The following is a 112,809-nucleotide window of genomic DNA, read 5'->3' as shown; positions in this document are numbered from 1 at the left end:
CATGCCGCTGCGGCTGCCCGGCGCGGGCTTCGAACAGGTGCTTACGGATTCTGTGCAGCGGCTCTGGCGCTTCCCATTTCGCCTGAGTCCTGGCGTGCAGGAAATGCTGGATCGACTAATCTTCCGTCATCATCGGCGTGAGGTTGCCAGATTGCGCGAAAGCATGATGGATCACAAAACGAGAAAGGAATGATGGAAAGCCTTGTCGAAACCACTGCGCCGCAGAACCCCGCCGATCGCCGTGCCTTGTCGCGAGAAAGCTGTGGACTGGTTGGGCGTAGCGAGGTCTTGCGCAATGTGACCCGGCTCTTGGGGAAGGTCGCCGCGACGGACAGCACGGTGTTGATCCTGGGAGAGTCCGGGACGGGCAAGGAGGTGATTGCCCAATGCTTGCACCGGCACTCGACCCGCGCCGCTGGCCCCTTTGTGGCAATCAATTGCGGTGCGATTCCCGCCGAGTTGATGGAAAGTGAGCTCTTTGGACATGAAAAAGGGGCGTTTACCGGCGCCCTGTTGACGCGTAAGGGGCGTTTTGAGCTGGCGGAGGGCGGCACGCTCTTTCTCGATGAAGTAGCGGAAATGACTCCGTCAATGCAGGTGAAATTGCTGCGCGTTCTGCAAGAGCACCAATACGAGCGGGTAGGTGGCAGCAAGCCGCGGGATGCCGATGTGCGCATCATCGCTGCGACGCACCGCGACCTGGAGGCGCGCATTCGCGACGGCTTGTTTCGCGAGGATCTCTATTACCGTCTGAATATCTTTCCCGTAGAATTGCCACCTCTGCGTCAGCGTGGCGACGATCTTTTTTTGCTGCTGGAGCATTTTTTGATGCAGCGGCAGGAAGATGGTTTTGCGCCTTTTCGCCTGTCTGCCGAAGTGAAGCAGGTCCTACTCGAGCATTGTTGGCCAGGGAATGTGCGGGAGCTACGGAATCTGGTGGAACGACTGAGCATTCTCCGCGCTGGGGAGGAGGTGCGGCTGTCCGATTTGCCGCAACACATTTGGCAGAGCGCAAAGAACGCCAAATCGGAAAGCGACGCTTTGCGGACGATTTGGGCGATGGAGCCGGATGCAGCGTTGCCGGTCGCGGAGCTTGGCGAGCTTGGACATCGTTTGCCCGACGGCCCTTTTGATCTCAAGAATTATCTGGAGGAGATCGAACGGAACCTGATCTTGCAGGCCCTGGATCTCTGTGACCAAGTGGTGGCGCGTGCCGCCGAACGACTGGGGCTGCGGCGCACGACTTTGGTGGAGAAGCTGCGCAAATATGCCATACAGCCCGGCAGGGAGTAACGCCTCGGTGCCTGGCCATCCGGATCCCCAAGACGCCGCTCGCCTGCTCGAGGCCTTTGAACTCTTCAACAACGCCTCGCGCGAGTTGAGCGATGCGTATGGCACCTTGCAGGCCGAGGTGCATCGGCTCAACGGGGAGTTGGCCGCCGCCAATCAGCGTCTGCGCGAAGAGCTGCAGGCAAAGGAGACCTTGGGCCAGCGCCTGGCAATGCTGCTGGAGATGTTGCCGGGCGCGGTATTGCTGCTTGATCCCCGCGGGCGGATTTTGCAGATGAACCCCGCCGCGGAGCGACTGCTGGAGACTCGGGAGCTCGGCTGGATCTGGCCGGAATTGCCCGGATTAGCGATTCAGGAGGGGGGCGCGGAATGTTTGCTATCGGCCGGGGGCGCGCGCCGACGTCTGGCCATCGCCGTAACCCCGCTGGCCGGGGAGGGGGGGAAGATTCTGCTCTTGCAGGATGTCACCGCGGCACGTGCGCGCGAAGCCGCCAGTCAGCGACGCGAGCGTCTGGCAGCCTTGGGGGAGACGATGGCGGGCCTTGCGCACCAACTGCGTACGCCGCTAGCGACGGCACTGCTCGCGGTCGGCCAGTTGCGGCCGGAGCGAGATGCCGAACATTTTGCGCGCCAGCAGCAACGAGCATTGGATCGATTGCGACATTTGCAGGGGGTCATCGACGCCATGCTGCAGTTTTTGCGCGGCAGCATGCCCGCCGAGGACAGCACTGCGCGCCTGGAGGAGATTGACGCAGGATTGGTGCGGGTATTCGCGCCCTTGTTTCGTCAAAAAAGTGTCAATCTCGATCTCCAGCTGGGAGAGAATGACTGGATTTTGACGGGCAGCGCGGATGTATGGGTCAGCGTCATCGGCAATCTCCTGCAGAATGCCCTGCACTTTGCTCCCGTCTCGAGCACGGTGTATGCCCTCGGCGCGCGCAGCGGCAATTCCTGGATTCTGCGAGTGATGGATTCCGGGCCCGGGGTACCCGAGGCCGAACGCGAGCGGATTTTCCAACCCTTTGTCAGTGGCCGTCGGGAGGGAACCGGGCTGGGTCTGAGTATTGCGCGCAATTTCGTCACAGGTCTGGGGGGGGATCTCCATGTTGAGGACAATCGACCCGGTGCCTGCTTTGTACTGCGCGTGCCTTTCGCAGCGCTCCCCGATCCGTTGGCTAGTCGGTCGAAGTCCTGATGAACGACAAGCGCATGGCATTCCGCATTCTGTTGGTCGAGGATGACCCGGATTTCGCCGAGGTATTACAGGAGGCTCTGAGCGATCTCGGGTATCGCATTCGTCACGCCAGCGATGGCGAGGCGGCCCTGGCGCAGTTGGTAAATTTCCCCGCCGATCTCATCCTCAGTGACGTGCAGATGCCGCGGCTGGATGGCTATGCTCTCCTGGCGGCCCTGCGTGAGCGTCGCCAGGCCCCGCCCGTGCTGATGATGACCGCCTGGGGAACGATCGAAGAGGCGGTGCGCGCTTTGCAGGGCGGGGCGGTGGACTATCTGGTAAAGCCTTTTGAAATCGAGAGCTTGGAGGCAAAGCTAGAAAAGCATCTGCTGCCCCGCGCCGGTGCCGATGACCATTTGATTGCCGAGGCACCCAGTATGCGGCGCTGCCTGGAGCGTGCAGCAAAAGTCGCGCAGAGTGACGCCACTGTGTTACTCAGTGGTGAGAGCGGTGTGGGGAAAGAGGTTTTGGCGCGCTATCTTCATCAGCACAGTGCCCGTGCCAAAGGCCCCTTCGTTGCTGTGAATTGTGCTGCCATCCCCGAAACCCTGTTGGAGGCGACACTCTTTGGCCACGAGAAAGGTGCCTTCACCGGCGCCACGCAGGCGAGTGCGGGAAAATTCGAGCAGGCCCAGAACGGCACTCTGTTGCTCGACGAGGTGACGGAAATGCCCCTCGTCCTGCAGGCCAAGCTGCTGCGAGTCTTGCAGGAGCGGGAGCTGGAACGGGTCGGCGGGCAGCGCACGATCTCCCTGGATATCCGGGTGCTTGCCACCAGCAATCGCGATCTCGGGGAGGCAGTCAAAAGCGGCGGGTTCCGTGCCGATCTCTATTACCGGTTGCAGGTGGTTCCGCTGCAGATTCCCCCTTTGCGCGAGCGGCGCGAGGATATCCTCCCGCTCGCTCGGTATCTCCTGGGGCAAGCGGCAGTGACCCTCGGTCTACGCGCGCGGACGCTGTCGCCGGCAGCAGAACAGGCGCTGCTCGCGCATGACTGGCCGGGCAACGTGCGCGAGCTACAAAATGCCCTGCACCGCGCCCTGATTCTGGCGGACGGTGACGAAATACAGACGCGGGACCTGGATCTGCCGGGCGAGATGGCAGAAAACGGGGTGGCGATGGAGGAGCCGTTGTCTGTTGCAGAATTGGCATTGGGGGAGCAAAAGGGGCACTATGAGCGGGAGTTGATTGCCGATGCTCTGGCAAAAACCGGAGGATCGCGTGGCGAAGCGGCGCGTTTGTTGGGAATCAGTGCGCGTACCCTGCGCCACAAATTGCAGCGCTTGCGGGAGGCTGGTTTCGACCTTGGATAGTTTGGCCTGGATATTGCTTCATTTTGGGAAAGCATTCCCAGGAAGGATATGGTCATGAGCAGTGTAGATTCGCTGGATGGTTTGCTGAGCCAGCTGCGTGCCCTGAGCGAGCAGGCGCAGGGTCTGAAAAACAACACTCCGAACAGCGGTGGAGTAGGAGAATTTGCCAACACGCTCAAACAGATGGTGGATGGCGTAAATGCCCAACAGGAATCCGCCAACCAGCTGCAAAACCAGTTTGCCACTGGCGATCCGCAGGTAAGCCTGAGTCAGGTGATGGTTGCCTCCCAGAAGGCCGATCTTTCTTTTCAGACCATGCTCCAGGTACGCAACAAGCTCGTTTCTGCCTACCAGGACATCATGAATATTTCCGCCTGAGCGCGCAGGGTTGATGCCCCATGGCCGAAGAAGCCCTGAATCCGTCTGCCGCACGTTTGGATCTGCGCCAGTGGCAACAACGCTGGCAGGAGATGCCAGCCAATCGCCGGTTCGCCTTCCTGGTGGTGCTTGCCGCTGTCGTTGCCGTGCTCCTCGTCGTGGCGCTGTGGCATGGCTCTGGCAACTATCAGGTCCTCTATGCCGGGCTTTCCGATCGCGACGGTGGTCAGGTCATCGCGCAATTGCAGAAATTGAATGTTCCCTTTCGCATTACCGATGGGGGTACGGTCATTACCGTCCCCAGTGATGTGGTGTACAGCACGCGGATGAAGCTGGCGGCAGAGGGCTTGCCGCACGGCGATGCGGTAGGTTTTGAACTGCTCGATCATGAACCCATGGGTACCAGTGATTTTGTCGAGCATGTCAATTATCAGCGTGCCCTGGAGGGTTCGCTGGAGCGAACCATCTCCTCGCTCGGAGAAGTCGAGCACGCGCGTGTGCAACTGGCAATTCCCAAACCGTCGGTCTTTCTGGATCAGGAGCAGAAGCCGACCGCATCGGTCATGCTCACGATGTACCCCGGACGGCAACTTTCTGCCGGTCAGGTGGCGGGGATCGTCCACCTGGTTGCGGCCAGCGTGCCGGGTCTCGAGGACAAAAATGTCACAGTAGTCGATCAACACGGCAACCTGTTGAGTAGCAACGCCAACCAGTCCCTGGGTCTGCAACCGGCACAGTTTGCCTACCAGCAGGCAGTCGACGCGCAATATCAAAAGCGCATCGAGGCGATCATTTCCCCAATTGTCGGGAGTAGCGGAGTGCATGTTGCGGTATCGGCAGCCATCGACTTTGCCAAAAGCGAGAGCAGCTCGGTCACCTATGGTAAGAATCAGGTACTCAGCCAGCAGACGCACAGCAGTAGCAGTAACGGTGGTGAAGGGCCATACGGTGTGCCGGGCGCGCTCTCCAATCAACCACCGGGAGTGGCCATTGCGCCCCTCACCGCGCCGGTGGTTTCTACGCTCTCCCCGGCGGGACTGATCGCGCTGGCTCCCACGCTGAAGAGCTTGGCGCCCACCCAGAGCAGCAACGACACGACGACCAATTACGATGTCGATAAAACCATCGTCCATACCGTCAGCCCGGTCGGCAGCGTCAAGCGGGTTTCCGTCGCGGTATTGATCGATGAAAAGCCACTGCCGGGCGGTGATGGAAAGCAGTTTTCTGCCCTCGCGCCAGCGCAGATCCAACAGATTCAGCAATTGGTGGAGGAAGCCATCGGCTATGATGCCAAGCGTGGTGACTCCGTGAAAGTCGTGCAGATGCCTTTTGCCGGCAGTCAGATGAACGCCGCTCTGCCGTGGTGGCAGCAGTCCTGGTTCCTCAGCCTGGCCCACGGTGCCTTGCGCTATCTGGCCATCCTTCTGCTAGCCTTCCTGCTGTTCCTGGGGCTCATCAAGCCGGTCTTGCGGATGCTGCGTGACCGACAGGAACGAGCGCAGAGTGCGGCGCTGGCAGCGGCGCGGGGAGAGCAGGAACGGCAAGACCAGCAGCGCGCAACGGCAGGGGCCCAAGGGGGACGTGTCTGGGCTGGGGAAGAGGGAGAAGTCGAGCTTCCGGCGGATCCGCTCAAGGCAGATCTGTACGTGGCAAGGCAACTGGTGATGCAGGATCCGGCCCGGGCTGCCCAGGTCGTCAAGGAATGGTTGAACGGTGAGCAGCGAAGCTGATCTGAATGGCATCGAACGCAGCGCCATTCTTCTGCTCAGTCTGGGCGAGGATGAAGCTGCCGAAGTGATGCGGCACCTCGGCCCGCGCGAGGTACAGAAGCTTGGTGCGATGATGGCAAAAATGGCGCAGGTGAGCACCGATCAGGCACGCACGGTACTCTCGGATTTTCGCGCCCGCCTCGAACATCAGACATCCTTGGGGATCGGCAGCGATCAATACATTCGTGGCATGCTCACCAAGGCCCTGGGTGACAAGGCGGGATCACTCATCGACCGCATCCTGCATGGTGGCGAGGCCAATGGTCTGGAAAACCTGAAATGGATGGACGCCCGTTCCGTGGCCGATCTGATCAAACTGGAACATCCCCAGGTACTCGCCATGATCCTCGCCTATATGGAGCCCGAGCAGGCGAGTGAGGTGATTCACTTCTTGCCGGAGCGCACGGTTGGCGAGGCGATGATGCGTCTTGCCAGCCTGGAAACCGTGCAGCCCGGAGCGATCCGGGAGCTCAACGAGATCCTGGAGGAGCAGATTTCCGGCGATTCCCAATCTCTGCAAGTCGCGACCTTGGGTGGACCCAAGGCAGCGGCGGAGATTCTCAACCGGCTGGAAACCAGTCGCTCCGGCAGCATTCTCGATCAGATTCGTGAATCCGAGCCCGAACTGGCGGAAAAGGTACAGGAAAAGATGTTTGTCTTTGACGACCTCGCCAAGCTCGATGACCGCAGCCTACAGACCCTGCTGCGCGAGGTGCCATCCGATGGCCTCGTCGTTGCCCTGAAGGGGGCTCCGGGTCCGCTACGCGAGAGCTTTTTCGCCAACATGTCCAAGCGTGCCGCGGAAATGTTGCGGGACGACCTGGAAGCCAAGGGGCCAGTGCGCCTGAGCGAGGTGGAGGCCGCGCAAAAGGCCATCCTGCAAGTGGCCCAGCGTCTCGATGCTGCCGGCCAGATCAACCTGAGTGGCGGTGGTGAGGAGATGCTGTAAATGGCTGCCTCCGACACCGACGTCATCCAGCGTGAGAACATAGCGAATTTGCGTGCCTGGCGTATGCCGCAAATGCCGGGTATCGCCACGGCGACGAGGGCACCGGAGGTAGAAGAAAACCCTCCGGCAGAGGAGGCGGGCGAGGAAGTCGAGCTGCAAGACTTGCGGCCGCCGACGGCAGAAGCCCTGCAACAGTTGGTTGCGCAGGCGGAAGAGGAGGGGCGGCAGCGCGGGCGGAAAGAGGGCTACGCCGCTGGCCGCGACGAGGGTCTGCAGGCGGCCAGAAAGGATATCGAAACCTTTCGGCGGCTTGTAGAGCAATTGGCCGCGCCGGTTGCGCAGCTCAACGACCGCGTGGAACAGGCCCTCCTCGCCCTGGCTTTGGAACTGGCAAGGCAGGTGATCCGCCAGGAGCTGCAGACGCATCCGGAGCAAATTCTGCCATTGCTGCGGGAGGCGCTGGCCACGGTGCCAATCGCCAGCGGAGCAACGGTCGTCCGCTTGCATCCACAGGATTGTGCGCTGGTTGAAGAGCGGTTGCCTGAGCTGCTCGATGCGGGAGTTACTCCGGTGCCAGACGAGGCACTGGAATCTGGTTCGCTGGTCGTGCAGGTGGGCCTGGACACGGATTCCCTGCGTCCCGATCGTCGCTGGCGGGAGCGTTCCGAAACGCCTGCCACGGAGCTCGACCTGCGCCTGGCGACGCGTTGGCGTCAAGTATTGGACACGCTGTTTGCCGGGACCGAGGCCTGAGGATGGAAGCACTGAGTCAGGCGCGCTGGGAGTCCCAACTTCTGCAATTGCGCAAACGCCTGCCCGAGACTTTGCCACCCCTGTTGCCCGGTGGTCGCTTGCTACGGATCGTCGGGCTGGTCCTGGAGGCTGAGGGGCTGAGCGCTGGCATTGGCACCCGCTGTCAGGTGCGGGCAGCCAATGGCCGCGCGGTGGACGCAGAGGTGGTAGGCTTTCAGGATGGACGTTTGCAGCTGATGGCCGCCGGTGATCTGCATGGCGTTGCTCCTGGCGCGCGCGTCCAGCCCCTGGCGGGGGAGGCGCAAGGGGTTGCCAGTCCGGCCATGCTTGGGCGGGTCGTCGATGGCCAGGGATTGCCGCTCGACGGCAAGGGACCGCTAGCCGATGCGGAGCCGGTATCCCTCACCGGAAAAGCTATCAATCCGTTGAATCGGGCGCCGATCCGACAGCCCCTGGACGTGGGTGTGCGTGCGATCAATGCCCTTTTCACCGTCGGTCGTGGCGCGCGCATGGGGCTGTTCGCCGGGAGCGGGGTAGGCAAGAGTGTGCTGCTCGGAATGATGGCACGCAACACCGATGCCGATGTGATCGTCGTCGGGTTGATTGGCGAGCGTGGTCGCGAGGTGAAGGAATTCATCGATGAGATCCTTGGAGAAGAAGGCCGGCGACGCGCCGTAGTCGTTGCCGCCCCGGCAGACGCGCCTGCCTTGACGCGTATCCGTGGTGCGCATCTCAGCACCGCGATCGCCGAGTATTATCGCGAGCGTGGGCAGCAGGTGTTGCTGCTGATGGACTCGCTGACGCGCTATGCCATGGCCCAGCGCGAAATTGCGCTGGCGGTTGGTGAGCCGCCGGCGGTGCGCGGTTATCCGCCTTCCGTATTCGCTCGCTTGCCTGCCCTGGTAGAGCGGGCAGGAAACGGCGATGTCGGGGGAGGGAGCATCACCGCCTTCTATACGGTGCTGATGGAGGGTGATGACCAGCAAGACCCCATCGCCGACAATGCCCGTGCAGTGCTTGATGGGCATATCGTGTTGTCGCGCGCCTTGGCGGAACAGGGACACTATCCCGCGATCGATCTGGAGGCATCCATCAGCCGCGTCATGCCCAACATCAGCCCGCCGCATCAGGTACAAGCGATGCAACGCTTGAAACGTTTGTATGGCCGCTATCGCGAGCAGCGTGATCTCATTGCCGTCGGCGCTTATGCCCCGGGGATGGACCCGGTGCTGGATCAAGCCGTGCACTTGTATCCGCAAATCGAAAAATTTCTCTGTCAGAATCAGTTCGAGTCAGTCTCTTTGGCGCAAGCGCAGCAGGAACTGACGTCGCTCCTTCACGCAGGTCCGCTGGCTTCGGCGCTGGGACCTGAGGCATGAGCCGCGAGCAAACCATCCGCTACCTGCAGGACATGGCCGGTATGCGTGAACAGGACCTGCGCCGTTCCCTGCTCGCGCAACGACAGATACTCGACCAGTTGCGGGAAAAGTGTGCCTTGCTGCAGGGGTATCTGGATCAGTACCGGCAAGAGTGTGCCGCACAGGAAAGCGAGGGGATTGCCGGAGGCGACATTCTCCGTTGGCGCGGCTTTCTGCAGCAACTGACGACCGTGCTGCAGCAGCAGGGGCAATTGATTCGGGAGCAGGAGCAGCGTCTGCAGCACTTGCAAGAGCAATGGCAGGAGGCCAAGGTCAAGGAACGGGGTTTTTCGCACTTGCTGCAACGTCTGGACCGCGACCGGCAATTGGCAGAATTGAAAAGGGCGCAGAAGGAGATGGATGACTGGGCATTGCGCGTGGTGCAGATGCGTATGGGGGTTTGATTGGCTCGATTTTTGCTTTGTAGCGGGCATTGACAGCGGAGATTGGCGTATGAGTATGCTTCCTGTAGCTGGTCTGGCAGCCCCCGAGCAGACCGTGGCGGTCAGTGCCAAGGCGGAGACGAACCCGGGAGGTACCGCCTCTGGCTTTGCCCAGGTCTTGTCACAGCAGTCCGCGAAAGGTGCAGTTGCAGGTCAGGGTGCAGGCAATGCGCAGGGCACGCCCGTGGCCAGCTGCAGCGACGCCGCAAGGCAGTTGCCTGGGGCAGAGAACGCTGGAGCGGCACAGCAACCAGGTTCTTCCGCGCCGGCCGCAGCTGCCAAGCAGAAGACCAGGGATGAACTGTACGCTAAGGATCGCCGTGCGCTTGCCGGGTCGATGCGTGAGCCGGTCGACGGGCAGGTTGTGGACGGTCTGCCAGCAAAGCCGTCCGGGTCGCAGGTTGCGGGTCGTAGCGCAGGAGCATCTTCCGCGACGAAGGCCTCGGCAGTGAAAGCGTCGCCGGCGGACCCCGCGTTGCTGTTGTCGGATGCCGCAGCAAAAAAGGACGTAAAGGATGGTAAGGATTCCCGGAACACGGCCAACGGCGGCACGCCTCTGCCGGTTTTGCTGGCACCGGCAAATCCCTCGATGCTGACCCCACAGACCGGAAAGGCCAACGCCGAGATCAAGACGGCGCAGAGCAGTCGCTTGCCGCAGGACCTGCAAAGCAACGGCACCCGTGGCTCTGAGCAGGCCTCCTCGGAATCGACGCTGACCGGTAGTTCCACTGCAAGCGAGCTGTTTCGTCCGGTGTTGACGACAGCACTGGCGGCGGATTCCCTGACCGGTACTGCGACGGGTACCGCAGAAGTGGCAAAGTCGAAAGCAGAGCTGCAAAGCAGTCCCCTGCCTGGCAGTAACTCTCTTTTTGGCATCCTGCAGATGCCCCTGGCCGCGGGAAATGCCGTGAGTCCGGCGCAGGTGCAGCTTTCGCCGTCACTGCAGGAGCAGCCTGCCTGGGGGCAAGCGCTTGCCCAGGGGGTGCAATGGATGGCCCAGGGCGGGGTGCAGCAGGCCGTCATTCATCTTCATCCAGAGCATCTTGGCCCCCTGGTGGTACAGTTGGAACTGGGGCAGAACGGGCAGGCTGCTGCCGTATTTCTGTCGGCCCACGCGGACGTTCGCGCAGCGATCTCGGCAGCGGTGCCGCAACTGCAGCAAAATTTTGCCGCCATGGGCCTGAATCTCGGTCAGGCAAGTGTGGGTTCCGGGTGGTCGGGGACGGCGGGAGAGCAGCGCAACGGCCAAGGACCTCATGATGGCGAGGAAGGATTAGCGGATGTCGTGGCACCTGCGCTTTCCGCAGCGCGGACGCAGATGACGCATCAGGGCCTGTTGAGTACTTTCGTGTAGGCGCGCACGTATGAGTCAGCAAATCTTGAGTCAGGACGAGGTAGACGCGCTCTTTCAAGGTATGAATGAGGGCGAGGTCGACCTGTCCCCGGGAGATGTGCCAGAGGAAAACGGCATACGTCCCTACGATCTGGCCAATCAAGATCGTATCGTGCGGGGACGCATGCCTACCCTGGAGGTGATGAACGAGCGCTTTGCCCGCTTGTGGAGGGTCAGTTTATTCAATTTCTTACGTCGCAGCGCAGAAATCTCCATCGGTACGGTGAAGCTGGTAAAATACAGCGAGTTTATTCGCAGTCTGGTGGTGCCCAGCAACATCAATATCGTCTCATTGAAGCCCTTGCGTGGTAGCTGTCTCTTCGTTTTTGATCCACGCCTGATCTTTTCTGTCATCGACAACTATTTTGGTGGGGACGGACGTTTTCACGCGCGTATCGAAGGTAGAGATTTTACCCCCCTGGAATCAAGAATCATCAATAAGTTATTGGGAATGGCCTTACAGGACTTCAAAACCGCATGGAAACCGGTCATTGATTTGGCGCCGGAGCTGCAGCGTGCCGAAGTGAATCCGCAGTTTGTCAATATTGCTACGCCGACGGAGGTGGTGATTACCACAGAATTCCATGTGGAGCTCGAATCCGGCTCCGGATCTCTGCAGGTATGTCTGCCTTACGGTATGGTGGAACCGGTGCGTGATCAGCTTACCGCAGGTACCATGGCGGATCGCTCGGAAGTCGATAAACGCTGGATTCAATCCCTTAACAGCGAATTGCAGGAAGCCGAGCTGCTGCTGCAGGTTGAATTCGTCCGTAAAAAATTGAGTCTGGGACAGATTCTGCAATTGCGCGACGGTGACGTGATTCCGATCGAGATGCCCGAGCAACTCGTGGCACGGGTGGATGGCATTCCGGTGTTTTCTGGTCGTTATGGTATACATGGCGAAAATTATGCAATTCAGTTCGACCATGGCCTCGCACCGGAAACGGAAGAAGGCTTGAACGCCATGGCGGCGTGGGAGAAATGAAAATGGCCGAAAACGACAAGGATATCGCGGGCCAGAGTGCCGCTGATGACATCATGGCAGATTGGTCGGCAGCCCTGGCTGAGCAGGAGGCGGCAGCGCCCACGCCGGCTGAGCCGGCGGCGGCCCAGGCGGCAGATACTGCCAAAAGGACCGCCACAGACCCTGCCGCCGCAACACCGGTATCCATGCCTTCTCTGCAGGATGCAGGTAATGCGGAAAAGGTCGCCAATCTCGACATGATTCTCGACATCCCAGTCACGCTTTCCGTCGAACTCGGGCACACCAAGATTCAGATCCGCAACCTCCTGCAATTGGCGCAGGGATCGGTAGTGGAACTCGAGCGTCTGGCGGGTGAGCCGATGGATGTTCTGGTGAACGGCTATCTGATTGCCCAAGGCGAGGTGGTTCTGGTGAATGATAAATTCGGCATCCGCTTGACCGATATCATCAGCCCCGCCGAGCGCGCGAAGAAGCTCCGTTGAAGCCGCCGCGCCCTGTCAAGGATTCGTCGTTGCAGCTGTCAAGACTTCGTCATCTGCTTCTTCTGCCGCTGCTTACCCCGCTCCCAGCGTTTGCTGCGCAGACGAGTCCGGCAGTCTTTTCCCCTTGGGCAATCGTGCGCCTGATTGCCGCCCTGATCCTCGTATTACTGGTATTTTTCGCTTTGATCTGGCTCTTTCGTCGTCTGCAACCTGGGTCTGCAGGTGTCTCCGGTAGCCCCATGCGGGTCTTGGCGTCGCTTCCCCTCGGCACGCGGGAACGCCTCTTGCTAGTGGAGGTCGGCAAGCAGCAGTTACTGCTGGGAGCGACGCCGGCCGGTATCACCCTCCTGCATACGCTCCCAGAGCCGCTGCCCGTGGATTCCGGCAGTCTGGCCTTTTCCGGCTGGCTGCGGCAAGCAATGGAGAGGCGTAAGCAAGAGCAATGGCAAAATCAGCAAGCAAGATCCGCAGGGGAAAAGCCGTCCTCCTCAGCAGCGGGCTCCTCCTCGGAGGGCTCCTCCTAGCCAGCCCGAGCTTCGCGGCCGGAATGCCGGGGGTGACGGCAACGCCCACCGCGGGGGGGGGAACCGACTACAGCCTCAGCATACAGACTCTGCTCTTCATGTCGGTGCTGGTGTTTCTGCCCGCCATGCTGCTCATGATGACGGCCTTCACCCGCATTATCATCGTGCTTTCCCTGCTCAAACAGGCCCTGGGCTCCACCCAGATGCCACCTTCCCAGGTGATGGTGGGGCTGGCGCTGTTTCTTACCTTTTTTGTGATGGCGCCGGTGTTTCAAAAGCTGAATACCGAGGCCTTGCAGCCACTGGCCAACAACCAAATCAGTTTGACGCAAGCGATGGACCGTTCCGAAGGTCCGCTGCGTACCTTCATGCTGGCCCAAACGCGGCCGGATGACCTGGCATTGTTTGTCAAACTGTCCGGTCATAAGCAATTGCGTGCGCCCGATGATACGCCCATGGATCTGCTGATTCCAGCATTTATTACCTCGGAACTCAAAACGGGATTTCAGATCGGATTTTTGATTTTCATTCCTTTCGTCATCATTGATCTGGTGGTGGCAGCGGTGCTGATGTCGCTGGGAATGATGATGTTATCGCCGGTGACCGTCTCTTTTCCCTTCAAACTGATGCTATTTGTTTTGGTCAATGGCTGGGATCTGGTCATTGGTTCTTTGGTGCAAAGTTTCGTGCACTAGGAGGACGAGAAAAATGAGTCCGGGCAGTGTCATCACCGTCGCCGAGCATGCAATTTGGACAGCACTCTGGCTGTCTCTTCCTCTTCTTGGCGTGGCCCTGGTAGTCGGGGTCTTGGTAAGCATCTTTCAAGCAGCGACGCAGATCAATGAAATGACCCTGAGCTTCGTGCCCAAGGTCCTCGTGCTGGCCCTGGTGGGGGTAATCGCGGGGCCGTGGATGCTGCAACTGATGATAAGCTACACCACCCATCTGTTTCAGCAGATTCCGCAATTGATCAGCCAATGATCAGCATCAGCAGCCTGCAGATAGAGCACTGGATAGGCGCCTTTTTCTGGCCCTTCGTGCGGATTCTGGCCTTTCTCAGCACCGCGCCGGTATTCAGTGCCACGCAAATCCCGGTGCAGGTACGGGTCGGTCTAGCGGTGCTGCTCAGTGTGGCGCTGGCGCCGGCACTGCCAGCCATGCCGCCAGTGGATTTTTTGACCGGCGGGGGGTTGCTGCTGGTGCTGGAGCAGATCCTGATCGGCGTCAGTATCGGTTTTGCGGTGACCTTGATTTTCAGTGCGGTGCAGTTTGCCGGCTCGGTCATCAGTTTGCAGATGGGGCTCGGCTTCAGCACTTTTTTTGATCCGCAGACAGGGGTGGAGATCCCCACTCTCTCCAATTTTTTGAACCTGGTGGTTTTACTCCTTTTTATGGCACTGAACGGGCAATTGCTGACCTTGGTGGTGCTCGATCGCAGTTTTACGATTTTTCCGGTAAGTGATCAGATCGTTCTCCATGCGGATGCCTGGCACAGCTTGGCGGCAGCGGGCGCTATGGTCTTCTCCCTGGGACTGGCGATTGCGGCTCCGGTGCTGGGGGCGCTGTTGTTGATCAACATCGCTCTCGGGGTGTTGAGCAAGCTGGCGCCGCAGCTCAATCTCTTCGTCATCGGTTTTCCGTTATTGATCGTTGTGGGATTCATCGCCCTGGCTTTGTTGATGCCAGCCATGCAGATGCTGGTGCGGCAACTGCTGCAGATCTCCCTGCAACTCAGCGGCCAGGTATTGCTGCAGGCGGCGAGGGGCTGAACGATGGCCGAAGATAGCGGGCAGGAGCGCAACCAACAACCAACCGGAAAACGCATCGAGGAGGCACGGCGGAAAGGGCAGGTGCCGCGCTCCCGAGAGCTCTCCACCAGCGCGGTTTTGCTGGCGGCGGCAGCACTGTTTTACTTTTTTGGCGCTCGTCTGTCCTCTACCAGCTTGGGCTTTCTGCAGGCCGGACTGCATTTGTCGCCTGCGGTGATGCTGAACGAACAGGACATGCTGCGACATCTGGTGCAGATGACCGCCTACGCCCTGGAATGGCTGCTGCCATTTTTGCTGATTCTGGTGCTGGTCGTGCTCTTTTCCGGGATGGCCCTGGGGGGCTGGAACTTCAGCGCCAAGGCCCTGGTACCCGATTTTTCCCATCTCAATCCGCTGAGCGGCCTGCAACGCATGGTTTCCCGTCATGCATTGCTGGAACTCGTCAAGGCGTTGCTCAAGGCTCTGGTGATTGGTGGCATTGGTGTGACTCTGGTCTATGCGCAACGTCGCGCCCTACTCGGGTTGATCAACGAGAGCCCGCAGATCGCTATTCATCATCTCTTTGCCATGCTTGGCCTGCTCTTCGTCTTCATGGCCGGCAGTACCCTGCTCATTGTTGCCTTTGACGTGCCCTTTCAGCTTTGGTCCTACAACGAAAAACTCAAAATGACCGAACAGGAAGTCAAGGACGAGATGAAGGAGCAGGAAGGCAATCCCGAGGTCAAGCGCAGAATCCGCAGCCTGCAGCGCGAGATGGCGCGGCGCCGCATGATGGCGGCAGTGCCCAAAGCCAGTGTGGTCGTCACCAACCCCACCCACTTTGCAGTGGCTCTCCGCTACGAGGAGGGCAAGGACATTGCGCCGGTCCTGCTCGCCAAGGGTGCCGATGTCGTGGCGGCAAAAATCCGGGAAATTGCCTGCGAGCATGGGATTCCCTTGGTCGAGGCACCACCGTTGGCGCGTGCCTTGTATCACCATGTCGAGCTGGAACAGCAGATTCCGGCCACCCTCTACCGAGCAGTCGCGGAACTGTTGGCCTATCTCTATCAGCTACGCATCGCCCGCCCGGGGAAGATGCCGGAATTACCCCGGCAATGGTCGGTCCCGGCCGAACTCGATCAGGGAGGAAAATAAGTGATGGATGGGGTTTTGCGCTTACTGCGCCGGATCAACTGGCACACGCTGGCGGCGCCGATCCTGGTGATCATGATCCTGGCGATGCTGATCATCCCCTTGCCGACCTTTCTGCTGGATATCTTTTTCACCTTCAACATCAGCCTGGGCCTGATCATCCTGCTGGTCAGTCTCTACATGACCAGGCCCCTGGAATTCTCTGCCTTTCCCACGGCATTGTTGCTGACCACCCTGCTGCGCCTGTCCCTGAATGTTGCCGCTGCCCGGATCATCCTGCTGCACGGGCAGAATGGTACGGGCGCCGCCGGTGTGGTCATCGAATCGTTTGGCGAATTTGTCGTCGGGGGCGATTACGCCGTTGGTATCATCGTCTTCGCCATCCTGGTCATCATCAATTTCGTGGTGATTACCAAGGGCGCCGGGCGGATCGCGGAAGTGAGCGCCCGCTTTACCCTGGACGCCATGCCCGGCAAGCAGATGGCCATCGATGCCGACCTCAACGCCGGTCTGATCGATCAGCAGGAGGCACAACGGCGCCGCCAGGAGATCGCCCAGGAGGCAGACTTCTTTGGCGCCATGGATGGTGCCAGCAAATTCGTGCGTGGTGACGCCATCGCCGCCATCCTCATTTTGTTCATCAACCTCATCGGGGGCCTGACTATTGGCGTCTGGCAACATGGACTGTCGCTGAGTACCGCCGCGCACGATTATACCCTGCTCAGTATCGGCGATGCCCTCGTCGCGCAGATTCCCGCACTGGTCATTTCGATTGCTGCCGGCATCGTCGTCAGTACCGTCAATACCGGCACTGACCTGGGCAGGCAGTTGATGGGTGAACTGTTGCGTAATGATGAGGCGTTGATCGTCGTGGCCATCATCTTTGCCCTGCTCGGACTCATTCCCGGTATGCCGCATATTCCCTTCCTCGGTGCTGCATTGGTCCTCGGCGGCTACGCCTGGTGGCGGCGGCGCCAACGCCCCAAGGAAGTGGAGAGCCCGCCGCCGTTGGCGAGTGAGCCAGAGGAAGTCAATTGGGATAGCGTCGAGCCAGTCGACCCCCTTGGCTTGGAGTTGGGCTACCGCCTGATTCCCTTGGTCGACAAGGGAAGTGGTGGCGAATTATTGGCGCGCATTCGCGGGGTGCGCAAAAAGTATGCGCAGGACTTTGGTTTTCTGGTGCCGGCAGTGCACGTGCGCGATAACCTCGAACTGCGCCCGACCTTGTACCGTATCACCATCCGCGGAGTGGAGGTGGCCAGCGGTGAGGTCTTGCCGGACCTGCTTCTGGCCATCGACCCAGGCAATGTGCTCGGCACTCTGGAGGGCACCCCCACCCGTGACCCGAGTTTTGGCTTGCCTGCCGTGTGGATTGACGCCCGCAGCCGCGACAAGGCGGTAGCCCTGGGCTACACCGTCGTTGATCCAGCCACCGTGATCGCCACCCATCTGCATCAGGTGCTGCAGCAGCGAGCGGCCGAGCTCTTGGGGCGTGAAGAGGTCGAGGGGCTGCTTTCCCACCTGGCCGTTCGTTCCCCCAAGCTGGTCGAAGATGTCATCCCCAAGCTCCTCTCGGTCGACAGGTTCAAGAAGATCCTCCAGAACCTGCTACGCGAATCGGTGCCGATCCGTGATTTGCGCACGATCGTCGAAACCTTGGCGGAACATGCCGCCGAGAGTCAGGATATCGACGCCTTGACCGCCGCCGTTCGTCAGGCCCTTGGTCCCTATATTGTCCAGAATCTGTTTGCGGGGCAGAACGAGCTGCCGGTAGCGGTGCTCGACGCAACGCTGGAACAGTTGTTGCAAGATAGCCTCCGCAATAGTAGCGATCATGGCCAAGGCGATCAGATCGAACCGGGGCTGGCCCAGAAGGTTTTGGAAAAGGCGGGAGTTTTGATGCAGCAGATGGAGGCAAATGGTATGCAGCCGGTGCTTTTGGCCATGGGGCCCTTGCGCGGTTTTCTGGCCCGCTTTCTGGCCCGTTCCGCGCCACGGCTGCGGGTGCTTTCTTATGGCGAGATCCCCGATAACAAGCGCATTCGAGTGATCGGTACCCTAGGCGCTTGAAGGTTCTGAAAGGATGAACGGACGATGAAGATGCGCAGATTCCAAGGTGGCACGACGCGAGAAGTCCTGGCGCAGATACGGCAGGCCTTGGGGCCGGATGCCGTCATTCTCTCCAATCGCAATCTCGCCGACGGGGTGGAGATTGTCGCCGCCATTGATTTTGATGAAGCCGAGTTGATGGCCGCCACGTCTGCCAGGCAACAGCAGCCGGAAAGCGAGGTGACCTTGACAGAAGCGAAAGCAGAACCGATTCGGCAAGAACTGCAAGCATTGCGTGCCCTCGTCGAGAAGCGCTGGGGTCGCCAGCCCGTTGCCAGCAGCGAAGCGCCTCCCGTTCTCGATCGCGCGCGCTTGCAGGGTCTTGGTTTTCACGCGGCGCTGTTGTCGCAGCTGGAACGCGCAACGGCAGAATTGGGGGCGCGCGAAGGCATGATTCGCGTGTTGACAGAGCAGATTGGAGCGTTGGCCGATCCTTTGGGCGATGCCGGAATCATCGCTGTGCTTGGCCCCACCGGAGCGGGCAAGACGACCAGTGTTGCCAAACTCGCTGCGCAGCAGGTCTTGCGCTATGGCCCGGAGACGGTCGCCCTATTCACCAGTGATACCTATCGAATTGCTGGGGTGGAGCAGCTCAACATCTACGCGAAGATCCTCGGGGTGCCGGTGGAAGTGTTGCGTGGCCCGCAGGATCTGTTGTCCGCTCTGCAAAAGCATCAGGGCAGGCGCTGGATCTTCATCGATACCATGGGCCTCAGCCCGCGTGATGAACGTCTCAACGAGCAACTGCAGTGGCTCGATGCGCTGGGCGACAATCTGCGACGTTTCCTGTTGCTGCCCGCAAGTCTCGCCCAGCAGAGCCTCGATCAGGTACTGCAGCCCTACGCCAAGCTCTCTCTCACGGCGGCGATACTGAGCAAGCTCGACGAAGCACCCGCCTGTGGCGCGGTGCTGGAGTGGCTGGCGGCAAGAAAGCTGCCTCTCGCCTATCTCAGTGATGGGCAAAAGGTTCCCGAGGATATTCAGCCGGTTGACTGGAATTTTCTGGCGGATGCCATGGGGCTGGGTACTCCCGCCCTCGCCGCCGATGGCCACAGTCGGTATCATGAAGCGTGAAATGATGGAGCCACCAATGGCGATGCAAGACTACGGAGATCAGGCGGACGGATTGCGGCGGATGCAGGGCGGGGCAGCCAGGGTTCTGGCGATTGCCAGTGGCAAGGGTGGAGTTGGCAAGAGTAACCTCGCTGTCAATCTGGCGCTGGCGTTTGCCGCGCGCAGAAAACACACGATCCTCTTCGACGCGGATCTCGGGCTGGGTAATGTGGATGTCCTCCTGGGGTTGAGTCCGCGTTATCACCTTGCCCATGTTCTGGCTGGAGAAAAGACCTTGGCAGAGATCATCCTTTCGGGTCCTGAAGGGATCGAAGTGCTGCCTGCTGCCAGTGGTATTGCCGACATGGCCAATCTGGACGTCCGGCAGCAGTCTGGCCTGCTCGACGCGCTTGCCGCCCTGGAGCGAAGCTACGATTACCTGATCCTGGATCTTGCCGCGGGGATCGGGCAAGACGTCTTGCGTTTTTCCCGGGCTGCTGACCATGTGCTCGTCGTTGTCACCAACGAGCCAGCCTCCATCACCGATGCCTACGCCTTCATGAAGGTCTTGCGTCGAGACTACGGCTTGCGGGATTTTTCGGTGGTTACCAATATGGTCCGCGACGCTTCCGAGGGCGAAAAGCTGTTCTCGCGTCTTGCCGCAGTTGCACGGCAGTACCTGGAAATCCATTTGCAGCACGCCGGAACGATCCCGATGGACCAGTACCTGCGCAGCGCAGTGCGCACCCAGCAGCCGCTTCTGCTGCGCTTTCCCGACAGTGCCGCGGCAAAGGCCTTTCGTGCCCTTGCCGATGCCATTCTTGCCTGGCCCAGTCCCACGCAGGTCGCTGGGGCGTCAGCAAATCTGTTTTCCTCCCGCCTTTTGCTCGAGGAAGGCCCCGCCGGACATCCGTAAATGGTAGAGCGCATCGTCGACAGTGCAACGCGTAGCGCGCAGGTGGCGGAGTTCTTGCCCCTGGTACAGCGAATTGCGCAACGGCTGTTGGCGCGACTGCCTCCTAGCGTGGATCTCGGAGATCTGGTGCAGGCCGGCCTGATGGGCTTGTTGGACGCCCTGGAGCAGAAAGAGGGCAGCGCCAATGAGTTGGCATTTCAGAGCTATGCCGCGATTCGTATTCGCGGGGCGATGCTGGATGAATTGCGCGAGCAGGACTGGCTGCCCCGGCGGGCGCGTCAGCGGGAGCAAAAGATCGCCAAAGGGATGGCACGCCTGGAGCAGCGGCTCGGACGCGCGGCGAGCGAGGAGGAAGTGGCAGAAGATCTGGGTTGGACCTTGCAAGAGTATCAGGAAGCCCTGCGCGATGGCGGCGGGCAACTGTTGTATCTGGAGGATTTGTCCAGCGACAACGAGAGCTTCGTGGCGCAACATTTGCGCGATGACGGCGATGATCTTCCCGAGATTCTGAGCGCCCAGCATTTTCAGCGCGATCTGGTGCAAGCCATCGTCCGGCTGCCGGAGCGCGAGCGATTGGTGATGGCGTTGTACTACCAGGAAGATCTGACCTTGCGGGAGGTCGGCAAGGTCCTCGACCTCACCGAGTCGCGCGTGTCCCAAATCCTCCGTCAGGCCGTTTTGCGCCTGCGCTCGTCGCTCTTCGACTGGCGAGAAGAAGCGTAATGGACATCCTCACCATCATCGGTCTGCTGGTTGCCCTCGGCGGCATTCTGCTGGGGCAGTTCCTTGACGGCGGGAATCTTGCCTCCATCATCCAGCTCACGGCCTTCTGTATCGTCATTGGTGGGACGACCGGTGCCGTGATGATCCAGTATAAGCTTCCGATTTTCCTGCGCTCGCTCAAGATGTTACCGTGGGTACTGAAGGCGCCGTCCATTGATCCACAGCCCTTGATCGAGCAGTTGGTCGAGTGGAGTCACACGGCACGAAAAAATGGTCTGCTGGCCTTGGAGGGGAGCCTCGACGGCGTGGTTGATCCCTTTCTGCGCAAAGGCTTGCAGATGCTCGTCGATGGTACTGAGCCGCAGAAAATTCGCGACACCTTGCTGGTCGAGCTCGAGGCACGGGAAGCCATCGAACGGCAGGCGGCCAAGGTCTTTGAATCTGCCGGGGGCTACTCGCCGACCATTGGCATTCTGGGCGCTGTCCTCGGACTCATTCATGTCATGGAAAATCTGGCGGACCCAGCCAAGCTCGGCGCCGGTATTGCCACCGCTTTTGTCGCCACTATCTACGGCGTGGGCGCAGCCAATATCTTCTTTTTGCCGGTATCCAACAAAATCAAAGGGATCGTCCATGAACGGAGTTATTTACGAGAAATGACGATCGAAGGATTGGTGGCGGTGGCGGAAGGCGAAAACCCGAAGATCATCGAGGCCCGGCTGCAGAGTTTTTATGTGCACTAGGAGCGCGGCGCAACGACGGGCCTAGAGGATGTGCCCTTTCGCCCGCCTGCGACTCAGACTAAGCTGGAAGCTTGCAATAGAGCGAGAGCGAGATGGAAAAACGGCAACTGGCACTGGAAAGCCTGTTTCCCCCGCAAGGCGATCAGCCCAAGGCCATTGAAGGTTTGGTACGGGGGCTGCAGGCCGGGGAGTTTTTCCAGACCCTGCTTGGGGTGACGGGCTCTGGGAAGACCTTCACCATGGCCAACGTGATCGCGCAGACGCAGCGGCCCGCCATCGTCATGGCCCCGAACAAGACCCTGGCGGCGCAGCTCTACGCCGAACTACGCGCCTTCTTTCCCCACAACGCGGTCGAGTATTTCGTCAGCTATTACGATTACTACCAGCCCGAGGCCTATGTGCCGTCCTCCGATACCTTCATCGAGAAGGATGCCTCCATCAACGACCACATCGAACAGATGCGCCTGTCGGCGACCAAGGCCTTGCTCGAACGACCGGATGTGATCATCGTTGCCACCGTGTCTGCGATTTATGGTTTGGGCGATCCGGCGGCCTATCACCGCATGATCCTGCATCTGCGGGAAGGCGACCAGATGGAGCAGCGCGCCATCCTGCGGCGTCTTGCCGATATGCAATACAGTCGTGATCCTCTCGAGCTCAAGCGCAGTACTTTTCGTGTGCATGGCGATGTCATCGATATCTGGCCGGCAGAAAGCGAGGATGAGGCAGTGCGGGTCGAGCTCTTTGGCGACGAAATCGAGCGGGTTTCCCTCTTCGATCCTCTAACCGGCAAGACCATCACCCGCCTGGCGCGCTACACCGTCTATCCGAAGAGTCATTACGTGACCCCCCGCGAGACCATCCTCGCTGCCCTCGAACAGATCAAGGACGAGTTACGCGAGCGCCTGAAAACCCTGCGCGCAGCCAACAAGCTGGTGGAGGCGCAGCGTCTGGAACAGCGCACCCGTTTCGATTTGGAAATGATGGCGGAACTGGGTTACTGCTCCGGCATCGAAAATTACTCCCGCTACCTCTCTGGGCGGGCGCCGGGGCAGCCTCCGCCAACCCTGATGGATTACCTGCCGGCCAACGCCTTGTTGTTCATCGACGAGTCCCACGTGACCGTACCGCAGTTTGGTGGCATGTATCGCGGCGACCGTTCGCGCAAGGAAACTCTGGTGGAGTACGGTTTTCGTCTGCCTTCGGCCCTCGACAATCGGCCACTGATGTTCGAAGAGTTCGAGCGTCTCATGCCGCAGACCATCTTCATCTCCGCCACGCCCGGCCCCTACGAGCTGGAACACTCCAGCGCCGTCGTCGAGCAACTGGTACGCCCCACGGGGCTGGTCGATCCCGAGGTGGAAGTGCGCCCGGCGCAAGGGCAGGTAGACGATCTGGTGACGGAGATCCATCGGGTGATCGCCAGTGGCTGGCGCATTCTCGTCACTACCCTCACCAAACGCATGGCCGAGGACCTCACCGACTATCTGCACGAACTCGGCATCCAATGTCGTTATCTGCATTCCGACATCGAGACGGTGGAACGGGTGGAGATCATCCGCGATCTGCGCGCCGGGGTCTTTGATGTATTGATTGGCATCAACCTGTTGCGGGAGGGGCTCGACATGCCCGAGGTGGCCCTCGTGGCCATCCTCGACGCCGACAAGGAAGGTTTCCTGCGTTCCGAACGTTCTTTGGTGCAGACCATCGGTCGGGCCGCACGCAACTTGCACGGGCGTGCCATCCTCTATGCCGATGTGGTGACGGGATCGATGGAGCGCGCCATGCGCGAGACGGAACGTCGCCGCGAGAAGCAGCTCGCCTTCAATGCGGAACATGGCATCATTCCCAAGGGCATCCACAAGCCCGTGGCCGACATCATCGAGGGGGTCTATCACCGCGGTGGCAAGGGCCGCGCCAAGGCTGCCGAGCCGGTGGCTACCTACGCGTCCGATGATCCGCAAAAATTGGCGAAGCAGATCAAAAGCCTGGAAGAGCAGATGTACCGGCACGCGCGTAACCTCGAATTTGAGGAGGCAGCGCGTCTGCGCGATCAGATTCACCAGTTGCAGGCCCGCCTCTTCGGGCCGGAGGCGACAGTGGCCAGCTGATGAATTTTGCGAGGGGCTTGCCCTTGACCTATAATCTACCGACTGGTTGGTATTTATAAGGAGATGCTCATGAGTTCTGTGAAAGCCTATGCCGCGCAGGCCGCTGATACACCGTTGGCTCCCTTCGTCATCGATCGCCGCGAGCCTGCCCCGGATGACGTACAGATCGACATCCTGTACTGCGGGGTTTGTCATTCGGATCTGCATACCGCGCGCAACGAGTGGCATAACACCCTCTATCCCTCGGTGCCGGGGCACGAAATCGTTGGTCGGGTAACGGCAGTCGGTAGCGCCGTCAGCAAGTTCAAGGTTGGCGAGCTGGCGGGGGTGGGCTGTATGGTCGATAGCTGTGGCCATTGCAGTTCTTGTCACGAGGGCGACGAACAGTATTGCGAGAACGGTTTTACCGGCACCTACAATGGCCCCGTTTTTGGGGGAGAGAACACCTATGGCGGCTACTCGCAACGTATCGTCGTCAAGGAGTCCTTCGTCCTCAAAATTGCCCATGACGAAAAGGATCTGGCGCGCGTCGCTCCCCTGCTCTGTGCCGGAATCACCACCTACTCGCCACTGCGACATTGGAAGGTTGGGCCGGGCATGACGGTTGGTATCGTCGGCCTCGGCGGATTGGGTCACATGGGAGTAAAGTTGGCCCATGCCATGGGAGCTCATGTAGTGCTCTTTACCACTTCGCCGGGTAAGGCCGAGGATGCCAAGCGTCTCGGTGCCGATGAAGTCTGCATATCCAAAGATGCCGAGCAGATGGCCAAGCAGGCAAACCGCTTCGATTTCATTCTCAATACCGTGGCAGCGCCGCATGATATCAATGGCTTTTTGCAGCTCCTGAAGCGCGACGGCACCATGACCTTGGTCGGTGTTCCGGAGCATCCGCATCCCTCACCCGAGGTGGCAAGTCTGATCTTCAAGCGTCGCAGTCTTGCCGGCTCCCTCATCGGCGGCATCGCGGAAACCCAGGAAATGCTCGATTTCTGCGCCCAGCATGGGATTGGTTCCGATGTCGAAGTCATTCCCATGGACTATATCAACACCGCCTACGAGCGCATGCTGAAAAGCGATGTGAAATATCGTTTCGTCATCGATATGGCCAGCCTGAAATAGACTGAGCCTGATGGAGTCCAGATGTCGGCCTCGACATTGTTTGTCTGGCCGGATTTGGCTACCATGCAGGCGTTTTTGCAAAGCGACTGAGGAGCACGATGACCAAGTATATTTTTGTCACCGGCGGGGTCGTCTCCTCTCTCGGTAAAGGTGCAGCGGGTGCGGCCCTGGGGGCGTTACTGGAAGCGCGCGGCCTGCGGGTGACCATGCTCAAGCTCGACCCGTACATCAACGTCGATCCGGGGACCATGAGCCCCTTCCAGCATGGCGAAGTCTTTGTCACTGCGGATGGCGCCGAGACCGACCTCGACCTCGGGCATTACGAGCGTTTCCTTTCCACGCGCATGAGCAAGCGCAACAACTTCACTACTGGCCTCGTCTACCAGACGGTCATCGAGAAAGAGCGCCGCGGCGACTACCTTGGGCGCACGGTGCAGGTTATTCCCCACATCACGGACGAAATCAAGCGCCGCGTTCGCCTCGGTGCAGAGGGAGCGGACGTTGCCGTGGTCGAGATTGGCGGCACCGTGGGCGACATCGAGTCCCAGCCCTTCCTCGAAGCCATTCGCCAGATGGCGGTGGAGGAGGGGCGAGGGAACAGTCTCTTCTTGCATCTCACCCTGGTGCCCTACCTGCCCTCGGCGGGGGAAATGAAGACCAAGCCGACCCAACATTCCGTGCGCGAGCTGCGTGCCATTGGCATCCAGCCTGACGTCCTGCTTTGCCGCGCCGACCGTCCCATCCCGGAAGATCATCGCGCCAAGATTGCGCTCTTTTCCAACCTGCCGGATCGCGCGGTGATCTCCGCTATCGACACCGACAGCATTTATCGTATTCCCTTGCTCTTCCATGCCCAGGGCCTCGATGACCTGGTGGTAGAGAACCTGCAGCTATCGGCCGGGCAGCCCAATCTCTCCGTCTGGCGGGGGATCATCGATGCCCTCGAGCATCCCGAGGGTGAGCTGTGTATTGCCCTGGTGGGCAAGTATGTGGGCCTCACGGAATCCTATAAATCCCTCTCTGAGGCGCTGCTCCACGCCGGCCTGCGGGCGCGACGCAAGATCCGTTTTTTGTATGTGGATGCGGAAGAAATCGAAGAAAAGGGGCCGGAGTGTCTGGCGGATGCCGACGCCATTCTGGTGCCAGGTGGTTTTGGCGGACGTGGTACGGAGGGAAAAATCCGTGCCATCCGCCATGCGCGCGAACAGCGTATCCCTTATCTCGGAATCTGTCTGGGCATGCAGTTGGCCGTCGTCGAGTTCGCCCGCCACTGTGCAGGATTGTCCAATGCCAACAGTACCGAACTCGATCCCAACACCCCGGCGCCAGTGATCACCTTGATGCAGCGCTGGACCGATCCCAATGGCCAGGTGGCTTACCGGGAAGAGGGCGGGAATTTGGGCGGTACCATGCGCCTTGGCGCACAAACCTGCATTCTCGAGGCCGGAAGTCTGGCCGAACGTGCCTACGGGCGGCGGGAAATCGAAGAGCGTCATCGCCATCGTTTTGAATTCAACAATCGCTATCTGCAGCCTCTGGCCGCAGCGGGGCTGCGCTTCTCGGGTCGCTCCGTCGACGGGGCACTGGTGGAGGTGGTTGAGCTACCGGATCATCCCTGGTTTCTGGGCTGTCAGTTCCATCCAGAGTTCACCAGCAATCCGCGTGAGGGTCATCCGCTCTTCGATGCCTTTGTCAGTGCCGCCCAGAGCTACCGGGCCCAGGAGGGCCGCCAATGAAATTACTGGGATTTCCCGTTGGATTGCACCAGCCGTTTTTTTTGATTGCCGGGCCCTGCGCCATCGAGAGCGAGGATCTGGCACTGCGCAGCGCGCAGACTCTGCGCGAAATTTGCGAGCGCCTCGGCATCCATCTCATCTACAAGAGTTCTTATGACAAGGCCAATCGCTCCTCCGGGGAAAGTTTTCGCGGGCCGGGGATGGAGGAAGGCCTGCGGATCCTGCAGAAGGTGCGTAGCGAGATCGCTGTGCCCGTGCTCACCGACGTGCACGAAAAGGAAGACGTAGTGGCGGTGGCCCAGGCGGTAGATGTGTTGCAGACCCCCGCTTTTCTCTGCCGTCAGACCGACTTCATTCAGGCGGTCGCGGCGACAGGCAAGCCCGTCAACATCAAGAAGGGTCAGTTTCTCGCTCCCTGGGACATGGTCAATGTGGTCGCCAAGGCCAAGGCGACGGGCAACGAAGACATCCTCGTCTGTGAGCGTGGGGTCAGTTTTGGGTATAACAATCTGGTTTCGGATATGCGCTCCTTGGCCGTGATGCGCAAAACCGGCTGCCCGGTAGTCTTTGATGCGACCCACTCGGTGCAGCTACCAGGGGGACAGGGCGATCGTTCCGGTGGACAGCGCGAGTTTGTCCCCGTGCTCGCCCGGGCAGCAGTAGCCGCCGGGGTGGCCGGCTTGTTCATGGAAACCCATCCCGATCCTCGCTGCGCCCTCTCCGATGGCCCGAATGCTTGGCCTTTGGGGCAGATGGAGTCCCTGCTGCGGGTGCTACAGCGCATTGACGTTGCCGTCAAGGCGCAAGATTTCCCTGAAGACCATCCTGAGGAGTTACTACCATGACCGCCATCGTCCAGATCCATGCCCGAGAAGTGCTCGATTCCCGCGGCAATCCCACTGTCGAAGCCGAAGTAACCCTCGAAAATGGCGCCATGGGTCGGGCCATCGTGCCCAGTGGCGCCTCCACTGGTGAGCGTGAGGCCGTCGAACTGCGTGACGGTGGCGAGCGTTTTGGCGGCAAGGGGGTGCGCAAGGCGGTCGAAAACGTGAACGGCGAAATCCAGGATCTTCTTCTCGGCATGGAGGTGGAGAATCAGGCGGAACTCGATGCCGAGCTCTGCGCCCTGGACGGTACGGGCAACAAGTCGCGCCTGGGCGCCAATGCGATCCTCAGTGTCTCCCTCGCCTGCGCCCATGCGGCAGCACGCTCTCTGGGACTGCCCTTTTATCGCTATATAGGCGGACTGGGGCCGATCCAGTTGCCGGTACCGATGATGAACGTCATCAATGGCGGTGCTCATGCCGATAATGCCATCGATATGCAGGAGTTCATGCTCATTCCCGCTGGCGCGGAGTCCTTTTCTGAGTCCTTGCAGATGGGAGTCGAGGTCTTCCATCGACTGAAGGCGGTGTTGCATGGTCGAGGCTTGGCCACGACCGTGGGCGATGAGGGCGGCTTTGCCCCCAATCTGCCGTCCAACGAGGCGGCTCTGGAGTTGCTCGTCGAAGCCATCAGCCAGGCCGGCTATACCCCAGGCGAGGATATCTGGCTGGGCATGGACGCAGCATCCAGCGAATTTTTCCGCGACGGGCACTATCATCTGAGCAGTGAAGGCCGCTCGCTGGACAGCGGACAATTTGTCGATTACCTCAATGATTTGGTCGACCGTTATCCCATCCTCAGCATCGAAGATGGCATGGATCAGAACGATTGGGAAGGCTGGGTGCAGCTCACCGATCGTCTAGGCGATCGTCTGCAACTCGTTGGCGATGATATCTTCGTCACCAATACGAGTATTCTGCGGGAGGGCATCGATCGCGGAGTGGGTAACAGTATTCTGATCAAACTCAATCAAATCGGCACCCTGACCGAGACCCTGGCGGCCATCGAAATGGCCAAGACGCATTGTTATACCGCCATCGTGTCGCATCGTTCTGGTGAAACCGAAGATACCACCTTGGCGGATCTGGCGGTGGCTACGGGGTGTGGGCAGATCAAGACCGGCTCCCTGTCGCGCACCGATCGGGTGGCCAAATATAACCGCCTGCTGCGTATTGAAGAGGAACTTGCCGATGCTGCGCGCTTCCCGGGACTTGCAGCTTTTTACAATCTGGACTAATACTGTAGCCGACCAGCTACTGTTTCATAGCAAAGGATGTCATGGCCGTCGTTTGGGATGCTTCTTTGGATTCGGCTCGCGCTGCGGTTTCCCGCATCGGCGGGCTGGGTCGCGTCGATTGGCTCCTTATTGCGGTCCTGGTGGGTCTGCAGTACTTCCTATGGTTCGGGGTGGGTAGCTGGTGGACTGTAGCGAAGCTGCATTCCCAGGTGGGACAGCGCCAGAGCGATGTACAGAGACTGGAAAAACGGAACGACAAGCTCGCCGCTGAGGTCCTCAGTCTGCAAAATGATTCTGCTGCGGTCGCCGGCCTGGCACGGCGAAACCTCGGCTTGGTCGGCAAGAACGAAGTCTTTGTCTGGGTGATCCCTTCTGCCAGGTCTGACTGAGCCTGCGAGCCAGCTCTGGCGGAGTCGTAGAAACAGAAAGCCCGCCATCGGCGGGCTTTCTGCTGGCGGAGCCTTAGCCGTTCAAGCGCGGTCGATATAGCTTCCGTCGACGGTGTTGACGCGGATCTTTTCGCCATTGTTGACAAACTGCGGTACCTGCACGGTGATACCGGTCTCCATTCGCGCTGGCTTGTAGGAGCCAGTGGCCGTCTGCCCCTTGATGGCGGGTTCGGCTTCGACCACTTCCAAAATGACGACGGGAGGCAGTTCGACGCCAATCGGGCGCTCATTGTGCAGGTTGACCTGAATCTCGGTATTGGGCAAAAGATAACCGGTCTGGCCCTCGAGAAGGTCCTCGTTCAAAGTCATCTGTTCGAAGCTTTCGTTATCCATGAAGACATAGCCAGTACCGTCATTGTAGAGGTACTGCATCTTGCGCGGCTCGACCACCGCCTTCTCCATCTTTTCTTCCGAGCGGAAGCGCTGGTTGGTCTTGGTACCAGTTTCAATATTTTTCATCTCCGCCTGCACAAAGGCTCCACCCTTGCCGGGCTTGACGAAATCGGTCTTGAGTACGCGCCACAGGCCCTTTTCGTATTCGAGGATGTTGCCGGGGCGGATATCGAAAGCGGAGATTTTCATGTGCAGTCCTGTGAGGCATTCCCTTTACTGGGCGCGGATTGTACCCTAGAGCCATTATTCTGACCAGCGAGGCCCTCATGTCAGCGCGTACCCAGCCCGTGGAAATTCGTCCCCTCATGCTCAGCAAGGTGATGGAGATTGACTGGGGCGATGGTCACACGAGTCGTCTGACCTTTGAACGCCTACGCGTCGAGTGCCCCTGTGCCGAGTGTAAGGGTCATACCCCGGATCAGGCACAGGTCATTACCGGGAAAGAGGAGATCCAACTCGTGGATATCCAGCCTGTCGGTAATTATGCCGTGCAGCTACACTTCAGTGATGGACATGGAACCGGTATCTACACTTGGGACTACTTGCGTCGCCTCGATGCAACCCAGTCCGACTGAGTCGAGGGAGGCCACGCTGCTGCGGGAGGCGGAGCAGCCCTTCGTCCTGGCGGATTTTCTGCGGCAGCTGAGTGCCGGTCCAGGCATTTATCAAATGTTTTCCGGCGCAGGCCAGATCCTCTATGTGGGTAAGGCGCGTAACCTGAAGCGCCGCGTCAGCTCCTATTTCCATAAGAATCGCCACAGTCCCAAGACCCATGCCATGCTGCAGCAGGTGGAGCGGGTAGAGGTGATTCATACCCACACCGAAACCGAGGCCCTGGTTCTCGAGGCGCAGCTCATCAAGCGCCACCATCCGCCCTACAACATCTTGCTTCGCGATGATAAGAGTTATCCCTACCTGCTGATCGAGACGAGTAGTGCGTTTCCGCGCATGGGGTTTCATCGCGGTGCACAGCGGGCCAAGGGGCAGTATTTTGGCCCCTATCCGGCGGTCAGCTCCTTACGCGAAAGTATGGTCCTGCTGCAAAAGGCATTCCGCCTGCGCACCTGCGAAGACAGCGTGTTCAGCAATCGCAGCCGGGCCTGTCTGCACTTTCAGATCCGCCGTTGCAGTGGTCCTTGTGTTGGGCACATCAGTCAGACTGACTATGCTGCGGATGTCAGGGCCGCGCTGCAGTTTCTGCAGGGGCGCAGCGACGAAGTGTTGCAGGGACTGCAACAGCGTATGCAGTCCGCTGCGGAAAATCTTGCCTTCGAGGAGGCAGCACGCCTGCGGGATCAGGTAGCCGCCCTGTCCAAGATTCAGGAACGGCAGTACGTCGCCCAGTCCGGCGGTGGCGATTTCGATGTGCTTGCCGCCGTCGAAGAAAATGGCCAGTGGTGTATCTATCTCAGCTTCTTGCGGCATGGTAGACAGCTGGGTGGGCGCTCGATCTTTCCCAGGCATGCCGAAGGCGTGCGTGGGCCGGAAATGATGGCGGCCTTTCTCGGACAGTACTACGCCGATCGGGAAATTCCGGGCAATCTGCTGCTCAATCTGTTGCCGCGGGGTGCTGCGGCGCTACAGACGGCGCTGAGCGAGTTGGCCGGGCGCAAGGTGCTGCTCGACCAACCGCAGCGCGGCCCGCGCAAGCGCTGGATGCTGATGGCTGAAACCAACGCGCGCCTTGCGCTGCGCGCACGGGCGCAGCATGTTGGCCAGGGGCGACGGCGTATGCAGCTTCTGCAGGAGCTCTTCGCCCTGGAGGAAACCCCACAGCGCCTGGAGTGTTTCGATATCAGCCACACCCGTGGGGAGGCGGCAACCGCCTCCTGCGTGGTCTTCGATGCCGACGGCGCCCGCAAGGATGCCTATCGCCGTTTCAACATCAAAGGGATCACCCCGGGAGATGATTACGCCGCCATGGAGCAGGCAGTGCTGCGTCGCTATGTGCGATTGCAGGACGAAGGCCAGAGTCTTCCGGACATTGTCTTCATCGATGGCGGACCAGCACAATTGGCGCGCGCTGCGGCTGCGCTCGCTGAGCTGGGGATCGACAGTATCCAACTCTGCGGCGTGTCCAAGGGCAGTAGTCGGCGCCCCGGTCTGGAATGCTTGCATGCACCGCAGTGGCCGCTACCTCGGCAACTCGCCGCCGATGATCCCGCTCTGCTGGTCATTCAGGAGATTCGTGATGAGGCGCACCGCTTTGCCATCACTGGCCATCGGGCGCGGCGCGCGAAAGCACGACAGGAGTCGGAGCTCGATGCCATTGGTGGTATTGGTCCCAAACGACGTGGCGCCTTGTTGCGCAGTTTTGGGGGTCTGCGCGGCATCCGCGATGCGGGGATTGACGATCTGCAGCGGGTAGAAGGGATTCGCCGCGAACTCGCCGAACGAATCTATGACCATTTCCATCCGGGGGCCCGGCCATGATGGCGCGTTTGCCCAATTTTTTGACCATGTTGCGGGTTCTGCTCATCCCGGTCTTCGTCCTGCTGTTTTTTCTGGGTGGTGCGGAGCGCAGCTACGGGGCGACCGCCATCTTCGCTTTTGCCGCTCTCACCGACTGGGCGGATGGCTACCTCGCGCGTCGCTATAACGGCGTTTCACCCTTTGGCACCTTCCTCGATCCGGTGGCCGACAAACTCATGGTCGCCACCGCCCTGGTCCTGATTTGTGCCAGCGGCGAAATGCCGGCGGTCCTTGCGGGTATCCTCACCAGCATCATTGTCGGCCGGGAGATCACCATCTCGGCGCTGCGCGAGTGGATGGCTGAGCTGGGTGAGCGCAAGAAGGTTTCCGTGTCCTGGCTGGGGAAGATCAAGGCCACCCTGCAAATGCTTGCCATCGTTTTCCTGTTGTATGCCGGGCCGGTGGCTTGGGGAATGGCCGCGCGTGACATTGGCATTGCCCTGCTTCTGGTTGCGGCGGCGATGACCCTGTGGAGCATGATCGAGTATCTACGTGCCGCCTGGCCGAGCCTGATGGGCAGACGGGTCGCTGACTAGCAGCATGGCAGGGTCCCAGCTCACCCTTGTCCATAGCCAGCGCGCCGAAGATCTGCGTGACCTGCTGGTGCAATGGTGTAGCCGGCATCCGCTGCCGCCGCTTCGTCGTGAAACGATCCTGGTGCAAAGCAATGGGGTGGCGGAGTGGCTGAAACTGGGCTTTGCCGCCGAGGGGATTGCCGCAGGTCTGGATTTCCTCCTGCCTGCGCAGTTTCTTTGGCGCGCCTATCGCGCCGTGTTGGGGCGTGAGGCGATTCCTGATACCTCGCCGTTCGACAAGGAGCAATTGCGTTGGCGACTTTTTCGCCTGCTGGAAGATCTGCCTGACCCGGTCTATGCGCCGTTACGTCGCTATTTGCAGAGGGATCCTGGGGGGCGAAGGCGGTTTCATCTGGCCGAACGGGTGGCAGATCTGTACGATCAGTATCAGGTGTATCGCGCCGACTGGCTGGCGGCCTGGGAGGAGGGCCGCGACAGTTTGCCCGCTCTCGACGGTGCGCAGCGCCCACTTCCTGCCCAGCAACGCTGGCAAGCCCATCTCTGGCGTGCTCTGCTCGCCGATCTGCAGACGAGCGCGACCGCCGGGGAATCGCGCGGCAAAATTCATCAACGATTCGTGCGTCGCTTGGCGGGACCAGGACCATGGCCGGAGCTGCCGCAGCGTCTCGTCGTCTTTGGCATCTCCTCCTTGCCGCAGCAAACCCTCTTTGCCCTGGCGGCGCTGGCAGAGCATCTGCCGGTACTGATCCTGGTGCTCGATCCGTGCGCCTATTATTGGGGCGATATCGTCACCGGGCACGATCTGCTGCGCCGGGAGGCGCGCGGCCGCAAGCGGTCGCGCCCAGGAGACGACTCCGGCGCGGTGATCGAACATGGGCATCCGCTGTTGGCTGCCTGGGGCAAGACGGGCAGAGACTATCTCGCCGCCCTCGAAGCGACCGCCAGCGCGCTGCGCTTGCAAGTGACGGACGAACGTATCGAACTGTTCCGGTCTGGCGAGACGCGCACCCTGCTGCAGCAATTGCAGGATGACATTCTTTTCCTGCGCCCGGCATCCGAAAGCCGCAGCCTGTGGCCGCCTATCGATCTCGCTTGCGACGATTCCCTGCGTTTTCATGTGGCGCATGGTCCCTTGCGGGAACTCGAGGTCCTGCAGGATCAGATTCTCGAATCGCTGCGCCTGGACGCCAGCCTGCGCCCACGTGACATCCTGGTGATGCTGCCAGCACTGGATGGCTATGCGGCGCGCATCGACGCAGTCTTTGGCCGCTATTCTGGGTCGGACCCGCGGCATTTGCCCTATCGTATCGTCGATGCGCCAGTCGTACGGCAAAACTCGCTTCTCCACGCCTTGGACCTGCTGCTCGGGTTGCCGCAGTCGCGATTGCCGGCCAGCATGCTTTGGGATCTGCTTGAGGTTTCCGCCTTGCGGCGGCGCTTTGGCATGGACGCCGAGGATGTTCTTCTGCTGCGCTCCTGGTTGCAGAGGGCGGGTGCTCGCTGGGGCTTGGATGATAACCAGCGGCAAAATCTGGGTCTGGGTGGCAAAGGACAGGTAGCACACACCTGGTTTTTTGCGCTGCAACGTCTCTTGCTCGGTTATGCCGTCGGTCATGGCGAGGCCTGCGGCGATTGGGAACCCAGCTATCTGCCGGTGGATTCAGCAGCGCGGCTGGCTCCTTTCATCGAGTTGTTGGCACGCATTTCTTATTGGCAGACCCGCTTGCAGACGCCGGCCACTCCAGAAGAATGGCAGGGCAAACTGGAGGAACTACTGGCCGATTTTTTCCTGGCGCAAGGCGAGGAAGAGCAAGAATTGTTGCTGGCGCAAGGTGCCCTGCAGGCATGGGTCGAAGAATGCGCGGCAGCGGGTCTGGCTGTGCCGCTCTCCCTCGAAATCCTCGGTGAGGCCTGGCGTGCTGCCATCGATGTCAAGGCAACGCGGGCTTCAGCATTCTTTTCCGGGGGTCTCACCTTTGCCACCCTGATGCCCATGCGCGCCATCCCTTTCCGACGGATCTATCTGCTGGGCATGAACGAGAAGGATTACCCGCGGCGGCAAATACCGTCGGAATTTGATCTGTTGCGCAGTGACTATCGCCCGGGCGACCGTTCGCGGCGGGAGGATGATCGCTATCTCTTTCTCGAAGCCCTGCTGTCCGCGCGCGACGCGCTGCAGATCTTCTGGTCTGGGCGCAGCCCGCGCGACGACAGCGAGGAGCCGCCTTCCGTTCTGGTGGCACAATTGCGTGACCATCTGGCGCGAATCTGGTCTGCCCGCCAGGGAAGCGAGGAGCTGCGCGGTGGTGGCTTGCTGGCCGCACTGACGACCAGTTATCCCCTGCAGGCTTTCAGTCAGCAATATCTCGGCGAAAATGCCTCGCACTTCACCTTTGCGCGGGAATGGTGGGAGCAAGACTCCGTGCCGGCGTCGGAAAAGCTTCTGCCGCTTGTGGAGCCGCGATCTCTGACCCTGCGCGACCTGCAGGAACTGGGAAAAAGGCCAGCGCGTTATTTCTTGCAGCAGGGGCTGGGCGTCCGCCTGCGCGAAAGCGATGCAGAAATCGCCGAAGACTCTGAACCCTTCGCCCTGGATACCCTGCAGCAATGGCAAATCCGCAGGGAGTTCATTCAGGCGCTGCAGCAGGAGACAGTAGACGCCGCTGGCGCTGCGGCGGTCCTGCGGCGCGAGTCGGCGCGCCAGTGGCGGCGTGGCGACCTGCCTCCCGGGGCGGTTGGCCGCTTGCTCGGCGAAGAACTGGCATGCGCCCTGGAACGGCCGCTGCAGCGCTATCTCGCCCTTGCCGAACGCTATGCTGAAGAGCTGCCACTGCAGGGCCTGTCTCTGCAGTACGCCGATACGGAGCTGGTGGGAGAGATCGATGGTCTGCGCCGCAGTGCCGATGGTGACCATGCCCTGCTCCGCTGGTCTGCCAGCAAGCTGGGTAGTGGCAAAAACATCGAATGGGCGAAGATCTGGCCATACTGGATCGAACATCTCGCATTGCATGCTGCAGACCGGATCGTCAGCACCCATCTCCTGGGCATGGATGCTGGCGATTTCCTTCTCGCGCCCGTGGACCCCGCCTGGGCACGCGCTCATCTCGCAGAGCTTGCCGAGCTCGCGTTGGAGGCGCGGCGGCGGCCGGTGCCCATGCTACTGCCGCTGCTGACTGCAGGTGATAAGGACGATGCCACGGGGCAGATCGATCTCCGCTCCGTCCGCAGGCTACACGCTGATCTCGTGCAACAGGACGAAGAGTTGCGACGGGTCTGGCCGCAAGTGCAGATGCTGCTGACCGACGACGCCGAGGAGCTGACAGACCTGCGCCGGCGTTTTCTTCGCCCTTTGCAGGACGCTGCGGAGAATGGCGTTCGGCTGCGCAAACAGGGGGACGGCAAGGCGTGACTGACAGCGATCTTCTCGACCCTCTGCGCTTTCCTCTGCGCGCTGGACGACGCCTGATCGAGGCCAGTGCCGGAACCGGCAAGACCTACACCATTGCCGCCCTCTACCTGCGCCTGGTGCTTGGGCATGATTGTGCGCGACCCTTCCTGCCGGAAGAGATTCTGGTGATGACCTTCACCAACGCCGCCACCCTCGAATTACGCGCTCGTATTCGCCGCCGCCTGCACGAGGCGGCAGGATTCTTTGCCGGCCAGAACGATAACGACGATGAATTCCTGCGGCAGTTGCGCAATGGCTATCCGCCAGAAGCCTGGCCAAGACTGGCCCGTCTTCTCGATGGTGCGGCGGAAGGGATGGACCAGGCCGCCATTTTTACCATCCATGCCTGGGCCCAACGGGTCCTGCAAGAGTATGCCTTTGCCAGCGGCAACGATTTTGCCTTGCAGGTGCTGACTGACGAACGGACGAGAGCGGTGGACTTGCTGCAGGATTATCTGCGTCTTTTCCTGCATCCTCTGCCATACCCAGAGATGAAGGAGTTGCGGCGTTGGGGGAAGGACCTTCTCGATCCCGAAGCGTTCCTGGGCGTGTTGCGCGAGTATCTCGACAGGAGCGAAGGTTTTTCCCTCGGGGAGGCACCCGCAGTCCTGCTGCACCGCTTGTGGGCAAGCGCCACGACCGAATTGGCCCGTCTGCGCATGGGTTTGGCGGAGCAGCTGGATTCTCTCGAGCATTGGCTGGACGAGTTGTGCAGCACCAAGCAGGTTGATGGAAGGAAGCTGAATGCCGGGCATTTTCGCAAATGGATGGCCGGTCTGCGGGCGTGGACGGCACAGCAGGATCTCGACGAACCCTCGCTGACGGATTCGGCTTGGCATCGCCTGAGTCTGGCGGGGATGCAGGAAGCCCAGCGTGGCGGCGGGCAGCTTACCCATCCAGCGCTGTTGCTGATCGAGGAGCTGCACACCTATCTCCATACGTTGCAAGAGCAGCGCGAAGAAGCCCGGGCGGCGCTTCTCACCCACGCCTTGGCGTGGATCGATGAGCGGAAACAGCAATTACGCGAAGAGCGCGGCGAAATCGACTTTCAGGGGATTCTGCGGCAGTTACGCAATGCCTTGCAGGGGGATGCTGGCAGAGTTCTGGCTACCCGCCTGGCTGAGCAATATCCCTGGGCCCTGGTGGACGAGTTTCAGGATACCGATCCCTACCAGTATGCCATTCTGGATACCATTTACCGGAGCGGGCAGGCAGAAGGCGGGCTGTTGCTCATTGGCGATCCCAAACAGTCCATCTACCGCTTTCGCGGTGGAGATCTGCACACCTATCTGCGCGCCCAGCGGGACTGCGGCACGGAAATCTATCGACTCGGCCGTAATTATCGCTCCAGCGAGCAGCTGGTGGCGGCCTTGAACGCCTTTTTCGTTACCCTGGAAGCGCGGTGCCCGCAAGGCGTCTTTGGCCTGCGGCAGGGAGAGGAGAATCCTGTCCCCTACCTGCCCGTAGACGCAGCGGGGCTGCAGGAAGAGTTTTTTCTCGCGGGAGAAGAGCTTCCCGCTCTGCAATTTGCTGTTCTAGCGGAGGATGTGGCAGGGAACAAGGGCGAATACACCGACTGCATGGCCGCTGCCTGTGCCGAGCGGATTGTCGCCCTGCTCTTGGCCGCCCGCAGCGGTCGGGCGGGGTTTCGTTCAGCTTCGGGCCAACGGACGCTGCAGCCCGCCGATCTTGCCGTGCTCGTCAATGAGCGCGCGGAGGCGGACAAGCTGCGCGCAGCTTTGCGTCACCGTGGGATAGCCAGTGTCTACCTCTCGGAGCAGCAATCGGTCTACGACAGCCCGGAAGCCGCGGATCTCGAACGCTTGCTCACGGCTTGCCTGGCTTACGACGATGAGCAGGCGGTGGGGACCGCCCTGGCTACCTCGCTACTCGGTCTCGCTTGGTCGGAGCTTGCCGCCTTGCGCCACGATGATCGGCTGCGCGAGGAGCGCCTGCTGCAATTTCGGCGCTACGCCGAGATCTGGCGGGAGCGCGGTGTGCTCCCCATGCTGCTGCGGCTTTCCCAGGACTTTTCCTTGCCCGCGCGGCTGTTGCATGGCGGGGTGCCGGGAGGGGAGCGGCGCTTGACCAATTTCCTGCACCTTGCCGAGCTCTTGCAGCATGCCGCGCAAGAATTGCAGGGCGAACACGCCGTGCTTCGTTTTTTGGCGGAGCAGCGGCAGAGCTCGGCAGGCCGCGATGAAGAGACCCTGCTGCGGCTGGAAAGCGATGCCGCTCTGGTGCGGGTGATCACCATCCATAAGTCCAAGGGGCTGCAATATCCCGTCGTGTTTTTACCATTCATGCTGAACGCCCGGACCGATTCCGGCAAACGCTTGCAGATCACCGAAGAGCGGGGGAAGCGGGCATTGCGGCCAGCCGATGCTGCAGAGCAGGAACGTGCCGAGCGGGAACGCCTGCAGGAGGATATTCGCAAACTCTATGTGGCCCTGACGCGTGCCCAATTTGCCGTCTGGGTGGGGGTTGGCAGTTGCGCGGATGCACAACAATCGGCCCTGGCGCAACTACTTCTGGCAGCAGCCGAAGAGGGGAAGGGCTCTGCGGAACTGGTGCAGGATCTCTTCGCCCACGTTCCGCAGATCGGCACGACCCCGATCGCTCTGCCGGATCCCCCCAGCATCCTGCCGCCGCAGATCGCGCCGGCGCCCGAATGGCGCCCGCGCATTGCCAGAGTGCAGGAAAACGACTGGTGGATTGCCAGCTATTCGGCCTTACAGCGTGGCCATCATCATCCCGTGGAACGGTTTGCCGAGTTATGGGAAGAGGAGCAGACGGATGGATCGGTAGAGCCGGCTACGCACCTGCTGTTCCCGCCTGGAGCGGCGACGGGCATTCTCCTGCATGATCTCCTGCGCTGGATGGCGGAGCAGGGCTTTGCCGCCATTTCCCGAAATCCGCACATTCTGCGGGAGGAGATCCTGCGTCGTAGCCACGGTCAATCTTGGGCACAGCATGCGTCCGCGCTACAGGACTGGCTGTTGCGAATCCTCGCCCTGCCGCTCACCCTGGCAGAAGGGGAAACGGTCCGTTTGCAGGATCTGCAGGAGTATCAGGCGGAGATGGAGTTCTGGCTGCCAGTGCAGAACATCGATAGCGGCCAGATCGATCGCATCGTCAACGCCTTCCTCCTTCCCGACCTGCCGCGTCCCGCTCTGGATCCCCGTCGGCTCGGGGGAATGTTCAAGGGCTTCATCGATCTCGTGTTTTTCTGGAAGGATCGATTTTACCTTATTGATTACAAATCCAATGTGCTGGGTCTGGGGCCTGCCGCCTATACTCCGCTGGCGCTGAGCGATGCCCTGCTCGCGCAACGTTACGATCTGCAGCTGGGACTCTATCTGGTCGCCTTGCAGCGTCTGCTGCGCAGCCGGGGATGGGGGGGGAACCGGCGGGGGCCTTGGCATTGTTTCTGCGCGGTGTGGCAGAGGGGGGAGTGCCAGTATCTTGCTGCGGCCGGAGGCAGAATTTTATCCTGCTTTTGCGCCGCTTTTCGCGGCGCCCGAGGTCAGAACATGAAAATCCCAGCGCTGGACTGCCGGAGTGGTGGGCAAGATGCGCTCCGCCGCTTGCTTTGCGAAGCCGTCGAGCAGGCATGCCTGCGCCCGTGGGATGCGCAATTCGCCCTATTCCTGCGTAGCCTGGAGCCTGCGGCGCCGAGTGAGGTGCTGCTCGCCGCCGCGCTGTGCAGTAAGGAAGCCGCGCAGGGACAGGTATATCTGGATCTGCTGGCCGAAGCCATCCCAGAAAATCCTTTTTCTCAGCTGTGGTGGCCGCGCTTTGCCGAGTGGAAGGCTTGGCTGCACCAATGGCCGTCCTTGTTGGCAGCAGGGGAGGGGACGACGCCTCTGGTCCTGAGCGAGGGAAGACTTTATTTGCGACGCTTCTGGCAGGATGAACAGCGAATCGTCGAAGGAGTGCGCGCCCGGCTCGTGCCCCTGCCACTGCCAGCAGCGGATTTGGTTGCCGCCCAGCTTGACCGATTGTTCGCCGCGCCTTCGCTGCGGCCGGACTGGCAGCGCATTGCCTGTACCCTGATGTTGCGGCATCGGCTGGGGGTCATCAGTGGTGGCCCGGGAACCGGCAAGACCACCACGGTGTTGCGCCTTTTGCTTCTGCTGCAGGGGCTCGCCCTGCAGGGCGCCCTGCCGCAAGCACAGGGACCGTTGCGTATCCGTCTGGCAGCGCCGACCGGCAAGGCCGCTGCGCGCCTCAGTCAAAGCCTGGCCGAATCCTTAGACAGCCAAGCGCAGGATTTGGCGCGGCCGGAAGTCATCGCCCAGATCCCGCGGACGGTGGAAACCGTGCATCGTCTCCTAGGTCTACGCGCCGATGGTCGAGCTCGCCATCATCGCGGGCAAATGCTCGCTGCTGATCTACTGGTCATCGATGAAGCGTCCATGCTCAGCCAGGAGCTGATGGCCCGGATTCTCGACGCCCTAACGCCATCCTCCCGTCTGATCCTGCTCGGTGACAAGGATCAGCTCGCTTCGGTGGAAGCTGGGGCAGTCCTCGCAGAGCTCTGTGCCGATGCGGAATTGGCGCGCTATGACGAGGACACACGACGCTGGATTGCCGCCACCGCTGCCCATGTCATGCCCGCTCCCGAGACGGTGGGTAGCGCCCGCGAGCAATCCGTAGCCCTGCTGCGCCACAGCTATCGCTTCTCGGCGAGCAGTGGCATTGGCCGGCTCGCCGAACAGATCCGCCGTGGGCAGGACACGCGGATCGCCGCTTTGCTGGACGAGCCAGAATCTGATCTTCGCTGCTTCGTTCCCGCGAACCCGCAGGAACTCGATGCACTTCTATTGCATGGTTGGGGCGAAGACCAGACGGACGCGCCTGGTTACCTGCATTTTTTTCGCCAGATGCAGGCTGGCCTGCGCCGGCATTTGCCGCCCGAAGAACTCGCGCGGCAATGCCTGCAGGCATTTTCCGAGTTTCAGGTGCTCTGTGCGCGGCGCGATGGCCCCTGGGGGGTAGACGCAATGAATCGGCAAGTTACACGGCTCCTGCAGCGCCAGGGTGTTGTGCCACCCAACACCGAGTGGTTCGCCGGTCGGCCAGTGATCGTCACCCGCAATCTGTATGCTTTACAATTGATGAATGGCGAGGTTGGCATCACCTTGCCGCTCAGGTTGGCGGATGGTCGAACGGAGATGCGCGTCGCTTTTGCGGGTGCAAGCGGGGAGATCCGCTGGTTTTCGCCCTTGCGTCTGCGCGACGTGGAAACGGTTTTTGCCCTGACGGTACACAAATCCCAGGGTTCCGAATATCGCCATTGCGCTTTCCTGGCGGCAATGGAAGAACGGGATTTTCTCCATCGGGAATTGTTATACACCGCCGTCACGCGGGCGCGTTCGCGCTTGAGCCTTGCCATGGTTGGCGGTCAGGAACTTTTGCACGAGATGGTCGCTCATCCCCTGCGTCGCAGGCAACGGATGTTTAGTGGAGAACGGTATGAATGAGCAAAAAAGCAGTATGCGCTTGGCCCAGATCCTTGGTGGAACGGGGTTGATCCCCCTCATTGTCGCTGATATTGCTGCGGTGCGCGGTTATGGCCTCATTGCCGTAAGCCTGGGAAACATTTACGCCGCCATCATCCTCAGTTTTCTGGGTGCCATCCATTGGGGCCTTGCCCTGGATCGAACGCAGCGCGCCGATGAAGCTGGACCTTTACTGCTGTGGAGCGTCATCCCTGCGCTTTGGGGTTTTTTCGCCTTGTGGTGGTCGCCGCTGTTGGCAACGCTATTGCTCATGTTGGGATTCATTGCCCAATGGTTGGCCGATTATCGCTTGCAACGTCGCGGGATCTCCTGGCCGGGCTGGTTCTTTCCTCTGCGGAGCGCCCTGACCCTGGGGATCCTGATCCTGCTGGGGATTCTGGCGGCAGAGATCTACTCTTTTGCTGGATAAGGATTGACTCTGTAGCACGGTACAGGGGGTATTCTATCCTAACCAAGTTTCATTGCATGGAGGTGAGTGGTGGCGGAAATCCAGCTGAAGATTACCGGAATGACCTGTGAACATTGCGTGCGCGCGGCGACCCAGGCACTACGGTCGGTGCCTGGCGTGCAACAGGTGGAAGTCAGACTTCCCGATTCCGCGACCGTAGTCGGAGAGGTGGCGCTTGCGGACCTCCAGGCTGCTTTGGCAGAGGAAGGCTATCAGGCAACTGTACGGTAGGGATTGCGGTGGCCTGTCGCCAAAAGGCGACAGATTTTTCGCCGCAAGGAAGCCTTAACCCATTGATTTATAGTCTTAGAATTCTATTTTTCGCTCATATTCTGAAATTCCTCGCTGATCTGTACAAAAATTTACGGTTTTTGATGATACTGAGCGAGTTTTGTCGGGATACGGCGACGCTTCTCTCGGTGAAATTCGCAAAATAACAATAAAAACAGAACGATATATTCTGGCATGTCCTTTGCTTCTGTGCTGCCATGAATAATTTTCCCTGTTCTGTCGTTTCGCGCCGGATGCTTTTGGGTCTGGCGCTCTTCGTCTCTGGCGCCGCGCTTGCGCAGGCCAACGACTTCGGTTTTGCCCAAGTCGAAGCGCGGGCGCGCAGTCTCGCGCACGAAACCTATGACGCGACGCCGCCGAAATTGCCGGCATTCCTCAAAGGTCTCGACCCCGCGCAGTATGCGCAAATTCAGGACATCAATCCCTATTGGTCGGATAGCGATAGTCCGTTTCAGGTGCAGTTCTATCTGCCTGGGTCCTATTTTCCGCGTCCGGAAAGGATCTCGGTGGTAGCTGATGGCAGCGTGCGTCCCATTCCGTTCCGGATCCAGGATTTCACCTTCGGCGACCTGCATCCGCAAGACCTGCCCAGTGATCTGGGCTACGCCGGATTCCGTCTGCTCTATCCGCTGAATACTCCGCCCAATTACAATGAATTCATCTCTTTTCTCGGCGCCACCTATTTTCGGGCGGTCGGAAAAAATGCAATTTACGGCACCTCGGCGCGGGGAATCGGCATCGACACCGCGCAGCCCTCGGGAGAAATCTTTCCCTATTTCCGCCATATCTGGCTGGTGAAGCCCGCGCCCGGGGCGACGGAGATGACGGTTTACGCACTCATGGACAGTTCTGTAGTCACCGGTGCGTATCGTTTTGTGATCCACCCCGGAACCGACTGCGTCGTGGACGTCGAGGCGACGATTTATTTGCGCAAGCCAGTGCAGGTCCTGGAACTGGCACCCCTCACCAGCATGTTTTGGCATGGCCACGGACGTGGAGTACGAGCTGGAGACTGGCACCCGGCCCAACATGACTCTAGTGAGTTGGTTCTGGCCAACGGCAATGGCGAATGGATCAGCCGTCCCTTGGATAATCCTTTGCAAATCCAGACTACCAGCTACGAAATGCAGCAACCCCAGGGCTTTGGTCTGATTCAGCAACCACGGGATTTTGCCGCGTACCAGGGCATCGAGACCCAGTATCAGCGTCGTCCGAGTGTCTGGGTGAGCCCAGTGGGTGACTGGGGCAAAGGGCAGGTGCGCCTGGTCGAGTTGCCCACCAATAATCCGGACATGGACAACATCGATGTCTTCTGGGTGCCGGCAACGCCGCCACAGCCCGGTGCTGCCTACCATTATGCCTATCAGTTGCGTTTTTTTAATAATCAGCATGGTCTGATTCCATTGGCACACCCCACGGCGACCTATCTTGGGCATGACGTGAAAGAGCCGGCCTGGCAGCATGTCGTCATCGATTTTTCCGGTGGCGCGCTCACCCGCCTTCCAGGAAGCATGCCGGTGCAGGCACATTTCAGCGCTGCTGACGGTGCGCAGGTCCGCGATCAGCGGCTTGAATATTCCGCCAATGGTCACTTCTGGCGCCTGCTGGCCGATGTCAAGGTGGCGGGCCAGACGCCAAGCAATTTACGCGCGTATTTAACCCTCGACGGTCAGGTGATGACCAACACCTGGACCTTTCTCTTGCAACCCGCCCAAGGAGGTCGCTGACATGTACGTTGATCACTGGCAATCAGGTTCCGCGGTGGATCTTCCTTTGCCTCAGGCAACAGATCCCGTGACCGCCGAAGACACCGTTCTCTTGTCACGCATGGAGGCCTACTTGTCGCGCTTGCCTTTCGACGATGCGCAACGCTTGTGGCTACAAGCTGAACTCGCCCTGCAGTTGCGTCAGTTACCCATGGACGATCCGACGGTGCGCAGTGCGCGTATCTTTGCCACTTTGCAGAATCGTATCGCCACCCTGCATCGCGGTGATGAGTGGGAAGCGCGACTAGCACTCACCTTGCGTCCGGTGTTGCCTGCGGAAATCGAGCAGCCGAGCCGTTGGTTGCGTGGGCACCAGTTGCAAGCACAACGCAGCAAAATGGCTTCCGTACCGATGCAGCGCTCGGTCTCTGCGTTTCTGCAGCGTCGGATGCAGTCTCTACGCGACGTCTGGAATCGCAGCCGGCGTTTGGTGCCTTTCTTCGGGAATGTGCGATGAACCGCCGTCCGACGCGTGCCTGGGAGGCCTTGAGTCAGGGCAGAAGACGCTGGTTGACGGCGCTGATTGCGTTTCCGGCGGCGGCGCTGGGAGTGCTGTTGGAACATGCGCTCTCACTCTCGCAACCGCTGTGGCTGGAGGTGTTGACTCTCAGCGTCTTCGTCTTGCTCTTCGCATGGATCTCCGCGGGTTTTTGGACTGCCCTGGTGGGCTTTTTCGTTCTGCTGCAGGGTCGTGCTCGCCGCATCGCCCACGACCCCGAGGAGCTGCGTCGTTCCCCGCGGGCAGATGCTCGGGTGGCCGTCATCATGCCCATTTACAATGAGGAAGTTGCACGCACCATAGCGGGATTACAGGCCTGCTATCGCTCTGTGCAGCGAACCGGCAAGCTCGACCATTTTTCCTTTTTCCTGCTCAGCGATAGTCGCGATCCGCAGTCTTGGGTCAGCGAGGAGTTGGCGTGGGCGAGTCTTTGTGAAGAGCTCAACGCCTTTGGTCGTATCCATTATCGCCGCCGGCCAGTCAACAACCACGCCAAAAGTGGCAATGTCGCCGATTTTTGCCGGCGCTGGGGTAAGCACTACGAGTACATGGTCGTGCTTGACGCCGACAGCGTGATGACTGGCGATACGCTGTATCGGATGCTAGAGATCATGGAGGGAAACCCACAGGTGGGCATCCTGCAGACCCAGCCCGTCTCCGTCAACCGGTCGACTCTCTATGCCCGCATCCAGCAATTTTCCCAACGGCTCTATGGCCCACTATTCAGTGCTGGCCTGCGTTTCTGGCAGCTCGGCGATGGTCACTTCATTGGTCATAACGCCATGATTCGGGTGGCGCCGTTTACCCAACATTGCGCCTTGCCGATTCTTCCGGGTCGCGCGCCTCTCGGTGGCCAGTTGCTCAGCCACGATTTTGTCGAGGCGGCCCTGATGGCGCGCGCGGGATGGGAAGTCTGGTTTCTTCCGGAGCTGGGCGGCAGCTGGGAGGAGTCGCCTCCCACGCTGATCGACGACCTGAAGCGTGACCGCCGCTGGGCGCAGGGAAACATGCAGCATCTTCGCCTGCTGGCCGCAGATCGCCTGCGCTCGGCACATCGCTTCCTCTTCATCAACGGCGCCATGTCCTTTCTGGCAGCACCATTGTGGGGTATTTTTCTCATACTGGGAGCGATTTCCGGTCTGATTTATTGGGCCCACGGGGGCTCCAGTAGCTCCATGAGCCTGTTTCACTACGGTATGGATAATCCTCTGCCAGTCTGGCTTTTTGCCATCACCCTGACTTTTCTGCTGGGTCCCAAGCTGCTCGCGGTGCTTTGGGTGCATTGGTCACGCCAGGCAAAGTATTTCGGTGGAACCGGCGCCATGCTGGTGGGGGTGATCCTCGAGAGTACCTTTGCCATCGCTCTGGCTCCGGTGCGCATGGTTTACCACAGCATCTTCGTGGTACAGACCCTGACCGGACGGGGAGTGAAGTGGGGCGCGCAGGTGCGTGGCGACCAGGAAACTCCCTGGCGGGTCGCCGTGCGTCAGTTCGGCGTACTTAGTTTGATTGGCATCTCTTTTCTGTTTGCTGCCCAGCCGTTCTTGGGATTCTGGCACTTTGCCTGGCTTTTGCCGATTTTTCTGGGGCTGGCCCTGTCGGTACCGCTGGCGGTGTTCACCAGCCGTAGCTCTTGGGGCTTGTGGGCCCGGCGTCGCCGCTTGTTCCTGATTCCCGAGGAGATCCAGGTGCCCCGGGAACTGCGTGAACTCGGACCGGAGTATGTGGATTTCTTGCCGCAGGTGGCGGGTGATGCCTTCATTGCCACGGTCGTGGATCCGCGTTTCAACGCTGTCCATGCGGCCTTGCAGCGAGATCGTACGGGACTTTGGGGAACCACCGCTGCATTGTGCAACAAGGCCCTTACCCTGGGCCCCGCAGAGCTGAGTCGGCGCGAACGAAATATCCTGCTCAGCGATCGACAGGCGATGTTGACCTTGCACCGCGCCGTCTGGTCGCAGCACGAGCCGGAAAAGCTGGCGGCCTGGGGGTTGTCCTAGTATCTTTAGGCCATGGCGGACGATCATGTCGATTTGATGGCGATGGCGGGTCTGCGCGACGAGCTCGAGGCGTTGCGCAAAATGGCTCAGGAGGGTGACCCCGTCGCCCAATTCAACATGGGCGTGCGCTTCGCCAATGGGCAGGGGGTGGCCCAGAATTTCGTCGAGGCGGCACGTTGGTACAGTGCCGCCGCCGATCAGGGAGACGCTCCGGCACAGTTCAACCTGGGTCTGCTTTTTTATCAGGGACAGGGCGTCGAACGCAGTCTGGAATACGCCTACGAGCTCTTTCGCTCGGCGGCCCTGCAAGGCGACGCCCGTGCCCGTGCGGGTCTGGATGCAGTATTGTTGGAACTTGATGCAGAAACTCGCGAGCGCCTGCTGCGCGAGTTACCCCTCCCCAATACACACTGACCAGGCCGCGTCAGGCGTCCTTGCGCTGTCCCGCGCGCCGTTGCCGGGCGGCGGATAGCTGGGCCGCGCGTCCCCCGCCGATGTACTCCGGTACCACGCTCTCCAATGCTGTTGCCTCGATGCCAAAGGCATGCAGTAGATCATTGCGCTGACAAACGTTATCCACGGACAGGGAGAGGAGATTGTCGCGGGTGATGATCTTGCCCGGCAGCTTTTCGAAGACGCTGGCTTGCACAGTGGCGAGCAGATCACATAGGGGAATGATGGCCTGGTGCTTGCCGATCAGGCTCTGGGTATAGCGCAGGATCTCCGCCAGGGTATAGACCTTCGGGCCACAGAGATCGAACGACTTGCCGAAGGTCTTGGGGTCATCGATGGCCTGGACGAAGGCGCTGACGACATCCTCAACCCAGACGGGTTGTAGTTTTGCGTTGGCTTTGGCGAGGGGGATGAACAAGGGAACGGAGCGCAGCAGTTTGGCAAACTGATTGAAAAAACTGTCTCCGTCACCAAAGATCACCGAAGGCCGGAAGCTGGTAACGTGCAGTCCGCGCCCCCAGATCAGTTTCGGGCCGTTGAGGTAGGTGAAATGTCCGAGTGCGGCGCTATTTTCACCGGCCTGACGCACGATCTCCTCGCCGATTCCTTTCGAGCGCAAGTAGGCGCTCGGCCCCACCGGACTCGCGCCCAGCGCGCTCATATGCAAGAGCCTTTGCACGCCCAGGCGGGCACAGGTATTGGCGAGCAGCCGCGGCAGCTCGATATGGTTCTTCTCGAAGTCGCCATGGCGCTCTGGGGGCAGATCGTTGCGTCCGCGCCGACGCTCATGGAGGATACCCACCAGATTGATGGCGACGTCGCGATCCTGAAGCTGGCGCTCGAGTTCCACGGGATCGTGCACGTTCGCCTGCACCAGCTCCAGCCCGGGCAAGACCAGAAGATCCTCGCGGTGGCGTTCACGATTGCGGGTCAGTATGCGAACTTGGTGCCCTTGCTGGCACAGTCGCTCGGCCAGGTGCCGGCCGACGAAGCCGGATCCACCAAGAATGACGATACGATGAGACATGGGTGACGCTCCTGCACGGTAACTACGCGTTTAGGATAGCATGGCTCTTCCACACGGTATTATCGCTGAATTTTATGCGCGGATTAGGAGAAACGGAATGCAGCAAAGAGAGGAGCACAAAAAGTATGGTTCATCGTGGGCCGCGCTGGGAGCGCTGATTTGTTCTCTGGCGGTGATTCTGGCGGCGGCGGGCGATCATCTGGTGGCCGGTGATGTCAGCCATCACGCTTTACGAATCTATGACATCGCGAATCGCTTCCAGTTTTTCCAGGGCATCGGCCTGATCCTGTTAGGCCTGTCGATAGCGCAGTGGGGACCACGGGCGAGTTGGACTTGGGCAGGAATCCTTCTTCTGCTTGGGGTATTATTCTTCAGCGGTGGCCTCTATCTGGTCTCTCTGATCGGTCAGAGCTGGGCCTTTCTTGCTCCCATTGGTGGTATGGCCATGATCCTGTCTTGGCTGGTTTTTGCCTTTGCTCTCTGGCGCAGCCGCTCAGGCTAGGGGCGGGGTCCAGATGCCGTCCCAGACCTGTTGAGCCTTCAGCCCCAGGCGTTGCGCCAAGCTGGGTCGCTCGGCAAAACCCAGCAGCAGCACCTTTTGCGTCTCTGCCGCGCGCTGAATCCATCCATCGCTGGTGGCAAGCTCATCCACCAGCCCCAGCTCCAGCGCCCGTTCTCCCAACCACGCTTCGCCGGTGGCCACCCTCTCCAGATCGAGTTGCGGGCGATAGCGGCCGATCAGTTCGCGAAACTGCCCGTGAATCTCGCCAAGTTCCTCGCGCAGCTTTTCTCGACCTGCTTCGGTGTTCTCGCCAAAGATGGTGACGGTGCGCTTATATTTGCCGGCGGTGAATTGCTCGAAATCGATGTTGTGTTCCCGCAGCCAGCGATGAAAATTGGGTACCTGCGCGATGACGCCAATCGATCCGACCAGGGCAAAAGGGCTGGCAACGATGCGTTGCGCAACAGCGGCCATCAGGTAGCCGCCGCTCGCGGCCACACTGTCGACAAGAACGCTCAGTTCGAGCCCGGCCTCGCGCAGGCGCAGTAATTGCGCGGCCGCCAGACCGTAGGTGTTGACCATGCCACCGCCGCTTTCCAGGCGTAGGCAGACACGATCACCGTCCTGCCGGGCAGCGAGGATCACGTCGATCTCCTGGCGCAGGGTCTCCACCGCCGAGGCGCGGAGATCGCCTTTGAAGTCGAGCACATAGAGGCAGCTTTGCGGTCCCTGTTTGGCGCGCTCCTGAAGAGCCTTTTTGCGCTGCTTGAGGATGGCCTTGGCCTCCTTTTTGGGTAGGCGTTGCCGGAGCAGCCGGCTGGCCCGCTCCTCGTAGCGCTGCCCGAGATCGGTGATCCGCAGGTTGGCGCCCTTGTCGCGCTGGCGCCTGAAGGGGAACCAAGAGAGAAAAAGGAGACTCGCCACGACGACGGTGGCGCTTTCAGCGAGAAAGAGAAGATAGGCAAGGAGCATGCGAGGATCCGTCTTGCAAGGCCAGGGGCCAACGTCTACCATCTGTGGATGGATTGCAAAGGGTGCTCGCCGAGATGATTTCCGTCAAGTTCTTTGCCAGTGTGCGGGAGCGCTTGGGATTGAATGCCATGGATCTGGAGATGCGGGACAATATCACCATCGCCGACGTTCTGGCACAGGTGGAAGCCGTTTCGGGTACTTCCCTGGCTGGGCAGCATCTCCTTGCAGCGCGCAATCAGGTGCACGTTTCCTTCTCCGAGCCGGTGCTGGATGGTGATGAAATCGCCTTTTTCCCGCCGGTCACCGGAGGATGAGATGACGGTACGGGTGCAGCAGGAGGCCTTCGATGTGGGTGCCGAGCTGGAAGCGCATGCCCAGCCCAGCGCGGGTGCGGTGGTAAGCTTTCTGGGTACCGTGCGCGACTATAGCGATGCCGCCGACATCCTGGCGATGGAAATCGAGCATTACCCCGGCATGACCGAACGCGAGCTGGGGCGGGTGGCGCGGGAGGCGCAGCGGCGCTTCGAGATCCTGGATAGTCTCATCATCCATCGCTACGGGCGTCTGGCGCCGCAGGATCCTATCGTTCTGGTCGCCGTCTGGTCCTTGCACCGCGCTGCCGCCTTTGATGCCTGTCGCCATCTCATCGACGTGCTCAAGACCTCAGCGCCGTTCTGGAAAAAAGAGATCACCCCGGCCGGTGCGCGCTGGGTAACCGACTGCCCCGGTTGTCGGGCCGGCACACAGCACGGCCATGTCCATCCTGATGTCTTAGAGGAGTGTTGATTTTGCCCAGTTTTGATGTGGTTTCCGAAATTGACCTGCAGGAAGTGGACAATGCCTTGCACACGACCAGCAAGGAAATCGGCAATCGCTATGACTTCAAAGGCAGCAAGGCAAGTATCGAGCGTAAGGGGCATGAGCTGATCTTGCTGGCGGAAGATGAATACAAGCTCGGACAGATGATCGATCTGCTCTCCCAGCGTCTCGTCAAGCGGGGGATCGACCTCAAAGCCCTCGAAATTGGCAAGGTGAGCGACGCGGCTGGCGGTATGCAGCGTCAGCTCTGTACCCTGAAGGCCGGCATCAGTGCCGAATTGGGCAAAAAAATGGTGAAGTTACTGAAGGATGGTCGCTATAAGGTGCAGGGCAGCATGCAGGGCGAACAGCTGCGGGTGAGTGGCAAGAGCCGCGATGATCTGCAGGCCGCGATCGCCGCATTACGCACCGAGGATTTCGGGATCCCCTTGCAATTCAATAACTTTCGCGATTGAAGATGAACGCCGACAGCAATTCGTTACGGGGCTTTCTGCGCAGTCACTACCAAGGCGCCATTGCCGTCCTGGCGCCCGACGGTAGTCCCTACACGGCAGTGGTGCACTACGCCTGCGATCACTACGGTGGCCCGCATTTCCTGTTTTCCAACCTGGCGGTGCACCAGCAATATCTGCACAAAGACCCGCGTGCCTCGTTTCTGGTCTGGGAACCGGGAGACGACCTGATGGAATTGCCGCGCATGGCCGTGCAAGGCGAAATCCACCGTGTACATCCCGATCCCGCTCTGGAGGGACGCCTGCTTTGTCTATTACCGGGCGCAGACGGCTACCGGGATATGCCGGATTTCCATTTTTACCGCCTCGAGATCCAGCGCATTCGCTGGATTGCCGGTTTTGGCAGCATGGGTTGGCAAGAGGCGGACATCCGTCTTGCCGGCGATCTGCGTGAGCTGGAGCTGGCGGAGGCCAGTGCAGTGGCGCACATGAACGCCGATCATCGGGAAAATCTGCGCGACTATTGGCGATACTTTGCCGGCACAGAAGCGGCAGAGCCGGTGCGCCTCCTGGCCCTCGACGCCGAGGGTGCCGACCTCCAGGCGGGCAGCCGACGCTTGCGGCTCTCCTTCCCGCAAAGGGTACAGGAGCCGCAGGGCTGGCGTAAGGTTCTGGTGGACATGGCGCAGCAGGCGCGCGCGAGTCTCTCATGAACGACGCCCTACAGCGCACGGCACTATATTCCTGGCATCTAAGGCATGGAGCACGGATGTCTCCCTTCGCCGGTTGGGAGATGCCCCTGCACTATGGCTCGCAGTTGCGCGAGCATGAGGCCGTGCGGCGGGCTGCGGGGCTCTTCGATGTCTCGCACATGCGTCCTCTCGATCTACAGGGGCCGGCCGCTCGCTCCCTGCTTCGCCGGGCCTTGGCGAATGATGTCGCCAAGTTGGATGCGGAGCCCGGTCGTGCCCTTTATACCTGCATGTTGCAGGAGGATGGCGGCATCCTCGATGACCTGATTGTGTATTCTCTGGGAGAGGACCGCTATCGCATCGTTCTCAACGCCGCCGGGGCGCGGACAGATACCACCTATCTACAGGCTTTGGCGCAGGAGCAGGGCGGTGGGGTGGAGTTTCAGCCGCGCGACGACTGGGGCATCCTGGCCTGTCAGGGCCCCAAGGCCGTTGCCTGGGTCGCGGAGGCATTGGCCTTGCCCGAGCTTTTGCCGCTGAAGCCTTTCCGTTCTGTCGCGCCGCGGGCCGATCTCTTCGTCGCCCGCACCGGCTACACGGGCGAGGATGGCGTCGAGGTCCTCGCTCCCCATGGGCAACTGGCAGACATCGCCGATGCCTTGCTGGCGCTGGGGGTGGTGCCCGCCGGACTGGCGGCACGAGACAGTCTCCGGCTGGAGGCGGGGCTGAATCTCTACGGTCAGGACATGACGACGGCCGATAGCCCGGATCGTAGTCATCTGGGCTGGACGGTGGACCTGCGCGATCCGGATCGAAATTTCATTGGTCGCAAGGCCATCGAGTCGGAGCGTGCGCGGGAACCAGCACAACGCCTCTGCGGCCTGCTCTTGCCGCGCGACGCCATTCCGCGCCATGGCTATGAGCTGTTGAGCGCCGCCGGTGCAGTGGTTGGTACGGTCACCAGCGGCTCCTATGCCCCCAGTCTGGGTCTGGGCATCGCCCTCGCTCGCCTGCAGGCCGAATTCGTCCCGGATACCCCGGTGTTCTTGCAGGTGCGGCAGCGTCAGGTGCCGGCCCGTATCGTTGAGCCCCCCTTCTGGCGTCGTGGCCAAGCCGTTTATTCCGCAGAGGAGAGTCTACCGCAATGAGTCAGGTTCCCGCGCAGCTTCGTTACAGTACCACCCACGAATGGGTCGCCGAACTGGCCCCGGGACGGTTTCGCGTCGGCATCACCGATCACGCCCAGGAGCTTTTGGGCGATGTCGTCTTTGTCGAATTGCCGCAAACGGGGCAGGCGGTGCAGGCCGAAGCCGCTTGCGGGGTGATCGAGTCGGTCAAGGCCGCCTCCGATCTTTACAGCCCCCTGTCTGGCGAAGTGGTCGCGACCAATGCGGAGCTCGCAGACAACCCCCAATGGCTGAATGAAGAACCCTATGAGAAAGGCTGGATCTTTGAGATTCAGGCTGACGAAAAGGACGTTGCGCAGCTCCTCGATGCCGAGGCCTACCAGAAAAGCATCGGCGCATAAGCATGCCCTACATTCCCCACGATAGCGCCGAGGTGGCGGCGATGCTGGAGGCGATTGGCGTCGCTCGTCTGGAAGATCTCTTCGATGAAATTCCCACTGCCCTGCAGTCCAGAGACTTGGCGGTGCCGGAAGGATGCAGTGAGGCGAGACTGCGCCGGGAAATGGAAGATCGTGCTGCCGAACAAGCTCCATTGCGCTGTTTTGCTGGCGCTGGCGCCTATGCGCACCATATCCCGTCCATCGTCTGGGAGATTGCGCGACGCGGGGAATTTTATTCGGCGTATACCCCGTACCAAGCCGAGGCCAGCCAGGGAACCTTACAGCTTCTCTACGAATTCCAGAGTTTCATGACCCGGCTCACGGGAATGGAAGTCAGTAATGCTTCACTTTATGACGGCGCCTCGGCCCTGGCGGAGGCCTGCCTGATGGCCTTGCGCCTGCGTCCAGCGGCACGGGAAATCCTCGTCCCTGAAGGGCTCTGGCCGCACTGGCGCCGGGTGCTGGATGCCCTGCTGCCAATGCAGGGGATCCGTCTGCGCAACTTGCCACAGGATCCCCAAAGCGGTCGCCTGTTGCTGCCCGAAGAGGACTTTCCCGATGCGGCGGCGTTGATCCTCCCGCAGATCAATCGTTTTGGCGTACTGGAAGAGGTCGATGCGTTGGCGCACTGGGCCGAGTCCCGCAAGCTGATGCGTATCGCCGTTGTCAACCCGCTGGCACTCGCGCTGCTCAAAGCGCCGGGGCAGTGGGGAGAGCAGGGGGCCGATATCGTTGTGGGTGAGGGACAGCCCTTGGGCGTGCCCCCGGCGGCCGGCGGACCTTACTTCGGCTTTTTGACCTGCCGGCGGGACTATGTGCGGCAATTGCCCGGTCGCCTGGTCGCCAAGTCCGTCGATGCAGCAGGTCAGGTCGCCTACTGCCTGACCCTGCAGGCCCGGGAACAGCACATCCGGCGTGCCGGAGCGACGAGTAACATCTGTACGAATCAGGGACTGTTGGTGACCGCGGCCACCATCTATCTCGCCACCTTGGGGGCCAGCGGCCTGCGCGCCGCGGCATCGCGGGCGCATCAACAGGCACAGCGCCTGCGCACCCTGCTGGCGCGCCTTCCGGGCGTCGAACTTCCCTACGCATCACCGGTTTTCAACGAGTTCGTATTGCGCTTGCCGCGGCCAGCGCAAAGTGTTCGTGACGCCCTGCTCGCTCGCGGGTTGCTGGCGGGAGTGCCGTTGATCGAGCTGAATCCGGCGGACGATCCCCACGACCTGTTGGTAGCGACCACGGAATTGAATGAGGATGAGGACCTGGACGGCTACGTGACTGCCCTCACTGGCGTATTGGGAGAGCTGTGATGGAAGAAACGATTTTTGCCTGTCATCACGAACGGGAGATGGGGGAAGTGCAGCTGGCAATTCCCGCGCATCTGTTGCGCCGCGATCTCCCCCTACCCAATCCATCCGAGCTGGAGGTCTTGCGCCATTATACGCGGCTCAGCCAGAAAAATTTTTCCATAGACACCAATTTTTATCCCTTGGGCTCCTGCACCATGAAGTACAACCCGCGCATCGCCCACGAACTGGCCACCTTGCCCGGATTTTCCCGCCTGCATCCGACGACCCCAGGGTCGGCCGCGCAGGGCCTGTTGCGCAGTCTCGCAGAACTACAGGACTGGTTGGCGGAGCTGACCGGCATGGCGGCGGTGAGCCTAAGCCCTGCCGCCGGTGCCCAAGGAGAGCTCGCGGGGGTGGCGATGATCCGTGCCTATCATCTAGCGCGCGGCGATACCCAGCGACAGCGCATTCTCATTCCCCGGGCGGCGCATGGGACCAATCCCGCCAGTGCCCGCATGGCCGGCTTTACGGTCACGGAGTTGCCCAACTTGCCGGATGGAGATCTCGATCTCGACGCCTTGCGCGCGGCTTTGGGCCCGGATGTTGCCGGGATCATGCTCACCAACCCTTCGACACTCGGTGTCTTCGAGCGCCAGATTCAGGAAGTTGCTGCCCTGGTCCATGGCACCGGTGCTTTGCTCTATTATGACGGCGCCAATCTCAACGCCATTCTGGGGCGGGTGAAACCCGGCGAAATGGGTTTTGACGTCATGCACTTGAATCTGCACAAGACCTTCGCCACCCCGCATGGGGGGGGTGGTCCTGGTTCCGGGGCGGTGGCGGCGGCGTCACGTCTGGCGCCCTATCTGCCGGTGCCGCGGGTCGTCGGCGAAGCCGGCTCCTACCGCTGGGAGAGTTGGGCAGAACGCCCTGAGAGTATTGGTCAGCTCAGCGCCTATGGCGGTAACATCGGCGTGCTTCTACGCGCCCATGCCTACGTCCGACGTCTCGGTCGCGACGGTCTCCGACGAGTGTCCGCCTACGCGGCGCTCAATGCCAATTATCTCCTGCACGGTCTGCGGCGCCAGGGCTATACGCTGGCGTTCCCCGAGCGGCGTGCCAGCCATGAGTTCATCATCTCGGTGCAGGATCTGCACAAAGCCAGCGGCGTGCGGGCCCTGGATGTCGCCAAACGTCTTCTCGATTTTGGCATCCACGCACCGACCATCTACTTTCCTCAGTTGGTACCGGAATGCCTGCTCATCGAGCCCACGGAAACCGAAAGCAAGGCAAGCCTGGACCGCTTTCTGGAAGTGATGGGTCAAATTCGCCGAGAGGCGTTGCAGGAGCCCGAGCTGTTACGTGACGCACCGCATCATCTGCCGGTTCGCCGCGTCGATGAAACCCTGGCGGCCAGGCGCCTGCAGGTCGCAGAGTGACGGAAACGAGCCCCGCTGCATTGCTGCGGCAGCTCGCACAGATCGTTCTCGACAAGGAGCCGCAGATCCATCTGGTGCTTAGCGCCCTGATCGCGGGCGGGCATGTGCTTTTGGAAGATCTGCCCGGAATGGGCAAAACCACCCTCGCTCTGGGCTTGGCGCGCTCGCTGAATCTTGCCTTTGCGCGCTTGCAGATGACGGCAGATACGCTGCCGGGTGACATTCTCGGCAGCAATTTCTACGATCCCGCACAGCAGGCCTTCGTCTTTCGCCGCGGCCCCATTTTTCATTCTTTATTGCTCATCGACGAGATCAATCGCGCTCCACCACGGGCGCAGTCGGCCCTCATGGAGGCAATGGCCGAGGGCCAAGTCTCTCTGGAGGGAGCGAGCTATTCTCTTCCCAGCCCGTTTTTCGTCATCGCAACCCAGAACCCGCAAGAGTTTGATGGCGTATTTCCTCTGCCGGAAAACCAACTGGATCGCTTTCTATTGTCCCTGTCTCTCGGCTACCCGAGTCGGGCGGCAGAGGAGCGCCTACTGCAGGGGGAGGCGCTGTCGCCAGAGGCGGTGCCCGTTCTTGCATCGGAGAGTACGCTGCGGGAATGGCAAAAGAGTGCAGCCCAGGTTTTTCTGAGCCCCGAGATTCGCGGCATGTTGCTTGACCTGGCCGAGCGCAGTCGCCAGGAAAGCAGCCTGCGCTTTGGCGTTTCCCCCCGCGGGCTGTTGGCTTTGCAGGCAGCTCTGCGCGGCTGGGCCTTTGTGCAACAGCGAGATTTTGTCGCCCCCGAGGACCTCGCTGCCGTTGCCCCTGCGGTCTTGGGACACCGCCTGCGCTGGCGTGATCCTGGCGAGTCCCGCGTCCAGCTGGCAGCACTGTTGCAACGATGCTGGGGTTTGGGCGGGTAAAACGGCGGGAGGTAAAGCTCTCCCGCGCCGGCAAACTCTTTGTGGTATTTACCCTGGCGGTCGGCTTTGCCGCCGTGAATACCGGTAACAACATGTTGTTTTTGCTCGTTTCAATGATGTTGGCGCTGATGATTCTGTCCGGTCTCGCAGCATTGCTGAATCTCCGCGCCCTGGGCGTTTCCCTGCTTCCAGGACAATTGTTGACCGTGGGAGAGTCTGGGCAACTTCGCTTCCGAATCTCCAATCCGCACCCCTGGACGGTCTGGTTGCTGGAGCTGCGTCTGCCTCCGGCGCACGGACAAATCGCGCGACTGCCCGGGCGGGCCAGCAGCGAAGTGACCCTGACTTGGTGTCCAGACCAGCGCGGCCCGCTGGCCTTACCCCAACTGTTGCTCGGCTCCTCGTTTCCTTTTGCCTTCGTCTGGCGTGGCCAGCAGGTCGAGCTTCCCGACGCCGATGCCCCATGGGTCGCCCCTCCCACCGGGGGCGGCTCCGCCGCGGTGCTGCCAGACCGAGATAAGGAAGACCGCGAACAGGACGAGCGCTGGCAGGGAAGCGGGGAGGTGATTGCCCTGCGCCCGCGTTTGCCCAATGAAAGCCTCAACCGCGTCTACTGGCGGCGCAGTGATTGGCGAGGCGGTTTTCTCCTGCCGCCGGCTTTGCCGGTCCTGCAGCGCGAGGAAGAAGAGGGCCGCGTTGTGGTCCTCGATTATCGTGCGCCGGAATTGCAGGACCAGGACCACGAACAGCGGCTTTCTGCGCTGCGCGCCGGTCTCGAAGGGGCACGATCGCGAAACCTGCACTGGCGCCTTCTACTGCCGTCCGGAACCTGGCAGGGACACGGCCCCAGTGGCTACCGAGAGGCATTGTGGGCACTGGCACGGCTGGCGCCGTTCCCGGTCGCGCCCATTATCGCGCAAAAGCCACGGCGCTGGTGGAGTTGGCGATGAGGACCCCAACCCTCATCCCCACCCTCCTTTTGCTGATTGGCACGATCCTTTTTCTCGCCTTGGAGCATCTGGCTTGGCAATGGCCGACTCTACTCTGGTTGTTGGCGGAACTGTGGGTGCTTTTACGGGGCGGCGAGCTGCCATTTGCTGCGTTGCAGGGTGGCACGCGTTTTCTGATCACGATCGCGCTGGTTTTGCTGGCAATCTTCAGCGCCGGCTGGGGAAATTGGTTGGCGATGGGTGCCGGGACTCTGTATGTGCTGCTTGCCGTCAAGACCCTGGAACTGCGAGGGACTCGCGATCTTTTTCAGATTGCCGCATTGCTGTTGTTGGGCATGGGGCTTGCGGCGTGGATCCGAGTGGATCTCTCCTTGGGGATCTATTTCCTGCTCGAACTGTTCCTGCTGCTGCTGGCGTTACTTTGGCAGGGGTTTCTCGATGCCCGACGTGAGGAGGGAAGAGCGGTGACGAGCGCCGATCTGTTCCGTCTCCTGCTCTTTGCCTTCCTGTTTCTGCTTCTTCTTTTGCCGGTAATGGGGCTGTTCTTTCTCCTGCTGCCGCGCACGCCCACACCGTTATGGCATTGGGGTGGCGGGGTTGGAGTCGCGGCCAGCGGTTTCTCGCCGAGCCTGGATCCGGCGCATATCCAGTCTCTGCAACTCGACCCTGCCGTTGCTTTTCGTGCTCAGATCCAGGGGCCAGTCTTGCCGGCCAATCAGATGTACTGGATGGGCGCGATTCTCACGCAGGATGATGGCGGAGTGCACTGGCAGCCAGGTCCGGCGCTCGAGACCGAGTGTCGGGATCGTGGGCAGCCGCTTTGGCGGCAAAAAATCGTTCTGAGTCCCGGTCATCATGATTATCTCTTTGCGCTGACCAGCCCGTTGCGTTTCGCTGCCAGTCTCCCCATCGTGGAAAGTGCTTCCGGTACTCGTCTGCGCAGCGTTCAAGATGGCGCATTGCGATATGATGTCTGGTCGAGTAAGTCCGACAGATGTTTCTCGGCGGCGCAACAGCGAGCGGCCTTGCAAGTCCCCGCCCGGATCGATCCGCAGATCCTTCGCTTGGCCAAGCGCTTGCGCGGCGACACCCCGGAGCAGACGGTACAGAGAGTCCTGAATTGGCTGCGCGCCCCTCTTTCCATTACAGTCTGCAAACTCCGGCAGCCTACCCACATGGACAGAGCCTGGCCGATTTTCTTCTCCACAGCCATACCGGCTTTTGTGAATATTATGCGGCAGCTCTCGCCACCTTGCTGCGCCTCGACGGTGTGCCTGCCCGGGTGGTGGTCGGCTACCATTGCGGGCAATATGATTCGTATGGCAATTTTTGGGTGGTGCGGCAAAGTATGGCGCACGCCTGGGTGCAGGCCTGGTTAGATGGCGAATGGATGTTGCTCGACGCCACACCCGCCGCCGCAGTCGGTGACGCGAAGGGAGCCATTATTACGGATGCGGGTCGGCTTTCGACCGCCGGACAGCTCTGGAGTTGGCTGCAATGGGAGTGGCTGAACTGGGTGATCAACTTCACCCCCGCCAAACAGCGCGCGGTTTGGCGGGCGGTCGGAAGCGCTTTGCGAGGAGAGGGCGCGCATTCCCAGTCGCCACTGATGGACTGGCAGAAACAATGGTCTCCTTCTTGGCTCTGGTACCTGGCGCCGCTCTTTTCGGCTGGACTCCTGTTCTGGTGGTGGCGACGCCGTCGGTTTAGCGCAAGCGATGCGCAGGCCCACTATCGCCGGCGGGCAGTGCGCCTCCTGCAGCGCAAGGGCCTGCGTGATACCCGGCCGGGGCAGGAAGGAGTCTGGTTGCAGCGATTGCCCTTGGCGGCGGGCCAGCGGGACGAACTTTATGCAGCCATCCTTCGCCAGCGTTACGGGCGTCATCCCGATGCCGCCGGCGAGGAGGAGCTCAGGTACTGGCTGCAGAAGATTCCGCGCTGGCCCTGGCGCCGGAGAGAATACGCCCGCGTTCCAGGCGGATGACCTGATCTGCCAGAGTCAGGCTGGCCTCCCGGTGCGCTGCGACGATGATGGTGATCTTGCCGCGCAACTCCGCCAGGGTGTCCAGGATGTGTTGTTCGCTCTCGCTGTCGAGCGCACTGGTCGCTTCATCCAGCACCAGAAACGGCCGTCGCTGGTAGAGGGCGCGGGCAATTGCCAAACGCTGGCGCTGGCCGCCGGAGAAGTTGCTGCCATGGCCCTGCACCGCCGCATCCAGGCCGCCGGCGTCCTGCAGAAACTCCCAGCAGTGCGCGGCACGTGCCGCATCTTCCGCCCGTTTCCGGTCCGGCTCGGGGTCGGCATAGGCGATATTCTCCCATACCGTGCCGGAAAACAGTAAGGGCTCTTGCGCCACGTAGGAGAAATGCTGGCGATAGCTACGCAAGGAAAGCTCTTTGGTCGACCGCTCGCCAATGCTGATTTCTCCGGAGTCAGGCGGCAGCAATCCCAGGATGACCCGCAGCAGACTGGTTTTGCCGCTGCCACTGGCGCCAGCAATGGCGGTGAAACTGCCTGGAAGGATCGCTATGTCGATGTCCTGCAGCACCATGTCGCCGGCGTAGCGCAGGCGCAGACCCCGGCAGCGCCAGGAGCCGGGACTCGTCTGCGGGGCTTCCGCCGTGGCGCTTGCCGTTTCGGCTTCCTGGTCCAGCCAGTGAAACAGTCGATCAGCGGCGGAGAGGCCCTGCTGCAACTGATTGTTGGCAGAAGACAGCTGACGCAGAGGCTCGTAGACCATGGCCAGGGCGGTAAGAAAGGCAAAGAAAGCGCCTGTAGTCATCGCCCCATTCACCACCTGATGGCCCCCGAGATAGATGGTGACGGCAATGCCGAGGGCGGCGATCAGCTCCATCACCGGTGTGCTGGCTTTTTGAATGCGGACGATGCGCATCATCAGGTGATAGTAGGTCTGCGCCAGTCCCGCAAAGCGCCGCGCCTCGAAGTCTTCGGTGCCCTGGCTCTTGATGACCTCCACCCCGCGCAGGCTTTCGGCAAACTGGCCGAGGATGTCGCCCATCTGTTCCTGTTGCTCATGCCCGCGGCGACGCAGACTCTGCCCGAAGCGAATCAGCGGATAGAAGGCGAGGGGCAGGGTGCCGAGGCAGATCAGTGCCAGCGACCAACTCATATAGAAAGCGACGCCGATCAGGGCGAGGATCTGTACGCCGGAAAGGAAAAATCGGGCGAGTACGGAGAGGCTCTGTTGTAGCAGGGTCAGATCCAGACTCATGCGCGACAAGGTGCTGCCCTGGCTCTGTTGCAGCAGGGTCGGCAAGGGCAGGCGGAGGGTGTGGGCGTAGAGCTGCTCGCGCAACTGGCGCAGAATCTTTTCTTCCATGCGCGCCAGGATCACGCCACCGGAGTAGTCAGAAAACCCTTTGATGGCATAGATAGCGATGACCAGTAGCGGGAGCCACAGTAACATCCCTGCCTGGCGGTCGATGAAGATGTGGTCGAGGATGGGTTTGACGACATAGGCGCTTGCGCCACTGGCGAGGCCCGAGAGAGTCATGAAGAACAGCGCCGTGGCGATGGCACCGCGATAGGGCTGGAAAAACTGCAGAAACCGCCGGAAATTGGCGGAGCGCAGCCAACTCCGCCGCTGGCCTTTCACTCCTCGAGCAGGGCCCGCTTGTCTTGCACCTGCGCCCATTCGTCGGCATCGGCGGGAGCGTCTTTCTTTTGGATGATGGCCGGCCAGACCTTCGCAAGGCGGGCGTTGATGGCCACGAAGTCCTCCTGCCCCTCAGGCAGATCATCGTCGCGAAAGATGGCCGCTGCCGGACACTCTGGCTCACAGAGGGTGCAATCAATACACTCATCAGGGTCGATGACCAAGAAATTGGGTCCTTCGCGAAAACAATCCACGGGGCATACATCCACACAATCGGTGTACTTACATTTGATGCACGACTCGGTAACCACGTAGGTCATGGGCAGGGGCTCCTGATTCTCTGGAAATGGGCTACGCCACGAATAGCCGCGTATTCTATCCTACGCGGCAGTGCTTTGCCTACTGCACAAGGTTCGTGCATCCCTGCGGCTTGCTTGCGCAGGGTCTCGGAGATGGTGTATCTTTTGCGCCTCTTGCATTGAGGCCATCGCTCCCATCGTCTAGTGGCCTAGGACACCGGCCTCTCACGTCGGTAACAGGGGTTCGAACCCCCTTGGGAGCGCCAAAGTAGGGTCCTTTTGGTATTCCGCACTGATTATGCTAGGGTTCCCTCGGTATTTGCCTGGGTGGAGAGAATCTTGCGAAAAATTGCACTGTCGATTCTGACGATATCGGTCTTGAGTACCCCGGCATTGGCTTGGGCAGCAGCGTCGCAGTCGCAGGGATTCAGTGGCAACGTCGGCCTGGGGTTCAGCAACAGTACGGGTACCAGTCAGGCTCTTAGCATCAATACGGAAGATGCTCTGAATTGGCTGCGCGGGCCTTGGTCCAACGACACTTCCCTCGCCTACAATTACGCTCGCAACAGTGGTGTGGTTTCGGCCGACCGTCTTGCACTCAACAACAGCACCAAATATCTCTGGCAAAAAAATACGTACGCATATGGCACGCTGGATTATGTGCGTAACCATTTCGACGGCTATTTTTACCGCCTCGATGAATTTGCTGGTATCGGTCATTATCTGTTCCCGGCGGAGAACATGCGCCTAGCCCTGCAGGCCGGTGTCGGTGCCCGGGAATCGCATCGCATCGGCTATGCTGCTGTCACCAATCCCAGCGCCCAGCTCGCCGCCAAGTATCGATGGCAGATCAGTAAGGGAGCGCGCTTGACCGAGGATCTCGAGGCGGTTTTGGTGGAAGGGGGTGCCAACACCTACCAGTCACTCCTGGGTTTGAACACCCCCCTGGTCGGTGCTCTGGGCATGCGTTTTTCTTTTCTGGCGACTTACAATACCCAGGTGCCCGTCGGCTACAACGCACTGAATACGCTGACCGCGGTCAATCTGGTGTACCATTTCTGAGGGAAAATCCATGCGCCATTCTGGTCGCGCCAGCGATGAATTACGCCCACTGCATGCCGAGAGGGGGTATACCAAGCATGCCGAGGGTTCGATACTGATTGGCTTCGGCGATACCCGTGTCTTGTGTACGGCGACCGTTGAAGAGAAAACTGCGCCCTTTCTGCGAGGTTCCGGCCAGGGCTGGGTCACTGCGGAATACAGCATGCTCCCGCGAGCGACGCATACCCGCATTCCCCGAGAGGCCGCCAAGGGCAAGATTGGCGGGCGCACCCATGAAATTCAGCGACTCATTGGCCGTAGTCTGCGCGCCGCGATCGACCTCAAGGCCCTGGGGGAGCGCACGATTTGGCTGGACTGTGACGTCCTGCAGGCCGATGGTGGTACCCGCACCGCCAGCATCACCGGTGCCTGCCTTGCCCTGGCCGAGGCGATCGACGGTCTCTTGCAGCGCGGCGTTCTGAGCAGCAATCCCTGGCGTCATTGGGTGGCCGCGGTGTCTGTGGGTATCGTGGCGGGCGATCCCGTGCTCGACCTCGATTATGCGGAAGACAGCTCGGCCGAGGTCGATCTGAATCTGGTCATGACCGACACCGGGCACTTTGTCGAATTGCAGGGTACCGCCGAAGGGGATCCCTTTTCTGCCGGGCAGATGGCGGACATGCTGCTCCTCGGTCGCAAGGGGATCACCGAAATCATTGCCTTCCAGCAACAGGTATTGCCCAATTGGTCGGCTCCGGCACGCTAGTACTGGCGTCCCACAATGCCGGCAAACGGCGGGAGTTGGCACCAGCCTTCGCGGCCCTCGGTTTGCAACTGATCGACCTTGATCTGCTGCAGCTCGAGAGTCCGGAAGAAACGGCATCGACTTTCCTGGAAAATGCTTTGCTCAAGGCTCGGCACGCTGCTCAACACTGCGATCAGTGGGTGCTCGCCGAGGATTCCGGGATCTGCGTTCCGGCGCTGGGCGGAGCGCCCGGAGTGCGCTCTGCCCGCTTCGCCGGTGATGGGGCCTCCGATCTGGAGAACAATGAATTACTGTTGCAATGTTTGCAGGCCCTGGACATCGCCCAGCGCGATGCGTATTTCCTCTGCGTGATGGTCTTGCTACGCGGTCCGGAGGATCCCGATCCGCTGGTGGCGCGCGGCACCTGGCAGGGACAGATTGCTACCGAGAGGCAAGGGGAGGGGGGCTTTGGCTACGACCCTGTCTTTCTGCCCCGCGGCTTGGGCGGACGCAGCGCGGCGCAGTTATCCTTGGCGGAAAAAAATTCCCAAAGTCATCGTGGGCAAGCGCTGCGCAAGCTGCTGGCGGAGATGCGGGAGCAGGAGGGTGTCCGTCAGGGCGCGTCGTCTTCCCAGCCGCCATCCACGAGCAGTTGACGCAACTTCCCAAGAGCACGGACCTGCAACTGGCGCACCGCTTCGCGGCTGACGCCGAGACGATCGGCTACCGCCTCCAGGGTCATCGGGCTATCACCGTGCAGGCCAAAACGATAGATCATCACCTCGCGCTGCTTGGCATTGAGCTCCGACAGGAATCCGCGCAAAGCACGCGCGCAAGATTCGCGATCGTACTCCTGGCAGGGAGAGGCCATCACCCCTATGATCTGATCGATCCGGTGAAAACCGTCTTGCGTTTCCTCGTCGAGGGAGGAAACTCGAATATCGGCAAATTCCAGTGCGCGTACGGTGCTTTCTCGCACCCCCAAAGCCTCCACGCGTTTTTGTCGGATTTCATCGCTGTTGCTCAACGTGCTCTCGTCTTCCCTTTGGGTGTGCGCATGCAGCGACTTCGCGAGGTAGTCCGGCAGGCGAATGAAGCGCGAGCGAATCAGGGCCCGTTGCATGGCTTCGCGAATCCACCAGGTGGCATAACTGGAAAAGCGCGTGCCGAGACCTTCCCGATACCGTTCGGCGGCACGCATCAGACCCATGTAGCCTTCCTGAAAGAGATCTTCCTGGCTAAGACCCTTGTTTCGGTAGCTACGGGCAATGGAGCGGACCAGTGGCATGTGCGCGGCAATGAGCGATGCTCGGGCGCTTTCATCGCCCTCGCGTTGCCGCTGGACCAGTATGGCCTCCTGCTGCGCACTGAGAAATGGGCCGGACTCAGCGATGGTGTCCGCCGGGATTTCCGGCGCCGCCGCCTGGGGCAGATCGGGTATCTCCGTGGCGAACTTCGATACTGTTTTCTTCGCGCTGTGGGTCTTTGGCATACAATCTCCGAGATGATTACCGATCCTCTAGAACCGAGTTCAACATTGTCATCTAATATCCTAATTCGACGAAGTTTCTTTCTCAGTGTATTAGGAACCTCTGGCGTGCTCATGTCAAGGAACTGTTGTATCTGTGACAATAGGTTGTTGCGCTTTGGGAGATTTTGCTAACCCTGCGGCAATGTTTTGACTCATCATCTACGAGCGGGTATCCTCTTGCGCCTCTAGACCAGACCTTTTTTGGAGAGGACCCGCTTTTCATGCCAACCATTCGCGTCAAAGAAAATGAACCCTTCGAAGTTGCTCTGCGCCGATTCAAGCGCTCTTGCGAGAAAGCCGGTGTGCTGACGGAAGTTCGTCGTCGTGAGTTTTACGAAAAGCCCACCGAAGAGCGTAAGCGCAAGGCCGCAGCAGCGCGCAAGCGTTCGCTCAAGCGGATGCGGCGGCAGCAGATGCGTTTGGTGCGGATGTACTGATGTCCCTGCGCGAGCAGATTCAGGAAGACATGAAGGCGGCAATGCGCGCCCGGGATACGGAACGCCTCGGGACCATCCGTATGCTGCTTGCCGCCATCAAGCAACGGGAAGTCGATGAACGTCGGGAGCAGACCGACGCCGATGTACTGGCGGTGGTCGAAAAACTGATCAAGCAGCGCAAAGAATCCGCGCGACAGTTTCGGGAAGGCGGCCGCCCCGAACTGGCAGACAAGGAAGAGGCCGAGATCGTTTTTTTGCAACCTTACATGCCCGCAGCCCTCAGTGACGCAGAAATCGACGCGCTGATCCGCGCCGCAGTCACCGAGAGCGCTGCCCAGGGGCCGCGCGACATGGGCAACGTGCTGAGTATCTTGCGGCCGCAGGTACAGGGTCGCGTTGATATGGCGGTCCTTTCCGAAAAGGTCAAGGCACAGCTCAGCGCCTGAATATGGAGGCGGTGATCGCTGCGCCCGGGAGTCCCGAAGCGCTGCGACTGGCAGCGCAGAACGCCCTGGAATTGCCCCTACTGCGCCAACACTGGCGCGAACGTTGTGCGCACCTCTACGCCAGGCGGCATGTTTCCCAGCTGGAACCCGCGGTTTCTGCGCAAGAGATCCGTCTGCGCCTGGAGCGTGCTGCGGCCTTGCAGCGGCGGCTTACCGATGGCCCCGCGCTCCCCGCGACGGAACTGCCAGACATTGCCGATCTCGTCCTCCTCGCCAGTCGTCCGGGCGCCGTTCTGAGCGGCATAGAGCTGGTGCGGGTGCGCCGCGTCCTGGAGCTGGCGGCGGAGTATGTCCGTTTTCTGGCGGCTTCGGAAGATATTCTGAGCAGCGATGCGGAAATCCTGGCGCCGAATGCTGTTCTTCTCAGCCGCCTCCAGGATGGTCTCGATCTGGATGGCGTGTTGCTGGATACTGCCAGCCCGGAACTTGCGCGCCTGCGTCAACAGCTGCGGATGCAGCGCGCGCAGGTTCATCAGCAGCTGAAGGGATTGCTGCAGGAACGGGAGCGGCGGGACATCTGGCAGGATCCGCATATCGTGCAACGGGGCGGACGGTTTCTCTTACCGGTCAAGGCCAACTTCAAAGGACGTCTGCGCGGCATTGTGCACGACCGCTCTGCGAGCGGTGAGACGCTCTTCATCGAACCTCTGTCGGTGGTAGAGCAGAATAACCTGCTGGTGGAGCTGGAAGCGGCGCAGCGTCAGGAAGAAGAACGCATACTGCGCTCCCTCACCGCCTTGCTGGGCAGTGAAGCGGGTCGGCTGCAGCTCGCTCTGCAACGCATGGGACGACTCGAGGCGATGCGCGCCGGGCTGGAGCTCGCCGCCGTATGGGGCGGCACGATTCCGCTGCTGCGCGACTCGCCGTCCTTCTCCCTGCGCGCTCTGCGTCATCCCCTCCTGGTGCTGCGGCACGGGGACGCAGTCGTGGCCAACGATCTCGCGCTGGGTAGCGAGGCCAAGCAACTTCTCATTACTGGGCCTAATACCGGCGGCAAGAGCGCCTTGCTCAAGGCCGCGGGTCTGGTGCATCTGGCCGGTTATCTCGGCTTGCCCATCCCGGCGGAAGGCGAGCTGGGGTATTTTTCTTCGCTCTATGCCGTGATCGGTGACGCCCAGGACTTGCAGGCCGATCTCTCCAGTTTTTCCGGGCAGATGCGGCAGGTGCGGGACATCCTTGCGCAGGTGACCTCGAACAGCCTGGTACTCCTGGATGAACTGGGCAACGGTACCGATCCGCGCGAGGGGGCGGCGCTGGCGCAGGCCGTGGCGGCCGATCTGCGCGCTCGCGGTGTGGTGACCATTCTCACCAGTCATATGGCGGTGCTCAAGCGCTATGCCTTGCGTGAGGACGGAGTGCTCCTGGGTGGCATGGGTTTTGACGTCGAGCGGCTGCAGCCTACCTATCATTTGCAGTTGGGTCGCGCCGGTGCGAGTCAGGGCCTGCTGATCGCGCGCAAGATCGGTCTGCCAGATCAGCTCATGGCCCTGGCGGAAGCGATTCACGCTGGCGAACAGGAACATTGGGAGAGTTGGGAGGACCGTCGTGATGCCTTGCTGCGCGCCGCCGAAGAACAGGCGGCGCGAAGTCAAACGGCAGCCGAGGAGCAAGATCGTTTGCGTGCGCAATTGCAGAGAGAAGTGGAAAAGGCAGCGGCCCTGCGTCTGCGCGCAGAAGAGGTGGCGCGTCAGGAATGGCAAAAACTGCTTGCCGAAGCGCGCTCGCAGGTGCGCGCGGCCATTGCCGGGCTAAAGCAAGGGCGCGATACCCAGGCGGCAACGGCCACCCTTGATCGACTCGACCAGCAGCTTGCTTCGCCATCCACGGAAGCGCAGGCGCTGCCGGCGCCGGGAACCCGTGGTCTCTTTCTGCCGTTGCGGCAGGTGGTGGAGGTACAACGTCTGGACGCAACCGGGCAACGGATCCAGGTCGATCTGCGTGGCAAGCAGTTGTGGATTCCGGTGAGTCAGTTCCAGGCCGACGCAAAACTTTCCGTGCCCAGGGAACAGGGACGCAGCCAGTATGTTGCGCCGGAGGAGCATCCCTGGCGCCTCGATCTCCGCGGCCAGCGGCGTGATGTTGCCGAAGCGGCCTTGCTGCGCCATCTCGACGCAGCGGTTGCGGCCGGACGCAGTCAGGTGGAAGTGCTGCATGGCAAGGGAAACGGTGTTCTCGCTGAGCTGGTGCGCGAATTCGCCGAGCAGGATCCGCGGGTGCGTGCCTGGCGCATGGCACGCCCTGAGCAGGGTGGTGGCGGCGTGTCAGAATTGGAACTACGCTGAAACATGGCCCGCTACTCCCGGCAAATCATCGACCGTGTTATCGAGCGCACCGATCTGGTCCGCTTGATTGATGCCCGTGTGACTCTCAAGAAAAAGGGTAAGGATTACTGGGCCTGCTGTCCTTTTCATCACGAAAAAACCGCTTCGTTTTCGGTAAGTTCCGACAAGCAGATTTACTACTGCTTTGGTTGTCACGTGCACGGCAATGCCCTCGATTTTCTCATGGCCTACGAGCGCCTCAGTTTTGTGGAGGCGTTGGAAATGCTCGCCGACCAAGCTGGGATCGAGCTGCCGAAGGACCAGCAGGTGGCAGAGCCAGACCGACGTCTACCGGCTTTGCGCAGTATGTTGGAACGGAGTCTGGAGCTTTATCAGCAGGCGCTGGCGCAGGCACCCCAGGCGCTCGAGTACTGGCAATCGCGTGGGGTAACCGCCCAGACCATCGCGGATTTTGGCTTGGGCTACGCGCCGGAGGGGCAGCGCATCCTGGGACAGCTGGGAAAATCGCCAGAGGATCGCGAGCTCTTGGTCGATGCCGGTGTTTTGGGGAAGGCTGCTGACGGGCGTTTCTATGAGCGATTCCGTGGCCGGGTGATCTTCGCCATCCGCGATGGTCGCGGGCGTCTTTGTGGTCTGGCCGGACGCAGCATCGACGGCCGTGAACCGAAGTACCTCAATTCCCCCGAGACCCCGCTCTACCACAAGGCGCAAGTCCTGTTTGCCCTGGATCGCGCGCGCGCGGGGATTCGTCGCAGCGGGAAGGTGCTCTTGGTCGAGGGCTATCTGGATGTCATTACTTTGCACCAAGCGGGGATCGATAATGCCGTGGCGGCGAGTGGCACGGCGCTCGGTGAAACCCAGTTGGAGACCCTGTTTCGTGCTAGCAGCGAAGTGATTCTCTGTTTTGATGGTGATCGTGCCGGCAGAGCCGCAGCGCAGCGAGCGGTGGCGCTGAGTCCAACGCACCTGCGCCCCGGTCGTTTGCTGCGAGTGCTCTTTCTGCCCGAGGGGGAAGATCCGGACTCTCTGTTACGGCGTCAAGGTGCTGAGGTCTTTACCCAGCTTCTTGCTGGTGCCCGGCCAGCGGTCGATGTCTTTCTGGAATTTCTGGCAGCGGAACATGATCTGCAGCGAGGAGATGAATTGGCGCAGTACCGGCGCCTGGCCCGTGATTTCCTCGACAAGCTCGCCGATCCGGATCTGCGCGAGGTCTACCGGCAACGCTTGCAGTTGGCGTCTGATGCGCCGCATCTGAACTCGGGACGCCGTTCGCCGGTGCTGGCCCGAAAAATGACGAGCTGGCGTGGTGAGTGGGCTCGATGCCTTGCCCTCTTTTTACGCCATCCTGCGGCGCCTGCCTGGGCAGCCCTCGACCGAGAACTTTTGCAGCGTTTTGCTGGCGAGCGTGCAGAGCTGAGTGCCCTCGCTCGCGCCCTTGAAATTTCTGCCAAGATCACCCATCTAAGTAGCCAGGCGCTGTGTTTGGCATTGGCCGAGGAACCTGATGGTGAGCGCTACCTGGCCCTGGCAATGACGGGCGAGAGCGAAGCGGAGGTGGCGGAGGGGTTGGAAATTGAAAAAACGTTGGCGCGGGCGAATGCTGAATTGCGGCGCCTGCGCAGCCTGTCGCTTGGTAAGCTCGGCGATCGTGCCGGCATCGGCGCCTTGAGCGCCGAGGAGCGTGCAGAGCTGCGCCAACATTTACAACAGAAACGCGGAATAAAGACCGCGAGGAGGTAGAGAAGGATGCCGGGCATCTTTTCACCTGCCTTGGTTTATTTCTATAATGGGCGGCTATGCGTGCCGTTGGATCCCCTATGACAGACAACGAAACTTCTTTGGATGCAGAATCCCAGCGTTCCGAACTCAAGGCCTTGATTGCACGGGGCAAAGAGCAGGGATATCTAACCTATCGCGAGATCAACGATCTCCTGCCGGAGGAAATCTTCGATCCCGAGCAAATGGAAAACGTCATTTCCATGATCAACGACATGGGGATCGAGGTTTTTGAAGAAGCCCCGGAAGATGACGGTCTTCTCCTCGGTGATAGTGAAGGGGGTGCGGTCATCGCCTCGCAGGAGGTGGAAGAGGCGGCGGAAGAAGCTCTGGCAGTGGTGGAGGCCGACATTGGCCGCACGAGTGATCCGGTGCGCATGTACATGCGCGAGATGGGCAGTGTCGAACTTCTCACCCGCGAAGGGGAGATCGAAATCGCCCGCCGCATTGAAGATGGACTTCTTCAGGTACTGCGTGCGGTATCCACTTGTCCCACCACGATCGCTTTGCTTCTGGAGGCAGCGGAACGGGTGGAACGTGGTGAGTTGCGCCTCGATGAAGTCGTCGATGCCTTCATTGACCCCAATGCCATCGAAGAAAGTGCCGATGCCGAAGACGAAGAAATCCGTCTGGAGGCGGGCGACGATAGCGCCGATGACCAGGATGACGAAGAGGACGAAGAGGACGGCGGCTTGTCTGCAGCAGATAAGGGGCCGCAGATGGAAGAAGCCTTGGAGCGCTTTGCTGCGATTCGTGCCGACTATGAAGTATTGATGGCGTTGCGTGCAGAGGGTGCAGGGCGCAGCGCAGCCTATCAGGAGCAGCGGCAGGTGCTGGCAGCTCGCTTTCTGGAGATCAAGCTCAATGTGCGGCAGATCGACCTCATGGCTGACGCGCTGCGCAGTCTTACCGAGGAGGTACGGCAAGCAGAGCGAAAGGTTATGCACTTGTGCATCGAACGGGCGGGCTATCCCCGTAAGGAGTTTGTGCGCAGTTTCCCTGGGCGAGAGAGCGATCCGACCTGGTTGGATGAGCAGATTGCCGCTGGCAAGACCCATTCCAGCAAATTGCAGGCGCTCCGGGAGGACATTCTGGCGGTGATGCAATGCATGAGCGACATCGAGGATCGGGCGGGATTGCCCATCGCCGAAATCAAGGAAGCCAGCCGACTGATGTCCATCGGCGAGGCCAAGGCGCGGCGGGCCAAGAAGGAGATGGTCGAGGCCAACCTGCGTCTGGTCATTTCCATTGCCAAGAAGTATACCAACCGTGGCTTGCAGTTCCTCGACCTCATTCAGGAGGGCAACATCGGCCTGATGAAGGCGGTGGACAAGTTCGAATATCGGCGCGGCTACAAGTTCTCGACCTATGCGACCTGGTGGATTCGCCAGGCCATCACTCGCTCCATTGCTGATCAGGCCCGCACCATTCGCATCCCGGTGCACATGATCGAGACCATCAACAAGCTCAATCGGATCAGCCGGCAAATGCTGCAGGAGATGGGGCGCGAACCGAGCCCGGAAGAACTCGCCGAACGCATGGAAATGCCGGAGGACAAGATTCGCAAGGTGCTTAAGATCGCCAAGGAGCCCATTTCCATGGAGACCCCGATTGGGGATGATGAAGACTCGCATCTGGGCGACTTCATTGAAGACCGCAACGTCCCCGCACCGACGGATTCGGCCATCAATGCCGCCATTCGGGAAGTGGTGGAAGAGCTTCTCGACAACGGACTCACCGCGCGCGAGGCGAAAGTGTTGCGGATGCGTTTTGGCATCGGCATGAACACCGACCATACGCTGGAAGAGGTCGGCAAGCAGTTCGATGTCACGCGCGAGCGCATCCGGCAAATCGAGGCCAAGGCCCTGCGTAAGTTGCGCCATCCCTCGCGTTCCGATCGCCTGAAGAGTTTCGTGGATGGGGAAGTCACCATCCTCAGTTGACGTGTTTTGCGCTCCCCTGATGTGGGGCGCACAGTTTTGGGCCTATAGCTCAGTCGGTTAGAGCAGGGGACTCATAATCCCTTGGTCCTAGGTTCGAGTCCTAGTGGGCCCACCAAGTAACTCATTGCTCCTTCGGGAGTTTCATCGCAATTGGCGCAGTTCGGGTGCCGTCCGGATATTCTCCGCCTCAATGATGAGCACCCCCCTTAATGGCACTGCCACACGCGGTGGCTGCAAGAGAAAAAACTGCTCGGCCGTTCCCTTTCTTGGCATCATGCTTGCCATGGCTGAACGCCCCATGGATATTTCTGCAAGGTATTTTTGCGCCGTGCGAGCCGGCCCCTTACAATGCGGGCTTTCGACGCAGGATCAGGACGCAGCTCATGAGTACTCCTTTCCCTTTTGGCCATTCTGCCGCAGCACAGTGGTCCGACGCGCTGCAACAGGCCTTGGATAGCTGCGACTGGAGGCAGTTCCCGAGTACCTTGGGGTTTTTGTATGTCAACGAGGCCTATGAAGCGGCACTCCCAGAAATTCTCACCGCGCTGCAGCAATCCACCGGCGTCCAAGATTGGGTTGGCTCGGTGGGAATTGGCGTGGCAGCCACCAATCACGAATACCTCGATGTTCCCGCGCTGGCCCTTCTGTTCACCGATATAGCGAAAAGCGAGTATCGCATTTTCGCTGGCATGGATGCCTTTGGTAGTGGGGAACTGCAGTTGGACGATGGTCGTCAGGCGGCCTTGGCCATCGTGCATGGCGACGCTCACAGCCAGGACTTGCCTGAACAGGTGCGGCATTTGGCGGCACGCTGCAGCACCGGCTTTCTGATGGGTGGGGTAACCAGCTCGCGAAAACAGGGAGCGCAGATTGCCGGGCGTGTTCTTCATGGCGGCTTGAGCGGAGTGGCGTTTTCTGATGGCGTAGCAATCCGCACGCGCTTGAGTCAAGGGGTCACGCCCATAGGTCCGGTGCACCGAATTCAGGAGGCGGAGCGCAACATCGTCGCCACCCTGGATCGACGTCCGGCCCTGGAGGTTCTCTACGAAGAGGTTGGCGAGGTGCTGGCAAGGGATATTCGCCGCGCCGCCGGATTCATCTTCGCAGCGCTGCCCCTGCCAGGATCGGATCGTGGGGACTACTTGGTGCGTAACCTGGTAGGGGTGGACGAGCAGCATGGTCTGGTAGCCATCGGTGAGTACGTTGAGCCAGGTGGCGAACTGATGTTTTGCAAACGGGATGGTGACAGCGCTGTGGCGGACCTGCAGCGTATGCTCCTGGATTTGCGCAGACTGGCAGCAGAGCGTGTCATTCGTGGTGCGATCTATGTATCCTGCCTGGGACGCGGAGAAAATCTCTTTGGTGCCAATTCTGCAGAGTTGCGGCAAATCAGCGCGGTGCTTGGCGATGTGCCGCTGGTGGGTTTCTTTGCCAATGGTGAGATTTACCACGATCGCATCTATGGCTATACCGGTGTACTGACGTTGTTCTTGGAATAGTCCATCAGCACTTCATTATCTGTGCTACACTGTGGGCCTTGCGAAATAAAGGTTGAGTTTTGGCGAAGGCAGAGCGCATCGATCAACGACTGATGAGGACCGGCAGAGGGGCCCGTGCTGCGCTCTACTTTGCCATTGGTCTCGGCCTCGTGGCTGGCTTGCTGATCATTCTCCAAGCCTGGATCTTGGCGTATGTCGTCAACGACGTGTCCTTCCGTGGACTGGGGATGGCCGCGGTATCCGGGTTTTTGGCTGCCTTGCTGGGTCTCTTCGTGTTACGGGCACTGCTGTCCTGGGCAGCGGAGATCGTTGCCTTTCGTGCCAGTGCCAGCATCAAGACGCAACTGCGGCAAGAGCTCCTGCAGCACCTCTTTCGCCGGGGACCGGTGGCGCTAGCGGGTGAGCGGGCAGGGGATATCGCCAGCACCCTGATCGAGGGCATCGAAGCGCTGGAACCGTATTTTTCGCGTTATCTGCCGCAGATGGCCCTCGTGAGTCTGGTGCCCCTCGCCATTCTCGTATTTGTCTTTCCGGTGGACTGGATCAGCGGGCTGATCCTGCTCATCAGTGGCCCCTTGATTCCCTTTTTCATGGTTCTGGTCGGCTATGCGGCAGAGGCCATCAACCAGCGGCAGTGGCGCCAGATGTTACTGATGAGTGCCCATTTTCTCGATACCCTGCAGGGCCTGACCACCCTCAAGATCTTTGGCCGGGCCAAGGATGAGATCGAGATCGTCGCCCACATTTCCGAAAATTATCGCCGCAGCACCATGGCCGGCCTGCGGGTGGCATTTCTGACCTCGGCGGTGCTGGAGTTCTTCGCCAGCCTTTCCATTGCGCTGGTCGCCGTGTCCCTGGGTGCGCGTTTATTGCAGGTGCATGCCTCGGTGGATTTTTACGCGGCCTTCTTCGTACTGCTTCTGGCGCCAGAGTTTTTTGCTCCACTGCGCGGTCTGTCTACCCACTATCATGCACGTATGAGCGCGATTGCGGCGGCCAAACGCATCTTCGAAATCCTCGATGCCCCGGCTTTGACGCTTGTCGAAGGTGGGCAGGAGCTTGAGGCGTCCTCCGCGGCGCTGGCGATCGAGTTGCAGGATCTGCATTTCCGCTATGGTCCGGAGGATGCGGAGGCCCTAGCTGGATTCACCGCCAGCTTTCCCGCCGGTAGTTACACCGCCATTGTCGGAGCCAGCGGCGCCGGCAAGAGCACCGTGGCGAATGCCATTCTTGGTTTCATCCAGGCGGATAGTGGGACGATTCTGGTTGATGGGCAGGACCTGCGCGCTGTCGATCGGAATGTCTGGCATGCGCAACTTGCCTGGATCCCGCAAAGCCCGCGCCTCTTTTACGGCAGCATCGCCGACAATCTCCGCCTCGTGAAACCACAGGCCAGCGATGCGGAATTGCGCCAGGCGGCGCAGCATGCCCATGCCCTGGAATTCATCGAGCGTCTGCCGCAATCCTGGGACACGCGCATCGGTGATCTCGGGCAGGGTCTTTCGGGGGGCAGATCCAGCGTATCGCTCTCGCCCGGGCCTTTCTCAAGAATCCCCGCCTGCTTCTGATGGATGAGGCTACCGCCAACCTCGACATGGAAAGCGAATCCCTTTTTCTCGATTCCTTGGAAAAGCTGCGGCAGGGACGCACCGTGATCGTCATTGCACATCGTCTGGCCACGGCGCAGCGCGCCGAACGCATCATCGTCATCGATGCGGGACGGGCGATCGAAACCGGGAGTCATCCGGAGTTGTTGGCGCAGAAAGGGACCTATGCGCGTCTGGTGGATGCCTATCGGGGGCGCTATGGCCAATAATCGCGATCTTTGGCGTTTGTTGCGTCTTTTCGCGCCTTATCGCTGGTGGATGCTCGGCGGTGCTCTGCTCAGTCTGCTGACCATTCTCGCCAACTTTGGCCTGATGACCTTGTCCGGCTGGTTCCTTGCCAGTGCCGCCTTGGCTGGACTGGGGGGCTGGGCCACCCTCAATCAGTACAATTTCTTTTTGCCAGCCGCCGGTGTGCGTGCCTTTGCCACCACGCGCGTCCTGTCCCGCTGGCTGGAACGCATCGTCACTCATGAGGCCACTTTTCGCCTGCTGTCCCGATTGCGGGTCTGGTTCTACACCCGCATCGAGCCGCTGGCTCCGGCGGGGCTGCAAGGGTATCGCTCCGGCGACCTGCTCTCGCGCCTGGTTGCCGATATCGATACCCTCAACAATTTCTATTTGCGGGTATTCACGCCCTTCCTAGTGGCGGGATTGGCAACCCTCCTCATGGCCGGCTTTTTTGCCCTCTATGCCTGGTCGATTGGCCTCGCGCTCTTGGTGCTGCTGGCACTCACCGGCCTGTTGCTGCCATTGCTCAGCGAGCGCCTGGGCGCGCGCAGCAGTGCCGAGATCACGCGCATACAGGCGGAGATGCGCACGCAGATCGTGGATGCTCTGCAGGGTATGGGGGAGATTTTGACTGCCAATGCCGCCGGGCGGGTGCAGGAACAGCTCCTGCAGGAAAATGCGGCGCTCCTGGCGCGGCAGCGGCGTCTCGCCGGGGTGGCAGGCATCGGCACGGCAGGCATGAGTTTCATGGCCAATCTCACCCTCTGGGTGATTTTGCTCCTCGCCATTCCCCTGGTCGCGAGGCACTCCCTGCCGCCGGCGGAGTTGCCGATGTTTGCCCTGGGTACGATGGCGGCCTTCGAAGCGGTGTTGGCGCTGCCTCTCGCCTTTCAGTTTCTCGGCCAAACGCAGGCCGCGGCGAGACGCATCTTCGAGATTGCCGACCAGGAGCCGCTCTTCCCCGACGCGCCACTACCATTGCCCGAGCCGAGTACCTTCGACATCGAGATCAACGAGCTGTACCTGCGTTACCCAGAGGCTCGAGGCGATGCCCTACGCGGGCTGAATCTGCAGGTACGGCAGGGGGAACGCATCGCCATTCTCGGGGCTACGGGTGCGGGTAAGAGCAGTATCGCCAATCTGCTGCTGCGTTTTTACGACTATCAGGCAGGCTCGGCGCGGCTGGGCGGCCGGGAACTGCGTGACTACCCCGGCGATCAGCTGCGCCAATACTTTGCCCTACTGTCCCAGCGCAGCCATCTCTTTCACAGTACCATCCGCGACAATCTTTTGCTGGCCAAGGGCGATGCGGAAGAGGATGAACTCTGGGCAGCATTGCGTCAGGCGCAGTTGGCGGAATTCGTGGAAGGACTGCCACAGGGCCTGGACAACATCGTCGGCGAAGGTGGTGTGAATCTCTCTGGCGGGCAGGCACGGCGTATTGCCATTGCCCGTACTGTGCTCAAGAATAGCCCCATCCTGATTCTCGATGAACCGAGTGAGGGGCTCGACGCGCTCACCGAGGCAAAATTTTTGCAAGATCTTCGCAGCCTGATGAAGGGGCGCACGGTGATCTACATCACCCACCGTTTGTTGGGCTTGGAGGACATGGATCGCATCTATGTCATGGCAGAAGGGCGGATACAGGAGAGCGGGAGCTACGCGGAACTGCTCGCCCGGCCTGACAGTCTCCTGCATCGCTTTGCCCAGTTTGGCGGCACCCTCATCAGTTCCTGATTCAGCCCTGCCGTTGTGGACCCATTTCCGTGCTGAGCATTTGTTGCAGAAGTTGGTGTGCCTCTGCAGCGTTCTTCTGGCATTGGGGATTATTCGGTTCGCGCACACAATGCAGGGTGCTGCCGAGGAGCTGCATCGTCTTCTTTTGCATTTGTGACTGTGCCTGCAGGTGCTGCGGGCTGCTGGTCAGGCTTGACACCGCATATCCCAGGCCGGTGGACAGCGCGCTGGCGACGATGAATACCAGCAGCTTGCGGCTGAATCCGGGTGGCATGCCGTGTTCATCGAGATAACGATGGCTATACCAGGCAAACGGAAAATAGCTGACAACGCCGGTGATCAGACCCCACATCTGGCGCTATTTTTCCTGTTGGGAAAGGGGCAGTGGGTAGGGTAGGGTGCCGAGCTGCAGTAATGGACCATCCGGCTGTCCCAGATGCAGTGGCTCTTGATCGTTGGCAGCGCGCAGCACCGCGAGGGCGATGCTCGCGGCATCTTCCTTTGCCACATTGATGAGCACACCGACCGCCTGCGCTCCCATGCTGGGGGCAAAAATTTCCTGGCCGGCGTGCATTCCTGCCGGCCCGAACAGTAGGTAGCACTGGCGTTTCAGCGCGCCCAGATAGTGTGAACGAGCCACGATCTCTTGCCCAGGATAGCAGCCCTTTTTGAAATTGATGCCACCCAGCACCTCTAGGTTCAGCTCTTGCGGAATGATCTGCTCGCTCGTGGCGCGGGTGATGAAGGCCGTCCCGGCGCGGATCGCTTCTGCCCACCAGTCATTGGCACTGCATTCGCGAGCGCCAGTCTGCTGAAGGCGCTGGCTGTCTTGTGCCAGCAGCAGGGCCGCTGGCTCTGTCCAGGGAAGAGCTGCAAGGATGGACGAGAGGGCGTCTTCGCCCACTGGTCCCGTCTGCACTTCTTCCATCCGCAGGTCCGCACCCCAGATACCCCAAACCGGCTCGGCGCAGACTTCGATCTCGGCCTTGGCCATCAGCCGGAACTTGCGCAGGCGCTGGCTGACATCCTCGGCAAGGTCTGCGGCCAGAAAGAGATAGAAACCAGAATGCTCCCGCTGCAAAAAGAAGTTGGCAATCATCCGGCCCTTGGCCGTGCTGTAGCTGCTCCACTGTCCCGCACCTGTTGGCAACCGCAGGAGATCGTTGGAAAATTGACCCTGCAGAAATTTCTCCGCATCGGGGCCATGGATGTGAATGGCTCCCAGGGTGCCGGCCAAGGGAGCGTAATGGATGTCAGCCATGGGCATGGTCTCCGGAAAGGAATCAGTGAGCGCCGCTCATGATAGCGCGACGGCGGACTCCGACCAATCTCTGCCGGTCCTGCGCCTGGGGTCGCGCAACGCGCAACGAAAGCTGTACCTCTTACCCTGCTTCCTTGCCGTGCTTGCCGGTCTTCTGACCTTCCTGCTGGACTGGCGTGCCGCCATGCTGGTCCTTGCATTGTCCGGCGCCTGGGTTTTATGGCGCTGTCCCTGGTCCCGCGAGCGCCAGGGCTTCCTGCCACGGTTGCTGCTCCAGCAAAGCGATGGGCAAGTCACTGTGCGTCTGCAAAATGGCGAGCGCCGCTCGGGCCGCGTGCTCGCGGGCGGAGTCTATGCTTATCGCTTTCTGCTCCTGCCGGTGCAGGCGGACGACGGCCACCTCTTGGTGGTTATGGCCTCTTTTCGTCCGGGAGAGCGCAACTGGCGACACTGGCGCCTGCATGCCCGACGGCACTGGTCTGTAGCCGCGACCAGTCGCAGCGCTGGCGCAGATGCCGCGCCGGCTCCTGCAGCTGCGGGTAATCCTGATCGTGATGGCAACCGCGTGACTCGTGCCGTTGTACGGCCCCCTGGGTAATCAGTAAGGCGTTGCGCAGCAGGCTGTGCCACTCCAGGTCGGCGCGCGAGGAGGGTAGTTGTTGCGCCGGCCAGGGGGTTTCCGCTGCCCAGTCCTGCAATTGCGCCAGGGCTGCCGCCATGCCGCGCTGGTCGCGCAGGATGCCCACCTTCTCCCAAAGCAGGTCTTGCAGGGCCTGGCGTCGTAGTGCCAGATCCGTGTCGGCCAGGGGCGGCATTGCTTTGGGCGGCCTGGCTTCCGCGCGAGGGAGGTCGGGGAGGGTTGGGCCCCCGGCGAGATCCGCGAAGACATCATGGGCAACGACGATACATTCCAGCAAAGAGTTACTGGCCAGGCGGTTGGCGCCATGCAGGCCCGTACTGGCGACTTCGCCGACGGCGTAGAGGCCTGGAACCCCGGTTCGTCCGCGCGCATCGACGCTGATGCCACCACAACTGTAGTGCGCCGCCGGTACCACCGGCAGCGCGCTGCTGCGTGGATCCAGACCGCGGGCCCGGCAGTGCGCAGTGATGGTGGGAAAATGCTCGACCATGAGTTGCGCCGGGGCATGACGGATGTCCAGCTCGACATAGGGTAGCCGATGTTTCTGCATCTCGCGGATGATCGCCCGACTGACCACATCCCGGGGGGCGAGTTCGCCACGCGCATCGTATTGATCCATGAAACGCTCGCCACCCGGAAGCCGCAGGACGGCGCCTTCCCCGCGCAAGGCTTCGCTCAGCAGGAAGGCTGGTTCGCCCGGGCTGTACAGTGTGGTCGGATGGAATTGCACGAATTCCAGATCACGGATTTCCGCGCCCGCCCGCCAAGCCAGCGCAATGCCATCACCGGTGGCGACATTGGGGTTGCTGGTATGGCGATAGACTTGCCCCAGGCCGCCAGTTGCCAGGATGACCACGCGGGCTCGCAGGCTCTCCCAGGCTCCGTCGCCGTGGCGCAGCCATACGCCGCTGAGGCGAGTATCGTCCTGCTGCAGGGCCCCGACCAGGGTGTTCGCGCGCAGCTGGATGCGCTCGTTGGCCTGGGCGCAGTGGAGGAGGGCGCGGGTAATGGCGCGCCCGGTATGATCGGCGCGGTGCAAGACGCGTCGGGCCTGATGGCCACCCTCGCGGGTCAGTTGCCAACTTTCTCCCTCGCGATCAAAGCGCGTGCCCCAGTCCAGCAGGCGCTGGATGGCCGCTGGCGCTGCCGACAAAATAGCATGTACCCGGGCAGGCTCGCACAGGCCGGCGCCGGCACGTACGGTATCCGCTACATGCTGGGCGATGCTGTCGTCGCTCCCGGGTAGCACCGCCGCGATCCCTCCTTGCGCCCAATCACTCGCCGATACCTCCAGCGGTCCCTTGCTGAGCACGGTCACCTGCCCCAGCGCTGCAAGTTCCAGGGCGCAGGCGAGGCCCGCACTACCGGCACCAATGATGAGAAAGTCTGTATGGGGCATGTTCGCGGGTATTGCTGTTCTAGCGCAAAGACGAGGCGCTCATGATACGATGACAGCTGTGCCGGTGAAAGGAAAAACCCCTTTTGCGGGTGACACAGGCCAGCAGAATCATGCAAAAAGGAAACGGCGAATGAGCAAGACGTCAGGGCAAGCCGTCGATAGCGCCAAGGATGGCGGGGCCCAGACCGATCTCCTCTTGGTACAACGCGTGCAACAGGGCGAACGGCAGGCATTCGACTTGTTGGTGCGGAAATATCAGCACAAGGTGGTGGCCTTGATTGGGCGCTTCGTGCGTCAGCCCGAGGAGGCAGAAGATGTGGCGCAGGAGGCCTTCGTGAAGGCCTATCGTGCCCTGCACAATTTTCGGGGTGACAGCGCTTTTTACACCTGGCTCTATCGGATTGCCGTCAATACCGCCAAAAATCATCTCGTCGCGCAGGGGCGCAAGGTCAGCATCGCCGATGTGGATACCGACGAAGCGGAACAATTCGACAGTGCCGATGGACTAAGGGAGTACGATACTCCAGAAGGTTTGCTGCTGACCAAGGAAATCGCGCAGCACATCGATGCAGCGCTCAAGGCATTGCCAGCGGATCTGCGTGAGGCGGTGAGCCTGCGGGAGTTGGAGGGTCTGAGCTACGATGAGATCGCTCAGGTGATGGATTGCCCGGTGGGGACGGTGCGTTCTCGTATTTTTCGGGCGCGTGAGGCAATCGCCAAGGTGTTGGCGCCTTTGTTGGAGCAAAGTAGTCATGAACGATGAAACGAAATCGGCCTTGATGGCGTTCATGGATGGTGAACTGGGCACCTTGTCGGCGCGGAGAATGGCGGCGCGCCTGGAACAGGAGCCAGCTCTGCGCGACGCGTGGGAAACGCAGTACCGCGTATCCTTTCTGCTGCAGCAGGGGCGAGTGGGCGCCGCTCTGGCCAGTCCGGACTTTGCCGCCCGTGTGCAGCAGGCCATCGCTGCCGAATTGCCCCAGGGCCAACGCAGCCGGCACAGCGCGGCGCAGAAATGGGGCTGGTCCTCGGTAGCTGCGGTCACGCTGCTGTCGGCTTCGCTCTTCGTTCTGGCGCCCTGGCAGAGCGGTAGCCCGACTTCTTCTTCGCTGTCGGCATCTTCTTCCAGCGCCGTCGTTGGCGTTTCGCGGCAAGCGTTTGCCCTGCGTCCGGTGCGTTTTTCGGTGACATCAGACCCCCTCTTGCATGCGGATGACACCATCCAGCGCGATATCCAACGAATCTGGCGGCCAACGCCGGAGCGCTATCTTGCCTGGACGCAATCGAGTCGTCGCAGTTTTTCTGAATATCCCGCAGCCGGATTGTTGCCCGTCGGACTGCGTTCGGAAGAGGGAATCTATCCCAGAATCGCCACTTACCAGCATTGACAAAACGCCGTCTGGACAAGCTCCGCGCTCCCCGCTACCCTCTGTAGCTCGTTGAACAGTGCCAGAAAACGTCACTGTGTAGGGGCTGCAGGGGCTGCGGTCATGCTGCCATGGGGCGCTCTTCAAACAATTCAAGGTCAGTGATCGACCTAAGGATCAGGTTATGGGAGGTTGTGTGCAAGGGAATCATCGGCGGTTGCGGCGGTCTATCGGTGCGGTTCTGGTGGCTTTGGCGTTTAGCGGCATGGTGGTAACGCCTGCGTTGTCTTTCGCCGATACGGCCAATCTCGTGACCTTGCCAGATTTTACGCCAATCGTGAAGCGCTATGGCCCCGCCGTGGTGAACATAAGCACTACCGAAACCAAGGAGGCACGGCAGCCGCAGTCGCCTTTCCCGCCCGATTCGCCGTTTAACCAGTTTTTTGCCCCGTTCGTCGGGCCGACTGGGCCGGCACAAAAATACCAAGTGCAGTCTCTGGGTTCAGGTTTTATCGTCAGTCCAGATGGCTACATCGTCACCGCGGCGCATGTGGTCCGTGGGGCGCAGAAAATCATCGTCAGCCTCACTAATCACCAGCAGTATCAGGCCAAGTTGGTCGGTCTGTCCACGCGGATCGACGTGGCCCTGTTGAAGATCGACGCCAAAAATCTCCCGACGGTGCAGATCGGCGATTCCGGTCGCCTGGAGGTGGGGCAATGGGTGCTTGCGGTGGGCGCCCCCTTCGGTTTTGAGAATAGTGTCACCCAAGGGGTGATCAGCGCGACCTCCCGGCCGTTGCCGGACGACCCCTACATTCCCTTCATTCAGACCGATGTTCCCATCAATCCGGGCAATTCTGGCGGGCCGCTGTTCAACATGAAGGGTCAGGTCATTGGCATCAACGATCAGATCTACACCAACAGCGGTGGTTACATGGGGTTGTCCTTCTCCATACCCATCAACGTTGCGATGGATGCGGTCAAGCAGCTCAAACTGCACCAGAAGGTTCACTTTGGCTGGTTGGGCGTGATGGTGCAGGACGTCAGTATGGATCTCGCCAAGTCCTTCCACATGAAGGAACCGATGGGGGCCCTGGTCTCCCAGGTGGAGCCGGACGGCCCGGCGGCCAAGGCGGGCTTGAAGCCCGGTGATGTCATCGTCTCTTTCAACGGTCAGCCGATTTACAATTCGGCACAGTTGCCACCGCTTGTCGGCGCCCTGCCGGCGGGGTACACCGCCAAGGTTGGCATCATTCGGGACGGCAAGGCGATGACATTGCCGATAACCGTGGAAAGCCTGCCTGGCGATATGGCGGAGGAAGCAGGGGCGCCGCATTCCGCTCAGGCGCCAGAGCAGAAGGGCAGCATCGCGCGCATGCGCATTCAGGTAGGTCCGCTCAGTGCTGCCGCCCGTCAGCAGCTTGACGTGTCCTCGGGTGTGCTGGTTCTGGGAGTTGCCAACGGGCCGGCGGCGTTGGCCGGCATTCGTCCCGGTGATGTCATTCTGCAGGTAGCGCAGCAACCGGTAAGTAGCGTCGCTCAGTTGCAAAAACTCGTGGCCAGTCTGCCGGCCGGCCAGCCCGTGCCGGTATTGCTGCATCGTCGCGAGGGGAATTTCTACGTCGTCCTGTCCCTGCCCAAGTAAGGCGCAGGAAGCCCCAGGGGGGATGGCCGGCCGCCATCCCCTTTTCTATCGGAATTTGGGTGCATGAGTTCAGAGCAAGAAAGAATCCGGAATTTTTCCATCATCGCCCATGTCGACCATGGCAAGTCCACCCTTGCAGACCAGTTCATCCGCCTGTGCGGCGCTCTCAGCGAGCGCGAAATGGCCAACCAGGTGCTGGACAGCATGGATATCGAGCGCGAGCGCGGCATCACCATCAAGGCACAGAGTGTGCGGCTGCAGTACCGGGCCGACGATGGTCAGGATTACACCTTTCATTTGATCGATACCCCAGGGCATGTCGATTTTGCCTATGAGGTCAGTCGATCTCTCGCGGCCTGTGAGGGCGCCCTGCTGGTGGTCGATGCCTCCCAAGGCGTCGAGGCGCAGAGTGTGGCCAACTGCTACACAGCCCTCGAACACGACCTGGAAATCATCCCGGTGCTCAACAAGATCGATCTACCGGCCGCAGAACCAGACCGGGTAAGGCGGGAAATCGAGGAAATCGTTGGTTTGCCAGCGGCCAATGCCATCCTGGCCAGCGCCAAGGACGGACGCGGCATTCGCGAGATTCTCGAACAGGTAGTGAAGGATATCCCTGCGCCGAGGGGTGACCCGGCGGCGCCCTTGCAGGCCCTGATCATCGATTCCTGGTTCGATAATTATCTCGGTACGGTGGTCTTGGTGCGGGTGATGAACGGGAGCTTGCGGCCCGGGCAGCGGATTCGCACCATGGCTGGAGGGAAGGAATATCTCGTCGAAAAGACCGGGGTATTTACCCCCAAGCCGGTGCACGTGCCCGCTCTGGAAACGGGTACCGTGGGCTTTGTCATTGCCGGCATTCGCAGCATCGAGGGTGCCAGGGTTGGAGATACCCTGACCGACGCTGGCCGGCCGGCTGCGGCGCCGCTGCCGGGCTTTCGTGAAGTGCAGGCACAGGTCTTTACCGGACTTTATCCCATCGACTCGGCCGACTATGAGCGCTTTCGGGAGGCCCTGCAGAAACTGCGTCTGAATGATGCCGCGCTACAGTTTGAGCCGGAGACCTCGCAGGCCCTGGGCTTCGGTTTCCGCTGTGGTTTTCTCGGTCTCCTGCACATGGAGATCATCCAGGAGCGCCTGGAGCGAGAGTACCAGCTCGATCTGCTGAGTACAGCGCCGACGGTGGTTTACGAAATCGAGACGACCGATGGCGAAACCCTGCATCTGTCCAATCCTGCGGATCTGCCGCCCACCAACCGCATTCGCGAAATTCGCGAGCCATTGATACGGGCGAATATCCTGGTACCGGAAAAATATCTGGGGCCGGTGATCACCCTTTGCGAAGAGCGGCGCGGGCGGCAGATCAATCTGCAATTCACGGGTGGGCAGGTGATGGTGAGCTACGAATTGCCGCTGAACGAGGTGGTGCTGGATTTCTTTGACCGTCTCAAATCCGTCAGCCGCGGCTATGCCTCCATGGATTATGAATTTTCGCGTTTTCAGGCGGGTCCGCTGGTCAAGATGGACATTCTCATCAATGGCGAAAAACTCGACGCCCTCTCCTGGATCGTGCATCGCGATTTTGCCGAACGCCGCGGCCGGGAACTGGCCGGTCGATTGAAGGATCTTATTCCCCGACAGATGTTTGAAGTGGCGATCCAGGCAGCGATCGGTGCAAAGATCATCGCCCGCGAAACAGTCAAGGCAATGCGGAAGGACGTGCTTGCCAAATGTTATGGCGGCGACATCACCCGCAAGCGCAAACTCCTGGAAAAACAGAAGGAGGGGAAAAAGCGGATGAAACAGGTGGGCCGGGTGGAAATCCCGCAAGAGGCATTTTTGGCTATTTTGCAGACCGAGAAAAGAAACTGAGCGCAGTACGCTAGCACGAGGAAAGCGGCATGGATTTTACCTTGGGATTATTTTTGGCCGTTGTGGCTACGGGCCTGATCTGGTTTATTGATCGCCTTTTTTTGCGTCGCCGCCGTGCCGCCGATGAGAAAGTGCCGCTGCTGGTGGACTATGCGCGCAGTTTCTTCCCCGTTCTGCTGCTGGTGTTCCTGGTGCGAGCCTTCGTAGTGGAGCCCTTTCAGGTGCCCTCGGGTTCCATGCTGCCCACCATCCGGGTCGGCGATTTTCTGCTGGTGAATAAATTTACCTGGGGATTGCGACTGCCGCTGATCCATACCGAGTTGACCCAGGGTAATCCGGTACAGGCGGGTGACATCATGGTCTTTCGCTTTCCCAAGAATCCCCGCATCGACTACATAAAACGGGTGATTGGGCTGCCGGGCGACACCATCGAAGTCAAGGGGAACGAGCTCTACATCAATGGCAAATTGATCCCCCAGAAATATATTGGCCCCTTCAATTATCGCCCTGAAGGACAGGGCGAGGACGGCATGGTCATTCCCACCAAGGAATACGAACAGACCATCGGGGGACATACCTTCCACATCATCGAGTTTGATACACCGGAAGCGCACATGGATTTTGGTCCCTACAAGGTGCCGCCCAATTGTTATTTCATGATGGGTGACGACCGTGACAACAGTGACGACAGCCGCTTTTGGGGCTGTACTCCACGTCGAAATATCGTCGGTAAGGCGATGTTTATTTGGTTTTCCTGGGATGCGGAAACTTGGTCGATTCGCTGGAATCAGATTGGCCGCGCCCTGGATGGTCCAAACAATTGATAGCGGTGGCTTGCAAAGGGTGGGGTTTCGCCTAAGTAGCCCTCGTGAGTCGAGCTGGAGAGAGATGGCGATGTCGCGCATACAGAGTCGTGAGGCTGGTATCGGTCTGATTGGAGCGATCTTTTGGATCGTGGTCGTGGCAGTGGTCGTGGCGATCATCGTGAAAGTTGGTCCGATTTATTACGACAATATGTCGCTGCAAAACATTCTCCGGGACCAAGCGCGGCATACGAGCCCTTCCGAATCTGCGGGAGAGATCATGTATAACCTGCAGGATCGGCTCAATGTCGCGATGATCAAGATCAACCAGCAGGATATCCACATCATCAAGAATGGTGATGCCCCGGTACAGATCGTTGCCGACTATGACCGGACAGTACCCCTGGTCGGCAACATCAGTCTGCTGATCCATTTTCATACCAGCAGCTAGGTCGGGAGTTGCGGGGCCGGTTGACAAGGGCGCCGGCCGCAACGTATCATGCGCCCCACATTGCGGGAATAGCTCAGTGGTAGAGCACAACCTTGCCAAGGTTGGGGTCGCGAGTTCGAGCCTCGTTTCCCGCTCCAATCGCAAGGGAAAGGTCTCTTTCCCTTTTTCTTTATGGCTGGGTGGCAGAGTGGTTATGCAGCGGCCTGCAAAGCCGTGTACCTCGGTTCGATTCCGGGCCTAGCCTCCATACAACTCTGGAGCTGTGTTCCTGCCGGTCTACTCATCCACCGACCATGCGTCTCGCGGGGTCTCTCGTGGTATCGTTAGAGGCACAATCACTCGTTTGCTGGGAACGATCGGGAGAAGATGGGGATGGCACAGGAAATCGTGGTTCAGGTCAATGGGGCGGCCTATGTGCTACCCGAGGATAGCAACATCCTTACCCTGCTCAATGCCTTGGGTCTCAGCGATCAGCGTGTCGCCGTGGAACGTAACGGTACCGTCGTGCCCCGCAGCCAGCACGCGGATACCCGACTGCTCGGCGGCGACAAGCTCGAGGTCATCCGTGCCGTAGGCGGCGGATGAGGGTATAGTATCCGCTGGTTTTCGTTTTGGGTTCGATGTCATGGCAGACCTCTTGCAAATTGGTAATCGCAGCTTTCGCTCGCGCTTGCTGGTCGGTACCGGAAAATATACGGATTTTCAGCAGACCCGCGCGGCCCTCGATGCCGCGGGGGCCGAGATCGTCACGGTCGCCTTGCGGCGAGTAAATCTGGGCCAGCACGCCGGAGAAGAAAATCTGCTCGACTATCTTCCCGCCGAGCGCTTCACCATCCTGCCCAACACCGCCGGTTGTTATACCGCCGAAGACGCGGTGCGTACCTGTCGCTTGGCGCGGGAACTTGGAGATTGGACCCTGGTCAAGCTCGAGGTCATTGGCGATCCGCAAACCCTCTTCCCCGACATGCGGCAAACCTTCATCGCGGCGGAGACGCTCATTGCCGAAGGCTTCGAGGTGATGGTCTACAGCAACGACGACCCGGTAGCCTGCAAGGCCTTCGCCGAGATGGGCTGTGTGGCGGTGATGCCTCTCGCAGCACCCATTGGCTCAGGGCTCGGAATCCGCAATCCCTACAACCTACGCATCATCCTCGAGCAGGCAACGGTACCGATCTTGGTGGATGCCGGGGTGGGAACGGCCTCGGACGTAGCGGTGGCGATGGAGTTGGGCTGTGACGGCGTATTGCTCAATACCGCCATTGCCGGCGCCAAGGATCCCATCCTCATGGCCGAGGCCATGCGCCTGGGGGTGGAAGCCGGACGCAAGGCTTTTCTGGCCGGGCGTATGCCGCGCAAGCTTTACGCCAACGCCAGTAGCCCCTTGGAAGGAACCTTCTTTTGAACCCCGAGGAAGGTTTGGAATATGCTCGCCAGGCGCCCCTCGATCGCGATTATCTGATTCTCATCGAGAGCCTGGTGATGGATCAGGTTCCCCTCGGGACCCCCTCTGCCTACGCCGAGGATTGGGAAGAGACCGAGCGCCTGATCGCGCGCTTGGCGGACCGCGGTGTGGGCACCCGCATCGAGCATCTCTTTGATGAGCAGGGGATGCGTTGGCGTGCCTACCTCGACTGGCAGGATCCCATCAGCTTCGAGTGGCAGATGGTGGAGCAGGAGGAGCAGACCGCCGCGCGTGCCGTCACTCGCGCCGCCTTGGTTTGGTATTATCAACAAGAACTGAGCGCCGCCAACTCCCAGCCGCCGGATCCCTGGTCTTATTTTGAAGTGGTAGAGCGCCTGAGCATGATCCGCGAACTCTTCAATCGATCCTTGGAAGAGCATCCGGTGTTGAGCGCCGAGGCGGAACTGCAAAAGCGTTACCGCGAGGCGCAGGAGAAGATCAACGCTCTGTATGAACTCGCCGGGCAGATCTTCGATCAGCGGCTCGACGGTCCCAAGCCGGGCACCATGCACTGAGTGTTCCCATGCGCATCCATATCCTCGGCATTTGCGGCACCTTCATGGCCAGTCTGGCCTTGCTCGCGCGGGCGGCCGGCCACGAAGTCACCGGTGTCGATTCCGGGTTTACCCGCCCATGTCGGAGCTCCTTGCCCGTGAGAGCATTGAAGTCGAAGAGGGCTACGAACGCAGTCTGCCGCAGCCGTTGCCGGACCTGGTGATCATTGGTAATGCCCTGTCGCGCGGTAATCCTTTGGTCGAGGCGGTGTTACGCCAAGGATTGCCCTACCGCTCCGGGGCCGAGTGGCTGGCGCAGGAGATCCTGCAGAAACGCTGGGTCTTGGCAGTGGCAGGAACCCACGGCAAGAGCAGCACCAGCGCGATGCTGGCCTGGATACTCGAATATGCCGGTTTGCAACCGAGCTTTTTGGTGGGAGCGGAGCTCAACAACTTCGCCAATTCGGCGCGGCTCACCGATAGCCCCTTTTTCGTCATCGAGGCCGATGAGTATGACACCGCTTTTTTCGACAAGCGGGCGAAATTTGTCCATTATCACCCGCGTACCTTGATTCTCAATAACCTCGAATACGATCACGCCGACATCTACCCCGACCTCGCCGCCATCGAAACCCAGTTTCACCACCTCTTGCGCACGGTGCCGGATAATGGGCTGGTCCTCCGCCCACAGGATGATGCCGCCCTCGAACGAGTCTGGCAGCGTGGCCACTGGACCCCGGGGCTCACCTTTGCCGATCCCGACGGCTGGCACGTGCGCAGCGAATCCGCTGATGCCAGCCACTTCAGCATCTGGAATGGGCAGCAGAGGCAGGGCGAGGTCCAGTGGCAGGCGATGGGAGAGTTCAACGCACAAAACGCCCTTGCGGCTATACTTGCCGCTCGCCATGCGGGTGTGCCGATCGCGACTGGCTGCGCCGCCCTGGGCGAATTTCGCGGCTTGCGTCGCCGCTTGGAGTTGCGGGGTAGCGTCCGTGGTATTTTCGTCTTCGACGACTTCGCCCATCATCCCACTGCCATCGCCAAGACCGTTGCTGCCCTGCGCAGTCGGGTCGGGCCGGAGCACCGTATCCTCGCCGTACTGGAGCCGCGTTCCAACACCATGAAACTGGGGGTGCACAAGGATACCCTCGGCCCCAGTCTGGCGGCAGCGGATGCCGTCTATCTCTATGCCCCGGCGGAACTCTCTTGGGAGCCGAAGTTACCTGCGGGTGGTCGCATCTATCGCGATCTCGAGACACTCCTTGCCGATCTGTGCCGCGATGCGCGCAGCGGTGATCAAATCCTGGTCATGAGCAATGGCGCTTTTGGGGGAATTCACGAACGCCTGCTGCAGGCCCTGGAGAAAGCGCAATGAGCGAAGGTCGCCGCATCGGCCTCGCCATCACCGGCGCCTCGGGGGCGGTCTACGCTTTGCGTCTTCTGGAACTGCTGCTGGCGCAAGACCTGGAATTGCACCTGGTCGTGTCGAGTGCCGCAAGGGTGGTGCTGCGCGAAGAACTTGACCTGCAGCTACCGCCGCAGCCGGAGCAGCTGGCGACCTTTTTGCGCGCCCAGACCCAGCAGGAGGGCGGCGAGTTGCACGCTTATGCCCAGGAGGATTGGTTTTCTCCCCTGGCCTCCGGCTCCCATGCCCCCGAGGCCTTGGTCATTTGCCCCTGCTCTGGGGGGAGCCTCGCGGCCATCGCCCAAGGAGTCTCGAACAATCTCATCGAACGCGCTGCCGACGTCATGCTCAAGGAAGGCAAAAAGCTCATCCTCGTACCGCGCGAAACACCGCTTTCCGCTATCCATCTCGAAAACATGCTGAAACTCGCACGTCTCGGCGTGTCTATTCTACCTGCAAGCCCCGGCTTTTATCATCGACCCCAGGGCATCGACGATCTGGTGGATTTCGTGGTCGCACGCATCCTCGATCAGCTTGGTCTGGATCGTAACATCGGCCCGCGCTGGGGGCTTGAGAAGGCTTAGCAATGCAAATCAGAGCGGCACAAATCGACGATCTGCCAGCCATACTTCAACTATACGCCCAACCTGGGATGGACGATGGCAAAGTTCTCGACGTCAGCCGTGCTGAGTCGATCTTTCAGCGCATGCAACAGTATCCGAATTACCGGCTTTTTGTCGCCCAAGAAAACGATAACATCGTTGGCAGCTATGCCCTGCTAATCATGGACAATCTCGCCCATCGCGGCGCGCCCTCTGCCATCGTCGAGGATGTGGTCGTTTCCCCAACTCGTCACGGACAAGGCATCGGCAAACAGATGATGCGACATGCCATGAATTTGGCGCGAGAGGCGGCTTGCTATAAGTTGGTATTATCGTCCAACGCCAAGCGTGATGCCGCACATGCTTTTTATAAATCTCTTGGCTTTGATCTCCACGGCTTCAGTTTTCGCGTTGACTTTGAAAGCTGACTGATAGGATTATTTATTCCGCAGTCTTTATCTTTGTCAGTAAATAAAAATTCTTGCTGGGCTAAATACGTTTAAAAAGTCAGCAGGCCATACAAAGTGAGTGGTCGTGTAACTTCTAACTTGTGCGACACTTGGACCCCTGATGCGCTGTCTGTAGGTTAGCTATCGAGCAAATCTCCATAGTTCGAATTTATCACAGAGCACAGTTGTTGTTAAAAAATGGTCACTCTCCATCAACGCCTGGTGTTGGTTCGTTTGCGTAAGTTCCTATAGTGACGGTGACCTCTTTCCCGTACGGGGTTGGCGGAAATGGCGATGATTCGACAATAGCCTGCCTTTCAATTTTTCCCAGGGCCTCAGAATCGCATTGAGCGAGTTGCAGATGAACTAATTCTCCGCTCGGTAACACGGTGATTACTGCTCTACAAATACCGCCAGGCACAGGAATTGGATATCCATGCTTTTTTATTTCTTCGTTTTCCTCTTTAATTCTAATAAATCTTACCCTTCCTGCTACAATTTCTGACAACTGGCTTGCATAAGAGTCTATATTCTTTTTTGCAATGTTGTCGGTTTGTCCTGGTTGAGTTAATGCCGGTTGGTTATTGATAGCGCAGCCAGTCAACAAAAACAGAAGTAAAGATGAAAGCGAGAGCGCACTTTTTTTCACAAAACCTCCTATGCAGTTCTTCTAACTCATGCGATACCCGGCACCCTGCCGGATTCCTTGGCCTGGCGGCGTTGCGCCAGCCAGTAGCATAACTTGGCACCTCTGCAGCAAATAAAGTGACAAGCCTGCATTACCCATGTTCTGCCTCTGGTAGCCATCCCTCCTGCATGACGCTTGCCAGGTCCCAAGGGCATGACTCGGGGAAGATGTCTGGATCCATTCCAGTCTCTGCGGATGCCCCGGCCCTTGCCTTGGACCAGACGAGGTCCAGCCACTCAGAATCGTTGAAAAGATTCTTCAGGCTTGGAGAGTGGGCCAGCTCGTATCGAAGCTCTTTCCGCTGGGTGGCGATGGTGAGAGACCAACTCTTGCCGTGTAGCTCGGGTTGGTGCTGCCATTTCAAAAGGTGAACCAGGAGGACCGTCATGTGGCTCGCGAGAGCCCGTTTTTCACTGCGGCCCAAGTCCTCTACCTCCTCGGCCAGGTTTTTGGTATCCAGGGCGGATAGCTGTCCTGCGCGGAGCTTTTGCGCTTGTTGCTGCGTCCAGGCGAAGAAGTCCTGTTGGTACAGGTCACGTGCCGATCGTTCCATCTGCCTGGCTGTACTCATGTGCATGCCCCCTGTTGGCATGGGCTATTCTTTGCAGAATAGCTGAAAAAAGCTTGTGTGGTGAAGTGATCAGGCCGAAAATGATACCCGCGACTACTTCGCGAGCCCCTCCAGGAGGTGCTCGCCGCGGCTGCCGTGGAAGAAGTCGCGCACGTAGGGATCGTCAACCTGGGCGACTTCCAGTAGCGGGCCGATGCTGAGCACCTTGCCGCCAGAGAGTACGGCCACCCGGTCGGCGGTGGCGGCGATGCTTTCCAGGTCGTGGCTGATCATGACCACCGTCAGCCCAATGTCGGCCTGAATCTGCCGCAATAAGCGATCAAAATCGGCGGCGGCAATGGGGTCGAGGCCAGAGGTGGGCTCGTCGAGCAAGAGGATCTCGGCATCCAGAGCCAGGGCGCGGGCCAGCGCCACCCGCTTGACCATGCCACCGGAAAGCTCGGCAGGCAATTTGTCTGCATCCTCTGGCCGCAAGCCGACCATCTGCAGCTTGAGCGCCACCAGGGCACAGATGTCCTCTTTGCGAAAGCCGCCCCATTCCCGCAAGGGAAAGGCGATGTTTTCAAAAACCGTCAGCGCACTGAACAGCGCGCCCGACTGGAACAGCACTCCCCAGCGCTGGCGCAAGGCACGACCGGCTTTGCTATCGAGAAGATCGAGGGATTGCCCGAAGATCTCGATACTGCCCTCGGCAATGGGAATGAGGCCGATGATGCTGCGCAGCAGTGTGGTCTTGCCGCTGCCGCTGCCGCCAACGATGGCGAGGACCTCGCCGGCCCGCACTTCCAGGTCCAGATGACGATGAATCCAGCGATTGCCAAAACGGGTGCCCAGATTGCTACAGCGAATGACCGTGTTCATGAGGGCGACAGCCCCACGTCGGCGAAAATGATGGCAAGGATGGCGTCAATGACGATCACCAGGGTGATGGAAAGCACCACGGAGTTGGTGGTTTCCCGGCTCAGGCTGTTGGTGTTGGCCTTGACTCGCAGGCCGTGGAAGCCGCTCACCCAAGCGATCAGGACGCCATACAGCACGCCTTTGATCACCCCCAACCAAAAATTGAAGGAGGGCACCATTACCGGCAGTTCGCGGAGGAAAAAACTCGGGTTGATGTTGAGGCTGAAATTGGAGACCAGCATGGCACCGAAGAGTCCCACCAGATCGGTCCAGATCACCAACAATGGCATGGTGATGGCCAGCGCGATGACCTTGGGCAGCACCAGTCGCTGCACTGGCGATACGCCAAAGGTTTGCAGGGCGTCGAGCTCTTGGGTCACGCGCATGGCGCCAATCTGGGCGGTAAAGGCCGAGCCCGAGCGCCCGGCGATGATGACGGCGGTGATCATGGGACCGAATTCGCGCAGGATGCTGATGCCGGCAATGCTGATGACGTAGATGTTGGCGCCGTACTGGGCGAGAGTCGGGGCCGACTGGTAGGTGATGACGATGCCGATCAGGAAACCGATGAGGGTGAGGATCGGCAACGAGTCCGGGCCGGTCTTGACGACGGTGGCGGAGATCTCCTTCCAGGGGAAATGCGCTGGACGGCGCAGGGCGAAGAAAAACTCCTGCAGCAGATTGCCCCAAAGCAGAAAAAGCCCCCACAGGTCGGCAAGCACGGAAAGGATGTGGGCACCCAGCATGTCCAGAAGGGCGAGAACGCCGGGAACCCGATGCCGAGGACGCAAGGGTTGGGTCTGTGCCAGACGCTCAAACAATGGACGGTGTTGTTCCCGAATCTTGAGATGCTCGGGAAACCGGCGTCCCATACTGCGCCAGATCAATAAGGCACCGAGGTTGTCGAGTTTTTCGATCGCGTCCAGATCCCAAGCCTTTCCCTCTCCCAGGCGGTGCAGTTCTCGCTCAATCGTGGCAAGACGCCGCGACAACTGCGCGAGCGTCCAGCAACCCTCCAGGCGCAGGGTATCGGTATCGAGATGCCAGCTTGCAGAGCTGAAGTTTTCGGGATTGGCGCGCATGGACTCGTTACTCATCGGGCTTACGACAGTATGCCTGTCGTGTCCGCTTCGCCCAAGTTTTTAGCGGTGTCCTGCCACTGTAGACGCGCCATCAACGGGAGATGATCAGAGCGCTGCCCGGCGCAGGTCCAGACCTCCGCAAACTGCAATTCCTCGCTGATCAGAATGTGATCGAATTGCCACTGCGGTGACCAGCTGGGAAAGGTAGCCGGTTGATGCGTAGGCGATTGCAGGCCGCCCTCGTCGCGCAACAGACGAAGCTCGCTGGCTTCCGGCCCGCAATTGAGGTCGCCGAGCAATATGGTCGGTAGAGAAGCCTGCAGAAAGGGCAGAAGCTGACGAACTTGCCGCATGCGGCCATGCTTTGCCAGGGCGAGGTGGGTAATCAGGACCTGCACGGAACGCCCTTCCACTTCCATGATTGCCCGGAGTAGTCCGCGGCCCTTGAGGGTGCCTTGAAAGGCGTGACGTTCGATCTCGTGCAATGGCCAACGCGACAGCAGACTGTTGCTGTGCTGGGCAATGTCGCCCCAGTCGCGTGTGCGTTGCTGGACCCAGTAGGTGGTGCCGATCTGTTCTGCCAGGAATGCCGCCTGATTGAGATACTGGCTGCGGAAAGATCCGGCATCCACCTCATTGAGACCGACGATGTCCATGCCGCGAAGGTTGGCGGCGATCTCCCGCAGATTGTGCAGGCTTTGCTGGTGGGGCAGCAGATAACGCCAACTATGCGAGACAACATGGTGCTGGCGGTGCGAACCGATACCTACCTGGACGTTTTGGGTGGCTACGAGAAAGCTCGATGTGTCAGTCGCCATAGATGGCCAACTCACACGGGGTAGCATCCGCACCCTCTGCAGCGAGAGTCAGCACCCCTTTTTCCGCCTCGGCCATACGAAAACGCCACAAAGCTTGGCCTGCTGGTTCCCGCACTTTGCCAAAGCGTGCAAAAAGGGTCTCACCGCGTTGTTGCAGGGACGGAGCCAGCGCCGGCCAGTCCTGATCTGCGCCTTGGTAGAGAAAATAGTCCTCGCCGCGGCGGGTGATCCAGCCGTTCCCTTTTCCGACCTGCAGTGCCGAGAGCAGATCCTGGGCGAGGGTACGGGGAATGCTCAGGCGCTTGTGCAGACCGGACATTGCGGATCCTTTTGCAGGGAAATCGTGCGAAAAGCCAGATCGATGGCATCCACCAGCAGCAGCTTGCCGGTAACGGGAGAGGCGAGGCCCAGCAACAGACGGATGGCCTCCAGCGCCTGCATACTGCCGAGTATGCCGGTGAGGGGGCCGATGACGCCAAGGGTGGCGCAGCGATCCTCCTCGTCAGCGCCGCCCTGGGGGTAGAGGCAGGCGTAGCAAGGGGCATCCGGCAGACGAAAATCGAAGACCGCCAACTGTCCGCTCCAGCGGATGGCGGCAGCGCTGACCAAGGGCTTTCGTGCTGCCAGACACGCGCGGTTTACCGCGTGCCGCGTGGAAAAATTGTCGCTGCAGTCGAGTACGAGATCATAGTTAGCCAGCACGTTGGCAAGAAATTCCGATGTCGCGGCCTGCGGGTAGGCAATGCACTCGACGCTCGCGTTGTGGGCGCGAAGATGCTCTGCCGCGGCGCTTACCTTCGGACGGTCGAGATCGGCCTCGGTGTATAAAATCTGTCGCGCCAGGTTACTCAACGAAACCAGATCCGGGTCGCAGATGCCAAGGGTGCCAACGCCGGCCCCGGCCAAATAGAGTGCTGCCGGGCAGCCCAGGCCACCCATACCGATGACCAGTACCCGCGCCCGCCTCAGGCGCTGCTGGCCCGCCACATCGATCTCGGGCAGCAGGATCTGCCGCGCGTAGCGCAGCAGTCCGGTATCATCGAGCTCAGGGTTCATTGTAAAAATCGTAGTCGATGCGGTTATCACTCACGTCCATGCCGCGCTCCGCCAACAGCGTGCCCGCCGAGCGACGCAGCCGCGCGTGGTAGCGTTCGCCGATGCAATCCATCATCCACAAAATCTCGCTGGGGTGCCCAGCCGTTTTCCCCTGCACCAGATGGCGAACATAGAGGTCTTCTTCCCCTACCTTGATGAGTAAGGGGAGGGGTAAATCCAGTGGTAGAATTTGCTTGTGGATCACCCAATCCATGGGGGAAGGCGGGTTGCTGGGGGCGAGACGGACATCCACACGGAAATGGCCGCCGCCACCCGGTTGCTTCAGCAGTTCCGCGAAGTAGCCCGCCGGGAAACCCGCATGGACGATAATGCTGCGCCGGGCAAAGCGCGAAAAAAACCGATCGAGCAAAGAATCAGAATTTGCTGGCATGCCAGAATAGTAGTCCAAGCCCAGAAAAAGTGCATCCGCCGGTCATTTTTGGATATCCGTGCCTCGGCCGGCGGGTTCGGCATTGGCACTTTGCCCCAGCCCCATCTGCAAGCGTCCGCCATAACCGGTCAGCTCCAGATAACCGCTGCCGATGTCTTTGCCGTCGTCAACGGCGCGGACGGCGCCTTCCCAGTAGATACTGCCGGTGCTGCGGGTGGCGACGAATTCCTGATTTGGCATCAGCGGTTGCAGGGTAAACTGCAGGCCGGGGATCTGCACCTTCCAGGCGATGGGGTAGCGGTTGCCGGTCTTGGGCGATTGCCAGAACTGCAGCGGCTGCAGCGTAATTTGTTCGCCATGGAGATACTGCACCCGGCCATCGGCATGGCGCCAGGTCCCCTCCAGCCATAGCGCATGCCCATCCGCCTTGCGCATCTGAAAGAGCATCAGCGCCCCGCCATTCGCCAGATTGATGCCTATCCAGTCCCAGCCCACCGCTTGCTTGGGCAGGTAAGCGGCGGACCATTCATGATCGAGCCAGGCAGTTCCCTGCACCGCCTCCTTCTTGCCCTCGAGCTGCAGGGTACCGCGCACGCGCAATTGCGGAATGCTGTAGTAATAGCTGGCATTTTTGGGGTTCGGTCCCTTCTGACTGACGCCGTCCGGCCCTTCCAGTAACGGCGCCTGGGTGCTTTGCAAATCCAGGTCATAGGAAAAGTCCCGGGAGCGCATCTGCGCCCGGTAGTTGTTGCCGAGTTGCCGCAGCCGCCAATCTCCTATCCAGACATCGGTCACGTCCTTTTTCGCCCCGGCGAGCCCCATCCCGCCACGCGCAATGCGTTGCGCGGTGAGAAGATGGCCGAGGTGCGGATCGCTGATGGCCGCCTGGGCAAAATAGATCTGCCGTGGATTGAAAGCGCTGGGGTTGTCCCAGACCTGGGGCGGCCGCAGGCGAAAAAAGGTGATCTGGAAGCCTAGTGTTGCCCCCGCCGCAGTATGCAATTGGCCGGTGACGTACCACCACTCGAGGGGAAATTGCGGATGACTCCCATAGGCATTGGGAAACTGTAGGGGCTGCTTGGGGCTGACCTCCACCTTGGGGGTGGGGAGCAGAGGCAGACGAAGAGGAGGGACGGCCGCAAGGCCGAGCCCCGGCAGGACGCAGAGGAAAAATGCGAGGAGCTTACTCGTCATGCAGGAGCACCGTCTGCTTGCCCATGACCGAGCGCGCCGACCACAGCATCGTCAAGAGACTGGCGAAGAGGAGGACGACAGCGAGGAGGCCGAGCTGCAGCAAGGGAAGATGAAAGCCCATCTGCCAATGGAAGGAGAGGGGATTCACCCGCTTGATCAAAATCAGGCTGATCAGCAAGCCCAGACCGCTCCCCAGCAGTATCCCGAAAACGGAGAGTACAAAGCCCTCGCCCAGCAGCAGGCGCAGAACGTCACGCCGGCGCAGGCCCAGGCAGCGCAGCAGGGCAAACTCCTGGCGCCGCAGCAGGGTTTGGGCGCCAAAACCATTGCTGATTCCCAGTAGTCCGATGATGATGGCGACGGCCTCAAGGGCATAGGTGGCGGCAAAGCTCTGATCGAAAATTTCCAGACTGCGGTGGAGGATCTCGCCGGGGGTGGCAATCTGCCAGCCCCGACTTTCGGGGTAACGTCGCTGCAATTCGCCGACGACGGCAGACGTGCTGACTCCCGGCTGCAGCCAGAGGGCGACCCCATTGAGGCGATCATCGCCGGTCCAGCGCCGGTAGCTATCGAGGGGCAGGGAAATGGCCCCTTCCTGATAGGCATAGTCGCGGTAGATCCCGGCAATCCGCACTTTCTCCGCCTTTTTGCCGAGAGGCAGATCGATCACTTGGCCAACACGCCAATGACTCAGCCCGGCGAGGATCTCGGAGATCCAGATGGGCGGGGGTCCGTGGGGATCAGGCGGGGCGGAGTGGAGGATCTCGAGGGTGCGACCGGGGTGTTGCGGATTCATACCCCGCGCCAGGACGACGACGGGGGGCCGCCCCGGCAGCAAGGCGAGTTCCGTCCGCCGCAGGGGCGAGCAGCTGCGTACCCCGGGGAGCTGGCAGAGGGTTTTCCCGGCACCGACCGGCAACAATGCTTGGTCGCTGCTGCCCGCCTGCACATAGACATCGGCTTGCAGGATGTCGCGCAGCCAGCTGGCAACGGAATCACGAAAAGACCCCACCATTACCGCCATGGCCACCACCAGGCTGAAGGCGACGACGATGGCAGCAAGACTGCGACTGGCCCGACCGGGGTTGCCGCGCAACTGGGCGCCGGTCAGGCCGGCCAGGGGCCCGCTGGGAAGAGGAAGAATGCGTGCGAGCAGGGCCAAGAGACCGGGCAGCAAAAACAGGCTCGCCAGCAGGAGCAGGGCGATGCCGACGTAGGCGGCGTAGGGAATACCGCCCCAGGCGGGCAGCAAGGCCGCAATAGCCGCGATCAGTAGTAGGATAATCCCGGGACCGAAGTGACCGCCTCCGCCTTCCTCCTCGCTGCCCTCGGACAGGATGCGCACGATGGCGAGATGACGACTGCTCCACGCCGGCCAGAACGCACCGAAGAGTGCCGCCGCCAGTCCTGCCAGGGCAAAGCCGGCCCAAAGTCCGGGCCGCGCCGTCAGCAGCGATCCGGTATCGGAAAAATAACCCGCGCCCAGGTTCCCTCCCAATTGAGCCAGGGCCGTCTGCGCCGCAAAAATTCCCAGCGGCACCCCCAGCAGTGCCCCGGGGATTCCCAGCACCAGCCCCTGCAGTTGGCTGGCGATGAGGATTTCTCTCTCTCGCAGCCCCAGCACCCGCAGGATGGCGAGGCTCCGGCGCTGACGCACGGCGCTGAAGGCCAGAGTGGTGTAGACGAGAAAGGCGCCGGTAAAGAGGGCAACCAAAGACAGGACCAAGAGATTGACGCGGTAGGCGAGGGAGGCACGGGCGGCCACGGAGCCCGCCTCTTTTGGCGTCCGCAGGACGGCACCAGAGGGAAGCAGGGGCGACCAATGGGCGGCAAATTGCCCAGGATCGACCCCGGGAGCGAGGCGTAGGGCGACTTGCGAGAGCTTTCCTTCCTCGCCCCAAAGCCATTGCGCACTGGCAATATCGGTAATGGCCAGGGCCTGTCCGGGAACGGGATCGGGAATGCTGCCGATGACGCGAAATTGCCGCTCCACCCCGGCCACGCGCAGGGAGACCGTGTCGCCGCTATGGGTATGCAGCGCTTGCAGTGCCGTCTGGTCGAGGACCAAATGGGAGGGATCGAAGAGACTGAAGGGATTGCGCAGCGGCAGCGGTATCAGGGGCTGGCCCAAGGCGAGGCTCTGGAAGGCATCGATGCCCCAAACGGGTAGGGTCTCCCCCGTCGCGGTGTAGGCGCTGACCCGCAACTCGGGTGCCGCGACTTCCACCCCGGGCGCCCGTGCCAGGCGTGGATACCAGCCTTGCGGCAGACTGCCGCCGGGACGGGTGAGCAGGAGGTCTGCCTGTCCCGCCAAGCGGCGCAATCCGCCGGTGACATTGTCCACCGCCTGCACGTTGATCAACGCGATGGCAAGCCCCAGGGCAACGCCCAGGGCGATGCCGAGCACGGCGAGCAGGGACGCGCCAGGATGGGCGCGCAGGGGTAGCCAGACAGCGGCGCGCCAGGGAATGCGCCAATCTTTCATAGAGGGTGCAGGCCGTCTCGACGCATTTCCAGTTGACGTTGGGCAATCGCTGCCGCCTTGGTGGAATGGGTGACCATCAAGACCGCCGCCCCGGCTTCGGTACCCATTTGACCGAGAAGACGGAGAACCTCGCTGGCGCGCTCCGGGTCGAGGCTACCGGTGGGCTCGTCCGCCAGTATCAGGGCCGGGCCATGAATCAGTGCCCGCGCCACCGCCACCCGCTGCTGTTCGCCGCCGGAGAGATTGCGGGGCAGGGCATCCAGGCGTCGAGCGATACCCAATTGCTCTGCCAGCGCCTCCACGCGCCCGCGCAGCTCACGCCGTGGCAGGGCATTCAGACGCCAGGGCAGGGCGATGTTTTCCCGCGCCGAGAGCTGCGGCAGCAGGTGAAACGACTGGAATACGAAGCCAATCTGGCGCCGGCGCAGCAGGGTGCGGGCATCATCGTTCAGTTTGTCCACGTTCTGTCCGCACAGGGTTACCTCGCCGGCATCCTTGCGTTCGAGACCAGCGATGATATGCAGCAGGGTGCTCTTGCCCAGGCCGCTCTCGCCACGGATGGCGACGAATTCGCCGGCCTCCAGTTGCAGTTCGATCTGCGCAAAGAGCCAGCTTTCCGGGGAATCCGGCTGGCGTTTGCCTACTGCTTCAAGCTTCAAGGCTGCGGAGCGCATGGAATGGATACTCTCATTGCGTAAAAGTATTCGATCTTCATTGGACCGCAACCGTGCGAGACGTTCCCCGTCTACCGGCTGCCCAGCGAAGAATTTCGCTCCAGCTGCGCATCAGAGTCAGCATCGCTCAGGTATTGGCGGCACTGACCAGAATTTCCGAGATTTCCCCGTCCCCATCGATCCGGACCTGCAGTTCTGCCGGGGCGCAACAGACCCGGCAGTCTTCGATGTAGCTTTGGTCTCCAGCGGATACATCAATTTCCACGCTGAACGACTCCCCGCAGTAAGGGCATTGAATCTCGATGTACTCCAGCGGATTCGCCAAAAAAGCTCCTATGCGTGTAGTTCACGCCGGATCGATGATGCTCGTCACGCGATTGAGAATTTCGCGCACGGTCTGTGGATCCAAGGTTTCGATATACTGGACATCCTTCGCGCGCGCGACGAGGTCGAAGCTACGCATCTGATTGCAGATGGCCACTCCGGTAGTGTCATGTCCCGTGATGGCCACGGTTAGGCCGTTTTGCCGTGCGTGATGTGCTCCACTACGAATTGGCACACAGGTGACCAGGCCTAAGCAATTGATTGCCTGCGGGGTGATGACAACGAAGTGATGCCGGTCGCGGATTTCACTCCCTGCCGTTGGGTTGGGATTGATCCAATAGATATCGCCGGGGGATGGGATCCGTCGGCGAATCAAATCAACTCTCTCCCAACCGGCGCCCCCTCCCTCGCCACGACGCTGTCTTGAGCCAGGGCCTGCATGTCTTCCTCGGTGACTCCGGCAAGCAGTTCGTCCAGGCTGTAGCGCCGTCGTTGAACGCGCGCCGGACGCAGAACGATGCATTCCTGAGATATGGCAATGCTGAACTCCGTGCCGATACCGGCATCCAACTGCCGCAGCACATCGGCCGGAAGGGTGACCACCGCCGCGCCTCCTTGCTTGCGAACTTTGGTAATCAGCATCCGGGAAAACCTCCAGGAAAGGGATCGATTCGATTCAGTGTAGAGTGGGTGAGACTTTTGTGCAATCTCGGGATACGCACTGGACAGCAGCCCGAGAGGCCAAAAAAAACGGGCCGGCCCGTAGGCCGACCCGTTTCTCGGGGCAAGGGACTTAGAAGTCGCCCATGCCACCCATGCCGCCCATACCACCCATGTCGGCACCAGCACCACCCTTGTCTTCCTTCTTGGGCAGTTCGGTGATCATCGCCTCGGTGGTGATCATCAGGCCAGCCACGCTGGAAGCCTTCTGCAGAGCCGTACGGGTGACCTTGGTGGGGTCGATGACGCCCATCTCGAACATGTCGCCGTACTCACCGGTCGCGGCATTGAAGCCGTGACCAGCCTTGCCCTCCAGTACCTTGTTGAGGACGACGCTGCCTTCGCCACCGGCGTTGGCAACGATCTGCCGCAAGGGCTCCTCGATGGCACGGCGGATGATGGCCACGCCCATCTCCTGGTCGTGGTTGTCGACCTTGAGCTTCTCCAGCACCTGACGGGAGTGGATGAGGGCCACACCGCCGCCGGGGACGATGCCTTCCTCGACCGCCGCACGGGTCGCGTGCAGGGCGTCTTCCACACGCGCCTTCTTTTCCTTCATTTCGATCTCGGAGCCAGCGCCGACCTTGATCACGGCCACGCCGCCCGCCAGCTTGGCAACCCGCTCCTGCAGCTTCTCGCGATCGTAGTCGGAAGTAGCTTCTTCCATCTGGCGACGGATCTGCTCCACCCGGGCCTTGATCTCTTTCTGCTGACCAGCGCCGTCGATGATGGTGGTGTTTTCCTTGCTGATGACCACCTTCTTGGCCTGGCCGAGATCGCTGAGGCTGGCGCCTTCGAGCTTCATGCCGATTTCCTCGGAGATGACGCGGCCACCGGTGAGGATCGCCATGTCTTCCAGCATCGCCTTGCGACGGTCACCAAAGCCGGGGGCCTTGACCGCAGCAACCTTGATGATGCCGCGCATGCTGTTGACCACCAGAGTCGCCAGGGCTTCGCCCTCGACATCTTCGGCAATGATCAGCAGCGGACGGCCACCCTTGGCCACGCCTTCCAGCACCGGCAGCATGTCGCGGATGTTGGAGATCTTCTTGTCGTGGAGAAGGATGTAGGGATTCTCCAGCTCGGCAATCATCTTGTCCTGGTTGTTGACGAAGTAGGGCGAGATGTAGCCGCGGTCGAACTGCATACCTTCGACCACATCCAGCTCGTTCTCGAAGCCGGAGCCTTCTTCGACGGTGATGACGCCTTCGTTACCAACCTTTTCCATGGCCTCGGCAATGATCTTGCCGATGGAGTCGTCGGAGTTGGCGGAAATGGTGCCCACCTGGGCCACTTCCTTCTGGGTCTTGCAGGGCTTGGACTGCTTCTTGAGGTCTTCGACCACGGCGATGACCGCCTTGTCGATGCCGCGCTTCAGATCCATGGGGTTCATGCCGGCGATGACGGACTTGATGCCCTCGCGGATGATGGCCTGGGCCAGCACGGTAGCGGTGGTGGTGCCGTCACCGGCCTCGTCGGAGGCCTGGGAAGCGACTTCCTTCACCATCTGCGCGCCCATGTTCTCGAACTTGTCGGCCAGCTCGATTTCCTTGGCAACGGACACGCCGTCCTTGGTGATGGTGGGGGCGCCGAAGGACTTGTCGAGCACCACATTGCGGCCCTTCGGGCCCAGGGTGACCTTGACCGCATCGGCCAGGACGTTGACACCGCGCAGCATCTTCTCGCGGGCGTGTTCAGCAAAAGCTACTTGTTTAGCAGGCATGGAATCACCTCATCAAAATTGCGTTGAATGAACGTATCCGAAAATTCGAGACTTACTTCTCGATGACCGCCATGATGTCGTCTTCCCGCATCACCAGCAGTTCCTCGCCTTCGACCTTGATTTCCGTACCGGCGTACTTGGCGAAGAGAACATGGTCACCAGCCTTGACATCGAGGCTACGCACCTTGCCATCTTCCATAATCTTGCCTTTGCCCACGGAAACCACTTCGCCACGCACGGGCTTTTCCTTGGCGGTATCGGGAATGATGATGCCCCCGGCGGTTTTCTGCTCTTCCTCCAGGCGACGGATGACAACGCGATCGTGCAACGGACGCAGTTTCATAGAAGCTTTCCTCATCGAAATTGGACCAAAGTTTGAGAACCAACGAGGGCGGGTGTTAGCACTCACCCTCGACGAGTGCTAATCATAGACATCCGTTGGCGAGTGTCAAGGGGGTGTCGCAGACGGGCGCGCGGCGGGCGAAATTGATGCCGTCGTGTCTAAGGGCCAAGGGTGGTCGGCTTGGCGTCAGGCGGAGAAAACAGCCTGATGAACATCCATCCTTTTGTGCAGAACGCGGACCACCTGAATTTCCTCGTCGGAGATAACGTCGTAAAAAACCACATGGCTCTGGAAAGGGTGCTTGCGCAAGCCCGGTTCGATATAATCGCAAGCGATTCCGAGTGCTGGAGAATCAGCCAGCCTTTGCAATGCGTCATGCAAGCCCTTCAAGTAGTGCCGGCGTTGCGCGCGCCCCCAGCGCTCTTCCGTGTAGCGAGCAATGCCACGCAAATCATTTTTGGCTGCATGGGTCAGGGAAAATGTGCCCATCAACGCAATTCGTTATCGAGTTCATCCATAAAACTCTCATAGCTGTACTCAGCAGTTCCACTGGCTCGGCCTTCCGCAATCAACTGGCGCAATACTTCCAGTTTCTGCTCCTCGTTCTCGAGCAGGCGCAAGCCTGCCCGCACTACTTCCGTAGCGGAGCTGTAGCGTCCCTTGGAAAGTTGGGCGGCGATAAACTGGTCGAAGTGGTCTCCCAAGCTCACACTGGTGTTCTTGGCCATCGGCGCAACCCTCAAAAAATACCAATAACTGGTAAATGTGGCGGAAAACGCCTAAGCAGTCAATCCGGCCGACGCATAACTCTGCACAGCCTTTTGTGCATGGCGGCCTTGTGTCGTGCAAGCGCCGCAATCCGCTGTGGGCGGCAAGTCTGGATCACAGGACGGGATCACAAGGCGGGTAAAATCGATGTCGTGGTGTTTCAGGAGTCCAGGGCGCGGAGCTTGGCGAGGGCGACGGGATGGCCGGCCATGGCTGCCTTCCCCAGCCATTCGATGCCGTGGGCGACATTGACCTCGGTGCCGAGCCCTTCCAGATAGCCGGTGGCCAACCACTCCATGGCGTCGGCGTGTCCCTTCTTGGCGGCCATCTCCAGCCAGCGGATGGCAATGTCCGGCTGCCCGGCTTCCAGAAAGATCAGGGCCACGGTGTGGAAACCGGCGGCCTTGCCTTCCATGGCATTCCGCAGGGCGGCTTCCAGTTCGGCGGAGAGCGGCAGGCTGAGATGCGCTTCCAGATCCGGCAGGGCCAGCAAAAAGCTGCCTTTGCCGTCTGCTCCGGACTGCCGCGGGGTCAGTATGCCGTCGTCCACCCAGCGATAGATCGTTTTGGTGGTTTTTCCCGTCAGCAGGCTTGCCAGCATTACCGAAATCTCCAAGGACATCGCCGTACTCCTCGCAACCTCCGCGCGTGCGACAGCAAAAGGATGCGCTACCCATAGCGGCCTGTCTATGGGTGGAGAGGCGAATGTCACAGAAAAAACGGTGACATTTTCGCGGAATTTCCTGCTTGCTCCCGCATGTCACAAGAAATCCTGTGACATTTTTGCCGGGTTTCCGGCGCGGCCCCGGATGTCAGGCGAAAAGCTGGGACATGGGCGATGGGGCAGGCGGTTTATCGGTAGGTGAGTATCTGCTGAATTGTGCAACTACCCAATAAAATTAGGAGGTTACGTGCACGAGAATATATTGGCACGAGCCTTGCATAACTGTCCTGAACTCGCAAGGGGCGAGTCTAGATTCACTTCTCTGCAGGAGGAAGTACCCCATGAGCATGAAAGTACAGCAAGCGAAGCGGGCCGCGGAGGCCGGTTTCACCCTCATCGAGCTGATGATCGTCATTGCCATCATCGGCATTCTGGCCGCCATCGCCATTCCCCAGTATGAGCAGTACATTGAGACTTCCAAGGCAACGACCGTAACACAAGATTTCCACCAATTTGTGACGCAAAGCACTGCCGCTGTAGCTGCGGCGTCGGCTGGGCAAACCACGAGTGTTGCAATACCCAATATCAATGTTCAGGGGTGTGTGAGTTTTGCTCCAACGGGCTATGGAACGGGTGGAGGCACCCCGCCCACTGGCTACGCATATTACACCGTTGCGCCGAATTTGTCATCCAACCTAACTCTCAAAATGGACTGGAGTACCTGCACTTCGGGTGGGTTGAAGAATGCTATTACTTCAGCGCTCACAGCTCAGGGCATTTCGGCAAGTAGCAATACGATCACTGCAACGATTACTCCTGACGGTGCAGTAACTTACAGCTAATAGAAAACGGTCTCATCCTTATGGCACCTCTTCGGGGTGCCCCTTTCGGACAGTGCTCTGGATGCTCCAGAGCCCTTTCGGAAAGGTCGAGACATGGATGGAAAATGTTTGGGCGCTGAGTCGCAACTGTGTGGCTCGGCCCTGGAGGAAGGCTTTACCTTGATTGAGCTCATGATCGTGATTGCGATCATCGGCATTCTCGCCGCCATCGCCCTTCCCCAGTATTTCCAGTACATCGAAACCGCCAAGGCGCAGACCGTGGCAGGCAATTTCAAACTGGCGGTGGATGCCGTAGCCAATGCCTATGCCGCGACCAGCAATGCGGTCTCGACCAATCTCTACGACACCCTCAACGGCCAGGCGGCCCACGACGTGGCAGACCCCGTCTATGGCCAGGGTACGCCGGCCTTCGTTACCGGTGGTACGGCCTCGGCGTGCGGGCAAGTCCAGATCAGCGCCAGCACCATCAGCGCCGGTGGGCCGTCACCCACCACCGTCAAAGTCATCACCAGCGGCTGTGCCGGCAATCTGGGCACCTCCATCGCCCGCGCCTGCAGTGCCGCCGGCTTTCCCAGCGCCGCTACCGCCTCGGGCGTCATCATTACCCAAAACGGCGGGATTACCCCCTAGCCGTACACGCAACCAGGAGAGTGAAAGATGAACGTTCAGGAACGCATCCAGCAACTGCAATCTCGCCGCCATCGCCTGCTTGACCGTCGCGCCGAGCGCGGCGCCCCCATCGCCAGCCTCGACCTGGAGCTGAATGTGGTGCGCAGCGAGCTCATCGCCCTGTACGAGATGCAGCGCGAGCGGCGCATCGCCCCGCGGCTGGCGAGCTAGTCGGGCCGCAGTGCCGCCGTGAGTAGCGACGACGCCCCCCGGAGTTCCCCTGGCCGCAGCTTCTGGCAGCGCCTGGGGCGCCCGCCGCAAGCCGACCAGACGGTGCGCGAGCAGCAGCAGTTGCTCGCTTGGCGCGGGGCCTTGTCGGCGGTATTGGTGCCGGCGGCGGAGGAACGGCAGGTGCTGCAGCGCTTTTGTGAGATCACCGTGCAACAGGGCGTGGCGGACCTGGCGGCATTGCTGCGCCCCGGCCCTCAGTCGATGCTCCAGCCGGTGGCCCTGAGTGGTCCGCGCGCTTTCGTCAGTGATATCTGCTGTACACCGAGTGCCGCCATCAGCGATACCCAGGGTCCACTGGGGAGGGCTTGGCGTGAGGGGCGCGCCTGGTACTCGGAGGAGCGCCCCTCGGCCGCGGCCTTGGTGGAGTGGAATGCACAGGCGGCGCGGCGCGGGCTGCGCGCCTCGGCCATCCTGCCGGTGTTGCGGCGCCGGCGGGTCTGGGCCCTGCTGCTGCTGGCGCGGGAGCGGCAAAGCGACTGGGCGAGCGACAGCCAGATGCTCCTCGAATCCACGGCGCAGTTGCTGGGCGATGTCCTCGAAGACCTCGCCAAACAGCAGTTGCAGCTCATTCTCGGCTCGGGCCTGCGCGCCGCCCTGGACAGTGTGGTGCTCACCGACACGCACCGGCGGGTGCTCTATGTCAATCAGAGCTTCACCCTGATGACGGGCTACAAGGAAGAAGAGATCTGCCACAAGGGGCTGAAGATCCTGCAAGGCCCGGAGACCAGTCTGGCGGATCTGGCGAGCCTCGACATGGCCTTGCGCGATGGCGTTGCGTGGTCTGGCAAGCTGCTGAATTACCAGCGGAATGGGCAGACGTTCTGGAATCACGTGAGTATCGTCCCGGTTCGCAACACCGCCGAGGAGTTGACCCATTTTCTGGGCATTTTGCGCGACGTGAGCCGCGAGCATTCGCTCTTGGGGCAACTGGAGTACGAGGCCCGCCACGACCGCCTGACCGGGCTGGCCAACCGCCGCGCCCTAGACGACGAACTGGAGCTGGCCCTGGCGCGGGTGCAGCGCAATCGCTCCAGCCTTACCGTCTGCCTGATCGATCTGGATTCCTTCAAGCCCATCAATGACCGCTACGGCCACGACGCGGGTGATCATGTGCTGCAGGTGGTGGCTCGCAGGCTGCGCGAGGGCCTGCGGCGCACCGATTATGTGGCGCGTTTGGGTGGCGATGAATTCGTCATCCTGCTGGAGGGCTACCGCACCCTCAACGAACTGACCCTACTGCTGGCCAAGCTGGAGCCCCTGGTCAACGCGCCCATTCTGCTCCCCAACGGGCAAGAGGTTTCGGTGCAACTGAGCATGGGTGTCTGCCGCTATCCCGAGGACGGGGAGATCGATGTCGGCCGCCTGTTGCGCTATGCCGATCTGGCGCTCTATCAGGCCAAGGCGAACCGGCAGCAGCGCGTCCAGTACTGGGTGTTTCACCACGAGCGGATACTGGCACGGCAAAGCGCGGGCAGATGAGCTCGGCAAAGCTGCCGATTCCCTGTTGCTCTCTATTTTTCGTTAGAATGATGGCTCATCCTCTGATGCAAGGATTTCCGCCGTATGTCTGATGCCTCTGACGATTCCCCCGGCGATTTCCCCGGCGCTCGTTTCTGGCGTCTGTTGGGGCGTAGCGGGCAGGCGGAGAGTAATATCCGTCGTCAGCAGCAGCTGCTTGCCTGGCGTGAGGCCATTGGCGCCATCCTCGTGCCGCGGCGCAGCGAAGGGGAGCTGATGCAGCGCTTCTGTGACAGCGTGCTGCACAATCAGGTCGCCTCCTTTGCCGCCATTCTCCTGCCCGACGCCGACGGTATCCTGCAGCCGGTGGCCTTGGCGGGTTCCCGCCCGATCCTGGAGGGGGTGCGCTGCTCGATCCATGCCGATCTGCCCGAAGGTCAGGGCCCGCTGGGTCTGGCCTGGCGTGAAGAACGTTCCTTTTACTCTTCTCGCCTGCACAATGGGCCCAGCCTGCGCGCCTGGACCGATCGCTTGCAACGTCTGGGGGTTTCCTCTACCGCAGTGCTGCCGCTCGCGCGCCAGCAAGAGATGTGGGGGCTGTTGCTGCTGTTGCGGCACAGTGGCGCTGCCTGGCCGGGGGACGAACAGATGTTGCTGGAGTCCACCGTGCGGGTGCTGTCGGAAACCCTGGAAGACGTGGCGATCTATGATCTGCAGGCCACCCTGGGTGCCGGTCTGCGCTCGGCCTTCGACGCGGTGGTGCTGACCGATGCCAAAAAGCGCATCCTTTATGTCAACCAGAGTTTCACCCTGATGACCGGATACCGCCTGGAGGAAGTCAAGGAACAGGGGTTGCGCGTGTTGCAGGGGCCGCACACCAGCATGCAGGAACTGGCGGCGCTCGATCATGCCCTGGCGGAGGAATCGCCCTGGGAAGGCAAACTCCTCAACTACCGGCGCGATGGCACGGAATTCTGGAACCACATCAGCATCATCCCGGTGCGCGATGGCTCGGGGGTATTGACGCGTTTTCTCGGAATTCTGCGCGATATCAGTCGCGAACAGCAACTTTTTGAGCAGATGGATTACGAATCGCGCCATGATCGTCTGACCGGGCTGGCCAATCGCCGCGCCCTGGATGACGAACTGGAGTTGGCCGTGGCCCGGGCACAGCGTAATGGCTCCACCCTGGCGGTGTGCATGATCGATCTCGATCATTTCAAACCGATCAACGACCTCTACGGCCATGCGGCCGGTGATCAGGTGCTGAAGGTGATCAGTCGTCGTCTGCGCGACAGCCTGCGACGTACTGACTACGTGGCGCGCCTGGGGGTGATGAGTTTGTCGTGCTGATCGAGGGCTACCGCAATCTCGACGAACTGGAGCTGGTGCTGGTGAAGATCGAGGCAGGAGTCAATGCGCCCGTCCAGCTGGCCGATGGCAGGGAGGTGGCGGTGCGCCTGAGCATGGGGATTTGCCGGGTGCCGGATGATGGCGTGCAGGATGCGGGAAATCTGTTACGCTACGCGGACCAGGCCCTCTATCGAGCCAAGGCGATCCGCGATGAGCGCAGCCACTATTGGGTGTTCCATCAAGACTCGCGCTTGGATTTGCGACCCGAACGCCGTGCGGGCCTGTTCGCCAAGCCGGAGGAAGAAGGATGAGCACCACCCATACCGATGTCACCCTGGACCGCACGCCGCTGGTTTCCTTGCTGCCTTTGCGCAAGGGGATGAACATTGCGGATTATCATCTGCTTTTGGTAGGAGAGTTTGACCGGAGCATGGTCGAATTCGTGCCCGACAGTCTGTGTCAGGCCGGTGCCGATAGCAGCGCGGTCATCTTTGCTGCCGATCCACAAGACCCGGGGCACAGCTTCTCGTTTATCGGTTGCGATGCGCACGGCCTGCAGTTTCGGGCGCAAGGGAACGCGGTATGGGGCAACTACCGAAAGGTGTTGGTATTCATCGAGACGGCCGGTGGCATTTATTCTTTTTTCAGCGACTTGGATGGAGTTGACTCGGCAGGGGTCTACCACTTCCGTCGCCCGGCCTTACTCTACCAACGCAAAACCCGCCTGCGCCGGCGCCTGCATCTGGATGGTCAGATCCTGTTGCGGCGGCGCAGCGGCGAGAGTATCACCGGGGCTTTGCATGACCTGAGTTTGGATGGTGCCAGCTTTTTCCTGGCCAATTGTCCAGTGGACCCCGGCGAATCGGCGCTGGTGGAGTTTGATGTGGTCGACTGCGGGCACTGCGAAACAGTGGTGACGACCGTGCGGCGCGAGGCCCGCTCTGCCACCCTCGGGGATCTGGTGGGGGTACGACTGCTGCTGACGAAGGCGCAGAGAAAGCAGGTTGAGCACCTGTACCTGTGTCTGGAATACCCGCAGTTACGCCACTGGCACCTGGACAATCCGGCTGACGCCGTCTAATTGCCCCGGACAAGAGAAACCGGGTAAGCGGGGAGACAGCTATGGCAACCGCCGTGAAGGGTCAGCAACGGCAAACGGAAAAGGTCAACCTGACCGATTTCGTTTGGGAAGCCAAGACTGCGGATGGGCGCACGCGGCAAAAGGGCGAGATGACGGCGGCCTCGGCCAATGTGGTCAAGGCCAGCCTGCGCCGGGCGGGGCTCACCCCCATCGTGGTCAAGAAGGCGCCCAAACCGCTCCTCGGCGGGGAGGGGGTCAAGGAAACCAGCCTGGTAGTCATGGTGCGTCAGCTCTCCACCATGATCAATGCGGGTGTGCCCCTGGTACAGAGTTTCGAGCTGCTGGTCTCGGCCACTTCCCAGCCCGGTATGCGCAAGTTGTTGAAAGGCATTCTGCGCCATCTGAACGAGGGCGAATCCCTGTCGCAGTCTCTGGCGCACTACCCCAAATACTTTGATCGCCTATTCGTTTCGCTGGTAGCGGCGGGCGAGCAGGGCGGTATTCTCGACACCATCCTGCTGCGTCTGGCGGACTACCGCGAGAGGAGTCTGGCCCTGACCAAAAAGGTCAAGTCGGCCATGTTCTACCCGGCAGCGATCATTACCGTCATGATCGTCGTGGTAGTGATTCTGATGATCTTCGTGATTCCCGTATTCGCCAACCTGTTCAGCAGCTTTGGCGCTACCCTGCCGCTGCTGACCCAGGTGGTCATCAATATTTCCAACTGGATGCGCGGACACTGGTACATCGTGGTGGTAACGCCCATCGCAGCGGTGTTTCTGTTTCGCTATGCCTACCGGCGCAGCGACAAATTCAAGGTGGTTGTTGACCGCTATTCCCTGAAAATTCCGGTCTTGGGCGATATTTTGCTGAAGGGCGCCGTGGCCCGCTTCAATCGTACGCTTTCGACCATGCAGTCCGCCGGCGTGCCCATCCTCGATGCCCTGGATACCCTTTCCCGGGTGTCCAATAACGCCATCATCGAAAGGAGCGTGCTCAATGCCCGTGCCGATGTTGCCGCAGGCGGGCGCATCTCTACCAAGCTCAAGGAAGACGGCGTGTTTCCGCTGATGGCCACCCAGATGCTCGCCATTGGTGAAGAGACCGGCGCCGTCGAGGTGATGTCGGGCAAGGTCGCCGATTTCTATGAAAACGAGGTCAACGAGGCGGTCAACCGCATGTCCACCCTCATGGAGCCGATCATCATGGTCATTCTGGGTATCGTGGTGGGTACTCTGGTGGTGGCCATGTATATGCCGATCTTCAAGATGGGCGCGGTCGTGACCCACGGCGGCTAAGGGCGATAGATTTCCCACCTGCGCTGCTACCGGGTTGGCTGCTTCGCGCCTGCCGGCGCTGTTGGCCGTGGCCCTTCCTCAGGGCGTCTGCCGCGGCCAGGGGCCGGTGTACCACGGTGGAATTTGCGGCAGCCCGTTGTTCACCGTTGGCGGTTGTGGTGGTCGTGGCGGTCGTGGCGGTCGTGGCGGTCGTGGCGGTCGTGGCCGATACGGTTGCCGCGGGGGGTAGGGTGAGTAGGGGTAGGGCGGATAGAGAAAGAGGGACGGGCCGCGGTCCTCATGGATGATTTGCGGCTGCCGTTGGCCGAGATAATTTTCCAGAGCACGTAACAGGTTGAGTTTGGCGGCAAGCTCTTCATCCCGGGCAATTTTCTGCTGCGCTTGCTGTGGTTCCCGCTGCGGTGGTTTCGCGACCGGCGCTGGTGGGGTAGCCGGGGTCGGGCTTTGCTCGCCGATTTTTTGCACATCCCTGGCGTCCTTGGGGGGCTGGTTGCCAAAGCTGACCACGCCCTCGGGAGAGACCCAGCGGTAAATGGGCAATGCGAGCGCCCGGGGCGCCAGGGCTGACATCGCCAGCCAGCAGGCACCCACAAGGACGAGATATCTGGACAAACCCCCGGTTTTACCCATCGTTACGCTCATCTGCGCCTGACACTGGCTACCATAAACCTTTTCCCGCAGGGAGCCCAAATCATTTCTCCAGGTTCCATTGTCGGACCCCTTCGGCAAGGGACCAGTCACGCCATTCCTCGGGGCTCGCCCCGCGCAATTCCGCGGGAGTGTCCCAACCCATCGCCTGCAGGCTTTGTTCCCAGATGATCCGCGCATCAAAGGCAGCGGCCCCGTCACTTTTGGAGAGTTTTTTGCCGTTTTGATCGTAGACTAAGGGTAGGTGTCCGTATTGGGCGGAGGGAAGCCCGAGTTGCCGTTGTAGGTACTGCTGTAGAGGGGTGATGGCCGCCAGGTCGGCGCCGCG

111 protein-coding genes, 4 tRNA genes and 5 pseudogenes (2 of these 120 cut by a window edge) are annotated in these 112,809 nt (G+C 60.5%); 89 read left to right on the top strand and 31 right to left on the bottom strand.

Going from position 1 to position 112,809, the window contains the following annotated elements; translation table 11 throughout:
- The 29 genes from ORD17_RS12980 to ORD17_RS12840 form a co-directional block, all read left to right on the top strand.
- A protein-coding gene (locus ORD17_RS12980; RefSeq protein ID WP_308388899.1) for a PilZ domain-containing protein crosses the window boundary here: on the top strand, positions 1-193 show its 3' portion. It extends 362 nt beyond the left edge of the window; only the last 193 of its 555 coding nucleotides appear in the window; its start codon lies beyond the left edge, outside the window; the stop codon is at positions 191-193.
- On the top strand, positions 190-1,293 hold the full coding sequence (locus ORD17_RS12975; RefSeq protein ID WP_308388898.1) for a sigma-54 dependent transcriptional regulator: 1,104 nt from the start codon (positions 190-192) through the stop codon (positions 1,291-1,293). The genes ORD17_RS12980 and ORD17_RS12975 overlap by 4 nt, the downstream gene beginning before the upstream one ends.
- Entirely contained in the window at positions 1,268-2,485 is a 1,218-nt protein-coding gene (locus ORD17_RS12970) for a HAMP domain-containing sensor histidine kinase (protein ID WP_308388897.1), read from the top strand. The genes ORD17_RS12975 and ORD17_RS12970 overlap by 26 nt, the downstream gene beginning before the upstream one ends.
- Positions 2,485-3,837, top strand: a complete 1,353-nt coding sequence (locus tag ORD17_RS12965) for a sigma-54 dependent transcriptional regulator (RefSeq protein WP_308388896.1) — start codon at positions 2,485-2,487, stop codon at positions 3,835-3,837. Before ORD17_RS12970 ends, ORD17_RS12965 begins: the two co-directional genes overlap by 1 nt.
- Before the next feature lie 54 nt (positions 3,838-3,891).
- Positions 3,892-4,215, top strand: coding sequence for a flagellar hook-basal body complex protein FliE (gene fliE, locus ORD17_RS12960; protein ID WP_308388895.1), 324 nt, complete (start codon positions 3,892-3,894; stop codon positions 4,213-4,215).
- A 20-nt stretch (positions 4,216-4,235) separates the two neighbouring features.
- A complete protein-coding gene (fliF, locus tag ORD17_RS12955) occupies positions 4,236-5,945 on the top strand; it encodes a flagellar basal-body MS-ring/collar protein FliF (RefSeq protein ID WP_308388894.1) in 1,710 nt (569 codons plus the stop codon).
- Positions 5,929-6,933, top strand: coding sequence for a flagellar motor switch protein FliG (gene fliG / locus ORD17_RS12950; protein WP_308388893.1), 1,005 nt, complete (start codon positions 5,929-5,931; stop codon positions 6,931-6,933). The genes fliF and fliG overlap by 17 nt, the downstream gene beginning before the upstream one ends.
- Positions 6,934-7,686 carry a FliH/SctL family protein gene (locus tag ORD17_RS12945; protein WP_308388892.1) on the top strand — a complete coding sequence of 251 codons (753 nt, stop codon included), beginning with the start codon at positions 6,934-6,936 and terminating at the stop codon, positions 7,684-7,686. It abuts the gene before it with no gap.
- A 2-nt stretch (positions 7,687-7,688) separates the two neighbouring features.
- Positions 7,689-9,065 (top strand): flagellar protein export ATPase FliI, encoded by a 1,377-nt coding sequence (gene fliI, locus ORD17_RS12940; RefSeq protein WP_308388891.1) that lies wholly within the window; start codon positions 7,689-7,691, stop codon positions 9,063-9,065.
- Complete coding sequence (gene fliJ, locus ORD17_RS12935; RefSeq protein ID WP_308388890.1) at positions 9,062-9,508, top strand: flagellar export protein FliJ; 447 nt, start codon at positions 9,062-9,064, stop codon at positions 9,506-9,508. Before fliI ends, fliJ begins: the two co-directional genes overlap by 4 nt.
- A 49-nt stretch (positions 9,509-9,557) precedes the next feature.
- Positions 9,558-10,901 (top strand): flagellar hook-length control protein FliK, encoded by a 1,344-nt coding sequence (locus tag ORD17_RS12930; protein ID WP_308388889.1) that lies wholly within the window; start codon positions 9,558-9,560, stop codon positions 10,899-10,901.
- A gap of 10 nt (positions 10,902-10,911) precedes the next feature.
- Positions 10,912-11,925, top strand: coding sequence for a flagellar motor switch protein FliM (gene fliM, locus ORD17_RS12925; RefSeq protein WP_308388888.1), 1,014 nt, complete (start codon positions 10,912-10,914; stop codon positions 11,923-11,925).
- A 2-nt stretch (positions 11,926-11,927) separates the two neighbouring features.
- Positions 11,928-12,407, top strand: coding sequence for a flagellar motor switch protein FliN (fliN, locus tag ORD17_RS12920; protein ID WP_308388887.1), 480 nt, complete (start codon positions 11,928-11,930; stop codon positions 12,405-12,407).
- Positions 12,408-12,436: 29 nt separating this feature from the next.
- Positions 12,437-12,931 (top strand): flagellar biosynthetic protein FliO, encoded by a 495-nt coding sequence (fliO, locus tag ORD17_RS12915; protein ID WP_308388886.1) that lies wholly within the window; start codon positions 12,437-12,439, stop codon positions 12,929-12,931.
- 23 nt (positions 12,932-12,954) lie between these two features.
- Positions 12,955-13,626: a flagellar type III secretion system pore protein FliP gene (gene fliP / locus ORD17_RS12910; protein ID WP_308390106.1), complete on the top strand. Its 672-nt coding sequence runs from the start codon at positions 12,955-12,957 to the stop codon at positions 13,624-13,626.
- A 13-nt stretch (positions 13,627-13,639) separates the two neighbouring features.
- On the top strand, positions 13,640-13,912 hold the full coding sequence (gene fliQ, locus ORD17_RS12905; protein ID WP_308388885.1) for a flagellar biosynthesis protein FliQ: 273 nt from the start codon (positions 13,640-13,642) through the stop codon (positions 13,910-13,912).
- Entirely contained in the window at positions 13,909-14,700 is a 792-nt protein-coding gene (fliR, locus tag ORD17_RS12900; protein ID WP_308388884.1) for a flagellar biosynthetic protein FliR, read from the top strand. The genes fliQ and fliR overlap by 4 nt, the downstream gene beginning before the upstream one ends.
- A 3-nt stretch (positions 14,701-14,703) precedes the next feature.
- Positions 14,704-15,834, top strand: coding sequence for a flagellar biosynthesis protein FlhB (gene flhB, locus ORD17_RS12895; protein ID WP_308388883.1), 1,131 nt, complete (start codon positions 14,704-14,706; stop codon positions 15,832-15,834).
- Positions 15,835-15,837: 3 nt separating this feature from the next.
- A complete protein-coding gene (gene flhA / locus ORD17_RS12890; protein ID WP_308388882.1) occupies positions 15,838-17,901 on the top strand; it encodes a flagellar biosynthesis protein FlhA in 2,064 nt (687 codons plus the stop codon).
- A gap of 24 nt (positions 17,902-17,925) precedes the next feature.
- The gene (gene flhF, locus ORD17_RS12885; protein ID WP_308388881.1) at positions 17,926-19,014 is read left to right on the top strand and encodes a flagellar biosynthesis protein FlhF; all 1,089 of its coding nucleotides are present in this window, start codon (positions 17,926-17,928) and stop codon (positions 19,012-19,014) included.
- A gap of 16 nt (positions 19,015-19,030) precedes the next feature.
- Positions 19,031-19,909, top strand: a complete 879-nt coding sequence (locus ORD17_RS12880; RefSeq protein ID WP_308388880.1) for a MinD/ParA family protein — start codon at positions 19,031-19,033, stop codon at positions 19,907-19,909.
- Entirely contained in the window at positions 19,910-20,632 is a 723-nt protein-coding gene (gene fliA, locus ORD17_RS12875; RefSeq protein ID WP_308388879.1) for an RNA polymerase sigma factor FliA, read from the top strand.
- Positions 20,632-21,375, top strand: coding sequence for a flagellar motor protein (locus ORD17_RS12870; protein WP_308388878.1), 744 nt, complete (start codon positions 20,632-20,634; stop codon positions 21,373-21,375). Before fliA ends, ORD17_RS12870 begins: the two co-directional genes overlap by 1 nt.
- Before the next feature lie 92 nt (positions 21,376-21,467).
- Positions 21,468-23,486, top strand: a complete 2,019-nt coding sequence (gene uvrB, locus ORD17_RS12865) for an excinuclease ABC subunit UvrB (RefSeq protein WP_308388877.1) — start codon at positions 21,468-21,470, stop codon at positions 23,484-23,486.
- Positions 23,487-23,555: 69 nt separating this feature from the next.
- Positions 23,556-24,605, top strand: coding sequence for an NAD(P)-dependent alcohol dehydrogenase (locus ORD17_RS12860; RefSeq protein ID WP_308388876.1), 1,050 nt, complete (start codon positions 23,556-23,558; stop codon positions 24,603-24,605).
- Between the two features lie 98 nt (positions 24,606-24,703).
- Positions 24,704-26,341, top strand: a complete 1,638-nt coding sequence (locus tag ORD17_RS12855; protein ID WP_308388875.1) for a CTP synthase — start codon at positions 24,704-24,706, stop codon at positions 26,339-26,341.
- Positions 26,338-27,186: a 3-deoxy-8-phosphooctulonate synthase gene (gene kdsA / locus ORD17_RS12850; protein WP_308388874.1), complete on the top strand. Its 849-nt coding sequence runs from the start codon at positions 26,338-26,340 to the stop codon at positions 27,184-27,186. Before ORD17_RS12855 ends, kdsA begins: the two co-directional genes overlap by 4 nt.
- Positions 27,183-28,463 (top strand): phosphopyruvate hydratase, encoded by a 1,281-nt coding sequence (gene eno / locus ORD17_RS12845; protein ID WP_308388873.1) that lies wholly within the window; start codon positions 27,183-27,185, stop codon positions 28,461-28,463. Before kdsA ends, eno begins: the two co-directional genes overlap by 4 nt.
- Positions 28,464-28,504: 41 nt before the next feature.
- On the top strand, positions 28,505-28,852 hold the full coding sequence (locus tag ORD17_RS12840; protein WP_308388872.1) for a septum formation initiator family protein: 348 nt from the start codon (positions 28,505-28,507) through the stop codon (positions 28,850-28,852).
- 81 nt (positions 28,853-28,933) lie between these two features.
- Here ORD17_RS12840 and efp read toward each other — a convergent pair whose 3' ends face one another.
- Complete coding sequence (gene efp, locus ORD17_RS12835) at positions 28,934-29,494, bottom strand: elongation factor P (RefSeq protein WP_308388871.1); 561 nt, start codon at positions 29,492-29,494, stop codon at positions 28,934-28,936.
- 77 nt (positions 29,495-29,571) lie between these two features.
- Here efp and ORD17_RS12830 point away from each other — a divergent pair, with 77 nt between their 5' ends.
- The 11 genes from ORD17_RS12830 (at position 29,572) to ORD17_RS12780 (ending at position 46,704) form a co-directional block, all read left to right on the top strand.
- Complete coding sequence (locus ORD17_RS12830) at positions 29,572-29,880, top strand: DUF971 domain-containing protein (protein WP_308388870.1); 309 nt, start codon at positions 29,572-29,574, stop codon at positions 29,878-29,880.
- Entirely contained in the window at positions 29,861-31,738 is a 1,878-nt protein-coding gene (gene uvrC / locus ORD17_RS12825) for an excinuclease ABC subunit UvrC (RefSeq protein ID WP_308388869.1), read from the top strand. Before ORD17_RS12830 ends, uvrC begins: the two co-directional genes overlap by 20 nt.
- A complete protein-coding gene (pgsA, locus tag ORD17_RS12820) occupies positions 31,735-32,313 on the top strand; it encodes a CDP-diacylglycerol--glycerol-3-phosphate 3-phosphatidyltransferase (RefSeq protein WP_308388868.1) in 579 nt (192 codons plus the stop codon). Before uvrC ends, pgsA begins: the two co-directional genes overlap by 4 nt.
- Positions 32,314-32,317: 4 nt before the next feature.
- A complete protein-coding gene (gene recC / locus ORD17_RS12815) occupies positions 32,318-35,722 on the top strand; it encodes an exodeoxyribonuclease V subunit gamma (protein WP_308388867.1) in 3,405 nt (1,134 codons plus the stop codon).
- Complete coding sequence (gene recB / locus ORD17_RS12810) at positions 35,719-41,247, top strand: exodeoxyribonuclease V subunit beta (RefSeq protein WP_308388866.1); 5,529 nt, start codon at positions 35,719-35,721, stop codon at positions 41,245-41,247. Before recC ends, recB begins: the two co-directional genes overlap by 4 nt.
- Positions 41,240-41,695 carry a DUF3429 domain-containing protein gene (locus tag ORD17_RS12805; protein WP_308388865.1) on the top strand — a complete coding sequence of 152 codons (456 nt, stop codon included), beginning with the start codon at positions 41,240-41,242 and terminating at the stop codon, positions 41,693-41,695. Before recB ends, ORD17_RS12805 begins: the two co-directional genes overlap by 8 nt.
- Before the next feature lie 69 nt (positions 41,696-41,764).
- Complete coding sequence (locus ORD17_RS12800; protein ID WP_308388864.1) at positions 41,765-41,965, top strand: cation transporter; 201 nt, start codon at positions 41,765-41,767, stop codon at positions 41,963-41,965.
- A 257-nt stretch (positions 41,966-42,222) separates the two neighbouring features.
- Complete coding sequence (locus ORD17_RS12795) at positions 42,223-43,752, top strand: glucan biosynthesis protein (protein ID WP_308388863.1); 1,530 nt, start codon at positions 42,223-42,225, stop codon at positions 43,750-43,752.
- A 1-nt stretch (position 43,753) separates the two neighbouring features.
- On the top strand, positions 43,754-44,248 hold the full coding sequence (locus ORD17_RS12790) for a hypothetical protein (protein ID WP_308388862.1): 495 nt from the start codon (positions 43,754-43,756) through the stop codon (positions 44,246-44,248).
- Positions 44,245-46,290 carry a glucans biosynthesis glucosyltransferase MdoH gene (gene mdoH / locus ORD17_RS12785; protein ID WP_308388861.1) on the top strand — a complete coding sequence of 682 codons (2,046 nt, stop codon included), beginning with the start codon at positions 44,245-44,247 and terminating at the stop codon, positions 46,288-46,290. The genes ORD17_RS12790 and mdoH overlap by 4 nt, the downstream gene beginning before the upstream one ends.
- 12 nt (positions 46,291-46,302) lie before the next feature.
- Positions 46,303-46,704, top strand: coding sequence for a tetratricopeptide repeat protein (locus ORD17_RS12780; RefSeq protein WP_308388860.1), 402 nt, complete (start codon positions 46,303-46,305; stop codon positions 46,702-46,704).
- Positions 46,705-46,714: 10 nt separating this feature from the next.
- Here ORD17_RS12780 and ORD17_RS12775 read toward each other — a convergent pair whose 3' ends face one another.
- Positions 46,715-47,770 (bottom strand): complex I NDUFA9 subunit family protein, encoded by a 1,056-nt coding sequence (locus ORD17_RS12775; protein WP_308388859.1) that lies wholly within the window; start codon positions 47,768-47,770, stop codon positions 46,715-46,717.
- Between the two features lie 97 nt (positions 47,771-47,867).
- Between ORD17_RS12775 and ORD17_RS12770 the strand changes: the two genes are divergently transcribed.
- Positions 47,868-48,272: a DUF423 domain-containing protein gene (locus ORD17_RS12770; protein WP_308388858.1), complete on the top strand. Its 405-nt coding sequence runs from the start codon at positions 47,868-47,870 to the stop codon at positions 48,270-48,272.
- On the opposite strand, the gene sohB is transcribed toward ORD17_RS12770, so the two are convergent.
- Complete coding sequence (gene sohB / locus ORD17_RS12765; RefSeq protein ID WP_308388857.1) at positions 48,264-49,244, bottom strand: protease SohB; 981 nt, start codon at positions 49,242-49,244, stop codon at positions 48,264-48,266. The genes ORD17_RS12770 and sohB overlap by 9 nt on opposite strands.
- A 74-nt stretch (positions 49,245-49,318) precedes the next feature.
- Between sohB and ORD17_RS12760 the strand changes: the two genes are divergently transcribed.
- The 13 genes and pseudogenes from ORD17_RS12760 to ORD17_RS12700 all read left to right on the top strand — a co-directional run bounded on the left by ORD17_RS12760 (position 49,319) and on the right by ORD17_RS12700 (position 59,347).
- Positions 49,319-49,558 (top strand): MoaD/ThiS family protein, encoded by a 240-nt coding sequence (locus tag ORD17_RS12760; RefSeq protein ID WP_308388856.1) that lies wholly within the window; start codon positions 49,319-49,321, stop codon positions 49,556-49,558.
- Position 49,559: 1 nt separating this feature from the next.
- Positions 49,560-50,030, top strand: coding sequence for a molybdenum cofactor biosynthesis protein MoaE (locus ORD17_RS12755; RefSeq protein ID WP_308388855.1), 471 nt, complete (start codon positions 49,560-49,562; stop codon positions 50,028-50,030).
- Positions 50,031-50,032: 2 nt separating this feature from the next.
- The gene (locus ORD17_RS12750; protein WP_308388854.1) at positions 50,033-50,518 is read left to right on the top strand and encodes a YajQ family cyclic di-GMP-binding protein; all 486 of its coding nucleotides are present in this window, start codon (positions 50,033-50,035) and stop codon (positions 50,516-50,518) included.
- A 2-nt stretch (positions 50,519-50,520) separates the two neighbouring features.
- The gene (locus ORD17_RS12745; protein WP_308388853.1) at positions 50,521-51,228 is read left to right on the top strand and encodes a DUF2470 domain-containing protein; all 708 of its coding nucleotides are present in this window, start codon (positions 50,521-50,523) and stop codon (positions 51,226-51,228) included.
- Entirely contained in the window at positions 51,225-52,355 is a 1,131-nt protein-coding gene (gene gcvT / locus ORD17_RS12740) for a glycine cleavage system aminomethyltransferase GcvT (RefSeq protein ID WP_308388852.1), read from the top strand. The genes ORD17_RS12745 and gcvT overlap by 4 nt, the downstream gene beginning before the upstream one ends.
- Positions 52,352-52,735, top strand: a complete 384-nt coding sequence (gene gcvH, locus ORD17_RS12735) for a glycine cleavage system protein GcvH (RefSeq protein WP_308388851.1) — start codon at positions 52,352-52,354, stop codon at positions 52,733-52,735. The genes gcvT and gcvH overlap by 4 nt, the downstream gene beginning before the upstream one ends.
- A gap of 2 nt (positions 52,736-52,737) precedes the next feature.
- Positions 52,738-54,087 (top strand): aminomethyl-transferring glycine dehydrogenase subunit GcvPA, encoded by a 1,350-nt coding sequence (gene gcvPA, locus ORD17_RS12730; RefSeq protein ID WP_308388850.1) that lies wholly within the window; start codon positions 52,738-52,740, stop codon positions 54,085-54,087.
- On the top strand, positions 54,087-55,505 hold the full coding sequence (gene gcvPB, locus ORD17_RS12725) for an aminomethyl-transferring glycine dehydrogenase subunit GcvPB (protein ID WP_308388849.1): 1,419 nt from the start codon (positions 54,087-54,089) through the stop codon (positions 55,503-55,505). Before gcvPA ends, gcvPB begins: the two co-directional genes overlap by 1 nt.
- A complete protein-coding gene (locus ORD17_RS12720) occupies positions 55,502-56,413 on the top strand; it encodes an AAA family ATPase (protein WP_308388848.1) in 912 nt (303 codons plus the stop codon). The genes gcvPB and ORD17_RS12720 overlap by 4 nt, the downstream gene beginning before the upstream one ends.
- Positions 56,392-57,363, top strand: a complete 972-nt coding sequence (locus ORD17_RS12715; RefSeq protein ID WP_308388847.1) for a hypothetical protein — start codon at positions 56,392-56,394, stop codon at positions 57,361-57,363. The genes ORD17_RS12720 and ORD17_RS12715 overlap by 22 nt, the downstream gene beginning before the upstream one ends.
- Positions 57,360-58,292 (top strand): annotated as a pseudogene (locus ORD17_RS12710) (DUF3488 domain-containing protein); the annotation flags it as partial. The gene ORD17_RS12715 and the pseudogene ORD17_RS12710, both read left to right, overlap by 4 nt.
- A gap of 65 nt (positions 58,293-58,357) precedes the next feature.
- Positions 58,358-58,708 (top strand): annotated as a pseudogene (locus ORD17_RS12705) (transglutaminase domain-containing protein); the annotation flags it as partial.
- Positions 58,709-58,711: 3 nt separating this feature from the next.
- A complete protein-coding gene (locus ORD17_RS12700) occupies positions 58,712-59,347 on the top strand; it encodes a hypothetical protein (RefSeq protein WP_308390117.1) in 636 nt (211 codons plus the stop codon).
- Here the strand turns inward: ORD17_RS12700 and ORD17_RS12695 are convergent.
- Entirely contained in the window at positions 59,274-60,980 is a 1,707-nt protein-coding gene (locus tag ORD17_RS12695) for an ABC transporter ATP-binding protein (protein ID WP_308388846.1), read from the bottom strand. The two genes, ORD17_RS12700 and ORD17_RS12695, sit on opposite strands and share 74 nt — an antisense overlap.
- A complete protein-coding gene (gene fdxA, locus ORD17_RS12690) occupies positions 60,977-61,300 on the bottom strand; it encodes a ferredoxin FdxA (protein WP_308388845.1) in 324 nt (107 codons plus the stop codon). Before fdxA ends, ORD17_RS12695 begins: the two co-directional genes overlap by 4 nt.
- 169 nt (positions 61,301-61,469) lie before the next feature.
- Here fdxA and ORD17_RS12685 point away from each other — a divergent pair.
- From ORD17_RS12685 to rdgB, 4 genes are all read left to right on the top strand, one after another.
- Positions 61,470-61,545 (top strand) — tRNA-Glu (locus ORD17_RS12685).
- 73 nt (positions 61,546-61,618) lie between these two features.
- Positions 61,619-62,341: a DUF481 domain-containing protein gene (locus ORD17_RS12680; RefSeq protein WP_308388844.1), complete on the top strand. Its 723-nt coding sequence runs from the start codon at positions 61,619-61,621 to the stop codon at positions 62,339-62,341.
- A gap of 10 nt (positions 62,342-62,351) precedes the next feature.
- Complete coding sequence (gene rph / locus ORD17_RS12675; protein ID WP_308388843.1) at positions 62,352-63,086, top strand: ribonuclease PH; 735 nt, start codon at positions 62,352-62,354, stop codon at positions 63,084-63,086.
- Complete coding sequence (gene rdgB, locus ORD17_RS12670; RefSeq protein WP_308388842.1) at positions 63,065-63,721, top strand: RdgB/HAM1 family non-canonical purine NTP pyrophosphatase; 657 nt, start codon at positions 63,065-63,067, stop codon at positions 63,719-63,721. The genes rph and rdgB overlap by 22 nt, the downstream gene beginning before the upstream one ends.
- On the opposite strand, the gene ORD17_RS12665 is transcribed toward rdgB, so the two are convergent.
- Positions 63,679-64,557: a sigma-70 family RNA polymerase sigma factor gene (locus ORD17_RS12665; protein WP_308388841.1), complete on the bottom strand. Its 879-nt coding sequence runs from the start codon at positions 64,555-64,557 to the stop codon at positions 63,679-63,681. The genes rdgB and ORD17_RS12665 overlap by 43 nt on opposite strands.
- A gap of 260 nt (positions 64,558-64,817) precedes the next feature.
- Between ORD17_RS12665 and rpsU the strand changes: the two genes are divergently transcribed.
- The 10 genes and pseudogenes from rpsU (at position 64,818) to cydC (ending at position 76,611) form a co-directional block, all read left to right on the top strand.
- Positions 64,818-65,033, top strand: coding sequence for a 30S ribosomal protein S21 (gene rpsU / locus ORD17_RS12660; RefSeq protein WP_215871904.1), 216 nt, complete (start codon positions 64,818-64,820; stop codon positions 65,031-65,033).
- Complete coding sequence (locus ORD17_RS12655) at positions 65,033-65,479, top strand: GatB/YqeY domain-containing protein (protein WP_308388840.1); 447 nt, start codon at positions 65,033-65,035, stop codon at positions 65,477-65,479. The genes rpsU and ORD17_RS12655 overlap by 1 nt, the downstream gene beginning before the upstream one ends.
- Positions 65,480-65,490: 11 nt before the next feature.
- Entirely contained in the window at positions 65,491-67,821 is a 2,331-nt protein-coding gene (locus tag ORD17_RS12650) for a Smr/MutS family protein (RefSeq protein ID WP_308388839.1), read from the top strand.
- Between the two features lie 3 nt (positions 67,822-67,824).
- Complete coding sequence (dnaG, locus tag ORD17_RS12645; protein WP_308388838.1) at positions 67,825-69,561, top strand: DNA primase; 1,737 nt, start codon at positions 67,825-67,827, stop codon at positions 69,559-69,561.
- 77 nt (positions 69,562-69,638) lie between these two features.
- Positions 69,639-71,540, top strand: a complete 1,902-nt coding sequence (rpoD, locus tag ORD17_RS12640) for an RNA polymerase sigma factor RpoD (protein ID WP_308388837.1) — start codon at positions 69,639-69,641, stop codon at positions 71,538-71,540.
- 38 nt (positions 71,541-71,578) lie between these two features.
- Positions 71,579-71,655 (top strand) — tRNA-Ile (locus ORD17_RS12635).
- A gap of 268 nt (positions 71,656-71,923) precedes the next feature.
- Positions 71,924-73,039, top strand: coding sequence for an FIST C-terminal domain-containing protein (locus ORD17_RS12630; RefSeq protein WP_308388836.1), 1,116 nt, complete (start codon positions 71,924-71,926; stop codon positions 73,037-73,039).
- 92 nt (positions 73,040-73,131) lie between these two features.
- A pseudogene (gene cydD / locus ORD17_RS12625) lies at positions 73,132-74,564 on the top strand (thiol reductant ABC exporter subunit CydD); the annotation flags it as partial.
- A gap of 42 nt (positions 74,565-74,606) precedes the next feature.
- Positions 74,607-74,855, top strand: a complete 249-nt coding sequence (locus ORD17_RS12620; protein WP_308388834.1) for a hypothetical protein — start codon at positions 74,607-74,609, stop codon at positions 74,853-74,855.
- Positions 74,845-76,611, top strand: coding sequence for a thiol reductant ABC exporter subunit CydC (gene cydC / locus ORD17_RS12615; RefSeq protein ID WP_308388833.1), 1,767 nt, complete (start codon positions 74,845-74,847; stop codon positions 76,609-76,611). Before ORD17_RS12620 ends, cydC begins: the two co-directional genes overlap by 11 nt.
- Before the next feature lies 1 nt (position 76,612).
- Here the strand turns inward: cydC and ORD17_RS12610 are convergent, their stop codons facing one another.
- From ORD17_RS12610 to nadB, 4 genes are all read right to left on the bottom strand, one after another.
- A complete protein-coding gene (locus tag ORD17_RS12610) occupies positions 76,613-76,963 on the bottom strand; it encodes a hypothetical protein (RefSeq protein WP_308388832.1) in 351 nt (116 codons plus the stop codon).
- Positions 76,964-76,969: 6 nt separating this feature from the next.
- On the bottom strand, positions 76,970-77,872 hold the full coding sequence (locus tag ORD17_RS12605) for a folate-binding protein (RefSeq protein ID WP_308388831.1): 903 nt from the start codon (positions 77,870-77,872) through the stop codon (positions 76,970-76,972).
- Between the two features lie 217 nt (positions 77,873-78,089).
- A complete protein-coding gene (locus tag ORD17_RS12600) occupies positions 78,090-78,272 on the bottom strand; it encodes a hypothetical protein (protein WP_308388830.1) in 183 nt (60 codons plus the stop codon).
- A gap of 10 nt (positions 78,273-78,282) precedes the next feature.
- Positions 78,283-79,911, bottom strand: coding sequence for an L-aspartate oxidase (nadB, locus tag ORD17_RS12595; RefSeq protein WP_308388829.1), 1,629 nt, complete (start codon positions 79,909-79,911; stop codon positions 78,283-78,285).
- Positions 79,912-80,041: 130 nt separating this feature from the next.
- Between nadB and rpoE the strand changes: the two genes are divergently transcribed.
- The 14 genes and pseudogenes from rpoE (at position 80,042) to ORD17_RS12525 (ending at position 90,440) form a co-directional block, all read left to right on the top strand.
- Complete coding sequence (rpoE, locus tag ORD17_RS12590; RefSeq protein ID WP_308388828.1) at positions 80,042-80,674, top strand: RNA polymerase sigma factor RpoE; 633 nt, start codon at positions 80,042-80,044, stop codon at positions 80,672-80,674.
- Positions 80,664-81,299, top strand: coding sequence for a sigma-E factor negative regulatory protein (locus tag ORD17_RS12585; protein ID WP_308388827.1), 636 nt, complete (start codon positions 80,664-80,666; stop codon positions 81,297-81,299). The genes rpoE and ORD17_RS12585 overlap by 11 nt, the downstream gene beginning before the upstream one ends.
- Positions 81,300-81,462: 163 nt before the next feature.
- A complete protein-coding gene (locus tag ORD17_RS12580) occupies positions 81,463-82,923 on the top strand; it encodes a DegQ family serine endoprotease (protein WP_374693375.1) in 1,461 nt (486 codons plus the stop codon).
- 63 nt (positions 82,924-82,986) lie between these two features.
- Positions 82,987-84,795 carry a translation elongation factor 4 gene (gene lepA, locus ORD17_RS12575; RefSeq protein WP_308388826.1) on the top strand — a complete coding sequence of 603 codons (1,809 nt, stop codon included), beginning with the start codon at positions 82,987-82,989 and terminating at the stop codon, positions 84,793-84,795.
- A 29-nt stretch (positions 84,796-84,824) separates the two neighbouring features.
- Complete coding sequence (gene lepB, locus ORD17_RS12570; protein ID WP_308388825.1) at positions 84,825-85,619, top strand: signal peptidase I; 795 nt, start codon at positions 84,825-84,827, stop codon at positions 85,617-85,619.
- A gap of 64 nt (positions 85,620-85,683) precedes the next feature.
- Positions 85,684-86,049, top strand: a complete 366-nt coding sequence (locus tag ORD17_RS12565) for a DUF4845 domain-containing protein (RefSeq protein WP_308388824.1) — start codon at positions 85,684-85,686, stop codon at positions 86,047-86,049.
- Between the two features lie 62 nt (positions 86,050-86,111).
- Positions 86,112-86,186, top strand: a tRNA-Gly gene (locus tag ORD17_RS12560).
- Positions 86,187-86,222: 36 nt separating this feature from the next.
- Positions 86,223-86,296: transfer RNA gene (locus ORD17_RS12555), tRNA-Cys, on the top strand.
- A 125-nt stretch (positions 86,297-86,421) separates the two neighbouring features.
- Positions 86,422-86,634, top strand: a complete 213-nt coding sequence (thiS, locus tag ORD17_RS12550; protein WP_308388823.1) for a sulfur carrier protein ThiS — start codon at positions 86,422-86,424, stop codon at positions 86,632-86,634.
- A gap of 40 nt (positions 86,635-86,674) precedes the next feature.
- Positions 86,675-87,451 (top strand): thiazole synthase, encoded by a 777-nt coding sequence (locus tag ORD17_RS12545; protein ID WP_308388822.1) that lies wholly within the window; start codon positions 86,675-86,677, stop codon positions 87,449-87,451.
- Positions 87,448-88,026 (top strand): hypothetical protein, encoded by a 579-nt coding sequence (locus ORD17_RS12540; protein WP_308388821.1) that lies wholly within the window; start codon positions 87,448-87,450, stop codon positions 88,024-88,026. The genes ORD17_RS12545 and ORD17_RS12540 overlap by 4 nt, the downstream gene beginning before the upstream one ends.
- Positions 88,027-88,034: 8 nt before the next feature.
- Positions 88,035-89,380, top strand: a pseudogene (mpl, locus tag ORD17_RS12535) (UDP-N-acetylmuramate:L-alanyl-gamma-D-glutamyl-meso-diaminopimelate ligase).
- The gene (locus tag ORD17_RS12530; protein WP_308388819.1) at positions 89,377-89,994 is read left to right on the top strand and encodes a flavin prenyltransferase UbiX; all 618 of its coding nucleotides are present in this window, start codon (positions 89,377-89,379) and stop codon (positions 89,992-89,994) included. The pseudogene mpl and the gene ORD17_RS12530 overlap by 4 nt, the downstream one beginning before the upstream one ends.
- Positions 89,995-89,996: 2 nt before the next feature.
- Positions 89,997-90,440 (top strand): GNAT family N-acetyltransferase, encoded by a 444-nt coding sequence (locus ORD17_RS12525; RefSeq protein WP_308388818.1) that lies wholly within the window; start codon positions 89,997-89,999, stop codon positions 90,438-90,440.
- Between the two features lie 223 nt (positions 90,441-90,663).
- Here ORD17_RS12525 and ORD17_RS12520 read toward each other — a convergent pair whose 3' ends face one another.
- The 19 genes from ORD17_RS12520 to ORD17_RS12430 form a co-directional block, all read right to left on the bottom strand.
- Positions 90,664-91,110 carry a hypothetical protein gene (locus tag ORD17_RS12520; RefSeq protein ID WP_308388817.1) on the bottom strand — a complete coding sequence of 149 codons (447 nt, stop codon included), beginning with the start codon at positions 91,108-91,110 and terminating at the stop codon, positions 90,664-90,666.
- A gap of 130 nt (positions 91,111-91,240) precedes the next feature.
- A complete protein-coding gene (locus ORD17_RS12515) occupies positions 91,241-91,720 on the bottom strand; it encodes a DUF29 domain-containing protein (protein ID WP_308388816.1) in 480 nt (159 codons plus the stop codon).
- 93 nt (positions 91,721-91,813) lie between these two features.
- Positions 91,814-92,581 (bottom strand): ATP-binding cassette domain-containing protein, encoded by a 768-nt coding sequence (locus ORD17_RS12510; protein WP_308388815.1) that lies wholly within the window; start codon positions 92,579-92,581, stop codon positions 91,814-91,816.
- Positions 92,578-93,717: an ABC transporter permease gene (locus ORD17_RS12505; RefSeq protein WP_308388814.1), complete on the bottom strand. Its 1,140-nt coding sequence runs from the start codon at positions 93,715-93,717 to the stop codon at positions 92,578-92,580. Before ORD17_RS12505 ends, ORD17_RS12510 begins: the two co-directional genes overlap by 4 nt.
- Before the next feature lie 5 nt (positions 93,718-93,722).
- The gene (locus ORD17_RS12500; RefSeq protein WP_308388813.1) at positions 93,723-94,520 is read right to left on the bottom strand and encodes an endonuclease/exonuclease/phosphatase family protein; all 798 of its coding nucleotides are present in this window, start codon (positions 94,518-94,520) and stop codon (positions 93,723-93,725) included.
- Positions 94,510-94,839 carry a hypothetical protein gene (locus tag ORD17_RS12495; RefSeq protein WP_308388812.1) on the bottom strand — a complete coding sequence of 110 codons (330 nt, stop codon included), beginning with the start codon at positions 94,837-94,839 and terminating at the stop codon, positions 94,510-94,512. Before ORD17_RS12495 ends, ORD17_RS12500 begins: the two co-directional genes overlap by 11 nt.
- Positions 94,815-95,576, bottom strand: coding sequence for a HesA/MoeB/ThiF family protein (locus ORD17_RS12490; protein WP_308388811.1), 762 nt, complete (start codon positions 95,574-95,576; stop codon positions 94,815-94,817). Before ORD17_RS12490 ends, ORD17_RS12495 begins: the two co-directional genes overlap by 25 nt.
- Positions 95,566-96,006 carry a hypothetical protein gene (locus ORD17_RS12485; protein ID WP_308388810.1) on the bottom strand — a complete coding sequence of 147 codons (441 nt, stop codon included), beginning with the start codon at positions 96,004-96,006 and terminating at the stop codon, positions 95,566-95,568. Before ORD17_RS12485 ends, ORD17_RS12490 begins: the two co-directional genes overlap by 11 nt.
- 42 nt (positions 96,007-96,048) lie before the next feature.
- Positions 96,049-97,200, bottom strand: coding sequence for a lipocalin-like domain-containing protein (locus ORD17_RS12480; RefSeq protein WP_308388809.1), 1,152 nt, complete (start codon positions 97,198-97,200; stop codon positions 96,049-96,051).
- Complete coding sequence (locus ORD17_RS12475; RefSeq protein ID WP_308388808.1) at positions 97,190-99,685, bottom strand: ABC transporter permease; 2,496 nt, start codon at positions 99,683-99,685, stop codon at positions 97,190-97,192. The genes ORD17_RS12480 and ORD17_RS12475 overlap by 11 nt, the downstream gene beginning before the upstream one ends.
- On the bottom strand, positions 99,682-100,359 hold the full coding sequence (locus ORD17_RS12470; protein WP_308388807.1) for an ABC transporter ATP-binding protein: 678 nt from the start codon (positions 100,357-100,359) through the stop codon (positions 99,682-99,684). Before ORD17_RS12470 ends, ORD17_RS12475 begins: the two co-directional genes overlap by 4 nt.
- A 127-nt stretch (positions 100,360-100,486) precedes the next feature.
- Positions 100,487-100,684 carry a CPXCG motif-containing cysteine-rich protein gene (locus ORD17_RS12465; protein WP_308388806.1) on the bottom strand — a complete coding sequence of 66 codons (198 nt, stop codon included), beginning with the start codon at positions 100,682-100,684 and terminating at the stop codon, positions 100,487-100,489.
- A gap of 21 nt (positions 100,685-100,705) precedes the next feature.
- The gene (locus ORD17_RS12460; RefSeq protein ID WP_308388805.1) at positions 100,706-101,059 is read right to left on the bottom strand and encodes a type II toxin-antitoxin system PemK/MazF family toxin; all 354 of its coding nucleotides are present in this window, start codon (positions 101,057-101,059) and stop codon (positions 100,706-100,708) included.
- Positions 101,056-101,325, bottom strand: a complete 270-nt coding sequence (locus ORD17_RS12455) for an AbrB family transcriptional regulator (protein WP_308388804.1) — start codon at positions 101,323-101,325, stop codon at positions 101,056-101,058. Before ORD17_RS12455 ends, ORD17_RS12460 begins: the two co-directional genes overlap by 4 nt.
- Before the next feature lie 151 nt (positions 101,326-101,476).
- Positions 101,477-103,126 (bottom strand): chaperonin GroEL, encoded by a 1,650-nt coding sequence (gene groL, locus ORD17_RS12450; protein ID WP_308388803.1) that lies wholly within the window; start codon positions 103,124-103,126, stop codon positions 101,477-101,479.
- 52 nt (positions 103,127-103,178) lie between these two features.
- Positions 103,179-103,469 carry a co-chaperone GroES gene (groES, locus tag ORD17_RS12445; protein ID WP_308388802.1) on the bottom strand — a complete coding sequence of 97 codons (291 nt, stop codon included), beginning with the start codon at positions 103,467-103,469 and terminating at the stop codon, positions 103,179-103,181.
- Positions 103,470-103,655: 186 nt separating this feature from the next.
- Positions 103,656-103,958, bottom strand: a complete 303-nt coding sequence (locus tag ORD17_RS12440; protein ID WP_308388801.1) for a type II toxin-antitoxin system RelE/ParE family toxin — start codon at positions 103,956-103,958, stop codon at positions 103,656-103,658.
- A complete protein-coding gene (locus tag ORD17_RS12435; RefSeq protein ID WP_308388800.1) occupies positions 103,958-104,197 on the bottom strand; it encodes a type II toxin-antitoxin system ParD family antitoxin in 240 nt (79 codons plus the stop codon). The genes ORD17_RS12440 and ORD17_RS12435 overlap by 1 nt, the downstream gene beginning before the upstream one ends.
- Before the next feature lie 200 nt (positions 104,198-104,397).
- The gene (locus ORD17_RS12430; protein ID WP_308388799.1) at positions 104,398-104,859 is read right to left on the bottom strand and encodes a sel1 repeat family protein; all 462 of its coding nucleotides are present in this window, start codon (positions 104,857-104,859) and stop codon (positions 104,398-104,400) included.
- A 383-nt stretch (positions 104,860-105,242) separates the two neighbouring features.
- Here ORD17_RS12430 and ORD17_RS12425 point away from each other — a divergent pair, with 383 nt between their 5' ends.
- The 7 genes and pseudogenes from ORD17_RS12425 (at position 105,243) to ORD17_RS12390 (ending at position 111,833) form a co-directional block, all read left to right on the top strand.
- The gene (locus tag ORD17_RS12425) at positions 105,243-105,743 is read left to right on the top strand and encodes a prepilin-type N-terminal cleavage/methylation domain-containing protein (RefSeq protein WP_308388798.1); all 501 of its coding nucleotides are present in this window, start codon (positions 105,243-105,245) and stop codon (positions 105,741-105,743) included.
- Between the two features lie 93 nt (positions 105,744-105,836).
- Complete coding sequence (locus ORD17_RS12420; protein WP_308388797.1) at positions 105,837-106,373, top strand: prepilin-type N-terminal cleavage/methylation domain-containing protein; 537 nt, start codon at positions 105,837-105,839, stop codon at positions 106,371-106,373.
- 27 nt (positions 106,374-106,400) lie between these two features.
- Complete coding sequence (locus ORD17_RS12415) at positions 106,401-106,583, top strand: hypothetical protein (protein ID WP_308388653.1); 183 nt, start codon at positions 106,401-106,403, stop codon at positions 106,581-106,583.
- An 18-nt stretch (positions 106,584-106,601) separates the two neighbouring features.
- Entirely contained in the window at positions 106,602-108,122 is a 1,521-nt protein-coding gene (locus ORD17_RS12410; protein ID WP_308388796.1) for a diguanylate cyclase, read from the top strand.
- Between the two features lie 84 nt (positions 108,123-108,206).
- Positions 108,207-109,765, top strand: a pseudogene (locus ORD17_RS12405) (diguanylate cyclase domain-containing protein).
- On the top strand, positions 109,762-110,535 hold the full coding sequence (locus ORD17_RS12395; RefSeq protein WP_308388793.1) for a PilZ domain-containing protein: 774 nt from the start codon (positions 109,762-109,764) through the stop codon (positions 110,533-110,535). The pseudogene ORD17_RS12405 and the gene ORD17_RS12395 overlap by 4 nt, the downstream one beginning before the upstream one ends.
- Before the next feature lie 41 nt (positions 110,536-110,576).
- On the top strand, positions 110,577-111,833 hold the full coding sequence (locus tag ORD17_RS12390; RefSeq protein ID WP_308388792.1) for a type II secretion system F family protein: 1,257 nt from the start codon (positions 110,577-110,579) through the stop codon (positions 111,831-111,833).
- 78 nt (positions 111,834-111,911) lie between these two features.
- Here ORD17_RS12390 and ORD17_RS12385 read toward each other — a convergent pair whose 3' ends face one another.
- Both ORD17_RS12385 and gluQRS read right to left on the bottom strand, forming a co-directional pair.
- The gene (locus ORD17_RS12385) at positions 111,912-112,523 is read right to left on the bottom strand and encodes a DUF4124 domain-containing protein (protein ID WP_308388791.1); all 612 of its coding nucleotides are present in this window, start codon (positions 112,521-112,523) and stop codon (positions 111,912-111,914) included.
- A 1-nt stretch (position 112,524) separates the two neighbouring features.
- Positions 112,525-112,809: the end of a tRNA glutamyl-Q(34) synthetase GluQRS gene (gluQRS, locus tag ORD17_RS12380; protein ID WP_308388790.1), read on the bottom strand. 582 nt of this gene lie beyond the right edge of the window; 285 of the gene's 867 nt are visible here — the last part of the coding sequence; the start codon falls outside the window, past its right edge; the stop codon is at positions 112,525-112,527.

Source organism: Acidithiobacillus sp. AMEEHan (genome assembly GCF_030996345.1).
GTDB lineage: Bacteria > Pseudomonadota > Gammaproteobacteria > Acidithiobacillales > Acidithiobacillaceae > Igneacidithiobacillus.
The sequence above is the reverse complement of the archived record's forward strand: the minus strand, read 5'-3'. Positions and strand labels throughout refer to the sequence as shown.

Bases quoted from the DNA above. Each gene is read 5' to 3' on its own strand.
- ORD17_RS12395 (WP_308388793.1), top strand. From the start codon at position 109,762: ATGAGCACCACCCATACCGATGTCACCCTGGACCGCACGCCGCTGGTT.
- uvrB (WP_308388877.1), top strand. From the start codon at position 21,468: ATGGAAAAACGGCAACTGGCACTGGAAAGCCTGTTTCCCCCGCAAGGC.
- fliJ (WP_308388890.1), top strand. From the start codon at position 9,062: ATGAGCCGCGAGCAAACCATCCGCTACCTGCAGGACATGGCCGGTATG.
- recC (WP_308388867.1), top strand. From the start codon at position 32,318: ATGGCAGGGTCCCAGCTCACCCTTGTCCATAGCCAGCGCGCCGAAGAT.
- gcvPB (WP_308388849.1), top strand. From the start codon at position 54,087: ATGGAAGAAACGATTTTTGCCTGTCATCACGAACGGGAGATGGGGGAA.
- fliF (WP_308388894.1), top strand. From the start codon at position 4,236: ATGGCCGAAGAAGCCCTGAATCCGTCTGCCGCACGTTTGGATCTGCGC.
- fliQ (WP_308388885.1), top strand. From the start codon at position 13,640: ATGAGTCCGGGCAGTGTCATCACCGTCGCCGAGCATGCAATTTGGACA.
- lepA (WP_308388826.1), top strand. From the start codon at position 82,987: ATGAGTTCAGAGCAAGAAAGAATCCGGAATTTTTCCATCATCGCCCAT.
- ORD17_RS12795 (WP_308388863.1), top strand. From the start codon at position 42,223: ATGAATAATTTTCCCTGTTCTGTCGTTTCGCGCCGGATGCTTTTGGGT.
- ORD17_RS12500 (WP_308388813.1), bottom strand. From the start codon at position 94,520: ATGGCGACTGACACATCGAGCTTTCTCGTAGCCACCCAAAACGTCCAG.
- rph (WP_308388843.1), top strand. From the start codon at position 62,352: ATGCGCCATTCTGGTCGCGCCAGCGATGAATTACGCCCACTGCATGCC.
- ORD17_RS12435 (WP_308388800.1), bottom strand. From the start codon at position 104,197: ATGGCCAAGAACACCAGTGTGAGCTTGGGAGACCACTTCGACCAGTTT.
- sohB (WP_308388857.1), bottom strand. From the start codon at position 49,244: ATGCTCCTTGCCTATCTTCTCTTTCTCGCTGAAAGCGCCACCGTCGTC.
- ORD17_RS12790 (WP_308388862.1), top strand. From the start codon at position 43,754: ATGTACGTTGATCACTGGCAATCAGGTTCCGCGGTGGATCTTCCTTTG.
- groES (WP_308388802.1), bottom strand. From the start codon at position 103,469: ATGAAACTGCGTCCGTTGCACGATCGCGTTGTCATCCGTCGCCTGGAG.
- ORD17_RS12485 (WP_308388810.1), bottom strand. From the start codon at position 96,006: ATGCCAGCAAATTCTGATTCTTTGCTCGATCGGTTTTTTTCGCGCTTT.
- fdxA (WP_308388845.1), bottom strand. From the start codon at position 61,300: ATGACCTACGTGGTTACCGAGTCGTGCATCAAATGTAAGTACACCGAT.
- ORD17_RS12830 (WP_308388870.1), top strand. From the start codon at position 29,572: ATGTCAGCGCGTACCCAGCCCGTGGAAATTCGTCCCCTCATGCTCAGC.
- ORD17_RS12665 (WP_308388841.1), bottom strand. From the start codon at position 64,557: ATGCCAAAGACCCACAGCGCGAAGAAAACAGTATCGAAGTTCGCCACG.
- ORD17_RS12855 (WP_308388875.1), top strand. From the start codon at position 24,704: ATGACCAAGTATATTTTTGTCACCGGCGGGGTCGTCTCCTCTCTCGGT.
- dnaG (WP_308388838.1), top strand. From the start codon at position 67,825: ATGGCCCGCTACTCCCGGCAAATCATCGACCGTGTTATCGAGCGCACC.
- ORD17_RS12945 (WP_308388892.1), top strand. From the start codon at position 6,934: ATGGCTGCCTCCGACACCGACGTCATCCAGCGTGAGAACATAGCGAAT.
- ORD17_RS12425 (WP_308388798.1), top strand. From the start codon at position 105,243: ATGAGCATGAAAGTACAGCAAGCGAAGCGGGCCGCGGAGGCCGGTTTC.
- ORD17_RS12965 (WP_308388896.1), top strand. From the start codon at position 2,485: ATGAACGACAAGCGCATGGCATTCCGCATTCTGTTGGTCGAGGATGAC.
- ORD17_RS12775 (WP_308388859.1), bottom strand. From the start codon at position 47,770: ATGTCTCATCGTATCGTCATTCTTGGTGGATCCGGCTTCGTCGGCCGG.
- fliI (WP_308388891.1), top strand. From the start codon at position 7,689: ATGGAAGCACTGAGTCAGGCGCGCTGGGAGTCCCAACTTCTGCAATTG.
- rpoD (WP_308388837.1), top strand. From the start codon at position 69,639: ATGACAGACAACGAAACTTCTTTGGATGCAGAATCCCAGCGTTCCGAA.
- nadB (WP_308388829.1), bottom strand. From the start codon at position 79,911: ATGCCCCATACAGACTTTCTCATCATTGGTGCCGGTAGTGCGGGCCTC.
- ORD17_RS12700 (WP_308390117.1), top strand. From the start codon at position 58,712: ATGGCGCACGCCTGGGTGCAGGCCTGGTTAGATGGCGAATGGATGTTG.
- gcvPA (WP_308388850.1), top strand. From the start codon at position 52,738: ATGCCCTACATTCCCCACGATAGCGCCGAGGTGGCGGCGATGCTGGAG.
- ORD17_RS12880 (WP_308388880.1), top strand. From the start codon at position 19,031: ATGGCGATGCAAGACTACGGAGATCAGGCGGACGGATTGCGGCGGATG.
- ORD17_RS12870 (WP_308388878.1), top strand. From the start codon at position 20,632: ATGGACATCCTCACCATCATCGGTCTGCTGGTTGCCCTCGGCGGCATT.
- mdoH (WP_308388861.1), top strand. From the start codon at position 44,245: ATGAACCGCCGTCCGACGCGTGCCTGGGAGGCCTTGAGTCAGGGCAGA.
- ORD17_RS12490 (WP_308388811.1), bottom strand. From the start codon at position 95,576: ATGAACCCTGAGCTCGATGATACCGGACTGCTGCGCTACGCGCGGCAG.
- ORD17_RS12620 (WP_308388834.1), top strand. From the start codon at position 74,607: ATGGATGAGGCTACCGCCAACCTCGACATGGAAAGCGAATCCCTTTTT.
- fliM (WP_308388888.1), top strand. From the start codon at position 10,912: ATGAGTCAGCAAATCTTGAGTCAGGACGAGGTAGACGCGCTCTTTCAA.
- ORD17_RS12470 (WP_308388807.1), bottom strand. From the start codon at position 100,359: ATGCGCTCCGCAGCCTTGAAGCTTGAAGCAGTAGGCAAACGCCAGCCG.
- ORD17_RS12390 (WP_308388792.1), top strand. From the start codon at position 110,577: ATGGCAACCGCCGTGAAGGGTCAGCAACGGCAAACGGAAAAGGTCAAC.
- gcvT (WP_308388852.1), top strand. From the start codon at position 51,225: ATGAACGACGCCCTACAGCGCACGGCACTATATTCCTGGCATCTAAGG.
- thiS (WP_308388823.1), top strand. From the start codon at position 86,422: ATGGCACAGGAAATCGTGGTTCAGGTCAATGGGGCGGCCTATGTGCTA.
- pgsA (WP_308388868.1), top strand. From the start codon at position 31,735: ATGATGGCGCGTTTGCCCAATTTTTTGACCATGTTGCGGGTTCTGCTC.
- ORD17_RS12605 (WP_308388831.1), bottom strand. From the start codon at position 77,872: ATGGCTGACATCCATTACGCTCCCTTGGCCGGCACCCTGGGAGCCATT.
- eno (WP_308388873.1), top strand. From the start codon at position 27,183: ATGACCGCCATCGTCCAGATCCATGCCCGAGAAGTGCTCGATTCCCGC.
- fliE (WP_308388895.1), top strand. From the start codon at position 3,892: ATGAGCAGTGTAGATTCGCTGGATGGTTTGCTGAGCCAGCTGCGTGCC.
- ORD17_RS12525 (WP_308388818.1), top strand. From the start codon at position 89,997: ATGCAAATCAGAGCGGCACAAATCGACGATCTGCCAGCCATACTTCAA.
- ORD17_RS12505 (WP_308388814.1), bottom strand. From the start codon at position 93,717: ATGAGTAACGAGTCCATGCGCGCCAATCCCGAAAACTTCAGCTCTGCA.
- ORD17_RS12565 (WP_308388824.1), top strand. From the start codon at position 85,684: ATGGCGATGTCGCGCATACAGAGTCGTGAGGCTGGTATCGGTCTGATT.
- ORD17_RS12420 (WP_308388797.1), top strand. From the start codon at position 105,837: ATGGATGGAAAATGTTTGGGCGCTGAGTCGCAACTGTGTGGCTCGGCC.
- flhA (WP_308388882.1), top strand. From the start codon at position 15,838: ATGGATGGGGTTTTGCGCTTACTGCGCCGGATCAACTGGCACACGCTG.
- ORD17_RS12755 (WP_308388855.1), top strand. From the start codon at position 49,560: ATGACGGTACGGGTGCAGCAGGAGGCCTTCGATGTGGGTGCCGAGCTG.
- ORD17_RS12415 (WP_308388653.1), top strand. From the start codon at position 106,401: ATGAACGTTCAGGAACGCATCCAGCAACTGCAATCTCGCCGCCATCGC.
- rpsU (WP_215871904.1), top strand. From the start codon at position 64,818: ATGCCAACCATTCGCGTCAAAGAAAATGAACCCTTCGAAGTTGCTCTG.
- ORD17_RS12430 (WP_308388799.1), bottom strand. From the start codon at position 104,859: ATGTCCTTGGAGATTTCGGTAATGCTGGCAAGCCTGCTGACGGGAAAA.
- ORD17_RS12530 (WP_308388819.1), top strand. From the start codon at position 89,377: ATGAGCGAAGGTCGCCGCATCGGCCTCGCCATCACCGGCGCCTCGGGG.
- ORD17_RS12760 (WP_308388856.1), top strand. From the start codon at position 49,319: ATGATTTCCGTCAAGTTCTTTGCCAGTGTGCGGGAGCGCTTGGGATTG.
- uvrC (WP_308388869.1), top strand. From the start codon at position 29,861: ATGCAACCCAGTCCGACTGAGTCGAGGGAGGCCACGCTGCTGCGGGAG.
- ORD17_RS12630 (WP_308388836.1), top strand. From the start codon at position 71,924: ATGAGTACTCCTTTCCCTTTTGGCCATTCTGCCGCAGCACAGTGGTCC.
- rpoE (WP_308388828.1), top strand. From the start codon at position 80,042: ATGAGCAAGACGTCAGGGCAAGCCGTCGATAGCGCCAAGGATGGCGGG.
- ORD17_RS12515 (WP_308388816.1), bottom strand. From the start codon at position 91,720: ATGAGTACAGCCAGGCAGATGGAACGATCGGCACGTGACCTGTACCAA.
- ORD17_RS12475 (WP_308388808.1), bottom strand. From the start codon at position 99,685: ATGAAAGATTGGCGCATTCCCTGGCGCGCCGCTGTCTGGCTACCCCTG.
- ORD17_RS12860 (WP_308388876.1), top strand. From the start codon at position 23,556: ATGAGTTCTGTGAAAGCCTATGCCGCGCAGGCCGCTGATACACCGTTG.
- ORD17_RS12805 (WP_308388865.1), top strand. From the start codon at position 41,240: ATGAATGAGCAAAAAAGCAGTATGCGCTTGGCCCAGATCCTTGGTGGA.
- ORD17_RS12585 (WP_308388827.1), top strand. From the start codon at position 80,664: ATGAACGATGAAACGAAATCGGCCTTGATGGCGTTCATGGATGGTGAA.
- flhF (WP_308388881.1), top strand. From the start codon at position 17,926: ATGAAGATGCGCAGATTCCAAGGTGGCACGACGCGAGAAGTCCTGGCG.
- ORD17_RS12930 (WP_308388889.1), top strand. From the start codon at position 9,558: ATGAGTATGCTTCCTGTAGCTGGTCTGGCAGCCCCCGAGCAGACCGTG.
- ORD17_RS12480 (WP_308388809.1), bottom strand. From the start codon at position 97,200: ATGACGAGTAAGCTCCTCGCATTTTTCCTCTGCGTCCTGCCGGGGCTC.
- kdsA (WP_308388874.1), top strand. From the start codon at position 26,338: ATGAAATTACTGGGATTTCCCGTTGGATTGCACCAGCCGTTTTTTTTG.
- ORD17_RS12610 (WP_308388832.1), bottom strand. From the start codon at position 76,963: ATGTGGGGTCTGATCACCGGCGTTGTCAGCTATTTTCCGTTTGCCTGG.
- ORD17_RS12655 (WP_308388840.1), top strand. From the start codon at position 65,033: ATGTCCCTGCGCGAGCAGATTCAGGAAGACATGAAGGCGGCAATGCGC.
- ORD17_RS12770 (WP_308388858.1), top strand. From the start codon at position 47,868: ATGCAGCAAAGAGAGGAGCACAAAAAGTATGGTTCATCGTGGGCCGCG.
- flhB (WP_308388883.1), top strand. From the start codon at position 14,704: ATGGCCGAAGATAGCGGGCAGGAGCGCAACCAACAACCAACCGGAAAA.
- groL (WP_308388803.1), bottom strand. From the start codon at position 103,126: ATGCCTGCTAAACAAGTAGCTTTTGCTGAACACGCCCGCGAGAAGATG.
- fliR (WP_308388884.1), top strand. From the start codon at position 13,909: ATGATCAGCATCAGCAGCCTGCAGATAGAGCACTGGATAGGCGCCTTT.
- ORD17_RS12580 (WP_374693375.1), top strand. From the start codon at position 81,463: ATGGGAGGTTGTGTGCAAGGGAATCATCGGCGGTTGCGGCGGTCTATC.
- efp (WP_308388871.1), bottom strand. From the start codon at position 29,494: ATGAAAATCTCCGCTTTCGATATCCGCCCCGGCAACATCCTCGAATAC.
- gcvH (WP_308388851.1), top strand. From the start codon at position 52,352: ATGAGTCAGGTTCCCGCGCAGCTTCGTTACAGTACCACCCACGAATGG.
- lepB (WP_308388825.1), top strand. From the start codon at position 84,825: ATGGATTTTACCTTGGGATTATTTTTGGCCGTTGTGGCTACGGGCCTG.
- ORD17_RS12510 (WP_308388815.1), bottom strand. From the start codon at position 92,581: ATGAACACGGTCATTCGCTGTAGCAATCTGGGCACCCGTTTTGGCAAT.
- ORD17_RS12745 (WP_308388853.1), top strand. From the start codon at position 50,521: ATGAACGCCGACAGCAATTCGTTACGGGGCTTTCTGCGCAGTCACTAC.
- fliN (WP_308388887.1), top strand. From the start codon at position 11,928: ATGGCCGAAAACGACAAGGATATCGCGGGCCAGAGTGCCGCTGATGAC.
- cydC (WP_308388833.1), top strand. From the start codon at position 74,845: ATGGCCAATAATCGCGATCTTTGGCGTTTGTTGCGTCTTTTCGCGCCT.
- ORD17_RS12970 (WP_308388897.1), top strand. From the start codon at position 1,268: ATGCCATACAGCCCGGCAGGGAGTAACGCCTCGGTGCCTGGCCATCCG.
- ORD17_RS12545 (WP_308388822.1), top strand. From the start codon at position 86,675: ATGGCAGACCTCTTGCAAATTGGTAATCGCAGCTTTCGCTCGCGCTTG.
- ORD17_RS12495 (WP_308388812.1), bottom strand. From the start codon at position 94,839: ATGTCCGGTCTGCACAAGCGCCTGAGCATTCCCCGTACCCTCGCCCAG.
- ORD17_RS12715 (WP_308388847.1), top strand. From the start codon at position 56,392: ATGCTGGGGTTTGGGCGGGTAAAACGGCGGGAGGTAAAGCTCTCCCGC.
- ORD17_RS12440 (WP_308388801.1), bottom strand. From the start codon at position 103,958: ATGGGCACATTTTCCCTGACCCATGCAGCCAAAAATGATTTGCGTGGC.
- ORD17_RS12455 (WP_308388804.1), bottom strand. From the start codon at position 101,325: ATGCTGATTACCAAAGTTCGCAAGCAAGGAGGCGCGGCGGTGGTCACC.
- fliA (WP_308388879.1), top strand. From the start codon at position 19,910: ATGGTAGAGCGCATCGTCGACAGTGCAACGCGTAGCGCGCAGGTGGCG.
- ORD17_RS12840 (WP_308388872.1), top strand. From the start codon at position 28,505: ATGGCCGTCGTTTGGGATGCTTCTTTGGATTCGGCTCGCGCTGCGGTT.
- ORD17_RS12975 (WP_308388898.1), top strand. From the start codon at position 190: ATGATGGAAAGCCTTGTCGAAACCACTGCGCCGCAGAACCCCGCCGAT.
- fliP (WP_308390106.1), top strand. From the start codon at position 12,955: ATGCCGGGGGTGACGGCAACGCCCACCGCGGGGGGGGGAACCGACTAC.
- ORD17_RS12780 (WP_308388860.1), top strand. From the start codon at position 46,303: ATGGCGGACGATCATGTCGATTTGATGGCGATGGCGGGTCTGCGCGAC.